The sequence below is a fragment of the Oceanobacter sp. ABM4_470 genome (assembly GCF_056158645.1).
In genome coordinates, this window is record NZ_JBSWTR010000001.1 from 2,270,172 (window position 1) to 2,385,514 (window position 115,343).

General features: G+C 55.3%; 109 protein-coding genes, 1 tRNA gene and 1 other RNA gene (2 of these 111 cut by a window edge). 35 read left to right on the forward strand and 76 right to left on the reverse strand.

What is annotated here, in order from left to right; all coding sequences use genetic code 11:
• The 7 genes from ACXADJ_RS09915 to rpoE form a co-directional block, all read right to left on the reverse strand.
• Positions 1-136: the 5' portion of a DUF4845 domain-containing protein gene (locus ACXADJ_RS09915; protein WP_084645186.1), read on the reverse strand. The gene continues 224 nt to the left of window position 1, outside the view; only the first 136 of its 360 coding nucleotides appear in the window; it begins with the start codon at positions 134-136; the stop codon falls past the left edge of the window.
• 12 nt (positions 137-148) lie between these two features.
• Positions 149-1,948, reverse strand: a complete 1,800-nt coding sequence (gene lepA, locus ACXADJ_RS09920) for a translation elongation factor 4 (RefSeq protein ID WP_475065274.1) — start codon at positions 1,946-1,948, stop codon at positions 149-151.
• Positions 1,949-2,156: 208 nt separating this feature from the next.
• A complete protein-coding gene (locus ACXADJ_RS09925; protein WP_475065276.1) occupies positions 2,157-3,545 on the reverse strand; it encodes a DegQ family serine endoprotease in 1,389 nt (462 codons plus the stop codon).
• A 2-nt stretch (positions 3,546-3,547) separates the two neighbouring features.
• On the reverse strand, positions 3,548-4,009 hold the full coding sequence (locus tag ACXADJ_RS09930) for a SoxR reducing system RseC family protein (RefSeq protein ID WP_051219568.1): 462 nt from the start codon (positions 4,007-4,009) through the stop codon (positions 3,548-3,550).
• 17 nt (positions 4,010-4,026) lie between these two features.
• Positions 4,027-5,055 carry a MucB/RseB C-terminal domain-containing protein gene (locus ACXADJ_RS09935; protein ID WP_475065279.1) on the reverse strand — a complete coding sequence of 343 codons (1,029 nt, stop codon included), beginning with the start codon at positions 5,053-5,055 and terminating at the stop codon, positions 4,027-4,029.
• Between the two features lie 2 nt (positions 5,056-5,057).
• Positions 5,058-5,759 (reverse strand): sigma-E factor negative regulatory protein, encoded by a 702-nt coding sequence (locus ACXADJ_RS09940; protein WP_051219567.1) that lies wholly within the window; start codon positions 5,757-5,759, stop codon positions 5,058-5,060.
• Between the two features lie 20 nt (positions 5,760-5,779).
• Positions 5,780-6,367 carry an RNA polymerase sigma factor RpoE gene (rpoE, locus tag ACXADJ_RS09945; RefSeq protein WP_028294759.1) on the reverse strand — a complete coding sequence of 196 codons (588 nt, stop codon included), beginning with the start codon at positions 6,365-6,367 and terminating at the stop codon, positions 5,780-5,782.
• A 193-nt stretch (positions 6,368-6,560) separates the two neighbouring features.
• On the opposite strand from rpoE, the gene nadB reads away from it, so the two are divergent.
• Positions 6,561-8,186 (forward strand): L-aspartate oxidase, encoded by a 1,626-nt coding sequence (gene nadB / locus ACXADJ_RS09950; protein ID WP_028294758.1) that lies wholly within the window; start codon positions 6,561-6,563, stop codon positions 8,184-8,186.
• Positions 8,187-8,345: 159 nt separating this feature from the next.
• On the opposite strand, the gene ACXADJ_RS09955 is transcribed toward nadB, so the two are convergent.
• Together ACXADJ_RS09955 and ACXADJ_RS09960 are read right to left on the reverse strand one after the other, a co-directional pair.
• A complete protein-coding gene (locus ACXADJ_RS09955; RefSeq protein ID WP_475065282.1) occupies positions 8,346-8,804 on the reverse strand; it encodes a hypothetical protein in 459 nt (152 codons plus the stop codon).
• On the reverse strand, positions 8,782-9,042 hold the full coding sequence (locus tag ACXADJ_RS09960) for an FAD assembly factor SdhE (protein ID WP_475065285.1): 261 nt from the start codon (positions 9,040-9,042) through the stop codon (positions 8,782-8,784). Before ACXADJ_RS09960 ends, ACXADJ_RS09955 begins: the two co-directional genes overlap by 23 nt.
• 159 nt (positions 9,043-9,201) lie before the next feature.
• Between ACXADJ_RS09960 and ygfZ the strand changes: the two genes are divergently transcribed.
• Entirely contained in the window at positions 9,202-10,095 is an 894-nt protein-coding gene (ygfZ, locus tag ACXADJ_RS09965; RefSeq protein WP_475065288.1) for a CAF17-like 4Fe-4S cluster assembly/insertion protein YgfZ, read from the forward strand.
• A gap of 23 nt (positions 10,096-10,118) precedes the next feature.
• On the opposite strand, the gene ACXADJ_RS09970 is transcribed toward ygfZ, so the two are convergent.
• The gene (locus tag ACXADJ_RS09970; RefSeq protein WP_475065290.1) at positions 10,119-11,219 is read right to left on the reverse strand and encodes an enoyl-CoA hydratase/isomerase family protein; all 1,101 of its coding nucleotides are present in this window, start codon (positions 11,217-11,219) and stop codon (positions 10,119-10,121) included.
• Positions 11,220-11,291: 72 nt separating this feature from the next.
• Between ACXADJ_RS09970 and ACXADJ_RS09975 the strand changes: the two genes are divergently transcribed.
• Entirely contained in the window at positions 11,292-11,939 is a 648-nt protein-coding gene (locus ACXADJ_RS09975) for a hypothetical protein (protein WP_475065291.1), read from the forward strand.
• 146 nt (positions 11,940-12,085) lie between these two features.
• Here the strand turns inward: ACXADJ_RS09975 and ACXADJ_RS09980 are convergent, their stop codons facing one another.
• From ACXADJ_RS09980 to ACXADJ_RS10020, 9 genes are all read right to left on the reverse strand, one after another.
• The gene (locus tag ACXADJ_RS09980) at positions 12,086-13,384 is read right to left on the reverse strand and encodes a tetratricopeptide repeat protein (protein WP_475065293.1); all 1,299 of its coding nucleotides are present in this window, start codon (positions 13,382-13,384) and stop codon (positions 12,086-12,088) included.
• Positions 13,385-13,398: 14 nt separating this feature from the next.
• Positions 13,399-14,016, reverse strand: a complete 618-nt coding sequence (locus ACXADJ_RS09985) for an energy transducer TonB (RefSeq protein ID WP_051219566.1) — start codon at positions 14,014-14,016, stop codon at positions 13,399-13,401.
• Between the two features lies 1 nt (position 14,017).
• Positions 14,018-14,428: an ExbD/TolR family protein gene (locus ACXADJ_RS09990; protein WP_028294750.1), complete on the reverse strand. Its 411-nt coding sequence runs from the start codon at positions 14,426-14,428 to the stop codon at positions 14,018-14,020.
• Between the two features lie 16 nt (positions 14,429-14,444).
• The gene (locus tag ACXADJ_RS09995) at positions 14,445-14,915 is read right to left on the reverse strand and encodes a MotA/TolQ/ExbB proton channel family protein (RefSeq protein ID WP_475065296.1); all 471 of its coding nucleotides are present in this window, start codon (positions 14,913-14,915) and stop codon (positions 14,445-14,447) included.
• Positions 14,916-14,974: 59 nt separating this feature from the next.
• Positions 14,975-16,345, reverse strand: coding sequence for a MotA/TolQ/ExbB proton channel family protein (locus tag ACXADJ_RS10000; RefSeq protein ID WP_475065298.1), 1,371 nt, complete (start codon positions 16,343-16,345; stop codon positions 14,975-14,977).
• A complete protein-coding gene (locus ACXADJ_RS10005; RefSeq protein ID WP_475065302.1) occupies positions 16,345-17,103 on the reverse strand; it encodes a DUF3450 domain-containing protein in 759 nt (252 codons plus the stop codon). Before ACXADJ_RS10005 ends, ACXADJ_RS10000 begins: the two co-directional genes overlap by 1 nt.
• Before the next feature lie 228 nt (positions 17,104-17,331).
• Entirely contained in the window at positions 17,332-18,735 is a 1,404-nt protein-coding gene (locus ACXADJ_RS10010; RefSeq protein ID WP_475065304.1) for a hypothetical protein, read from the reverse strand.
• Between the two features lie 200 nt (positions 18,736-18,935).
• Positions 18,936-21,914 (reverse strand): TonB-dependent receptor, encoded by a 2,979-nt coding sequence (locus ACXADJ_RS10015; protein WP_475065306.1) that lies wholly within the window; start codon positions 21,912-21,914, stop codon positions 18,936-18,938.
• Between the two features lie 352 nt (positions 21,915-22,266).
• Positions 22,267-23,319, reverse strand: coding sequence for a DUF2333 family protein (locus ACXADJ_RS10020; protein WP_475065309.1), 1,053 nt, complete (start codon positions 23,317-23,319; stop codon positions 22,267-22,269).
• 190 nt (positions 23,320-23,509) lie between these two features.
• Here ACXADJ_RS10020 and tsaA point away from each other — a divergent pair, with 190 nt between their 5' ends.
• The 4 genes from tsaA to ACXADJ_RS10040 all read left to right on the forward strand — a co-directional run bounded on the left by tsaA (position 23,510) and on the right by ACXADJ_RS10040 (position 29,494).
• Positions 23,510-24,226, forward strand: coding sequence for a tRNA (N6-threonylcarbamoyladenosine(37)-N6)-methyltransferase TrmO (gene tsaA / locus ACXADJ_RS10025; RefSeq protein WP_475065312.1), 717 nt, complete (start codon positions 23,510-23,512; stop codon positions 24,224-24,226).
• A gap of 146 nt (positions 24,227-24,372) precedes the next feature.
• On the forward strand, positions 24,373-26,667 hold the full coding sequence (locus tag ACXADJ_RS10030) for a putative bifunctional diguanylate cyclase/phosphodiesterase (protein ID WP_475065314.1): 2,295 nt from the start codon (positions 24,373-24,375) through the stop codon (positions 26,665-26,667).
• An 80-nt stretch (positions 26,668-26,747) separates the two neighbouring features.
• Positions 26,748-28,079 carry an RsmB/NOP family class I SAM-dependent RNA methyltransferase gene (locus tag ACXADJ_RS10035; RefSeq protein WP_475065315.1) on the forward strand — a complete coding sequence of 444 codons (1,332 nt, stop codon included), beginning with the start codon at positions 26,748-26,750 and terminating at the stop codon, positions 28,077-28,079.
• A gap of 92 nt (positions 28,080-28,171) precedes the next feature.
• A complete protein-coding gene (locus ACXADJ_RS10040) occupies positions 28,172-29,494 on the forward strand; it encodes a hypothetical protein (RefSeq protein ID WP_475065318.1) in 1,323 nt (440 codons plus the stop codon).
• Positions 29,495-29,715: 221 nt separating this feature from the next.
• On the opposite strand, the gene ACXADJ_RS10045 is transcribed toward ACXADJ_RS10040, so the two are convergent.
• Entirely contained in the window at positions 29,716-30,879 is a 1,164-nt protein-coding gene (locus ACXADJ_RS10045) for a type III PLP-dependent enzyme (protein WP_028294740.1), read from the reverse strand.
• Positions 30,880-31,180: 301 nt separating this feature from the next.
• Between ACXADJ_RS10045 and ACXADJ_RS10050 the strand changes: the two genes are divergently transcribed.
• Positions 31,181-32,509, forward strand: coding sequence for an acetyl-CoA hydrolase/transferase family protein (locus tag ACXADJ_RS10050; protein WP_475065322.1), 1,329 nt, complete (start codon positions 31,181-31,183; stop codon positions 32,507-32,509).
• 161 nt (positions 32,510-32,670) lie between these two features.
• On the opposite strand, the gene ACXADJ_RS10055 is transcribed toward ACXADJ_RS10050, so the two are convergent.
• Positions 32,671-33,936 (reverse strand): gallate dioxygenase, encoded by a 1,266-nt coding sequence (locus ACXADJ_RS10055; RefSeq protein WP_475065326.1) that lies wholly within the window; start codon positions 33,934-33,936, stop codon positions 32,671-32,673.
• 210 nt (positions 33,937-34,146) lie between these two features.
• Between ACXADJ_RS10055 and ACXADJ_RS10060 the strand changes: the two genes are divergently transcribed.
• Together ACXADJ_RS10060 and ACXADJ_RS10065 are read left to right on the forward strand one after the other, a co-directional pair.
• Positions 34,147-35,076 (forward strand): LysR family transcriptional regulator, encoded by a 930-nt coding sequence (locus ACXADJ_RS10060; protein WP_475065329.1) that lies wholly within the window; start codon positions 34,147-34,149, stop codon positions 35,074-35,076.
• A gap of 214 nt (positions 35,077-35,290) precedes the next feature.
• Positions 35,291-37,135, forward strand: coding sequence for an ABC transporter ATP-binding protein (locus ACXADJ_RS10065; protein WP_475065331.1), 1,845 nt, complete (start codon positions 35,291-35,293; stop codon positions 37,133-37,135).
• A 26-nt stretch (positions 37,136-37,161) separates the two neighbouring features.
• Here the strand turns inward: ACXADJ_RS10065 and ACXADJ_RS10070 are convergent, their stop codons facing one another.
• The 3 genes from ACXADJ_RS10070 to hemH form a co-directional block, all read right to left on the reverse strand.
• A complete protein-coding gene (locus ACXADJ_RS10070) occupies positions 37,162-37,986 on the reverse strand; it encodes a crotonase/enoyl-CoA hydratase family protein (RefSeq protein WP_475065334.1) in 825 nt (274 codons plus the stop codon).
• A 138-nt stretch (positions 37,987-38,124) separates the two neighbouring features.
• Positions 38,125-38,400, reverse strand: a complete 276-nt coding sequence (locus tag ACXADJ_RS10075) for an RNA recognition motif domain-containing protein (RefSeq protein ID WP_028294734.1) — start codon at positions 38,398-38,400, stop codon at positions 38,125-38,127.
• Positions 38,401-38,570: 170 nt separating this feature from the next.
• On the reverse strand, positions 38,571-39,566 hold the full coding sequence (hemH, locus tag ACXADJ_RS10080; RefSeq protein WP_475065339.1) for a ferrochelatase: 996 nt from the start codon (positions 39,564-39,566) through the stop codon (positions 38,571-38,573).
• Positions 39,567-39,826: 260 nt separating this feature from the next.
• Here hemH and ACXADJ_RS10085 point away from each other — a divergent pair, with 260 nt between their 5' ends.
• Positions 39,827-40,597, forward strand: a complete 771-nt coding sequence (locus ACXADJ_RS10085; protein ID WP_475065342.1) for a proteasome-type protease — start codon at positions 39,827-39,829, stop codon at positions 40,595-40,597.
• A 116-nt stretch (positions 40,598-40,713) separates the two neighbouring features.
• Here ACXADJ_RS10085 and ACXADJ_RS10090 read toward each other — a convergent pair whose 3' ends face one another.
• The 3 genes from ACXADJ_RS10090 to rsmI all read right to left on the reverse strand — a co-directional run bounded on the left by ACXADJ_RS10090 (position 40,714) and on the right by rsmI (position 43,540).
• Positions 40,714-41,742 (reverse strand): ABC transporter substrate-binding protein, encoded by a 1,029-nt coding sequence (locus tag ACXADJ_RS10090; protein ID WP_475065346.1) that lies wholly within the window; start codon positions 41,740-41,742, stop codon positions 40,714-40,716.
• Between the two features lie 537 nt (positions 41,743-42,279).
• Positions 42,280-42,630, reverse strand: an RNA gene (rnpB, locus tag ACXADJ_RS10095) — RNase P RNA component class A.
• Between the two features lie 49 nt (positions 42,631-42,679).
• Complete coding sequence (gene rsmI / locus ACXADJ_RS10100) at positions 42,680-43,540, reverse strand: 16S rRNA (cytidine(1402)-2'-O)-methyltransferase (RefSeq protein ID WP_475065348.1); 861 nt, start codon at positions 43,538-43,540, stop codon at positions 42,680-42,682.
• On the opposite strand from rsmI, the gene ACXADJ_RS10105 reads away from it, so the two are divergent.
• The 3 genes from ACXADJ_RS10105 (at position 43,539) to ACXADJ_RS10115 (ending at position 46,442) form a co-directional block, all read left to right on the forward strand.
• Positions 43,539-45,368 (forward strand): penicillin-binding protein activator, encoded by a 1,830-nt coding sequence (locus ACXADJ_RS10105; protein WP_475065350.1) that lies wholly within the window; start codon positions 43,539-43,541, stop codon positions 45,366-45,368. The two genes, rsmI and ACXADJ_RS10105, sit on opposite strands and share 2 nt — an antisense overlap.
• A complete protein-coding gene (locus ACXADJ_RS10110; protein WP_475065354.1) occupies positions 45,365-45,757 on the forward strand; it encodes a YraN family protein in 393 nt (130 codons plus the stop codon). The genes ACXADJ_RS10105 and ACXADJ_RS10110 overlap by 4 nt, the downstream gene beginning before the upstream one ends.
• A gap of 100 nt (positions 45,758-45,857) precedes the next feature.
• A complete protein-coding gene (locus tag ACXADJ_RS10115) occupies positions 45,858-46,442 on the forward strand; it encodes a phosphoheptose isomerase (RefSeq protein WP_028294730.1) in 585 nt (194 codons plus the stop codon).
• Positions 46,443-46,541: 99 nt separating this feature from the next.
• Here ACXADJ_RS10115 and ACXADJ_RS10120 read toward each other — a convergent pair whose 3' ends face one another.
• Genes ACXADJ_RS10120 through hemA form a run of 4 tightly spaced genes read right to left on the reverse strand, consistent with a single transcriptional unit; the run spans position 46,542 to position 50,559 of the window.
• The gene (locus ACXADJ_RS10120) at positions 46,542-47,300 is read right to left on the reverse strand and encodes a HesA/MoeB/ThiF family protein (RefSeq protein WP_475065359.1); all 759 of its coding nucleotides are present in this window, start codon (positions 47,298-47,300) and stop codon (positions 46,542-46,544) included.
• A 36-nt stretch (positions 47,301-47,336) separates the two neighbouring features.
• Complete coding sequence (gene prmC / locus ACXADJ_RS10125; RefSeq protein WP_475065363.1) at positions 47,337-48,197, reverse strand: peptide chain release factor N(5)-glutamine methyltransferase; 861 nt, start codon at positions 48,195-48,197, stop codon at positions 47,337-47,339.
• Positions 48,187-49,275 carry a peptide chain release factor 1 gene (gene prfA, locus ACXADJ_RS10130; RefSeq protein ID WP_475065367.1) on the reverse strand — a complete coding sequence of 363 codons (1,089 nt, stop codon included), beginning with the start codon at positions 49,273-49,275 and terminating at the stop codon, positions 48,187-48,189. Before prfA ends, prmC begins: the two co-directional genes overlap by 11 nt.
• A 3-nt stretch (positions 49,276-49,278) precedes the next feature.
• The gene (hemA, locus tag ACXADJ_RS10135; RefSeq protein WP_028294726.1) at positions 49,279-50,559 is read right to left on the reverse strand and encodes a glutamyl-tRNA reductase; all 1,281 of its coding nucleotides are present in this window, start codon (positions 50,557-50,559) and stop codon (positions 49,279-49,281) included.
• Between the two features lie 171 nt (positions 50,560-50,730).
• On the opposite strand from hemA, the gene ACXADJ_RS10140 reads away from it, so the two are divergent.
• The 10 genes from ACXADJ_RS10140 to ACXADJ_RS10185 all read left to right on the forward strand — a co-directional run bounded on the left by ACXADJ_RS10140 (position 50,731) and on the right by ACXADJ_RS10185 (position 58,981).
• The gene (locus tag ACXADJ_RS10140; RefSeq protein WP_475065374.1) at positions 50,731-52,560 is read left to right on the forward strand and encodes a tetratricopeptide repeat protein; all 1,830 of its coding nucleotides are present in this window, start codon (positions 50,731-50,733) and stop codon (positions 52,558-52,560) included.
• Complete coding sequence (lolB, locus tag ACXADJ_RS10145; protein WP_051219563.1) at positions 52,560-53,144, forward strand: lipoprotein insertase outer membrane protein LolB; 585 nt, start codon at positions 52,560-52,562, stop codon at positions 53,142-53,144. Before ACXADJ_RS10140 ends, lolB begins: the two co-directional genes overlap by 1 nt.
• Complete coding sequence (gene ispE, locus ACXADJ_RS10150) at positions 53,137-54,015, forward strand: 4-(cytidine 5'-diphospho)-2-C-methyl-D-erythritol kinase (RefSeq protein WP_475065378.1); 879 nt, start codon at positions 53,137-53,139, stop codon at positions 54,013-54,015. Before lolB ends, ispE begins: the two co-directional genes overlap by 8 nt.
• 3 nt (positions 54,016-54,018) lie before the next feature.
• Positions 54,019-54,093 (forward strand) — tRNA-Gln (locus ACXADJ_RS10155).
• Between the two features lie 46 nt (positions 54,094-54,139).
• Complete coding sequence (locus ACXADJ_RS10160) at positions 54,140-55,081, forward strand: ribose-phosphate pyrophosphokinase (protein ID WP_028294723.1); 942 nt, start codon at positions 54,140-54,142, stop codon at positions 55,079-55,081.
• 110 nt (positions 55,082-55,191) lie between these two features.
• Positions 55,192-55,809 carry a 50S ribosomal protein L25/general stress protein Ctc gene (locus ACXADJ_RS10165; protein WP_475065380.1) on the forward strand — a complete coding sequence of 206 codons (618 nt, stop codon included), beginning with the start codon at positions 55,192-55,194 and terminating at the stop codon, positions 55,807-55,809.
• A 165-nt stretch (positions 55,810-55,974) separates the two neighbouring features.
• Positions 55,975-56,562: an aminoacyl-tRNA hydrolase gene (gene pth, locus ACXADJ_RS10170; protein WP_475065384.1), complete on the forward strand. Its 588-nt coding sequence runs from the start codon at positions 55,975-55,977 to the stop codon at positions 56,560-56,562.
• 42 nt (positions 56,563-56,604) lie between these two features.
• Entirely contained in the window at positions 56,605-57,696 is a 1,092-nt protein-coding gene (gene ychF, locus ACXADJ_RS10175) for a redox-regulated ATPase YchF (protein ID WP_028294720.1), read from the forward strand.
• 483 nt (positions 57,697-58,179) lie between these two features.
• Positions 58,180-58,749, forward strand: a complete 570-nt coding sequence (locus ACXADJ_RS10180) for a TetR/AcrR family transcriptional regulator (RefSeq protein WP_028294719.1) — start codon at positions 58,180-58,182, stop codon at positions 58,747-58,749.
• Between the two features lie 61 nt (positions 58,750-58,810).
• Complete coding sequence (locus tag ACXADJ_RS10185) at positions 58,811-58,981, forward strand: hypothetical protein (protein WP_475065387.1); 171 nt, start codon at positions 58,811-58,813, stop codon at positions 58,979-58,981.
• Positions 58,982-59,015: 34 nt separating this feature from the next.
• On the opposite strand, the gene ACXADJ_RS10190 is transcribed toward ACXADJ_RS10185, so the two are convergent.
• Positions 59,016-59,618, reverse strand: coding sequence for a hypothetical protein (locus ACXADJ_RS10190; protein WP_475065390.1), 603 nt, complete (start codon positions 59,616-59,618; stop codon positions 59,016-59,018).
• Positions 59,619-59,974: 356 nt separating this feature from the next.
• On the opposite strand from ACXADJ_RS10190, the gene miaB reads away from it, so the two are divergent.
• The 6 genes from miaB to ACXADJ_RS10220 are packed head-to-tail and all read left to right on the forward strand — an operon-like array spanning position 59,975 to position 65,691.
• Complete coding sequence (gene miaB, locus ACXADJ_RS10195) at positions 59,975-61,336, forward strand: tRNA (N6-isopentenyl adenosine(37)-C2)-methylthiotransferase MiaB (protein ID WP_028294716.1); 1,362 nt, start codon at positions 59,975-59,977, stop codon at positions 61,334-61,336.
• A gap of 39 nt (positions 61,337-61,375) precedes the next feature.
• Positions 61,376-62,479: a PhoH family protein gene (locus ACXADJ_RS10200; protein ID WP_475065397.1), complete on the forward strand. Its 1,104-nt coding sequence runs from the start codon at positions 61,376-61,378 to the stop codon at positions 62,477-62,479.
• Positions 62,479-62,955 carry an rRNA maturation RNase YbeY gene (gene ybeY, locus ACXADJ_RS10205; protein ID WP_475065399.1) on the forward strand — a complete coding sequence of 159 codons (477 nt, stop codon included), beginning with the start codon at positions 62,479-62,481 and terminating at the stop codon, positions 62,953-62,955. The genes ACXADJ_RS10200 and ybeY overlap by 1 nt, the downstream gene beginning before the upstream one ends.
• Positions 62,952-63,782, forward strand: a complete 831-nt coding sequence (locus ACXADJ_RS10210; RefSeq protein ID WP_028294713.1) for an HlyC/CorC family transporter — start codon at positions 62,952-62,954, stop codon at positions 63,780-63,782. The genes ybeY and ACXADJ_RS10210 overlap by 4 nt, the downstream gene beginning before the upstream one ends.
• 32 nt (positions 63,783-63,814) lie before the next feature.
• On the forward strand, positions 63,815-65,350 hold the full coding sequence (gene lnt, locus ACXADJ_RS10215; protein WP_475065403.1) for an apolipoprotein N-acyltransferase: 1,536 nt from the start codon (positions 63,815-63,817) through the stop codon (positions 65,348-65,350).
• Positions 65,350-65,691: a DUF6164 family protein gene (locus ACXADJ_RS10220; protein ID WP_475065406.1), complete on the forward strand. Its 342-nt coding sequence runs from the start codon at positions 65,350-65,352 to the stop codon at positions 65,689-65,691. The genes lnt and ACXADJ_RS10220 overlap by 1 nt, the downstream gene beginning before the upstream one ends.
• A 91-nt stretch (positions 65,692-65,782) precedes the next feature.
• Here the strand turns inward: ACXADJ_RS10220 and mutT are convergent, their stop codons facing one another.
• The 21 genes from mutT to mraZ form a co-directional block, all read right to left on the reverse strand.
• A complete protein-coding gene (gene mutT / locus ACXADJ_RS10225; protein WP_475065410.1) occupies positions 65,783-66,202 on the reverse strand; it encodes an 8-oxo-dGTP diphosphatase MutT in 420 nt (139 codons plus the stop codon).
• Complete coding sequence (gene argJ / locus ACXADJ_RS10230; protein WP_475065414.1) at positions 66,202-67,419, reverse strand: bifunctional glutamate N-acetyltransferase/amino-acid acetyltransferase ArgJ; 1,218 nt, start codon at positions 67,417-67,419, stop codon at positions 66,202-66,204. Before argJ ends, mutT begins: the two co-directional genes overlap by 1 nt.
• Positions 67,420-67,449: 30 nt before the next feature.
• Complete coding sequence (gene secA, locus ACXADJ_RS10235) at positions 67,450-70,182, reverse strand: preprotein translocase subunit SecA (RefSeq protein WP_475065418.1); 2,733 nt, start codon at positions 70,180-70,182, stop codon at positions 67,450-67,452.
• A 157-nt stretch (positions 70,183-70,339) separates the two neighbouring features.
• Positions 70,340-71,269 (reverse strand): M23 family metallopeptidase, encoded by a 930-nt coding sequence (locus tag ACXADJ_RS10240; protein WP_028294708.1) that lies wholly within the window; start codon positions 71,267-71,269, stop codon positions 70,340-70,342.
• 181 nt (positions 71,270-71,450) lie between these two features.
• Positions 71,451-72,359, reverse strand: coding sequence for a UDP-3-O-acyl-N-acetylglucosamine deacetylase (gene lpxC, locus ACXADJ_RS10245; protein ID WP_028294707.1), 909 nt, complete (start codon positions 72,357-72,359; stop codon positions 71,451-71,453).
• 94 nt (positions 72,360-72,453) lie between these two features.
• On the reverse strand, positions 72,454-73,629 hold the full coding sequence (ftsZ, locus tag ACXADJ_RS10250; protein ID WP_028294706.1) for a cell division protein FtsZ: 1,176 nt from the start codon (positions 73,627-73,629) through the stop codon (positions 72,454-72,456).
• Positions 73,630-73,691: 62 nt separating this feature from the next.
• Positions 73,692-74,927 (reverse strand): cell division protein FtsA, encoded by a 1,236-nt coding sequence (ftsA, locus tag ACXADJ_RS10255; protein ID WP_028294705.1) that lies wholly within the window; start codon positions 74,925-74,927, stop codon positions 73,692-73,694.
• Positions 74,927-75,712, reverse strand: a complete 786-nt coding sequence (locus ACXADJ_RS10260) for a cell division protein FtsQ/DivIB (protein ID WP_475065425.1) — start codon at positions 75,710-75,712, stop codon at positions 74,927-74,929. The genes ftsA and ACXADJ_RS10260 overlap by 1 nt, the downstream gene beginning before the upstream one ends.
• Before the next feature lie 2 nt (positions 75,713-75,714).
• A complete protein-coding gene (locus tag ACXADJ_RS10265) occupies positions 75,715-76,635 on the reverse strand; it encodes a D-alanine--D-alanine ligase (RefSeq protein WP_475065427.1) in 921 nt (306 codons plus the stop codon).
• Positions 76,632-78,047: a UDP-N-acetylmuramate--L-alanine ligase gene (murC, locus tag ACXADJ_RS10270; RefSeq protein WP_475068178.1), complete on the reverse strand. Its 1,416-nt coding sequence runs from the start codon at positions 78,045-78,047 to the stop codon at positions 76,632-76,634. The genes ACXADJ_RS10265 and murC overlap by 4 nt, the downstream gene beginning before the upstream one ends.
• 43 nt (positions 78,048-78,090) lie before the next feature.
• Positions 78,091-79,182 (reverse strand): undecaprenyldiphospho-muramoylpentapeptide beta-N-acetylglucosaminyltransferase, encoded by a 1,092-nt coding sequence (gene murG / locus ACXADJ_RS10275; RefSeq protein ID WP_475065430.1) that lies wholly within the window; start codon positions 79,180-79,182, stop codon positions 78,091-78,093.
• A complete protein-coding gene (ftsW, locus tag ACXADJ_RS10280) occupies positions 79,179-80,354 on the reverse strand; it encodes a putative lipid II flippase FtsW (protein WP_475065434.1) in 1,176 nt (391 codons plus the stop codon). The genes murG and ftsW overlap by 4 nt, the downstream gene beginning before the upstream one ends.
• Positions 80,344-81,717 carry a UDP-N-acetylmuramoyl-L-alanine--D-glutamate ligase gene (gene murD, locus ACXADJ_RS10285; RefSeq protein WP_475065438.1) on the reverse strand — a complete coding sequence of 458 codons (1,374 nt, stop codon included), beginning with the start codon at positions 81,715-81,717 and terminating at the stop codon, positions 80,344-80,346. The genes ftsW and murD overlap by 11 nt, the downstream gene beginning before the upstream one ends.
• 36 nt (positions 81,718-81,753) lie before the next feature.
• On the reverse strand, positions 81,754-82,836 hold the full coding sequence (gene mraY, locus ACXADJ_RS10290) for a phospho-N-acetylmuramoyl-pentapeptide-transferase (RefSeq protein WP_028294699.1): 1,083 nt from the start codon (positions 82,834-82,836) through the stop codon (positions 81,754-81,756).
• A 3-nt stretch (positions 82,837-82,839) separates the two neighbouring features.
• Positions 82,840-84,228, reverse strand: a complete 1,389-nt coding sequence (locus ACXADJ_RS10295; RefSeq protein WP_475065444.1) for a UDP-N-acetylmuramoyl-tripeptide--D-alanyl-D-alanine ligase — start codon at positions 84,226-84,228, stop codon at positions 82,840-82,842.
• Complete coding sequence (locus ACXADJ_RS10300; protein ID WP_475065446.1) at positions 84,218-84,832, reverse strand: glutamate ligase domain-containing protein; 615 nt, start codon at positions 84,830-84,832, stop codon at positions 84,218-84,220. Before ACXADJ_RS10300 ends, ACXADJ_RS10295 begins: the two co-directional genes overlap by 11 nt.
• Entirely contained in the window at positions 84,784-85,767 is a 984-nt protein-coding gene (locus ACXADJ_RS10305) for a Mur ligase family protein (RefSeq protein WP_475065448.1), read from the reverse strand. Before ACXADJ_RS10305 ends, ACXADJ_RS10300 begins: the two co-directional genes overlap by 49 nt.
• The gene (locus tag ACXADJ_RS10310) at positions 85,764-87,482 is read right to left on the reverse strand and encodes a peptidoglycan D,D-transpeptidase FtsI family protein (RefSeq protein ID WP_475065451.1); all 1,719 of its coding nucleotides are present in this window, start codon (positions 87,480-87,482) and stop codon (positions 85,764-85,766) included. Before ACXADJ_RS10310 ends, ACXADJ_RS10305 begins: the two co-directional genes overlap by 4 nt.
• Positions 87,479-87,733, reverse strand: a complete 255-nt coding sequence (gene ftsL / locus ACXADJ_RS10315) for a cell division protein FtsL (RefSeq protein WP_028294696.1) — start codon at positions 87,731-87,733, stop codon at positions 87,479-87,481. The genes ACXADJ_RS10310 and ftsL overlap by 4 nt, the downstream gene beginning before the upstream one ends.
• Positions 87,730-88,671, reverse strand: coding sequence for a 16S rRNA (cytosine(1402)-N(4))-methyltransferase RsmH (rsmH, locus tag ACXADJ_RS10320; protein ID WP_475065456.1), 942 nt, complete (start codon positions 88,669-88,671; stop codon positions 87,730-87,732). Before rsmH ends, ftsL begins: the two co-directional genes overlap by 4 nt.
• The gene (gene mraZ / locus ACXADJ_RS10325; protein WP_475065460.1) at positions 88,668-89,123 is read right to left on the reverse strand and encodes a division/cell wall cluster transcriptional repressor MraZ; all 456 of its coding nucleotides are present in this window, start codon (positions 89,121-89,123) and stop codon (positions 88,668-88,670) included. Before mraZ ends, rsmH begins: the two co-directional genes overlap by 4 nt.
• Positions 89,124-89,808: 685 nt before the next feature.
• Between mraZ and ACXADJ_RS10330 the strand changes: the two genes are divergently transcribed.
• From ACXADJ_RS10330 to ACXADJ_RS10345, 4 genes are all read left to right on the forward strand, one after another.
• Positions 89,809-90,624 (forward strand): ion transporter, encoded by an 816-nt coding sequence (locus ACXADJ_RS10330; protein ID WP_475065464.1) that lies wholly within the window; start codon positions 89,809-89,811, stop codon positions 90,622-90,624.
• A 14-nt stretch (positions 90,625-90,638) separates the two neighbouring features.
• A complete protein-coding gene (locus tag ACXADJ_RS10335) occupies positions 90,639-91,322 on the forward strand; it encodes a DUF502 domain-containing protein (protein WP_475065466.1) in 684 nt (227 codons plus the stop codon).
• A gap of 191 nt (positions 91,323-91,513) precedes the next feature.
• A complete protein-coding gene (locus ACXADJ_RS10340) occupies positions 91,514-92,512 on the forward strand; it encodes a cyclic nucleotide-binding domain-containing protein (protein WP_475065470.1) in 999 nt (332 codons plus the stop codon).
• 167 nt (positions 92,513-92,679) lie between these two features.
• On the forward strand, positions 92,680-93,426 hold the full coding sequence (locus ACXADJ_RS10345; RefSeq protein ID WP_475065473.1) for a transglutaminase-like domain-containing protein: 747 nt from the start codon (positions 92,680-92,682) through the stop codon (positions 93,424-93,426).
• On the opposite strand, the gene flhB is transcribed toward ACXADJ_RS10345, so the two are convergent.
• Positions 93,423-94,571, reverse strand: a complete 1,149-nt coding sequence (gene flhB, locus ACXADJ_RS10350; RefSeq protein WP_475065476.1) for a flagellar biosynthesis protein FlhB — start codon at positions 94,569-94,571, stop codon at positions 93,423-93,425. The two genes, ACXADJ_RS10345 and flhB, sit on opposite strands and share 4 nt — an antisense overlap.
• Before the next feature lie 3 nt (positions 94,572-94,574).
• Positions 94,575-95,351: a flagellar biosynthetic protein FliR gene (gene fliR / locus ACXADJ_RS10355; RefSeq protein ID WP_475065478.1), complete on the reverse strand. Its 777-nt coding sequence runs from the start codon at positions 95,349-95,351 to the stop codon at positions 94,575-94,577.
• Positions 95,352-95,592: 241 nt separating this feature from the next.
• On the opposite strand from fliR, the gene ACXADJ_RS10360 reads away from it, so the two are divergent.
• Positions 95,593-96,063, forward strand: coding sequence for a hypothetical protein (locus ACXADJ_RS10360; protein WP_475065480.1), 471 nt, complete (start codon positions 95,593-95,595; stop codon positions 96,061-96,063).
• On the opposite strand, the gene fliQ is transcribed toward ACXADJ_RS10360, so the two are convergent.
• The 21 genes from fliQ to ACXADJ_RS10465 form a co-directional block, all read right to left on the reverse strand.
• Positions 96,064-96,333: a flagellar biosynthesis protein FliQ gene (gene fliQ / locus ACXADJ_RS10365; protein WP_475065482.1), complete on the reverse strand. Its 270-nt coding sequence runs from the start codon at positions 96,331-96,333 to the stop codon at positions 96,064-96,066.
• Positions 96,334-96,346: 13 nt separating this feature from the next.
• On the reverse strand, positions 96,347-97,093 hold the full coding sequence (fliP, locus tag ACXADJ_RS10370; protein ID WP_475068182.1) for a flagellar type III secretion system pore protein FliP: 747 nt from the start codon (positions 97,091-97,093) through the stop codon (positions 96,347-96,349).
• 56 nt (positions 97,094-97,149) lie between these two features.
• A complete protein-coding gene (gene fliO / locus ACXADJ_RS10375) occupies positions 97,150-97,665 on the reverse strand; it encodes a flagellar biosynthetic protein FliO (RefSeq protein WP_475065484.1) in 516 nt (171 codons plus the stop codon).
• Between the two features lie 121 nt (positions 97,666-97,786).
• On the reverse strand, positions 97,787-98,284 hold the full coding sequence (gene fliN / locus ACXADJ_RS10380; RefSeq protein WP_475065485.1) for a flagellar motor switch protein FliN: 498 nt from the start codon (positions 98,282-98,284) through the stop codon (positions 97,787-97,789).
• 42 nt (positions 98,285-98,326) lie between these two features.
• On the reverse strand, positions 98,327-99,295 hold the full coding sequence (fliM, locus tag ACXADJ_RS10385; RefSeq protein WP_475065488.1) for a flagellar motor switch protein FliM: 969 nt from the start codon (positions 99,293-99,295) through the stop codon (positions 98,327-98,329).
• A 9-nt stretch (positions 99,296-99,304) separates the two neighbouring features.
• On the reverse strand, positions 99,305-99,844 hold the full coding sequence (locus tag ACXADJ_RS10390; RefSeq protein WP_028294684.1) for a flagellar basal body-associated FliL family protein: 540 nt from the start codon (positions 99,842-99,844) through the stop codon (positions 99,305-99,307).
• Positions 99,845-100,128: 284 nt separating this feature from the next.
• Entirely contained in the window at positions 100,129-101,652 is a 1,524-nt protein-coding gene (locus ACXADJ_RS10395; RefSeq protein WP_475065493.1) for a flagellar hook-length control protein FliK, read from the reverse strand.
• A 233-nt stretch (positions 101,653-101,885) separates the two neighbouring features.
• Entirely contained in the window at positions 101,886-102,242 is a 357-nt protein-coding gene (locus ACXADJ_RS10400) for an Hpt domain-containing protein (protein WP_475065497.1), read from the reverse strand.
• A gap of 10 nt (positions 102,243-102,252) precedes the next feature.
• Positions 102,253-103,974: a SpoIIE family protein phosphatase gene (locus ACXADJ_RS10405; protein ID WP_475065499.1), complete on the reverse strand. Its 1,722-nt coding sequence runs from the start codon at positions 103,972-103,974 to the stop codon at positions 102,253-102,255.
• A gap of 12 nt (positions 103,975-103,986) precedes the next feature.
• Positions 103,987-104,295: an STAS domain-containing protein gene (locus ACXADJ_RS10410; protein WP_028294680.1), complete on the reverse strand. Its 309-nt coding sequence runs from the start codon at positions 104,293-104,295 to the stop codon at positions 103,987-103,989.
• Between the two features lie 145 nt (positions 104,296-104,440).
• Positions 104,441-105,478, reverse strand: a complete 1,038-nt coding sequence (locus ACXADJ_RS10415; protein WP_475065501.1) for a protein-glutamate methylesterase/protein-glutamine glutaminase — start codon at positions 105,476-105,478, stop codon at positions 104,441-104,443.
• 66 nt (positions 105,479-105,544) lie between these two features.
• Positions 105,545-106,198, reverse strand: coding sequence for a chemoreceptor glutamine deamidase CheD (cheD, locus tag ACXADJ_RS10420; RefSeq protein WP_475065504.1), 654 nt, complete (start codon positions 106,196-106,198; stop codon positions 105,545-105,547).
• On the reverse strand, positions 106,195-107,052 hold the full coding sequence (locus ACXADJ_RS10425) for a CheR family methyltransferase (protein ID WP_051219557.1): 858 nt from the start codon (positions 107,050-107,052) through the stop codon (positions 106,195-106,197). Before ACXADJ_RS10425 ends, cheD begins: the two co-directional genes overlap by 4 nt.
• Positions 107,053-107,055: 3 nt before the next feature.
• Positions 107,056-109,413, reverse strand: coding sequence for a methyl-accepting chemotaxis protein (locus ACXADJ_RS10430; protein WP_475065506.1), 2,358 nt, complete (start codon positions 109,411-109,413; stop codon positions 107,056-107,058).
• 40 nt (positions 109,414-109,453) lie between these two features.
• On the reverse strand, positions 109,454-109,948 hold the full coding sequence (locus ACXADJ_RS10435; protein ID WP_028294675.1) for a chemotaxis protein CheW: 495 nt from the start codon (positions 109,946-109,948) through the stop codon (positions 109,454-109,456).
• Positions 109,949-109,957: 9 nt separating this feature from the next.
• Complete coding sequence (locus ACXADJ_RS10440; RefSeq protein WP_475065508.1) at positions 109,958-112,111, reverse strand: chemotaxis protein CheA; 2,154 nt, start codon at positions 112,109-112,111, stop codon at positions 109,958-109,960.
• A gap of 4 nt (positions 112,112-112,115) precedes the next feature.
• Positions 112,116-112,478 carry a response regulator gene (locus ACXADJ_RS10445; protein WP_028294673.1) on the reverse strand — a complete coding sequence of 121 codons (363 nt, stop codon included), beginning with the start codon at positions 112,476-112,478 and terminating at the stop codon, positions 112,116-112,118.
• 82 nt (positions 112,479-112,560) lie between these two features.
• Positions 112,561-112,851: an STAS domain-containing protein gene (locus ACXADJ_RS10450; protein ID WP_028294672.1), complete on the reverse strand. Its 291-nt coding sequence runs from the start codon at positions 112,849-112,851 to the stop codon at positions 112,561-112,563.
• A gap of 176 nt (positions 112,852-113,027) precedes the next feature.
• Positions 113,028-113,504 carry a flagellar export protein FliJ gene (locus ACXADJ_RS10455; protein WP_475065511.1) on the reverse strand — a complete coding sequence of 159 codons (477 nt, stop codon included), beginning with the start codon at positions 113,502-113,504 and terminating at the stop codon, positions 113,028-113,030.
• A gap of 267 nt (positions 113,505-113,771) precedes the next feature.
• On the reverse strand, positions 113,772-115,121 hold the full coding sequence (gene fliI / locus ACXADJ_RS10460) for a flagellar protein export ATPase FliI (protein WP_475065513.1): 1,350 nt from the start codon (positions 115,119-115,121) through the stop codon (positions 113,772-113,774).
• A protein-coding gene (locus ACXADJ_RS10465; protein WP_475065515.1) for a FliH/SctL family protein crosses the window boundary here: on the reverse strand, positions 115,108-115,343 show its final stretch. Its footprint extends 1,045 nt past the window's final position; 236 of the gene's 1,281 nt are visible here — the last part of the coding sequence; its start codon lies beyond the right edge, outside the window — the gene reads right to left on this strand; the stop codon is at positions 115,108-115,110. Before ACXADJ_RS10465 ends, fliI begins: the two co-directional genes overlap by 14 nt.

Consider the following 115,343-nt stretch of genomic DNA (forward strand, 5'->3'; position numbering starts at 1 on the left):
TGGTGCTGATCACCTGTTGCAGCAAACGGTTATCCCAGTACATAGGCACAATCGCCATACTGAGTTTGATTGCCACACCGACACCCAACAGCAGGGCCATAAAGCCCATCATGGACATTCCGGATTGTCGTTTCATCGGTCGAGTACCTTAATCATCTACCTTGAGCACGGCCAGGAACGCAGACTGCGGAATTTCCACGCTACCAATCTGCTTCATACGTTTCTTACCATCTTTCTGCTTCTGCAGCAGTTTCTTCTTACGGCTGACGTCACCGCCGTAACACTTGGCCAGTACGTTCTTACGCATTGCCTTGATGGTGGTACGTGCCACCACCTGGTTGCCAACGGCGGCCTGAATTGCCACGTCGAACATCTGACGTGGAATCAGTTCTTTCATTTTTTCGGTCAGGGAGTTACCACGACGACGCACGTTGTCGCGGTGCATGATCACCGCCAGCGCATCAACGCGCTCGCCGTTAACCAGCACGTCCAGACGCACCAGTGGCGCTTCCTGGAAGCGTTTGAAGTTGTAGTCCAGCGAGGCAAAACCACGGCTGCATGACTTCAGGCGGTCGAAGAAGTCCATCACCACTTCGGCCATCGGGATTTCATAACGCAGAGACACCTGGCTACCGGTGTATTGCATGTCCATCTGCACGCCACGCTTTTCCACACAGAGGGTAATCACGTTGCCCAGATGTTCCTGCGGCACCAGGATGTTACATTCAGCAATCGGCTCGAACATGGTTTCGATGCTGCCCGCGTCTGGTAACTTCGACGGGTTATCTACTTCAAGCTTCTCGCCTTTCTTGTTGACAACTTCGTAGATTACCGTTGGCGCCGTGGTGATCAGGTCGAGGTCGTATTCACGCTCCAGACGTTCCTGAATGATCTCCATGTGCAACATGCCCAGGAAGCCACAGCGGAAACCGAAGCCCAGAGCGTCAGAGCTTTCTGGCTCGTAGAACAACGAAGCGTCGTTCAGGGACAGTTTTTCCAATGCGTCACGGAAGTCTTCGAAGTCGTCGGAGCTGACCGGGAACAAACCAGCATATACCTGCGGTTTAACCTTCTGGAAACCCGGGATCGGGGCCGTGTCCGGGTGCTTGGACGACACAATGGTGTCACCCACCGGGGCACCATGAATGTCTTTGATACCCGCGACCATGTAGCCCACTTCACCGGTGCGCAGCTCGCCGGTTTCCTTGCGTTTTGGTGTGAAGATACCCACGCCGTCAACGCCGTGGTCCTTGCCGGTGCTCTTCAGGCGAATCTTGTCGCCTTTGCGAATCGAGCCGTTTTTCACACGAATCAGGGACACAACGCCCAGGTAAGGGTCGAACCAGGAGTCGATGATCAATGCCTGCAATGGTGCATCAATATCACCTTCCGGTGGCGGTACGTTGGCCACCAGATCTTCCAGCACGTCTTCGATGTTCAGGCCGCTCTTGGCGCTACAGCGCACAGCGTCCATGGCATCAAGACCAATGATTTCTTCAATTTCCTGCGCCACGCGTTCTGGCTCGGCTTGCGGCAAGTCCATCTTGTTCAGTACCGGACGCACTTCCAGGCCTTGCTCAATGGCGGTGTAGCAGTTGGCAACCGACTGCGCTTCCACACCCTGAGCGGCATCAACCACCAGCAGCGCACCTTCACAGGCATACAGCGAGCGGGATACTTCATAGCTGAAGTCCACGTGTCCCGGTGTATCAATAAAATTCAGCTGGTAGGTGTTACCGTCTTTGGCCTTGTAGTCCAGCGTAACGCTCTGGGCCTTGATCGTGATGCCGCGTTCACGCTCGATATCCATGGAATCCAGCACTTGCTGCTGCATTTCACGGTCACTCAAACCACCACACACCTGAATAAAACGATCAGACAGGGTCGATTTGCCGTGGTCGATGTGGGCAATGATGGAGAAATTACGAATTCGGTCCAGGTGGCTCACAAAATACTTCCAGAAGAACAAACAAAATGGGCGAGAATTCTACTTGAAAGCGGGCCTCAAGGCTAATCCATGACCAACCGATTCGGAATCCGGCTGTCCGACCGCTTCAAATACAACGCCAGACAAAACCCCATCAACAACAAAGGCAGCCGAAGCTGCCTGTGGTGTTTCCCCTGGAACACGGGGACTGATGCAACGCCAGTGGCGGTTATTCCGGCACACGCAATGGAATAAACAGCGCCGAGCCGCGACGCACAATGCGCATCGGCACACTGCGATCACCCGGCAGATTCCCCACGGCCTGTTTGAAGTCGTCGATATCGTTGATGGTTTCACCATGAATCATGGTGATGATGTCGCCCTTCACGAGACCGGATACCGCCGCTGGGCCATCAGTGACAGACTGCACGGCCACGCCGTCGAAGCCCAGCTTACGACGCTGTTCGTCCTCCAGGTTGGCCACTACCACGCCCATGCGCTCGCTCTCGTATTCATTTGGTGGCAACGGGCTACCAGAGCCTTGGCCGTCAGCATCGGCCAGCACACCAATTTCAACGTTCAGACGCTTGCGCTTGCCGTTACGAACCAGATCGACCTTGGCTACCTTGCCCGGCTTCACTCGGCCGACCTGGTGCGGCAAATCAGAAGACAGATAAATGGGCTCACCGTTGAAGGCAGTGATGATATCGCCACTTTTCAACCCGGCCTTGTCAGCAGGGCTGCCCGGCACAACCTGGGCAACCAATGCGCCAGCGGCCTTGTCCAGACCAAAGGATTCCGCCAGATCCTTGCTGACTTCCTGAATCACCACACCGAGCCAGCCGCGGCTGACCTTACCGGTAGATTTCAACTGATCGGCAACGTCCATCGCCACATTGATCGGGATGGCAAAAGAGACGCCCATAAAGCCACCCGAGCGGGTGTAAATCTGTGAGTTGATACCGACCACTTCGCCGTCCAGGTTAAACAACGGGCCACCGGAGTTACCCGGATTGATAGCAACATCGGTCTGAATAAACGGCACGTAGTTCTCGTTCGGCAGGCTGCGGCCCTTGGCGCTGACAATGCCTGCGGTTACTGAATAGTCGAAGCCGAATGGCGAACCAATGGCAACCACCCACTCACCGACTTCCAGCGCATCGGAGTTACCCAGCTCAACAATTGGCAGATCATCTGCTTCTACTTTCAGAACCGCCAAATCGGTACTTGGGTCAGCGCCAATCAGTTTGGCATCCAGCTCACGACGGTCGTTAAGGCGCACGATGATTTCATCAGCACCGTCGATCACGTGGTTATTGGTCAGGATGTAGCCATCTTTGGAAACGATAAAGCCGGAGCCCAATGAGGTTTTTTCCTGCTCACCCCGTGGGCTTTGGCCAGGCGCACCAAAAAAGTGTCGGAAAATTTCCGGCATGTCTTCCGGCACCCCGTAACGGTCGCTGTAGGCCGTCGACTGGACGTGCTGGATGGTACTGATATTGACGACGGCGGGAGAGGTTTCTTTCACCAGATCCCGAAAGTCCGGCAGGCTGGCGTTGGCAGTGGCCGTCATAACCACCAGAAAAACAGGTACAAACAAACGGAAGAACTTGCTCATATTCAACCCTTTAGATGCTCCGAAGCTGTTATTGTCATTGTAGTGCCCGGTTCAGCGACCGCGACTATTCGGGGTAGCCATTGCCCTTTACGCTGGTTAGACAACCAACGGGCAGCGCCAAAACCAAATAATAGCCCTAATAAGCCCACCAGCATGGAGGCCGATTCGCCCCCTGCCGTCTGGCCGGCAACAGCACCCAGAATCAGCCCCACCATGGGGATTCCGTAAAGTGCCAGTGCACTGCTCATCAGGCTTCCATCGGGAAGGTCCAGAGTTACCTGTTGGCCGGCCTCCAGTTTGAGGTCGGTGGCAACCCACAATCGAACAGGGCGTCCGATACTTTCCAGCGCAGACTGGCCGCAGCCGGATTTTGCCTGGCAGCTTCCACACGAGGAACGCTGCACCGACTCAACCCAAACGCCGCCATCGCCTACGTCAGCCACTAAGACACTTTCTTGCGCCATGTATTCAGAACCAATGGTCAGTTTTTGTCACGAAACCGGACAGAAGATGCAATTTTTTGCGCCGCCTGAACCGGCAGCTCGCCTACGACAGTGATGCGCATGTTGGCATCACCAAGCTGCTGGTGCCTGACAACCGCACAGGTTGCCCCCCAGCGCTTGCTGAAATTCGGAATGGCTTCGTGCTCGATCGGATCAACAAACAGGGTAAACGCCGTCAGGCCATCGGAGTACATGGCAGTTTCACCGCTCTGTTGCCCAACCCGGCTGCCTGTCAGGGAAAAGCCCGGCGGCACCCATTCCGGATACCAGTTGGACGGTTTGGTAATCGCCAATTCCTGTACGCCACCAGCGACATTGCCCGCCATGTTATGGGGCTGAGTGTCTGTAAGAGACGTCGTCAAAGGCACCACGTTAGCCGATTCAAAATCAGCGATGGTTTGTGGCTTGCCGATGTCTACCTGAGCAAACTGATAGCGTTCCAGTAACTTGTTGTTTTTATCCAACAGGTCCGAACGCAGCAACAAACCGGTGTCTGCATCGAGCCACAGATTCTGGCCAAAGCGATATTCATCGACAGGGCGAATTTTCAGTTTGATAGCGGTGTGTCCGGCCACCCGGCCAGCTTTGGAAGAAACATCCAGACGATAGAACTCATCCAGAGTAGGAGTATCAGGATCAACGCCCGACAAGAGCTGCGAGCCCTGATCACGGAATACCGAGGAGATACCCGCCTGATCATAAGTCACCGTCGAGCCATTGCGAACGATCTCGCGAGGCATACCGGTCAGGTGACTGATTTTTTCGTACTCCACGCCATCAATAATCGCATGATTTACCGATAACGTGTGCCAGGCCTTGTTATTGCCGAACACCAACACGCCCTGATAATTCTCGTGCTTGATGGCGTCCGCCATACGCTGTAGCCATTGCCTGGGTTTCTGCTCAGAGTCTGAAACCGGCGAGGCCGACACATCGACTGCTTCAGAGGCATGAGCCGCAGCAGAAAACATCACTGCAGCACATATGCCGATCCAGGCGAACTTCACTACTACTCTTCTCCGCCCTGCTCAAAGTTGGTAACCCGGGCGAAAGGCATCAACCCACGACCTGAGTTCATCACCGCATGTTCGCTGTGCTGCAGAACGTATTCCTGCAAACGGTTTTGCGCATCACGCAGCTGGTCTTCGGTCAGGTCAGAATCACTGGCCATCAGGCTGCCATCGGCAGAGGCGACAGACAGCTGAGCCGGTGCAATGGTTTGCTGACTGACCGGAACGATGTCAGAACCAGCAACCGCTGCAGACTCAAGCGGCATCACCGCCTGTGGAGCAGACTGGGCAACCATGGCAGCACCGCCATTACCCAGCATGTTGTCATCTACAACCCGCACACCCAGCAGAACAGCCAGTGTCACAGACGCGGCCACAGCACCGGATGCAATCCAGCCCTGCTTCCAGGTGCCTGAACGGGTTTCAGTAGTAGCGACCACATCAGACCCTGCGGTAGCGGCGCGTTCACGAGCCGGTACTTCATCCATTGGTTCGCCATCAATGGCCTGCATAATGCCTTTGGAGAGGTCAACCATCATGGTTGGCTCTTCACGCAGCAAGGAACCCATCATCTGATAGCGGGACCAACGCTCACGCAACTCGTCATCCTGTTCAACTTCATTCAGGAGACGCCGTACTTCAAGCTCATCAGCTTCCCCGTCAATCAATGCAGACAGGGATTCATTCATGCGATCGTTCATTACCAATACCTTCCAGAACGTCAAGCAGTCGCCATTACAAGTGGCTGCATTTTCTTATCTATCGCCTCACGCGCCCGGAAAATTCGGGAACGTACGGTACCAATAGGACATTCCATTGCCTCTGCAATTTCCTCGTAACTCAAGCCGTCCATTTCACGCAGAGTGATTGCCATACGCAGATCGTCCGGGAGATCGTCGATGGCCTTGAACACCACATCACGCAACTGGTCGCGTTGTAGCAGACCGTCAGGTGTGTCGATGTCCTTCATTGGACTGTAGTCGCCGAAAAACTCCGCGTCATCAGGATCGATGTCCTGGGTTGGGGTTTTACGGCCACGACTGACCAGATGATTCTTGGCTGTGTTTACCGCAATGCGGTACATCCAGGTATAGAAAGCGCTTTCGCCACGAAAGTTCGGAAGCGCCTTATAGGCTTTCACGAAGGCTTCCTGAGTGACATCCTGCGCCTCAGCAAAATCTGAAATGAAACGTCCAACCAAAGACAAAATGCGATGCTGGTATTTCAGCACCAACAAATCGAATGCGCGACGGTCCCCTTTCTGGACTCGTGCGACCAACTGTCGATCTGTTGTTTTGTTATCTGTCATGCCGGATTCCGATGCCCTCATAGGCTCTTTCTTCATTATCGCTGCGCTGGTCACTTTTAAGGCCTCCATGTGTTGGCTCAATATTAGTGACCCGGCCATTTCACGAAAGTTCACATAAAAATTCACAATCGTTGTTCTGGCTCATCAAGGGCTGGCATTATAGAGGCAAATCGACAGATAGCATCCCTATAAGATGAGCGAATTGTTAACCTATGACGTACTGATCATTGGCAGTGGTGCCGCTGGTCTGACTCTCGCCCTTTCCCTGCCGGAAGACCTGCAAGTTGCCGTGATCAGCAAAGAGCGGCTCGACAGCGGTTCCACCCGCTGGGCACAAGGGGGCGTTGCAGGGGTTCTGGATGAAACCGACAGCGTCGACGCCCACGTCAACGACACCCTGATTGCCGGTGCCGGACTGTGCGACGAAAGCGCGGTACGCTTTACCGTAGAAAACTCGGCATCAGCCATTCAATGGCTGATCGACATGGGCGTTCCCTTCACCCTCGACGGCCTCGCCGAACAAGGCGGTGACCAGCGTTTTCACCTGACCCGCGAAGGCGGCCACAGCGCCCGCCGGATCATTCACGCCGCCGATGCCACCGGGCTGGCCATTTCCGAAACCCTGATCAAACGCGCCCAGGAACGTCCGAACCTGCACCTGCTGCATCAATACATTGCCGTGGACCTGATTACCCGGGAAAAACTCGGCCTCGACGGTCAGGGCTGCATTGGCGCCTACTTCCTCGATAAAAGCAGCAATCAGGTGGTGTCGATCACTGCTCGCGCAACTATTTTGGCTACCGGCGGCGCCAGCAAGGTATACGTTTACACCACCAATCCGGATACCGCTTCCGGCGACGGCATTGCCATGGCGTGGCGCGCCGGCTGTCGGGTTGCCAATATGGAATTCAACCAGTTCCATCCAACCTGCCTGTACCACCCGGAGTCCACATCCTTCCTGATCAGCGAGGCGGTACGTGGTGAAGGTGGTCAGCTCAAGCTGCCAAATGGCGAACGCTTTATGGATCAGTTTGACCCCCGTGGCGAGCTGGCCCCGCGCGACATTGTGGCCCGCGCCATCGACCATGAAATGAAACGCCTGGGGGCTGAGTGCCTGTATCTGGACATCAGCCATAAACCGGCGGACTTCATTCGTCAGCACTTTCCGACCATCCATGACCACTGCCTGGAACTCGGCATCGACATCACCAAAGAGCCAATCCCGATTGTGCCAGCCTCCCACTACACCTGTGGCGGCGTGGTAACGGATCACTTTGGCCGCACCGACATCGATGGCCTTTACGCCATCGGCGAAACCGCTTGCACCGGCTTGCACGGTGCCAATCGACTGGCCTCCAATTCGCTGCTGGAATGTCTGGTGTACGCGCGCTCGGCGGCGTCACACATTCAGGAAATGTTGGATCAGCAGGAAGAAACCCCGGCCGTTCCAGCCTGGGACGCCAGTCTGGTGACCGACTCCGATGAAGACGTGGTGATTTCCCACAACTGGGAAGAGCTGCGAGCGTTCATGTGGGACTACGTGGGCATTGTGCGCACCACCAAACGACTGGTTCGTGCCAAGCACCGGGTCAACCTGCTGCGTCAGGAAATTCAGGAGTTCTACAGCAACTACCGCGTGACTGCAGATTTGCTGGAGTTGCGGAATCTGGTCGATGTGGCGGAGATCATTATTCGCTCAGCGATGCATCGTAAGGAAAGCCGTGGCCTGCACTACAGCCGCGACTACCCGAAAGCCTTGCCAAAAGCCTTCGATACCGTCCTCAGCTCCAAACACCCGACCGAGCTTGGCGAAATCTAGGGACCCTCTGAATAACTCGGTGCCCGCTCTGGATGACAGGGCGACGCTGAATCACGAAGCTGATTTGCAGGCCTGACGGGTCAAGTCAAAAATCAGCGACACAGAGTCAGCAATGCCCTGCCATCCCCGCAGGGCGCGGCCTACAGCCCTGCACCTGCTTCAGCCCAGAGCGGGATTACCGTACAACGCACGCATTAACGTGCGGTAATCCTGCGGGTTGGCAAAGCAGTCCGGCCGAATAATCAGCCCCTGCCACGGCCAGATTCCATAGCGCAGCAGCAATACGCGCGACCGTCGAACAGAACCGACACGCCAACGCACGGATGTGCAGGAACCATCGTCCCGAATCAACTGCCAGTCAGCCAATTCCTGAGTGTGCAATCGTAATAGCGGCACGGCCGTGCCAGAGGACGTGTTCAGGCGCAGCCGAACCACAGGGCGAACAAATCGCCTCAGACAACCACCTGTGAGCAGAATAACGACTGCCAAAGCCATCGTGGCCCAGCTGCCAAACACCGCCCCACAGGTGATCAGAAGAATCAACAGCGCCAGCGCATCCAGACGATTCTGAAGTCTGGAGCGGCGCAGTTGCCAATCAAGCGCCGCGGCTGCGGGCATGCTCCAGAACCAGGGTCGCAATGCGTTGCAAACCGCTGTCTTCTGGCTCAACACGCTCCAGAAACCAGGCAAACAAATCGGTGTCTTCCTGATCCAGCAACACTTTATAGAGCTTCTTATCGTCGTCTGCCAGTTGCTCGTAGGCTTCGTCGATAAAGGGAATCAACAGCACATCCAGTTCCAGCATGCCGCGACGGCTGTGCCAGCGCAGGCGTTTTTGTTCAATATTGTCAGTCACATTGGCCTCCTGTTTGAGCGTCATTATAACGTCAGGGATTGCATGCTGTGTTGAAAAATCATCACTTGCCCCCACATCAGGACATGCAACAATCCGGTGCACTGACGCAGCGGAGCCTTGCGTCGACTGACAGATTGTTCTTAGCCACCCGGAGTTGTTATGACGGTACTCACCGCCTCGCTGCCAGAATTTGCCATCCTCACCGTTCGCGGCAAGGATTCAGCCAAACTACTGCAAGGGCAGTTGACCTGTGACGTCATGAAAATGGACGAGCAGCATTGGCAACTGGGCGCCTGTTGTACCGCCAAAGGGCGCATGGTGGCGAACTTCCTGATTGCCCGTCAGGACGACAACTTCTACTTGCGCCTGAGCCGCGATGTCGCTGAGGTACTGAAGCAACACCTGAGCAAGTACGCGGTGTTCTACAAAACCACTCTGGCAGTATCCAACCTCGCGGTTGTTGGCACGCTGGCCAACGACCAGGAAGCCGCCGAGCCACTGAGCACCACTCTGGTTGATGCCAGAGGAGATCTGGAGACAGCCGCTGCCGACATCCACTGGGATGACGACGCCGTTCGTGTTGAGTGGCCGGATGGCCGTAGCGAGTTGTGGTCAGAAGCAGACGCTGAACAGCAACCGGGAGACGATAACAGCGACATCCACAGCCGCTGGTTGCAAGCCGATATGGCACTGGGTCTGGTGTGGGTAACTGCCGAATCATCGGAAAAATGGGTGCCTCAGCACGCCGGTTGGGGACTGGCCGGTGGCATTAACTTCAAGAAAGGCTGCTACACCGGACAGGAAGTGGTTGCCCGACTGGAGTATCTGGGCAAAACCAAAAAACAGCTGACCGCGGTGCAGCTCAGCAACGAATCCATGACGGTTGAAGTCGCCCTGCCCATGAACGTCAGCAATGCGGACGGCCGTAATGTCGCCGAGCTGATTGCCTGGTACGACAACGCCGGACTGGCCATTTCCAGCGTGTCTGAAAAGCAGGACGGCCACCTGCAAACCGGCGAGGCCGTGATACTGACGCCCGCGACCCAGTCGTAGATACGGGTCTTTCGCTTCCCTGACTACAAACCCTTCAGCGGGTGTTTGCCGCGTGGCCAAGGGGCTGTCATTAGCTCCTTGACCCAACTGTCAGGCACCGCCGCCAATGACGCATGATGCCACACCGGCTGCTTGTCCTTGTCGATGATCATGGCACGTATGCCTTCTTTCAAATCCGGATGGCGACAGGCCTGCCACGCCAACTCCAAATCTCTTTGGGCCACTTCCGCCTGACTCATGCGCCAGCCTTCCCGAAACTGCTCAATAAACACCCGCGCAGACGCCGGACAACCGGCGTGATACGCCGCCAGCCCCTGGTTAACCCACTCAGACTCCGACCCGCTCGGCAGTGCATAGTCGCCATTCAGCAAACGCTGACACAGGGGTTCAATTTCACCACAGTGTTGCTGCCAGTCGCTGCCGGTGGTCGGTTCGACCGACAGCGACCTCAGAATACGCCGCACCGCAAAGTGGTTATCGGCCCAATGTTCTGCCCAGCTGGCACCACGGAGGGCTGCCAGCAAGTGATCAAAACCATCCGCTGCCAACGCATGGGTAGCCAGAGCCTGTTGAACGATATCCGCCTGCGCCAATGGTGTGGCCGTTACGCCCATCCACAAGCCCAGGGATGGATCGATGCGGGGTAAGTACCAGGCAGCCAGTACGTCCGGGAACAAGCCAATTTTGATTTCCGGCCACGCCAGTTTCATGTCCGGTAACGCAATGCGATGGCTAGCGGTCAGAAACAGCCCCAGACCGCCGCCCATGGTGTAGCCATTGCCCACCGTAATCAGCGGCTTGCCGTAACGCTGCAGTTCCACATTGGTTTGGTATTCCAGCTCGAAGTAGCGGTCCGCACCGGCTGCGGGGTGTTGCTCGTCGGTAATGCTGTTGTACAGGTCGCGGATATCGCCGCCGCAGCTGAAGTGCTTACTGGAAGAGTGAATCACCACCGCAGCGATTTTGGGACTGTGCTTCCATCGTTTCAAACGCTGGCGAATGGCTTTGATGGAATCAAAATCAAGCGCATTCATGGCCTCCGGACGATTCAATGTCACCACGCCAATCTTGTAGCCTTTTGTGGCCGACACGGTCTGAAACAGCACAGAAGAAAACGTACTCAAGCGCACCTCGCATGGCGGTGTTAAGGGACTCGGGATGGTACACTTTTCGCCCCACTCCGTGAAACTCGACCTATGATTTACCTGATCGCCCTGTTAATTGTCGCCGCGTTAGGCGGCTGTCTGTTTCTGGTTTTCAAACACACTGGCAGCCATACCGGCCGTGTCCGCCGGGCGCTGGCACAGCAACTCGATGCTGAATACCGGCAGTTTGGCGCCCTCGACAAGGACGTACTGGAAGCCGGCTTTTCCATCACCCACCACTCCCAATTTCGCCATACCCGCCATCAACTGCTGGGACAACGCAATGGCGTTCACTTCAAGGTGATGGATTATGCCTACGTTGGCGTGTCCGGACTGGCGGAGCAAACCGTCATTGTGATGGACAAGGTGAATCAGGAATCCGGCGATTTCCGGGTCCAGCCCCAGCGTTACCACCGCAATTTGCAAAGCGACAGCTTTACCGACCCGGATCAAAATAACCTGCAAACCGTCGCCATATCCGAGTTACCCAACACCCTGGTGATGGCGCAAAAGCCCCACGCTTTTGAACTGCGCGCACAACAAGCTGTTTGTGAGTGGCTACAACGCCACCCGGACATGGTGATTGAACAAAGCCAGCATCTGCTGATGATTTTCAAACCCGGACGGGTATTGGTAGATGCCGATGCCATTATGACGGCCATTGACGAGGCGCTCGGTCTGTTTGATCAAGGCCAGTAAATTTGATCAGAGCAGGAAGCCTGATCGAGAGCAGTGAGCGAAAACCCCAAAAAGCAAAACCCGGAACGCAAAATGGCCGCAAAAGCGGCCATTTATGCTCATTATTCCTTAAGAATAATGACATCAGGATTGACGGCCAAGGCCGATCAGGAAGACGCCGCCATGTACTCGCGACGCTTTTCTTCACTCTTGATGTATTCGAGCCACTGGCCCGCTGTTTTGGTTGCTTCGTCGAACTTCGCCGCTTTGGCGAAAGACGCTTTGGCATCCTTCAGCTCGTCCAGATTGAACTCGATCAAACCTTGCAGAATCAGCGCGGATGACTCTTGCTGCAAACCGCCCTTGGCAATCGCCTGTTTGACGTTTTGCAGTGCCAGTTTCCACTCCTGACGTTCAGTGTGAATCTGCGCCAGCTTGAAGAAATCACTGCCTTTACCAGACAGCTTGGCAGCCTCTGTCATCGCGACAATGGCCTTGTCGTATTCCTTCGCCAGCATCCAGGAATCACCCAGCAGCGACATGGTGCGGGCATCTTCCTTGATGATGCCGGCTTTGACACCGTCTTCGATGATGGCTGCCGCCTTGTAAGGGATGTCCTGCCCCAACAACGCCTGAGCGTAGTTGATCAGTTCACTTTCCTTGGTCAGCATGTTCTGTTCAAACGCTGTTTCCAGTGTTGAAAGCTCACGCTTTGGCTGACCCAATTCGGCATACACCGCCGCCAGCTGCACCCAGTACTGGGACTTCGGATACAGAGTTGCGAGGTCTTGCAGGCAACGGGCCAGATTGTCGAAGTCCTTGTTCTGGTAGTACACCGCACGTTCCAGCATCAACCAGTTTTCACGTGGCAGGTTGCCCTGCTTCTTGACCATGGCAATGGCCTGCTTGATGTCTGGCAGTGCCTTATTGTACTGCTCAACCTGGAAATACACCTGCGCGCGCAGCACATAGGCCTCAGCGCCCGGCTCGGCAACAATGCCAAACCACTTGTTCAATGGCACCAGCGCCTGCTTGTACTGTTCCTGAATCAGATACAGCTTGGCCAGGCTGTACAAGGTGGTTTGCTCAAGGCTTTCAGGAATGTTCTCTACCGCGATCACATTCTCGTAGGCTGCAGCTGCTTCCTTGTACTTTTCCTGATTGAAGTACACATAGGCGTACATGTTGTGGGTCATTGCCGTTTCGTAGGAGTTGCGGCGACGCTTCTCAAGATCCTGCAATTCTTCCAGTGCTTCCGCGTATTGTTTCTGGTCGGCCAGCTCACGAGCGCCGTCCAGCTTCTTGAAGATTTGCGGGCGCATGGTGGCAGAACGACGAACACGCTTGTTGCTGGCAGCGGACGAACCGGACTGCTCAGCGGCCTGTACCGACATCACACCAGGTCCCACATAGGACAACGAAAGCGCCACCAATCCGGCACCCAACAGGGCCAATGGTTTTTTCATGTTAACTCCTGGTGTTATTTCTCAAGCTCGAAACGGATGATGTTGCGCACACCCGGTACTTCGACGCCTTTGCCGTTAACGGTTTTTGGCTTGTACTTGAACTTCTTCACGGCGGCCAGTGCTTCGCGATCGAAGATATTCGGCGGAGCCGCTTCAATCACCACCGGATTCACCACCGCACCCAGTGCATTCACAGTGAATTCCACCACCACGTAGCCTTCAATTCCGCGCTGGGCGGCACGACGAGGATAGTTTGGCGCTACCTTCACAATTGGCAGGTATTCGCCGTCACCACCACCGCCAGACAGGCCAGCGTCAACATTGAGGTCGGCACTGATGTCGAAGCCGCCAACGTCAAAGCCATCAGTAGACGCCTTGGCCACTTGTGGCTTCGGCATTTCAGGCTTGGGTGGCTCTTTTGGAGCAACCGGTGGTTTTTGCGGCTTGCGTTCCTTGGTCTGAACTTCATCGTCTGGCTTTTGCATCACAAAGCTTTCGAGTCGTTCGGTGCTCTGTTCGTTCATAACAGAGCCGCCACTACTGATCAGGCCCTGCATGACCCAGAACACCCCAAAGGTCACGCCCGAGCCGACAACCAGTGCTGCACAGTAGCGTAGCAAGGCTGCGATCATATTATTGCTCCTGTGTTGACAGGGATACGTCGTACACACCTGCCGCACGTGCTGCGTCCATCACCGCCACCAGAGTACGGGTCTTGGCTTCCTGATCGGCCTGAATCACCACCGTACCCTGAGGGTTTTCGGCGTGCATCCGTTCGATGTTGGCACGTACCTGACTTTCATCCACCTTACGCTTGTCGATCCAGATTTCGCCCATGTCGTTAATGGCGATCAGGATGTTGGCGCGCGGCTTGGCACTGGCCGTGCTGGCGTCTGGACGATTTACTTCAATACCGGTCTCTTTCACAAAAGAGGCGGTCACAATGAAGAAGATCAGCATGATGAACACCACGTCCAGCATCGGAGTGATGTCGATTTCGCCTTCCTCGGCTTGTGGGGTCAAATTTGAAAAACCGCGTCTCATAGCAATCTTCTCTTTATCAGTGATCGAAGGTCAGCTGGTCTTCGATTCGAATTTTTTCCCGCTTGATGTAACGATCAAGCAGCGACTGAGCAAACACACCGGTGATCGCAGCCACCATACCGGCCATGGTCGGAATGGTTGCCTTGGAAATACCGGATGCCATCGCTTTTGGGCTACCACTGCCCAGAAACGCCATCACATCAAACACTTCGATCATGCCGGTAACCGTGCCCAGCAAGCCAAACAGAGGCGCCAGACCGATCAGCATTTTGATGGTGCTCATATTGGAAGTCAGTTCAAAGGACAGTCGGCTCAACAGATCCTGACGGATCTGATGAGCGGCCCAGGAGCGACGCTCACTGCGTGCTTCCCACTCAGCCACCGCGGCCTTTACAGACGCGCGGTGTACAAACATAAAGTAGAAAACACGTTCCAGAACGAACCCCCACAGAAACAGTACCAGGAACAGGATACTGAAGAGGACCATGCCTCCTCGCTCCATGAACAGGTAGACAGGTTCGTAGAGTTCAGTAAACAACATGACGATTACGCCGCTTTACCGTGGGACTGTTCACTCTGGCGAGCCAGAATACCGGTAGCGCGTTCTTCCAGAATCATCATCAGCTCGCGGCTGCGGTTGTTGGTCAGGGTATGCAGGAACACACAAGGAATTGCTGCCACCAGACCTTGAACGGTCGTCATCAGAGCCTGGGAAATACCACCTGCCATCAGTTTCGGATCGCCGGTACCAAACAGCGACATGGTTTCGAACACGTCGATCATACCGGTTACGGTACCCAGCAGACCCAGCAGCGGAGCCACAACAGAGATGATCTTGATCCAGCCAATGGCGCGGGTCAGACGTGGGATTTCAGCAGAAATCGCTTCACCCAAATGCAGTTCCAGAGTCTCAATGTCGGCATCCTTGTTGGCCTGGAAGACCGCCATCACACGACCCAATGCGTTGTTTTCGTTTGGCGTGTCAGACTTCATTTGCTTGCGGATCTTCATACCTTCCAGCCACAGCACCAGCATGCGCCACAGTGCAGTCAGGATACCCACCAGCCCCAACGCCATGATGATGTAACCAACGATACCGCCCTGATCAACACGCTCTTGCAGTTCAGGGGACTGACCCATGATCTTCAGCAGCTGGCCACGGGAAGGGTCAATCCAGAACTCAGTCAGCTGGTCGCCAGACGCCACTTCCAGAGCTTTGGCCGGATCGGTGTAACGACTGCCTGGCTGTTTATCCAGTTCAACCAGACGACCGGATTCCAGATCCCAGTTCAGGTATTTGCCGTCGGAAATGGCGTTGAAACCACCCACACGCACAACGTCTTTCTGAACGGTTTCACCGGATGGTACAACTACGTCAGTCTGGTAGCTGGATACTCGACCGGTGTAGGTTGCTTCACGCTGCATTTCAAACCACAGCTGTTCCAGCTGGTCGATGGATGGCAGCTTGGAAGAAGAACCGGCGGTGATGATCAGGTCGTTCAGGAACTGCTCACGGCCTGGCAGCTCAGAGCTGACCACGGAGCCTTCAAATACGGACTTGGTGTCGCCCGCCACTTGCTGCAGCACACCGAACAGCTCTTTCAAAGAACCCATGCGCTCGGTCAGGCGCTGTTGTTCTTCAGCAATTTTGGTTTCGTTCTCAGCGAACAGGGCTTCCTTACGCTCACTTTCGGCAACCAGGTTGTCACGCTCCTGACGGGTGTCAGCCAGCATTTTTTCCTGTTGCGCCTTATCAGAGTTAAAACGCTTCAGACGCTGTTGGAATTCCTTGTTATCACGTGCCTGACCCTGCTTTACCAGACCCAGCAGATCATCAACAGAAACCGTGTCAGCAGCGTTTGCCGTGTTAAAACCAAACGCCAGGGCGGCCGACAATACAATAGCCTTCAATTTCATTACTTGGCCTCCTGTGGTGCTGCAACGGGCGCTTTGATCAGATCCGGAGCTGCCTGCTCACGGGCAATACGCAAGCCGGCGTTCAGCTTGCTCTTCATGGTTGGGTCCATTGCCTCAAATTGGCCGCTAGCCTGGTTCCATACACCCAGCTCGTTGCCGTCCAGTGTCTGGTACATCAGGGAGATGCGACCGACGCGCAGGAAGTCGACTTCACGACCGTCTAGATTGCCACGGTAGGATTCAATGGTACGACCGTAATCAATCTCGGCCTGGTAGGCTTCCATCACCTTGCGGTACTTCTCGGCAACCGTGACATCAGAACGACCCATCAGGTCTTTCAGAGCATCGACACGCTCGCTACGCTCGTCTTTCAGGAACGGCACGTCGGCTTTAACGAACTGGTCAATGGAGTCGATCATCTTCAGCATCAACGGGGTGATCTGACGCTCTACCAGCGTTACTTTTTCAATACTGTCAGCAATGGAAGACAGCTCTTCATCCTGAGCCGCCAACTGCTTGTCCAGCTGCTCGATGTACACATTCAGACCGTCTACTTCTTTCACAACGCCACGGTATTCACGCTCGGTGGCACGGATGCTGTTGTCGATAGAATCAATCTTCTGCTGAGACGCCTGCGCGTTGTTTACGCGGCTGACACCTTTGTCAATTGCCGTATTTACGTCAGCTGCATTGGCGCCAGAGATAGCGCATGCGCCAAGGATGGCGGCAGCCAGCAGGTTTCGAGTTCGCAGTAGCATATGTATTACCCGTTAGACTCCAATTTGCCCGTGTAAGATGGTTCGGGCCCCTCAAATTCGAGCTGGCACATTACTTCAGTTGCGTGACAGCTTTGTTACAGGGTAACGGATCATACCAACTCTTCTAAAATGAGAAAGGATCTCAGTTGTTTTAATTGAAAATTCACTATTCCAGAAACGAAAAACGGCGCCCGAAGGCGCCGTTTTTGTTGTCTTACCGAGGTAAGATTATTCGGCAGCGAAAGCCGCTGGCACAACAGAGTTGGCCCAGTACCACCAAGCGTTTTCAGCAGCAGTTACGGTTGGAGCAACCGCACCGATGTAGTTGGTAGCAACAATGAAACCAGTGCTGTCGTTAGCAGACTCGGAAGTCGTTGCAGCATCCAGAGTGGACTCGGAACCAGTCACTTCAAATGCAGCACCCAGCTCTACAGTGGAAGAAGTGGAAGTAGAAGACCAACCGGAGATGTTGTCTTCAGTCGCTTCGTCGTCCAGACGCAGGATGTTAGCTGCTTCAGTGCCGGTGAACTCAACCAGAACGTCGTTCAGAGTGACCATGGTTTCGGTATTGGCAATGCGGAAAGCGCTGGCGTAGTTGTCAGCAGCAACCTTGTCCAGAGTACCGTGAGTACCAACCTTCGCACGCATCAGGTAAGCAGAACCTTCAGAACCGGTCTGGAAAGTAATGTTGGACAGGGTTGGGTTGGAAACAGGCTCAGCAGTGTTGGACAGACCAGCGTTATCCGCCTCGATACCATTGTCACCACCGTTAACCAGACCCTGGCGAACCAGAGAGAACTGGATGTTACCGCGGTAGCCGTCATCCCAGTCAATGGATTCGTCGCCGTTATCAACCAGAATCAGGTTTTTAACGTTAACCGCGCCACCGAAGAACTCGATGCCGTCGTCAGCGTTGTTGTAAACCATTACGTTTTCAACAGTGGTGCCGTAACCAACGGAGTGCATGGTGATACCGTTCACTTCCTGGTCAGCGGCGACTTCGTAGCCACCTTCAGCAACGATCAGGTACTCGATAGAACCGCTGTTGTCAGCGTCGTCGTTACCACCGTGGAAACCGGTATCGGCTTCGTCAGCAACGTTACACACTGCTGGCATTTCTGCGCCACACTGGTTGTTCTTGGCGAAGCCCTGCAGAACCAGACCGCCCCACTCGCCCTGACCGTCGAAGCCATCGTCTTCGGAAGCCATTACGATTGGTGCTTCAGCAGTACCGTTGGCCATGATTTTGGAGCCACGGGAAATGATCAGGGAACCACGACCGGAAGAACGGAACTGAACGCCAGCGTCAACAGTCAGGGTAACTTCTTCTACGTCAGTTACGGCTTCGATTTCGTCAGCGCCGTTACCAACAGTCACGTAGCCGTTCAGACGGTAGACGTAGTCGTTGGTCAGGGTAGCGTTCTCGGAGATCACGCCTTCCAGTTCACATACCGCCATATCGGTACCGTCGATAGCGATAGTATCTTCAGTCAGAGTACCTACAGTTGCACAAACATCACCAGCAGCTGGCGGAGTAGTGTTGTCGGAAGAACTGCTGCTGGAACCGCCACATGCGGTCAGAGCCATAGTGGATACAGCCGTCATGGCGATGAAGAGTTTGTTCAGTTCCATGGTCTTTCCCTTGTTGTTGAAGCCATATAAATTCAGTACGCACAAGGTAAGGATTTGCCATGACATTTTTATTAAGGAATTAATACAAACAAAATACAAAGCAACATTTTCTGCATTAAAAGAACATAACCAAACACAAATAAAAAACGGGGCCAAAGCCCCGTTTTTTTATTACCGAACTGTATTCAGATATACAGCCATCAGAACAGCATGGACATGCCGACAGATACTTCACGTCCTTTCTTATAGCTGCGGTAGTTATTTCCACTCTGGGTCAGTTTAACTTCGTCATCCAGAATATTCTTCAGGCTGCCTTTCAGGGTCAGGTCATTACCCAGGTCATAGTTCATATTCAGGTCGATTTCCGTGCGTGGCTCCTGAGTCACTTCCGGATCACTGCTACCCGGCAAGGTCGCGGAGTACAGTGATTCACCCTGGTAGTTGATGACCAGAGTGTAATCGAGTCCATTTTCCAGATCGTCGATACCTGCCTGAACGTTCGCCAGCATATCCGGCTGTCCCTGCATCTTGCGGCTTTCGCCAGAAATGGTGACTTCGGAATCGATCAGCGACAGGTTACCGGACACAAACGCACTGCCCAGAGACAGTTCCATCTCTTTGCGGAAGTCCAGTTCGGCACCACTTACGGTACCGTCTTCACCATTGCGGTAAGAGAACACCTCACCACCGGTCATCAGGGTTTTCTCGATCGGGTTATCAAAGGTCTTGTGGAACAGCGCCAGACTGACGGACTCGGTTTCCGAGAAGTAGTACTCACCGCGGGCATCCAGGTTCATCACGTCGGCACTCACCAGACCGTCGTAACCACGGATGGTGTCACCGCTTTCAGGATCAATGTACTGGGCATTGGCCAGCTCACGGAAATCCGGGCGGTTCTGGGTTTGGTAAGCAGCCAAACGCAGCTGTGCATCTTCACCCAGGAACAAGGTACCACCCAGAGACAGGAAGATATCGCTGTCGTCCAGTTTGGCAGTGATTGCAGAGCCAGTACCCAGTGACGCCGTATTCACTTCAATGGAAGAGTCTTCGGCACGCAGACCCGCATTGATTTTAAATACATCAAACTGATCAAATTCAGCGCCAATGTAATAGGCCATATAATTCCAGCTGGCATCGTAATCACTGGAAGGCGAAGAATTATTCAGCAGCGAGGTATCACCCGTCGCAATCGTTTCATTAACGATATCCTGAATATTCAGGTTACCTTCATATCCGCTGGCGGTGGTCGAAGTTGAACGATATCCCAGCTGTGTACCATCGGCTTCACGTTCACGAGTAAACATGGATACGCCATATTGGGCTTTCACTTCGTAGGAATCAGAAGAAGACAGCAGGCTATTCATATCAGCACTGAAATCGACGTTGGTATCCGTCATTTCATTGTAATAACGGTCCAGCGTGCTCCAGTACAGGACATAGTCGTTCTGACCTTCCGGAATCTGGAAGCTGTAAGTGCGACGATCCGGGTTATCCAGAGAAGCTTCCGAGAAAGACACCTGCCACTTCAGGCTGGAATCCATGAACTCAGGCAGGTAGTGATCACCGGTCAACTGCTGGAATACAAACTGACGCTCCAGCCAATCCATGTCATAGGTGATGGATTGACGGTCCTGGTCACCACCCACACCGTTTTTGACGGAAGTTTCAGCGTGAGTCTGACGCAGCACCAGGGTGTTACTGGCGTATTCGGAGTTACCGACAATGGCACCCAGCGTCAAACCGAAGCCCAGATTGATATCGTTGGAGGTACGTTCAACATCGTAGGAATCGTCCACCAGCACGTTGCCACCAGACAATTGGTTGGTCGCGTCTTTGCGATCCTGGCTGGACCACTGATTGGAGTACTTCAGGGAGGCTTTGTAGCCAAAGCTCACATCGCCATTATCGGACAGGGTGTCACCCATGCTGACTTCCAACGACACGTCTGGCATCACAGTACGCTCTTCGGTCGCCAGGTTGTCAGACATCTGGTCAGCCGCCGCCACGCGCGCTGCACTGGAACCGCTGTCGGAGTTGTAGGATTTCAGGTTGCCTGGCAAAGCACGATCACCGTCAGCACCAAAGCCCAGAAAATCCAGACTTTCAGATTGCTGCAGGGTGCGATCTTCCAGCGTCAGACCTTCGTTATAACCCAGGCTGGCGGATACTTTGCCTTCAAATTCGGCCGGGAACTTCTTGGTGGTCAGCTTCACCACACTGCCGGTGGAATCGGCATACACATCCGGAGTGGCCGTTTTCTGCACATCAATACCATCCAGAATACTGGACGGGAAAATATCCAGAGGCACCACACGACGGGATGGGTCCGGGCTTGGCAGGGACGCGCCGTTCAGCATGATGGAGGTGTGACGCTCGTTCAGACCACGAGCAACCACGTATTTGCCACCGGCAATGGTCACACCGGCAACACGCTTCAGTGCGGATGCTGCGTTGGAGTCACCAAAGCGAGCCATTTGCTCGGAACCAATGGCATCCAGTACCGCAGAAGAATCACGCTCTTGTGCGGTGGCAGTCGATGGGATGTAGGAACCCACAGCAACCACTTCTTCAATCACGCCATTACCGGACATACCCAGCGTCAGGTTAACGCCGGTGTTGACGTTACCCATAACGCGTACGCCGTCGACTTCGCGCTGGCCGTAGTTCGGGTGAGCGATGGCCAATTCGTATTCGCCGCGTGGCAGTTCAAAGGAGAAGAAACCTTCTTCATCGGTCACAACGGCCATGTCAGTACCGGCGATCGATACGCTGGCACCCGCAACCGCACCGCCGGTTTCTTCAGAGTTCAGGTAGCCGGAGATCTGGCCCAGTGCTGGCGCTTCTTCCTGACCCGGGGTGTAAACCACGACGTCTTCCAGTGCTTCGCCGCCCAGTACATCTACCTGAATTTCGGCGTTCTGTTCGCCGTTTTCGGTGCTGAACTGGAACTCGCCCAGCCACTCGCCGTACTTGGACAGTTCAACGCTGTGGTTGCCTGCATCGATATCGAAAGAAACGAAACCGGTGTTACCGATCAACTGCTTTTGGCCGTCAACACTGACTGCCACGTCACGCATGGACATGCCGTCTTCGGTGATATAGAAAACAGCTTCACCGGCCATCACCTGTGAAACGAGAAGCGTCGACGCTGCAGTTAGCATTACCCGTGTCGGTTTCATTGAGCCCCCTGAAAGGAATATAGGTTTTACAACAGTCCCTGACGGTGGCTGACCGAGCATGGACTCTTTATATCTTGGGGGCGGAGTATGTTGCGGATATGTGACACGAAAATTGCTTTTAAATGACAGAAAAGTGACAGCCGAACAGGGGCTTGATGTCAGTGCTTTGACAAATTGACCAGCAGATCAAAAAGCACTCAGCAAGGAATCAAGGCAAGGAAGGTGCAGAAAAGAAACGGGGAGCAGGCCGTGAAAAGGCCATGTAAAAACCGTCAAGAAGCAGGAAAAAACCGAGGACCACAAACCAATAACCCGCCGGACGGCGGGCTATTTCAAGCGGTTTGTCAGAAGGTTAGCCCTGTGACAGCAGCATGCGCAAATCCGCAATGGCGGCATTGGCTCGAGAGATATAGGAAGCCATCACCAGCGAATGGTTGGCGAACAAACCGAAACCGCTGCCATTCAGAATCACCGGAGACCATACGGTTTCCTGAGTAGAATCCAGCTCGCGAATGATCTGGCGCAGGCTGACCAGTGCGTTTTTCTTCTCCAGCACTTCGCGGAAATCCACTTCAATCGCTTTCAACAGATGCGACAGCGCCCAGGCACTGCCACGGGCTTCATAGAACACATCATCGATCTCGGTCCACGGGGTTTTCACTTCACGGTCGGCGTCGTTCGGAGTCGACTGACGGGCATCCGGGTCACCCGACAAATCCGTATTCAGGCGTGGCTTGCCAACCGATGCACTCAAGCGCTGGGACAAGCTGCCCAAACGGGTTTCAACATTTTGCAGCCAACGTTGCAGGTTATCCGCACGGGAGTAGAACTGGGCGTCTGGCACATTGCGATCGGACAAACGGGTGATGTAGCGGTTCAGCTTGTCGATACCGGTCTGGTATTCAGATTCTGATGACGGCAGCGCCCAACGGGAGTGGTCAATCTTGAAGCTGTTCTCGGCGGTGATCAGGTCTTCGTCTTCGGTCGACTGGCTTTGCGAACGACTGAAGTCTCGACGCAAGGCTTCGGTAAAGTCTCGCACCTGAGTCAGCACACCGTATTCCCAGTTGGGAATGTTATCCAGCCAAATGCCTGGCGGCGTCATGTCATTGCTTAAATAACCACCCGGTTTGTGCAGCATGGTATCGGCTACCGTGATCAGGGTGGACACAGTGGTGAAACCGGTCACCGGGTCGACGCCCATGGTCTCAGCTTTGACGGCGGTGTTTTCCCGAATCGCAAAGGCGTCTGGCTCGCTGCTCCAGAAGAAGCCCAGCGCCAGGGTGATCAGGATGTACAGCAACACCACAATCACAATGCCGTTACGGATGCCACCGGATTCACCCCAACGGTCCTGCATGCGTTCTTTCAGGCTCTCGCCGCGGGTATCGAAATCATCACTCATATCAGCAATCCTTTTAGCTCCACTAAAACACAACCTCACATCAACATGCTGTGATAGAAGGTTCATAATGCCACGACTGCCAACGGCCTTCAGCCTTTAAAAGCAACCGTTGAAGCCGGTAATATTGGCAACCTATCGGTTAACACACGGTTATCTATCGTGAGTTGACGCCACCCGACCGGACCCCTGCATGCACCAGATTCAAACCGTCGCCCTTGCCCATACCCCGTTTGCTGAAAAATTTGCCATTCCCAGACAACCGATGCTGGCGCCGGCTGCGGTAGGGATCATTGAGCTGCAACCGCCCTTTGACGACCCACTGGCGCTGCAAGGGCTGGAGCAGGTGTCCCATATCTGGCTCAGTTTCCTGTTCCATGAGGCCCTGCCAGACCCATCAGCCCCACCGCGTTTGCGGGTACGACCACCCCGGTTGGGAGGCAACGACAAGCTGGGCGTGTTTGCCACCCGCAGCAGCCACCGCCCCAATGGCATTGGCCAGTCGCTGGTAAAGGTGCTGGCGGTAGAAGGTACTCGCATTCACGTCGCCGGTGTCGACCTGCTCGACCAAACCCCCATCATCGACATCAAACCCTATGTGCCCTACGCCGACTGTTTGCCAGAGGCCAGCAATGGCATTGCCCAGCAAGCACCGGCTCAGGTAACGGTCGACTGGCAACCAGAGGTCCTTGTCAGCGCTCAGGCCGTTGAACAAAGCCACCGACCGGGGTTGGTCGAGCTGATCAATCAATGTCTGGCCCAGGACCCCAAACCGGCCTATCAAACCCCTTCACCTGAACGGATGTACGGCACGCGCTTCTGGGATGTGGAAGTAAAGTGGCATTACCCCGCAGCCGGTCAGATTGTGGTGACTGACGTTGCTCAGGTTGGGGAGACAACGCAGAGATAACCTGAGCATCCCAAAGATCGGCTATCCTGATACTATCAGCGTGTGTTCGCCACGCTTTGTTCGCCAGGGAGGCGCTTATCAAACGGCTGACAAGCGCTTTAAAGCGCTTCTATCTGGATCAGTACCACGCCACGCACTCGACTGCGATGTCGTTGGAAGAATTAGGCGACGACGCCTTCGACCGACTGCGTGCCCGACGTCTGCTAGCCATCACCGGCATGACGCCGATGAACGCCATCGCTGCGATGCTCAATACAGCGCTGACACTGGCCGTGCTGTGGAATCTGGTTGAGCCATGGCAGGCCGTGCTGTGGGCGGGCTCTGTTGTACTGCTAATGGCGATGGCGGTGCAAAGCTGGTATGGCATTTCCCGCAAACCGGCACCACCGCAGAAAGCCCCCGCCCGAGTCGAAAATCGCGCCGTGATTCATGCCGGTTTACTGGCCTTGTTGTGGGCCTCACCGCCGCTGTTGCTGTACGACATTGCCAGTACAGAGCAGCAGATATTTATTACCGCCATCACCTCCGGGCTGATCTGCGCCGGGGGGTTTGCACTCTATACCCTACCCACCGCCTCGCTGACGTTTGTCGCGATTCTTGGTAGTGCTTCTGCCATCACGCTGTATCGGGCCGGTTTTGAAATCAGCCCATTGCTGCTGCTGTTACTGGTGGTGTACATGACCATTCTGACCACCAGCATTGTCCATGCTGCCGGGGTATTCCGGGCACAGGTATTGGCCGACCTGACTTCAGAGCACCAGAAGCAAGTGATCAGCCTGCTGCTGAACGACTTTGAACAAAGCACCGCCGACGTGCTGTGGGAAGCCGATGAAGAGCTGAAGCTGCAACGGGTTTCGCCCAAGCTGGAAGAGCTGTTTGCCATTCGTAAGGAGCTGCTGGATGACCATTCGTTTCTGAAGCTGATTCGCCAAAGCCACGCCCAGCTGCCCAGCGAACAAACCGAACTGGCAGACAGTAAAGCCGAAGAGATCAGCACCTACTTCACCATGGGACGGGCGTTCAGGGATTTTGAAATTCCGGTCTGGATCAACCGCAAGCTGTGTTGGTGGTCAATCACCGCCACTCCGACACCAGACATGCAGTGGCGCGGGGTCATCTCGGACGTCACAGAGACCCATCAGGCAAGACAGCAAATCTGGCAGCTGGCCCACGAGGACAGCGTCACCCGGCTGGCCAACCGTCGCTGGTTCCAGACCGAGCTGCAATCGTCCATTCAGCGCAGTCTGAGCCACAAGGAGCAAATCTTTGCACTGCTGTCGATTGACCTTGATCGCTTCAAAAACGTTAACGACACCTTCGGCCACGACATCGGCGACAAACTGCTGAAAATCATTGCTGGCCGGCTGAAAGGCAATACCCGCCCGGCCGATCTGGTGGCCCGTACCGGCGGCGACGAATTTGCCGTCATCCTGCGTCAGGTCGACAGCCAACAGCAGGCCATCGACATCGCTAACCGCATTGTCGAAACCCTCGAACAGCCTTGTCGTATTGGCAGCCTCACCGTCACGGTTGGTGCCAGTATTGGTCTGGCATTTATTCCGGACGACGGCCAACGGCAGGAATTGCTGCTGAAACACGCCGATCTGGCACTTTACCGGGCCAAGGAAAATGGCCGTGGTCAGGTGGTGCGATTCGCCCCGCAAATGGCAGTCACCGCCAACCAACTGTATCGCATCGAGCAATCCTTGCGACGCGCCGTCAGCAACGGCGAATTGAGATTGCACTATCAGCCGCAACGACATCTGGCCAGTGGCCACTTTACTTGCTCGGAGGTACTGGCTCGCTGGAGTGACCCGGTGCTTGGCAGCATCTCCCCTGCCACCTTTATCAAGGTCGCCGAGGACACCGGAATCATACATGCGTTAGGCAAGCAGATACTGCAACAGGCCTGCCTGCATGCCCGTCTGATGCCTGCGGGCATGACGTTGGCGGTTAACCTGTCACCCGTTCAGTTGGCCAGTCCATCGATCGTCGATGATATCGTCGGTATCATTCAGAGCCATCACGTGCCGTTCACCAAAATCGAGCTGGAAATTACCGAATCGGCACTGCTGGACGACAGCTATTCGGTGCAGGACAAACTGCAACAACTGCGTGAGCTGGGCGTTCGCATTGCACTGGATGACTTCGGCACCGGCTACTCCTCGCTGTCTTATTTGCGGCGCTTCTCGTTCGACAAGATCAAGATCGACCAGTCCTTTGTGCGCGATCTGCCAAACGATCCCGCGACCCAGGTGATTGTAAAAGGCATGATCGACATTGCCCGATCCATGAAAATGCAGGTGGTAGCAGAAGGCATTGAAGACGAAGCCACCCTGCGTACCCTGACCGAACTGGGCTGCGACATTGGCCAGGGCTTCCATATTTTCAAGCCCATTGCTCCGGAACAGCTGCTGGAAACCCTGGTAAGAGCCACCTGAAGCGCAAATGCTGCGCTTTTACTGGTAGTCAACGCGCCCTGCTTTTACACTGGCGCCAATTATTGAAAAGCGCGAAAAACATGACCCAACAAGCCCTGATTTCCTATTCCGACCTCATTGATATCTGGCAAGACTGGCAGGATGCGCCAGCCCATGCCGTGCTGGACCGCTGGCTGAAGCAGCGCGCCAAAGCCACCAAACGTTTTCAGGGCAAATACCGGATGCTGCTCGACAACGCCATGCAAGACGCCGTGCGTTACATGCAGCTGGCGGATGCACTGGAGCAGAGCTTTCAGGACCCGGACTTCGACAACTGGCTCGACTGGGACCAGCACTGGTCACCTGGCGAACGTCGTCTGGCTACCCCGCAACACTTCTGGTTCTGGATTCAACAACGCAGCCACGCGGACTGGCACGCGCCATCCATTTCCCAGCAGAAAGCCCGTCGCGAGCACTTTGCCGAATTCAAGAAGCAGGTAGAGTCCAGTGACAGCAACGCCCTGTTGATGCTGTGGCACGGTATTCGACCAACCCTCGAAACCCCATTGTGGGCACGTGCGGACAGCTCGGACTGGTCCGATGCGACCTTGCGTCATTGGGTTGAACAGCAAAGCCAGCGCCCACCGCTGTGGTTGCGCACCAAAGGCAGTCGCTCGCTGGAAACCCTGCATCAGGAGCTGTCCGATGCGGGCGTGCGTAGCCGCCTGCTGCCAGTACACGAAGATCAGGACACCCCGGAACACCTGCTGGCCGCCCTTGGTGGTGCCGACGTGATGCTGACAGACGCCTGGAAAAACGGTGAACTGGAAGTTCAGGATGCTGCCAGCCAAATGATCTGTCGTCTGGTCGACGCCCAGCCGGGCCACAAAATCTGGGACGCCTGTGCCGGAGCTGGAGGTAAAACCCTGACCCTGGCCGCCACACTGGGCAAGAAAGGCTCAGTGACCGCCACCGACCTGCACAAATTCAAGCTGGACGAACTCAAACGCCGCGCCAAACGCGGTGGTCAATTGAATATCCGTAGCTTTGAATGGAACGGCGAAGCGCCACTGCGACTGCCAAAAGAGATTGCCCAGCAGCAAGGCTTTGACCGCATTCTGGTGGATGCACCATGCACCAACGCCGGTACCTGGCGTCGTAACCCGGATGCACGCTGGAAGCTGACGCCGGAAAACACCCGCGAGCTGGCCACATTGCAGCTGAAACTGCTGACCCTCAGCAGCAAAGCCCTGCGTAAAACCGGCAAACTGATTTACGCCACCTGCAGCTGGCAGGTGGAAGAGAACGAAGGCGTGGTCGAAGCCTTCCTGGATCAGAACCCGCAGTTTGAACTGGTCAGCCAGGGCATTCAGGGCGCACCATCCCTCGACAGCGACACCATGTTCTGCGCGGTATTGCGCCTCAAGGACTGATAGCTCCGCAGCGTCTTCACCCATTTGGGTGAAGACTTGCCGTTTTTCCTGGCTGACACTTTCAGGCTTTCAGTGTCAGCCAAGGAAGACTTATGTCCGTTCAATCCCTGCTCCGTTTGGCCGCGGTGGCGCTTTGCTGCCAATCCGCACTTGCAGCTGCTTCCTCCTATCTCAATCCTGACGCCAAATACGCCGAGCGCAGCTGCCCATTGGAGCAGTATGAACAATACCCCACCAGCTTCGATGCCGATTGTCGCTGTGGCCACAACAGCAGCAAAAGCACCGGTCTGGAAGAGTGTATGCGCCCGACCGAAGTCGCCCTAAATCGCGGCAGCAACGTCGCCGATGGCCCTTCCTTTGCGACCTATCATAACGCGCACATCAGTGGTGGTTTCATAGACTACGACAACAACCAGCTGATTGCCTCGGTGTACTGGGACAACAGTGAGGAAGGCAAAGGCCTGGTGGTTGCTTATGATATGGACACCTGGAAACGCCGTTTTATCAGCGGCATGGCCCAGGATGACTACGGCCCGATGGAAATTGCCAGCGGCCCACAGTTTCCACTGCTGAAAGACATTCAACCCGGCCCGGATGGCAACTGGTATGCCTTCGGTTACGTCTATCGCAAAAACACCAAAGACAGCTACGGCAATGGCCCGGTGATTTACAAGGTTGAGCCGAAGACCGGCAACCGCTCAGTCGTCTGGGAAGCCCGCAATGGCGAATACGGCCAGTGCCCGTCCGGCCGCAAAAGCATCAAACGCGAATCGCAAAAGTACGTGCAGTACACCCAGGAAGTCTTCGCTGTTGACCCAAGGGATGGCTCCTTCATCCTCAGCTTTAACAATAACAAGATGGGCGGCACCGGTTTTGCCCGCGTCAGTGCCGATGGCGGCAAGTGCGATTTCATCACCCTCAGCGGCCAACGCGATGATGGCCTGAAAGTCGGTCGCGGCTTTGATATGCGTGGACCGATGCTGGGTGCCTATCTGCACGACGGCAAGCTCTACACCCACTCCACCGGCGAAAAGACCATGTTCGAAATTGATCCTGCCACCGGTAACCGCAAGGCATTGATCAAACGCGGCCCGAAACCGGAAGCCTGGCGACATATTCAGTGGGATGACAAACGTGGTGTATTCTGGATTTCCGGCAAAATGAACTCAGCCATGGTCACCGCCTGGAAGCCCGGTGACAAAAAGATCCTTATCACAGACAAAAGCTGTAGCGGCCGCGATTCCTGGGCTGACTGGTTCCACCTGTGCAAGGAAGGCCCTCTGGCAACCCTGACACTGAACTATGGCCCGATGTGGCTCAACAAAAACACCGGCACACTGCTGTTTGGCTACGATTCCATTGGCATTGTGGAGTATGAACCAGAAACCGGTAATTCCATCAACCGCAGCTTCTGATAGCGGCAAGACCAGAAACAACAAAGCCACCCTTGCGGTGGCTTTTTTTGTACTGCAGGAACACAGGCAGGAACCGGTTTGCCCGGTAGCGGAATGTGTTGCGATGCGGTTGAAGGCATCGACGGGGAATTCTTGTAAAACGGGCGACGGCTTGTGGGCGCGTCGCCAAAAGCTCAACTCAGGGTTGGCCACGCTCTATGGAGCGTGGCCCGGAGCGAACGTCAGATACAAAAACTCTTCAGCGGAGGGAATCCGTTGAATTCCACCGCGCTGTAGGTGGTGGTATAGGCACCGGTTGAGAACCAGTACATACGGTCACCCATGGCCAGATTCAGTGGCAGCTCGTACTTGTAGTTTTCGTACAAGATATCGGCACTGTCACAGGTCGGGCCTGCAATCACACACTCTTCACCTTCACCGCTCTTTTCAACGTAAAGCGGGTATTTGATGGCTTCGTCCATGGTTTCGATAAAGCCACCGAATTTACCAATATCGGTGTACACCCAGCGGTGCAGACCAAAACGGGTCTTGCGGCTGATCAGAACCACTTCGCTCACCAGAACACCGGCATTGGCTGCCAGTGAACGGCCCGGCTCCAGAATCACTTCCGGGAAATCGTCACCAAAGTCTTCACGCAGGTAACGGGTAATTTCCTCAGCGTAGGTTTCCAGATCGTTGGTACGGCTGATGTAACTGGCCGGAAAACCACCGCCCATGTTGATCATCTTCAGCTCGATGCCATCTTCTTCCTGCAAACGCTCGAAAATCCACTTCACCTTGGCAATGGCGGAGTCCCAGGTACCAATTTCACGTTGCTGTGAGCCCACGTGGAATGAGATACCGTAAGGCACCAGACCCAGATCACGGGCCAGGATGCACAGATCCAGCGCCATGTCGGTCTGACAACCAAACTTGCGAGACAGCGGCCAGTCAGCGGTTTGTGCGCCTTCGGTCAGAATGCGAACAAATACACGGGCACCCGGTGCTGCGCGAGCAATATTGCGCAGGTCAGCTTCACTGTCGGTAGCGAACAGGTTGACACCTTTCTCGTAGAAGTAACGGATGTCCGATGCCTTCTTGATGGTGTTACCAAAGCTCACGCGGTCGCCGGACACACCCAGCGCCAATACCTTGTCCAGCTCATAGCGGGACGCTACATCAAAGTTACAGCCACGGTCTTTCAGAATATTCAGCAATTCCGGAGCCGGGTTCGCCTTCACCGCATAAAAGGTTTTGGCGTAAGGGAAACAATTCATCAGTGCGTCCAGCTGCCGCGCAAACAGCTGCTTGTCGACGATCAGGCATGGGGTTTCCTGCTGATCGGCAAATTTCTTGATGCGCGCAAAGGTGTCAGCGTCGTAGTAGTCTTCTGGCTGAGTGAGCATGTGGCTCGCTATCTCCTCGGATTGGGTTAAACAGCGTCGTGCTGTTCGGGAGGCGCAAATTTAGTGATTTTTGCGGCAGAGAAAAGCGATCTTTTTTTGTCTTTACGATCACAAAATTTCGTCGTCGATCAGTCACAGAATTGATCGAACTGGCATGTTTCTGATCGCCGCCAGTCCCTCTGCAAAGATGACAAACCCATCACAATCTTGATCCATGTTGTGACCGTCGGGTCAGTTTCCATCTACCTGTAGCCTTTGCGGTGCTATAACACTGTTCATCATTTAATCAGGGGACGATGCCATGAGTCGCAACAGCCAATGGAATGACCTGTACCAGCAGAAAACACTGACGCCCGCACAGGCCATGGAACACCTGAGTGATTGCAACAACCTGATTCTGAGCATGGGGGTGTCGCAGCCAGCGGGATTGATTCAGGCACTGGCAACGGGTTGGCAAAACGACATGCTGCCGGCCTTGAACGTCTACTACATGCACGGCTCCAAAGCCTTGCAGGAACATCTGCTGGTGCCGGACATGCGCGGCAAATTCACCCCGCGCTGCCTGTTTTTGAGCAATAACGATCGTAAGGCCGTGAAAGCCAATGCCGCGGCCCCATGGATTGAATTTGTCCCGTCGGCGTTTCATCAGGTTGGCCGCATGCTGACGGAAAACATCGAGCCGGACTGCTTTATGGTGACGGTCTCACCCATGGACAAGCACGGCTACTTCAGCCTCGGCACCAACGCCGACTACGGCGCTACGGTAATACGCAAGGCCCGCAAGGTGATTGTTGAAGTGAACACTCACATGCCGCGTACCTTCGGTGAATGCTCGGTTCATATTTCAGAAATTGAAGGCCTGATAGAACACGACGAGCCGCTGGCAGAAATCCCCGACGCTGAAGGGTCTGACATCGACTGGGCCATTGCCCGTCAGGTTGCCGAATTCATCAACGATGGCGATACCCTGCAAATGGGTGTTGGTGGCGTGCCCAATGCGGTGTTGAACCTGCTGGAAAACCACCAGAATCTGGGCCTGCATTCGGAGCTATTCTCCCCTGCCATGGCCCGCCTGATCGAAAAAGGCGTACTGAACGGCCGTCTGAAACAGCTGATGCAACACAAGCATGTGTTTACGCTGGCGCTGGGCGATCGCTGGATGTACGACTTTATGGACGATAACCCGTCGATCGTTGGCTACCCGGCCTCGTGGGTCAACAACCCCAGTGTGATCAAGCAGAACCCCAATATGGTGTCGGTTAACTCCGCCATCGAAGTGGATATCACCGGCCAGATCAACGCCGAGCAGATTCTTGGTACGCCGTTCTCCGGCACCGGTGGCCAGCTCGACTTTGTGCGTGGTGCCTACGGTTCCCGCGGCGGCCGCTCCTTTATTGCCCTGCACTCCACCGCCAAGGGCGATAGCGTCAGCCGTATTGTGCCGAAGCTGACTGGTGGTGCGGTTACCGATACCCGCATGGATGCCCATTACATCGTTACCGAATACGGCACCGCCTGCCTCAAAGGCTTGTCGTTACCGCAACGAGTAAAGGCGCTGATCGGACTGGCTCATCCGCAGTTTCGTGACACACTGGAGCAGCAAGCCCGTGAACTGGGGTATTTGTATTGAAACGGAAGGAAATCAGCAGGCATAAAAAACCGGGGGCCAAAAGGCCCCCGGCAAAGTCGGTTGTCCGCTGATGGAAACAGACAACCAGAGATGAAACCCGATCAGGTTTCAGTGGCAGTGCCCAATAAATCCGCAGAACTCATTGGGCGCTCCCTTCGGTATCAGCCCGCAGAAGGCTTATGAGATACCGAATACTTGATAGACACATTGCGGGTAGCCTGGAATTCTTCCAGCGACAAACCACGGAATGCGGCATAAATTTCAGGATTCGACACGCCAAGTACGGCGGCCATTTTTTCAACCGAGAAAAAGATCACGCCGTAGCGAATCAGTTCAATCCATTGTCGCTCTCGCAGCATGGCTTTCTCGTCATCGGACAGTGCGAACAGCTCGTACAACGGCTCAGGATCATTCACAAAGGCGTCACGGTGGGCCGGAATGATCAACCGATGCAGGAAGTCGTTCAAGCGCCAGGCCCGATGGCTAACCTCGTAACTGAACGGATACGTGCCTTCCAGCGCTTCGACACCGGCCAACTCGGCAACGGCTTTGGCGCGAATAGCATCCAGCTCGGCGGCGGCTGGCTGATCACCGAGGTCTTCCAGCACCAGAGTCGCAATGTTGGTCATCGATGGCAAATAGGTGGCCCGATGAATCTGCTTCACCTGCTCCGACAGCGCACCACGCATGATCAACCACATGATCACTTCAGCTCCTTCCCAGCCACCACGCTTGGCGTATTCAGCAATGGTCAGGTCGGTCAGCTGCTCTGGTGCGGTCTCCAACAGGTCAAGAAATTCATTGTCCCATGTTTCATTGGTAAAGCCACAACGTTCACCATGAACCTGGTGAGATAAACCGCCGGTTGCCACCACCGCTACCCGCAAATCTTCCGGATAACTCTGAATCGCCTTGCGCAACGCCTTACCAAACTTGTAGCAGCGCGAGGCACTTGGCACTGGCCACTGCAACACACCCACCTGCAAAGGCACGATCGAGCCCTTCCAGCCGTCTTCATCCAGCGCAATCATCGACAGCGGCGAAAAACAGCCATGATCGATGCCTTTCTTCTGGAAAAACGACATATCGAACTCTTCCGATACCATCACCTGTCCTATATGACGCGCGAGACCGGCATGACCCGGAATTGGCGGAATAGGAATCGCACCGCCCCCCTCGTCAGCAGGCTGGTATTCGTCATCAACCCCCATGGCAAACATGGAATAGTGATCAAAGAAGAAGGACGTAATGTGATCGTTGTAGATCATGAAAATGGCGTCTACTTCCTTTTCCACCAGCCATTGCTTCACTTCCGCGAAGTTCTCAAAAATTGGTGCCCAGGCCGGATCATTGGCCTTGTTGTTCAATTTTCCCGAAACAATGGTAGGCGAATGGGACAAACCCAAACCACCGACGATAGTTGCCATGGTGTGCTCCTGTGTTGTTTGTGGGGTTGTTGTTGTTCGTAGCGGCCCGGAAAAAGCCCCGTGGCCTTCAACACACTGTCGAGCGCATCCTAGGCGCAGCCATCGTTTCCAACAACACCACAAAAGAAACATATCGTTTGAGAATGGAAACCACGAATCTGACAGAATGCACACTGAATTTGGAAACGGTAGAAATAGTGAGACGAAACCATGCCCAATCCTATGCCCTGGAACCTGGACGACCTGCCAGTATTTGTTGCTGTGGCCGAGCATCAGGGAATGTCGCCTGCCGCAGACTATCTGGGGATTGCCAAATCCTCGGTCAGTAAAGCCATTGCCCGGCTTGAAAAGGGCACCGGCGTGCGCCTGTTTGAACGCAACAGCCGCCAGTTTCGGATCACCCATGAAGGTCAGGCGTTCTATGAACACGCCATTGCCGTGCTGGAGCGGGCTCGGGAAACCGAAGCCGCCATGTCGGCCCTCAGCGGCACCCCATCCGGTAAACTGGTGGTATCGATGCCCATGTCGTTTGGCCGGGAGATTTTCTCGCCGCATCTGGCGGAGTTTCGCCAGCGTTTTCCGGGGCTGGAGCTGGAGCTGTTTATCACCAGCCAGGACGTCGATGTGATTCGTGATGCCATTGATATCGCGGTGGTTGTGGGGGCGCCCAAAGACTCAGAATTGATCCTCAAAAACCTCTACACCAGCCAGTTGTTATGCGTCGCTTCGCCAGCGTATTTGCGCAAGGCCGGGCTTAATTCACCGGCGCAAATCCCGGAACATATTCAGGTGGTGGAAAAGCGCTATTCGCAAATGGCGTTGCCGTGGCGTTATCAGGGCCAGAGCGGTCGGATAAAAGCCCCCGGTGGTGCCGTTAAAATCAACGACCCATGCAGCGTGCGGGACGCAATTATTTCCGGCTGCGGCATTGGCTTTGTGCCCGAACAGTATTGCCAGAAACAGCTGGAAAGCGGCGAATTGGTGGCGGCCCTGAAAGGGTTGGAATTCCACCGGGATATTGCGGTTATTTCTGCGGTATACGCCAGCCGACGCACCACCGAGCACCGAACTGCACTGTTCCTCGATTATCTGGCCGAGATATGCCGCAAAATTCCCAAGCCCGACCCATACTTGTTGTGATCGATTCCACTTGGGCCCCTGGCGACGAATATCTGTTGACTGGCCGGTTTTCTGAATAACCAAACCGGCCTGATTACAGAGCCAAACTCATAACGCCTATCAGAAAAACCCGCGCGAACAGGTCGATCCACTTGTGGCACTTATCACATTCACCAGACTGGTTTAAGGTGCCATTCCATTTACAAAGCGGACGATTCACCCTCGCCGGATTCCCATGCTGAAATTCTTTGAACGCATCGTCGATCCGTTCCCACCGGAACACCCAACCCAGCCTCCCAAGGGCCTGTTTGCCTTTTGTCGCCACTACAGCAAGGGCATAGAAGCACCACTGCTGAGCATGTCATTGCTCACCGCGCTGGCCGCCATACTGGAAGTGTCACTGTTCGGCTTTATGGGCGATCTGGTGGACTGGCTGTCGAACAGCAACCGCGACACCTTCCTGAGCGATGAATCCACCGGCCTGATTACCATGACGCTGGTGGTGCTGGTGGCCATGCCGCTGGTGAGCTTTCTGCACGCTGCCGTGGTTCACCAGACCCTGCTGGGCAACTACCCGATGAAAATTCGCTGGTTGGCCCACCGCTATTTACTGGGTCAGAGCATCAGTTTCTATCAGGACGAATTTGCCGGTCGTATTGCCACCAAGGTGATGCAAACCGCGCTTGCCGTGCGTGAAACCGTGATGAAGCTGCTCGATGTAGCGGTTTATATTCTGGTGTACTTCAGCGCCATGCTGGTGGCCGTGGCATTGGCCGACTGGCGTTTGATGCTGCCTCTGCTGGGTTGGCTGGTGGCTTACATCGGCATTCAGATTTACTTTGTGCCACGCATGAAGCAAGTGGCTACCGATCAGGCTGACGCCCGTTCGAAAATGACCGGACGAGTGGTCGACAGCTACACCAACATCCAAACCATCAAGCTGTTTTCCCACAGCCAGCGGGAAACCCGTTACGCCCGTGATTCGATGGACGAATTTATGGTTACCGTGCACCGGCAGATGCGGCTGGCGACCTGGCTCAACGTATCGGTACAAAGCATCAACTACTTGCTGGCGTTTGCCGTCGCGGCGCTATCGATTGCCCTGTGGCTCGACGACGCCATTTCGGTCGGTGCCATCGCCATTGCCGTCAGTCTGGCACTGCGTATTAACGGCATGTCACAGTGGATCATGTGGGAAATTGGCGCCCTGTTTGAAAATCTGGGTACCGTCACCGACGGCATGAACACCCTGTCACAACCGGTCAGTATTGAAGACAAACCCAATGCCAAACCGCTGGAAGTCAGCCACGGGGAGATTCATCTGGATCATGTCGACTTCCACTATCAGGGCATTGATTCCGATACCCACAGACAGGTATTCGACCAGCTGGATATTCACATCAAAGCCGGTGAAAAGGTCGGTTTGGTGGGCCGTTCCGGGGCGGGTAAGTCCACACTGGTGAACCTGCTGCTGCGTTTCTACGACATCGACAGCGGTGAAATTCGCATTGATGGCCAGAACATCAAGGACGTCAGTCAGGAAAGCCTGCGTGAAAAAATCGGCATGATCACCCAGGACACCTCGCTGCTGCACCGCAGTGTGCGTGACAACATCCTTTACGGCCGCCCGGATGCGACCGAAGAAGACCTGATTGAAGCCGCCCGCAAAGCTGAAGCACTGGATTTTATTGCGGGTCTGCACGACCCGGAAGGCAACCGCGGTTTTGACGCTCAAGTCGGAGAGCGCGGTGTGAAACTGTCCGGAGGCCAGCGCCAGCGCATTGCCATTGCCCGGGTACTCTTGAAAGACGCGCCGATCCTGATCATGGACGAAGCCACCTCAGCACTGGACTCCGAAGTGGAAGCCGCGATTCAGGAAAGCCTGTATCGCCTGATGGAAAACAAAACGGTGATCGCCATTGCCCACCGGTTATCGACCATCGCCGCCATGGACCGACTGATCGTCATGGATCAGGGCCGTATCGTTGAACAAGGCAGCCACCAGCAGTTACTCGACAAGGGTGGCATCTACGCCCAGCTGTGGGCTCACCAAACCGGTGGATTTATTGGCGAAGGCTGATTCATTCAGTACCACCCCGCACTCAATCATCCACGCGGTCTGAACGACCGCTTTTGATCTTCGGATTTAGCCATGCCATTGCGCATGGCGATCTGCTGATTCTTCCGGCCCAGCAGGCCGTATTGAATCCAGCGCTCCCACGCCAGTGCCGAGCGCTCTCCTTTCTTCCAGCCCTTGTTAAACAGCTTTTTGGTCGCGCACACGGCATCCGGTGACTGTCCGGCAATCTGTTGCGCCAACTGCTCGGCGCTGGCCAGCGGATCATCCTGAACACCCGTTAGCAGGCCATATTCCAGTGCTTCTTCAGCACCGAATTCTCGGCCGGTCATGGTCAGTTCCTTGGCAATGTCCTGACGGGTCAGATTGGTAAGACTGGTCAGAATACTCATGTCGGGGATTAGCCCCCACTTCATTTCCATGATCGACAAGCGAGTGTTCGGGTGAGCAAAGCGGAAGTCGGCCGCCAGCGCAATTTGCAAGCCGCCGCCAAAGCAGCAACCGTGCAGCACACTGATCACAGGCACTGGCAAGTCACGCCACACCATGGCAATGCGCTGGGCCAGATTGGTTTTGCTCCAGGGCCACTTCAGCAACAGCTTCGGAATCATCATGCGGTTTTGGCTAACCGCCTTGAAATCCAGACCCGCACAAAACGAATCGCCATGAGCCGCCAGAATCACCACCCGCACCTGACGGTTACGCGCAAGACCCTTGGCACAGGCCACCAGCTCATCGAACATGGCCAAATCCAGGCCGTTCATTTTGTCCGGGCGATTAAGAAAGACACGGGCGATGTGACCGTCGATCTGACAAATCACCCGAGGTGCTGATTCAGTGGCTGGCTTGTTCATGCAAGGTTTCCGGCGAAAGTACAGGATCATGGTTCCACAGCTTATTCGCTGCCACCATCACCTCAGCGTACAGTCAGACGTCCGGAAAGCACAGGGGAAGTGCCCGCTACCACAGAATCGCGATAGCGGGATGAAGCATTAACGAGGGGCGCGAGGGGTACGAGGACGTTCTTCACGAGGGCGAGCTTCGTTGATGCGCAAGGCACGACCGTTCAGCTCGGTGTTGTTAAGGGCTTCAATCGCCTGTGTCGCAGCGGCGTTATCCGCCATTTCAACAAAGCCGAAGCCTTTGGAGCGATTGGTTTCACGATCCATCACCACGGTGGCACGTTCAACGTTACCAAATTCGGAAAACAGAGTGGTCAGGTCTTCTTGGGTTGCAGAATAAGGCAGGTTGCCAACGTAAATATTCATACCGGTATCCAACAGTGATTTGCTCGATCAACCACCACAAACCATTCAAATCACAACATCGCCTGCGGTGGCGTCCGACCTTCCTGGCCGGACAACGAAGGGCAGGTTATGGAGCGGCTTTTGCAATGTCCAAAGAAGTTTTTGTGACACAAGGGTCCCTAAACCACGGCCTATTCCCAGCCCGCGGTATTGCTGGCCACCAGCTGCGCCAGCAGCTCAATGTGGTCCTGGCGGTCATTCAGGCACGGGATGTAGTGGTAATCAGAACCACCCGCTTCCAGGTAGGTTTCACGGTTCTCGACCGCCAGTTCTTCAAGAGTTTCCAGGCAGTCGGCTGCAAACGCCGGGCTGATGATGTCAACCCTGCCCGCTTTCTTCTCTCCCCACTCCTCCAGAGTGTAATCGGTGTAGGGCTTAACCCACTCCTCCCGGCCAAAGCGTGACTGGAACGAGCAAATCCACTGGGAATCCGCCAGTCCCAGCTCGGAGGCCAGTAACCGTGCCGTTTGCTTGCACTGCTGCGGGTATGGATCGCCGTTATCGGCATAGCGCTGTGGAATGCCATGGAACGACATCATCAAACGGTCGCCCTGGCCGTGCTGCTCCCAGTACTCACGCACAGAATCCGCCAGCGCCTTGATGTACAAAGGATGGGCGTGGTACTCGTTCACCCAGCGGGTTTCCGGTAAATGAGGACAGCGACTGAGCGCCTTGGCCAGGCGGTCGTACACAGCGCCGGTGGTCGACGCGGAAAACTGCGGATACAGCGGCAACACCAGGATGTTTTCGACACCGGCCTTACGAAGCGCCATACCGGCTTGTTCCATCGACGGCTCACCGTAGGTCATGGCCAGCTCCACCGGAATGTCTTTACCAGTGTGCTGCTTCAAGGCTGCTTGCAACGCACGTTGCTGGGCTTTGGAGTAATGCATCAGCGGCGAACCGTCTTCGCGCCAGATCGACGCATAGGCCTTGGCCACCCGACCCGGACGAAAGCGCAGGATGATGCCGTTCAGAATCAGCCACCACAGCGGCCGCGGTGCATCCACCACGCGTCGGTCCCACAGGAATTCTGCCAGATATTCCCGCACAGCCGCCGGGGTCGGTTCTTTTGGGGTACCCAGATTCACCAGCAATACGCCGTAAGGAGCTGAATCGCTCGCCATGAAGTCGCCTCTCTCTGTCTGACTGTGCCAACAGCCTTTCATGCTGTTTGTATAAGTTTTGCGTAAGTTTATACAAACCTGCGCCAAGGGTCATGGTAGTTCGATTAAAAGATGGCTTCGCGCAATAAAATTCATTGGCCTGATCAAGCCACTAATATGCTTATTGACCCGGCCACAATGCAGCCTAGAATGGCGCTGCTGAAGCCGCGCATTGTGATGGCCGAAGCCCAATTTCCGGTACGATTTTTTGAGAGTCTCTTATGACCTACTGTGTTGCCATCAAGGTTGAACAAGGACTGGTGTTGACCTCCGACTCCCGCACCAATGCAGGCATCGACCACATCGCCAGTTTCCGTAAGCTGACGGTTCTGGAAGTACCCGGAGAACGGGTTATTTTCATTCAGAGCGCAGGTAATCTGGCCACCACCCAGAGCGTGATCACGATGTTGCAAACCGCTATTCGCAACGCTGAGCGTCACTGCCTCAACGTGCCCACTATGTTTGATGTGGCAGAGCTGGTCGGCAAAACCATGCGCGAGGTAATCAAACGCGATCAGGGCCAGAATCAGGGGGTCGATTTCAGTTGCAGCATGCTGGTCAGTGGTCAGATCAAGGGCGAGAGCCACCGTCTGTTCCACATTTACCCGCAAGGCAACTTTATTGAGGCCGGCGAAGACACCCCGTATTTCCAGATTGGCGAAAGCAAGTACGGCAAGCCAATCATCGACCGCATCGTGAATAACAGCACGCCGCTGGACCGCGCCATGTTGTGCAGCCTGATTTCCATGGACTCGACCTTGCGCAGTAACCTGTCCGTCGGCATGCCACTGGATCTGATTTGCTATCACAAGGATCAGTTAAAAGACACGCAAATCATTCGGGTAGAGGAAAATGACGAAATGTTCCGCCAGGTTCGACTGGCCTGGTCTGAAGGGATACGGGATCTGTTTAACGGCCTGCCTTCCCTCACCGAGGACCTCTGTCGCGCCCCGGATAACGCAGCAAACACCGATGCTGGCAACGCTAAATAACGCGGTGGTTTGATTTCTCCGAGCGCGCTCTTGAGAGCACCCGGTAATCCAGTAAGTCGCTAAAAAGAGAGCCCATAAAAAAACCCGCCAGCTGGCGGGTTTTTTATGATTCAGGCTTAAAGCGTTTCAAAGTCCCAGTCGGCATCTTCCAATGGCGCACCTTGCTTGATCAGGCCCATGGCCTTGAACGACCGTTGGGCTTTTTCGCTCAACAGCGGCAGGCGGTGCTCAAAGGTTTCAGAGCCCAGGAATTCTCGGTTGCCTTCACGATCGACAAATTCCGCATCCAGATAGAGGTTCTCTACACCGGTCTGGTCGGTGCCGTCACCCAGCAGGATGTCCCCTGCTGCCGCCAGCATCGCCATGCTCTCCTTGCTGTCCGGGCCAAGGTTTTCCATCAGCTCGTGCAAGTGTTGCTCGGCAGCCATCAGGCCACGAACGAAGTTACGCACTTCGCCACGGTGGCTGTTGAAATAATCAGAACGTACAACGTACACGTCGGCAATCACCCGACGGGCAAACATGGTTGAAATGATCATCCTGGCGCCTTTCACCGATCCGTTATCACCGCTACCGGTACGACGACCAGAGGTCAGTTCGTAGGCATCCGGAATAATGGTAAAGGCCGCATCTACGTCACCGTCGCGAAAGGCTTCCGGTGGCGAGTTCGGGCTCATGGTCAGGTCGGACACCCAACGCAGCTTGACGTCTGACGGTACCATGTCAGCGCGATCCAGCAGGTTGGCAAGAAAATCGACGTGCGGGCCGTAAGCCTGAATGGCAATGGTTTTGCCCTTCAACTCACGAAAACGCATCACATTTGTGGCCACTACCGAGTCACCGCCACGGGACCAGGTCAATTGATAAATAACCACCGGTTTGGTTCTGGGGTCCTTGTCCAGCAAGTCAATCGCTTGATTGCACATGCCGATAGTACAACGCAGATAAGGCGACTTACCCGAGATGTACTCTTCCAACTGCTTGTCGAAGCTGTCCTGCAACACCAACTCATAATTCAGTCCTTGATCGGCCAGCAAGCTGCCCGGCTGAGTGGATGTCGACATACCATTGGCAAGAATGGTGGTCATGTCTCCGCCCCAGGTAATCAGAGGTACACGCACTTTGCCATCGGCTTGTTCTTTCACATTGCCAACGGGGGTGGTGATTTTCTCTGCGAGGGGAACGGGATCAATATATTCAGCGGCCTGGGCAAAAGCACCACAACTTAACGCTAAAACAGCTACTACAGCGCGGAACACCTAGGACTCCTTAATATTTTTCCAATGTATCATCACTTGATTCAGAGCGTCAGACGATGACGCAAAGAGTCAAGCAAGGGAGCTCTGCAATCAACAGGCCAATTACAAAGCGGTCAATTCATGGGCGCCAAGCGGTTGCTGTCGCACAAACCGTAAAATATCGCACCATGACGAGGCGATTAACGCACAACAACAGTGCAAAAATCAACCGACCGGTGGTTTCCCACACAAGGTCAAGGGTTTTAAGAAAAACCACTTAACAATCTGCCAATGGCAGAACATTCAACCAAAAATGACAAATCAAGCAACAATGGAAAAGCACCGAAAAGCGCCATATTTTTCGTACAGTGGCTGAAAGAAAACCAATAACGCGGGAAGTCAGAGGTATATAGAGAAGAAAAGAGAAGAGAAGAAAAAAGAAAAGATCTGAGTCGACCGATAAGCCGGGTTCTGTCGTGGACAGTCATTCGTCTAGGCCTGCAATCGCTCACAGGCTCAAGCGACCTACCCGCTCCCGGTATGGGCCATACCTTAAGGGAGCCTATTTGGTCTTGCTTCGGGTGGAGTTTACCGTGCCACGAACTGTTGCCAGACGCGCGGTGCGCTCTTACCGCACCCTTTCACCCTTACCTGTGCCCGAAGGCCATCGGCGGTATACTCTCTGCTGCACTGGTCGTAGGCTCACGCCCCCCAGGTGTTACCTGGCACCCTGCCCTATGAAGCCCGGACTTTCCTCCCCCTGCCGAAGCAGGCGACGACTGTCTGGTCGACTCAGGCGGCGAACTCTATCACAAAGCGGCCACCGTTCAAGCACAGCGTCAGGTTATACCGGGTCTTTCCAGTCCAACGCCTGTTGATACAACTCTTTTTTGCTTTGGCCCGTCAGTTCAGACAGCACTGCTGCCGCTTTTTTCGGCGGCAACTCTTTCAACAGCAGTTTGAACAGGCGTTCGAAATCGACTTCCGATGCGGTCACCGGTGCCGGGTTACCAGCCACCATCACCACGAACTCACCTTTCTGATCATCAGCGTTGGCTGACACCTGTTCGATCACCCTGTTAACCGAGCCACGATAAAAGCTCTCGAAGGTTTTGGTCAGCTCTCGCGCCACTACCATTGGCCGCTCCGTACCAAACACCTCGGCCATGTCGGCAAGGCTGTCGAGAATGCGGTGTTTGGACTCATAAAACACCAGCGTGGCAGTTTCCTGCGCGACGGCTTGCATCCGCTCCAGTCGACCAGAACGCTTGTGCGGCAGGAACCCTTCGAACAGGAATCGGTCGGTGGGTAAGCCCGCGGCGCTCAGAGCCGTAATGATGGCCGAAACACCCGGTACCGGCGTAACCTTGTGGCCAGCTTCGGTCAGTGCTTGCACCAGCGGGTAGCCCGGATCGGAAATCAACGGCGTGCCAGCATCCGACACCAAAGCGACGTTACGGCCCTGCGACAACTGCTCGCTGATCTGTTCGATCCGGTCCCGTTCGTTGTGATCGTGTACCGAAATCAATGGCTTACGCAGTCCCAGGTGCTGGAGTAATTTCTGGGTATGTCTGGTATCCTCGCACGCAATCAAATCAACGGACTCCAGAACCTTACGCGCTCGTTCGGTCAAATCGCTGAGGTTACCTATCGGAGTGGCCACCACGAAAAGCGTGGCTGAAACAGAATCGGGATGAGAGCTCATGCTGGGAAAAGCACCTGGGATTTTCAAATGGGTTGTACTGGCAACGGCTGTAACCAGCCTTGGCCTTGCTGGTTGTTCCAGCAATGCACCGGTTGCCACATCAACAACAGCAACCAGCCAATCTGTCAGCCCTGCCGTTGAAACCGATTTCCGGCAAACGCGGCAGGCACTGGAAAGCGGCGAGTTTGTCAACGCCCGCGCCTATTTGCAACAACTGGACTTCCGTCAGCTGTCTACCAGCCAACAAATCGAGTGGCTGCTGCTTGCCACCGAAACCGAGCGCCGCAGCGGCCAGCTGGACAATGCCGACGCCTTGCTGCAACAACTGCAAGGCTACCGCGATCAAGCCAGTGACGATCAGGATACCCGCATCAGCCTGGCACAGGCTCAGCTGTATCAACTGCAAGGCAACTATTTTGCCGCAGCTCGTATCCGGGTTTTCATTGCCCCTGTGCTGCCGCCGCGCTATCAAATGGATAACCACGAAGCTATCTGGGAAAACCTGACCCAGATGCCGTACGAAGACATCGACAACCTGATGTCAGCCAACGCTGGAACCGACCTCGGTACCTGGCTGCAACTGGCTGAGCTGGCGCGTCGTCCCGACTTGACACTGGAAGACCAGATCACTGCCCTGAAACAGTGGCAGCAAGACAACGCCCTGCACCCGGCGGCGCAGAACCTGCCCGGCAACCTTGCTTATCTGAATAAACTGGCTGCCCAGCGTCCACAGCGAGTGGCGGTCTTGCTGCCGCTGTCTGGCCCGCTGGCCAAATCCGGCGAAGCCATTCGTGATGGTTTGATGGCCGGTTACTACGATGCCCTCAAGCGTAATCAGCCAACGCCCGATCTGGTGGTCATTGATAGCCAACAGGATGCCAGCATCGACGACTTGTATGCCCAGGCCTTACTGGCGGGCGCGCAATGGGTCATTGGTCCTGTTAGCAAGCAGGAAGTACAAGCTCTGGAACAGCGTGCCGTGCTGTCACTGCCAACTCTGGCGCTGAACTACGGCGACCTGGTGCCAACGGATCGTCCAGCTGAAGCAGTTGGCCTCGACCAGCCACAACCACCGGCCAACCTGTTTCAGTTTGGTCTGGCACCGGAAGACGAAGCCATTCAGATTGCCGACCGCGCCTGGCAAGACGGCCATCGTCGTGCGCTGGTGATGGTACCAGCGGGCAGCTGGGGCGAACGTATTTTTGAAGCCTTCCGCGATCATTGGGAAGCATTGGGTGGCGAAATCAGCGAAACCCGCTTCTACAAGAACGAGAACGACTACAACCCGGCCATCAGCCGGCTGATGAATGTTGATGAAAGCAACCAGCGCTACAAAACCATGCGCCAGCTGCTGCGCCAACGTACTGAATTTGAACCACGTCGTCGCCAGGACGCCGACTGGCTGTTTCTGGTGGCCCAGCCGCAACAGGCTCGTCTGATTAAACCAGCCATGGCGTTCAACTTTGCCGGCAGCTTGCCAGTCTACGCCACGTCCCATGTTTACAGCGGCCAGACCGACAAACGCCACGACGTTGACCTTAACGGCATCAGCTTCTGTGACCTGCCCTGGGTGCTGGAAAAAGGCGCCTTGTATCAGCAGGTTGAGCAAAACGCCGAACGTGGCCAGGGCCCTTACGTGCGCTTGTACGCACTGGGTCTGGACGCCTACCGCCTGCTGCCACGATTGCCGCAATTGCAGGCATTCCCGCAACATCAGGTAGGCGGCATGACAGGCCAGCTGACGCTGGATGGCTTCCGTCGGGTACACCGCCAAACCGAGTGCGCCCGTTTCCGCGGTGGCCAACCGCAACTGCTGGGCCAGCAGTGACCACTGGCGCTCCGTCTGCAACCAGCTCGTCCAGCCGCTCATCAACACGAGCGCTGGGCCAGCGTGCTGAACAGCTAGCAGCACAGTACCTGCAACAGCAAGGCGTTGAGATTCTCGAGCGCAACTACCACACCCGTCTGGGCGAGCTGGACATCATAGGCTGGGACCCGGCGGCCCAATCACTGGTGTTCGTCGAGGTTCGCTATCGCAAGCGTCAGGATTTCGGCTCCGCCGCCGACAGTGTTGATGCCCGCAAACAACAAAAGCTGCGCCTGGCCGCTGAACACTGGCTGCAATCCCGCCAGCGGCAGAACGACAACTGCCGTTTTGATGTCATAGCCTGCTCAGGCCCTGCATTTGCGTTGCAATGGCTGCAAAATGCCTTTTAAGACACGGATGACACGCATTTCAAATTGGAACGGCCACACGGATGCTTTAACATGCCCCGGATGAATTTCGGGCAAGCCAGATTTTTCGGAGAACGCTCTCGTGCAAGACCGCATCATCAGCCACTTCGGCAACAGTATTGAAACCAAAGCCCTGGCTGCGGAACAGCTGCCACCTTTTATCGAACGCGCCGGTCAGGCGATGGTGAATTGCATCCTCGGCGGTGGCAAGATTCTGTCCTGTGGCAATGGTGGCTCTGCCGGTGATGCCCAGCACTTTTCATCCGAACTGCTGAACCGCTTTGAGCGTGAACGCCCGGGCCTGCCTGCGTTCGCCTTGACCACCGACCCATCGACCATGACGTCGATTGCCAACGACTACAGCTACAACGACGTATTTTCCAAGCAGATCCGTGCGCTGGGTAATAAAGGCGACGTACTGCTGGCGATTTCCACCAGTGGTAATTCCGCCAACGTTGTGCAGGCGATTCAGGCCGCTCACGAGCGTGAAATGACCGTTGTTGCCTTGTCTGGTAAAGACGGCGGCAACATGGCGTCGCTGCTGACCACCGATGACGTGGAAATTCGTGTGCCATCCAACGTGACAGCGCGTATTCAGGAAGTGCACTTGCTGGCCATTCACTGCCTCTGCGACTACATCGACTGCTCGTTATTTGGCGAAGAATAAACGCTCAGCCCAACCGGGCACAGCGCGTTAAACAGCAAAAAGCCGATCATCAGGATCGGCTTTTTGGTTTAAGAAGACGGTCAACTAATCCTTAAAGAATCAGCCCCCACAGCTGCTGCAACTGCCATTACGAGCCAGCTTCCAATCCTGCCAACGATGACGCTTGGCATCGAACGAAATCAACCGCCCGACCAGACTGTCCTCGCGGCCAATGCCTGCCAGCCATTTAAGCGCTTCCAGCGCCTGCATTGACCCCATAGTGCCGACCAAAGGTGCAATCACGCCGCTTTCTGCACAGGTCATTTCAGTGTCGTTCAGGGCTGGATACAAGCAACGATAACAAGGGGAGGCTTCAGAGCCGGGATCAAACACCGTCAACTGACCCGCCATGCCAATAGCAGCGGCCGACACCCACGGCGTGCGCGTGGCCAAACAGGCATCGTTAATTTGATAGCGAATGCTGGCGCGGTCGGTACAGTCCATCAACAGATCAATGTCCGCCAGCTGCGCTGTCAGCCAATCGGTTGAGGCTGCCAGGGCGTGAGTGATGACCTCAACATGAGGATTAACCTGCGCTATCGCACGCATGGCAGAAGCAACTTTGGTGTCGCCCAAATCGGCATCGGTGTGAGCGATCTGACGTTGCAGGTTCGACAGCTCAACAATGTCCGGGTCCACCAGGGTCAACTGACCGACACCAGCGGCTGCCAGATACAGCGCCACCGGGCAGCCCAACCCCCCCAGGCCCACAATCAGAACCCGCGCTTGTTTGAGCGCCATCTGGCCATCGACATCCAGCTCTGGCAGCAGCAACTGGCGGCTGTAGCGCATCAGTTCGTCGTCAGTCATGGGGATCATCAGTCGCTCCTGCGAGGAAATTGAGGTTCAGGCCAGTTATTGAGCTGGCCAACGGCCACCGGTGATTCTCGGGTTACCGCCCAGATCCTCACGGGTGGCCACATCCAGATAGCCGGCCTGACGAAACAGCTCCGTCACAGCCGCCTGCTGATCATAGCCGTGCTCGACCAACAGCCAGCCGTCACCGTTAAGGTACAGCCGCGACTGATCGACAATATGGCGCAAATCCGCCAGTCCCTGCTCATCAGCGATCAATGCTGAGCGAGGCTCAAAGCGCACATCGCCCTGATCCAGATGATGGTCTTCAGGGTCGATGTACGGCGGATTGCTGACGATCAGGTCGAATTGACCGGACACCTGTTCAAACCAACTGCTCTGACAAAAGGTAACGTGACTCAAGTGATTATCGCGGGCATTGCGGCTTGCCAATGCCACAGCCCCCGCCTGCAAATCCACACCCTGAACGTTCCAGCCCGGGTTTTCCGAAGCCAGTGCCAGCGCAATCGCACCGGTGCCGGTGCCCAAATCCAGCACGTCTGCCTTTGGGCCTAACGGCAGTTCGAGCGCCCATTCAACCAGGGTTTCGGTATCGGCACGAGGAATCAGGGTGGAAGGTTCGGTGGCCAGTGTCAGTGACCAGAATTCGCGGTAGCCAAGAATGTAGGCGATTGGCTCGCCATCAAGACGCCGTTGCAACAGAGTCGCAGCCTGTTGCAGCTGGGCAGCGTCCAGTTCCGTGTCAGACCAGGTGAACAGCCAAGTGCGGTCTTTACCTAACACATGGCAGAGCAGCAGCTGGGCATCGATTTTGGCGGAGTCAGAACCGGTTTGATGAATCGTCAGCGCGGACTGTTTCAGCCAGTCCGCCACGGTGATGGTATTGGAATCAGTTGCCACCGGCCATTTCCGCCAGCAGGTTGGCCTGATGCTCTTGCAGCAATGGCCCCAGTACCGGATTGAGGTCGCCCTGCACGATTTCGTCGAGCTTGTACAAGGTCAGGTTAATGCGGTGATCCGTCACCCGGCCTTGCGGGTAATTGTAGGTACGGATGCGCTCAGAGCGATCGCCGGAGCCCACCAGACTTTTACGGGTTGCGGCCTGTTCGGCTTGCGCGGCCTGTACCTGAGCGTCTTTTAGACGCGTGGCCAGCAAGGCCATGGCCTTGGCGCGGTTCTTGTGTTGGGAACGCTCTTCCTGACATTCCACCACCATGCCGGTTGGCAAGTGGGTGATTCGAATGGCGGAATCGGTTTTGTTTACGTGCTGACCACCGGCACCGGAGGCACGGAAGGTATCAATCCGCAGGTCGTTCTTGTTGATGTCGATGTCTTCTTCGCTGTCGACTTCCGGCATCACCGCCACAGTGCAGGCGGACGTATGAATACGCCCCTGGCTCTCGGTTTCCGGTACTCGCTGAACCCGGTGAGCGCCGGATTCAAACTTCAGACGCGAATACACATCGGTGCCACTGATGCGAGCGATGACTTCCTTGAAGCCGCCGTGTTCGCCCTCAGAGGCACTCATCATTTCACAGCGCCAGCCAACGGTTTCCGCAAAGCGGCTGTACATACGGAACAGGTCACCGGCGAAAATCGCCGCTTCGTCACCGCCCGTACCTGCCCGCACTTCCAGAATGACGTTACGACCGTCGTCCGGGTCTTTTGGCAGCAGCAACACTTCCAATTCACCGGACAGTTGCTCCAGTGCTTGTTTGGCAACCTGCTGCTCTTCTTCCCCCATGGCGCGCATGTCCGGGTCACTGTCGGAAGCCAGTACATTGGCTTCTTCCAGATCGGACTGTGCCTGCTGATAGTCACCAAAGGTCTTGGCAATGCTCTCCAGCTCCGCGTACTCCTTCGACAGGTTGCGGAACTTGTCCTGATCGGAAATCACGTCCGGGTCGGACAGCAAGTGGCCAACCTCCTCGTAACGTTCGGTCAGGGTTTCGAGTTTGAGAAGCAGGGATTCTTTCATGCACTAGTCATCTGTGTCGCGGCTGAAATGGTTGTCGGGCAACTGGAACAACTCGCGGGTGTTATCAAAAATATCCATACGGCCATCGGCAGCGGCTTTTCGCAGCGCCACCGTAGGGCCGTGCAGCAATTTATTGCTGAAGGTATGAGCAAACTGGCGCAGAACTTTTTCAGCGTCGGCGCCGTTTTGCAGTTGTTTGACGGCCTTGATCAGCTGCTCTTCACGCAACTGGTCTACGTGGCTGCGCAGTTCGGTCACCGTGGTCACCGCATTCAGCACTTTCAGCTCGCGCATAAAGTGCTCAACCCCGGCTTCAATCAGCTCTTCGGCCTGACGGGCGGCGTCCTCACGGGATTTGACGTTCTCCTCGATGATACTGCGCAAATCATCCACCGTGTACAAATACACATCGCCCAGCTCCGCCACTTCTTCCTCGATATCACGAGGCACGGCAATATCGACCATGAACATGGGCTTGTGACGACGCTTCTTGAGGGCTTTTTCAACCGTACCCTTACCCAACACAGGCAATGGGCTGGCGGTGGATGAAATCACCACATCGGCCGCAGCCAGGTGCTCAGGAATGTCTTCCAGCAGAATCGCTTCGGCGTGAAACTCTTCCGCCAGATGCTGGGCACGAGCCAACGTCCGGTTGGCCACAATAATGCGCTTGATGCCCGCCTGCTTGAGATGGCGAGCCACCAGTTCGATGGTTTCACCGGCACCAATCAGCAAGGCCGTGCTGCGATTCAGGTCAGCAAAAATGTGCTGGGCCATTTTCACCGCAGCAAACGCCACCGACACCGGGTTTTCACCAATCGCCGTGTCGGTACGCACTCGTTTGGCAATCGAGAAGGTCTGACGGAACAAACGCCCCAACTCGGAACCTACGGTGCCCGCTTCCTGTGCCACCGCATAAGCGGATTTCATTTGCCCTAGAATTTGCGGCTCGCCCAATACCAGCGAGTCGAGACCACTGGCTACCCTCATGGTGTGATGCACAGCATCGTCGTTTTCGAGGCAATAGAGGGCTTCGTCGAGGGCTTCGCGGCTAACCTGATGATGCTCGGCCAGCCAGTCACGAATTTTGACCCAGTCGAACTGGTTGGATGAACCGTAAATTTCGGTACGGTTACAGGTAGAAAGGATAACGGCTTCGTCAGCACTGTCAGGGCTACACAGCTCCGCCAATGCCTTGGGCATGGTTGCCGGATCGAATGCCACACGCTCACGCACAGAGACCGATGCGGTTTTGTGATTGATCCCGAGAGCCCAAATAGCCATTTCGCCGTGCGTTACCCTTGTTCAGAAAAGCGCGGATTATAAACATCCGGCGTCTGTTTTGCTGCCTAAAACTTTGACTTAGTGTGGCATCTAACCCTAAATGTACGCAAAACTTTATGGCCACTTCAGTACTCATAGAGCCTTCAGCCATAACGAGCCGGTATAAACAGAGTGTTCAATTCAAGCTTATCCACCACATTTGCAGGCATCACCACCTTGATGCTGGGCATGGCGCTGTCGGCCTGTAGCAGTCAGCAGGTTCAAACCGCCGACGCTTCTTCAGTCGTGTCCAATGGCCAATCCGCGGTTGAAACTGCATCAGCCAACTCCGCCATCGACACGACAAACGATACAACAGACGCAGATACCGCCAACAGCCAACCCAAGGCGGTTGCCGGGCAATTCACCGAAGACGAATTGAACGCCCTGCTGATCGCCGAGTTTGCCGGCCAGCGGGAAGATTTTAACCTGGCCCGTCAGAAGTATATGGAAGTGGCCGCCAGCGCCGGTTCCGGCACCATTGCCATGCGCGCCATGCAAATTGCCCAATACACAGGGGACACCAACGCGGCGCTCAAGGCTGCCCAGCTGTGGACCCAGGCCGAGCCTGACAACGAACAGGCCCACTGGCATCTGGCACAGCTGTATCTGGCCAAGCAGGAGTTTGCCAACGCCCTGGAGCATCTGAATCGCATCCATGAGCTGACCGGTAATGATCACTATGAACTGCTGGCCACGGCAGCTGCCAACAGCTCCGAAGACAGCCGCTACGAATTGCAGTCGCTGTTGATGGAACGCAGCCAGCAAGACCCCGACAACCCGTCCCTCTGGACTGCACTGGCGATTCTGAACCAAAGCCTGGGACTGGATGGCATCGCCGAGCAGCAATTTGATCAGGCACTGAGCATTGATCCACAACAAATCAGCGCCGCCGTGTTCAAGGCCCGTATGCTGGCAGAGTCCAACCGCACGGCGGAAGCCCTCGACTGGATCAACCACACGCTGGAACAGCACCCAGGCCATAAGGGCCTGCAAGTCATGCGTGCCCGCCTGTTACTGAATATGGGCCCCAAATTTTCAGACCATGCCTACCGCGCCTTTGCCGAGCTGCATCAGCAGTATCCGGAAGACCAGACCCTGCTGTTGTCGCTGGGTTTGCTGGAGTTCGACACCCAACGCATTGATGCTGCCCGCAGCCACCTGAGACTGCTGCTGGACGGCAACAGCCACCGCAATCAGGCGCTGTTTTACCTTGGTCGGCTGGAAGAACAAACCGGTAATCCCCAACAGGCACTGGAGTACTTTATCCAGATCACCAAGGGTCGCGAGTTCATTCCGGCACAGCTGAATGCGGCCAACATTATTATCCAGACCAATGGCCTCGACAGCGGCATCATCTATCTGAAGAAACTGCGCAAGCTGAACGCTGCCCGTGCCGATGAGTTAATGGCCCTTGAAGCCAATCTACTGCTGGATTATCGCCAGTACGACGGTGCTCTGGAGCGCTTTAATCTGCTGCTCGACAAGGCTCCGGACAACGCCTCACTGCTGTTCTCCCGCGCACTGGTTTGGGAAAAGCTGCAAGATCTTGAGCAGATGGAAGTCGACTTGCGCCGTGTGATCGAGCTTGAGCCAGAGAATTCCGAAGCATTGAATGCACTGGGCTACACCTTGGTCGACCGTCTGGACCGAGCGGAAGAAGCACTGCCGATGCTGCAAAAAGCCGCCAGCCTGAATCCGGAAAGCGCACCCATCATCGACAGTTTGGGCTGGGCTTACTTCAAGCTGGGTGACTACGAATCTGCTGCGGTGTTGCTTGGCCGCGCACATCAGCTGTTGCTGGATGACGAAATTGCCGCTCATTACGGCGAGGCCCTGTGGATGCTGGGCAAAACCGGTGCCGCCAATCAGGTATGGCTGCAAGGCTATAAAGAAAACCCCAACAGCCAGATTCTCGACGACACTCTCAAGCGCCATGGACTGAAGAAAGACCAACTCTGATGAAAACCTTTGTTACGCCCTTGCTAACAGTGCTACTGAGTGCACTGTTGGCCAGCTGCAGCCTGCTGCCTTCTTCCAGTACCGAGCAACAAAGCCAGCTGGATCGCATCCAGCACTTTGAAGTGCGCGGCAAGATCTCCGTGCGCAGCCCGGACGACTCGGTAACCGGCTATTTACGCTGGGAACAGGATCACCAGCAATACGACCTGTTTATTACCGGCCCTCTGGGTCAAGGTTCCAGCCGACTCTACGGCGACCAAAACCAGGCCTCGTTGACCCTGCCGGATCAACAAGAGCCATTGACCGCCGCCTCCGCCGAACAATTAATGGCTGAGCAAATGGGCTGGTACATACCGGTTCAGGGCATTCGTTACTGGATCAAGGGCCAACCGTCTCCCAGCTCTGAGTCCCAGGCCGAATACGATGAATACGGCATGCTGGCGTCACTGCAACAGGACGGCTGGAGCATCACCTTCAAACGCTATCAGCAATATCAAGGCAGCTGGCTGCCGGGACTGATTAAATTGAAAGGGTATGATTACCAGCTGACCGTAGCGATCAATGACTGGACCCTGTATGACTGAGACAACTGCTGTGACTTCCCTGACACTGCCGGCACCGGCCAAGCTCAACCTGATGTTGCACATCACCGGACGCCGGGCTAACGGTTACCACGAGCTACAGACACTGTTTCAGTTTCTCGATTACGGCGACCAGCTGACGTTCAGCGCCCGCTGCGACGACCAGATCACCCTGACGCCATCCATTGACGGCGTTGCCAGCGAAGACAACCTGATCGTCAAGGCCGCCCGCTGCATCCAGCAAGCTCAGCGTACGTTAGGGCAAGCATTGGGCGGTGTAGACATTGAGCTGACCAAAATCCTGCCTATGGGCGGCGGCCTTGGCGGCGGCAGCTCAGACGCAGCCACCACCCTACTGGCTTTGAACAGCCTCTGGCAGGTTGGTCTGAATCTGGATGAACTGGCGGATATTGGCCTGGCACTGGGCGCCGATGTCCCTGTGTTTGTACATGGCTATGCCGCTTTTGCGGAAGGCGTGGGTGAGCAGCTGACTCCGGTACCAGAACTGGCCGAACGCTGGTTTGTGGTTGTCCATCCAAATGTTCATGCCAATACCGCTGAAATTTTTCAGCATAAGGATTTGACAAGGAACACACCCGCAATTAGTATTCGCACCGCGCTTGAGCAGGGCGGCAGAAATGACTGTCAGGCCGTGGTTCAGAAGCTCTACCCCGATGTAGATAACGCTTTGAAAACCCTCGCCAAATTTGCCCCTGCCCAGATGACCGGAACCGGAGCTTGTGTATTCGCCAGCTTCGACACCGAATCTGAAGCTTTCTCGGCTTTCGAGCAAATTAACACCGAATATCGCGCCTTTGTGGCTCGTGGAGTTAACCAATCTCCCGCCCATACGCTATTATTCAGTGCATCTTGATGTTGGGGTGTCGCCAAGTGGTAAGGCAACGGGTTTTGATCCCGTCATTCGCAGGTTCGAGTCCTGCCACCTCAGCCAACTCTTTTTTTCCCATCGCTGACTAACCGTATCAAAGGGGACTTTCGTGTCTAAATTGATGGTATTTACCGGTAATGCTAACCCGGAACTGGCCCGTCTGCTGGCTGAACGTCTGGACATTCCCCTGGGTAACGCCCAAGTAGGCAAATTCAGCGATGGTGAAATCACCATCGAGATCGACGAAAACGTTCGTGGTAAAGACGTTTTCATCATCCAGCCAACCTGCGCTCCGACCAACGACAACCTGATGGAACTGATCCTGATGGCTGACGGCCTGCGTCGCGCCTCTGCTGGCCGTATCACCGCAGTGGTTCCTTACTTCGGTTATGCCCGTCAGGACCGTCGTCCTCGCTCTGCTCGTGTGCCTATTTCTGCCCGCGCTGTTGCTGACATGATGGCTGGTGCTGGTATCGACCGCCTGCTGACCGTCGACCTGCACGCTGACCAGATCCAGGGCTTCTTCGACATCCCGGTTGATAACGTATACGGCTCCCCGGTTCTGCTGGACGACCTCGAGCGTCAAAACTACGAAAACCTGATTGTGGTATCCCCGGACATCGGTGGTGTGGTACGTGCTCGTGCTATTGCCAAGCAGATGGGCGTGGATCTGGCGATCATCGACAAGCGTCGTCCAAAAGCCAACGTTGCTGAAGTTATGAACATCATCGGTGACGTAAAAGGCCGTACCTGTGTACTGGTTGATGACATGGTCGACACCGCTGGCACCCTTTGCCACGCAGCCAAGGCACTGAAAGAATTCGGTGCAGAAAAAGTTGTCGCCTACTGTACACATCCTGTACTATCCGGCCCCGCTGTTGAACGCCTGAGCAACACTGAACTGGACGAGCTGGTTGTTACCGACACCATTCCTCTGTCCGAAGCTGCTCGTGCTACCGGCACCATCCGTCAGCTGACCATTGCTGGCCTGTTGGCTGAAGCCGTACGCCGCGTTAACAACGAAGAATCCATCAGCGCCATGTTCCGTTAATCTCCGGATTAACAACAGGCACTGACGCTGCTTGAACAACAGGCAGCACAAGCCGCCCGGGCTGGTCGCAAGCCCCGGCGGTTTTTTCTATCAATAATGAGGTATTTATAATGTCAGATTTCACAGTATCTGCAGTTGTTCGTGAAGATCAGGGTAAGGGTGCGAGCCGCCGCCTGCGTCACAACAACGGCGTTCCAGCTATCGTTTACGGTGGCGAAGCTGCGCCAGTAGCCATCACTCTGAAGGCTAACGAACTGAAAAAACTGCTGGAAAACGAAGCGTTCTACAGCAGCGTTATCACTCTGGACATCGAAGGCAAAACTGAAACTGCAATCCTGAAAGATCTGCAGCGTCACCCAGCCAAAGACATGGTATGGCACGCCGACTTCCTGCGTGTAACTGCTGATTCCAAGATCAAGGCTACCGTTCCTCTGCACTTCATCAACGAAGAAAGCTGCGTAGGCGTTAAAGTTGGCGGCGGTAAAATCGCCCACCAGCTGACCAGCCTGGACATCGTGACCACTGCTGAAAACCTGCCAGAATTCATCGAAGTTGATCTGGCTGCCGTTGAAGTTGGCACCGTTATCCACCTGACTGACCTGAAACTGCCAGAAGGCGTTGAGTCCCTGGCTCTGTCTCACGGCGCAGAACACGACACTGCTGTTGTTTCCGTTCTGGCTCAGAAAGGCGGTAGCGAAGACGAAGCTGAAGAAGAAGCTGGCGAATAATTTCGCCCGCTTGCTGAAAGCATCGGAAAGCGGAGTGGCTTCATCTGGTATGCCAGATGCGGTTACTCCGCTTTTTTTTTAGACGGATGTCCTGTCCCTGCAGCTGACACTCCAACTGCACCACAAACGCCATAACGACAACATCGCCAAGCTAAAGAGGTCTGCATGACTCAGCACATTCAACTCATTGTGGGACTGGGCAACCCTGGCTCCGAGTACGAAAACACTCGCCACAATGCCGGTTTCTGGCTGATTGACGAACTGGCACGCATTCATGGCATTCGCCTGAGTGCCGACAAAAAATATCACGGCTTGGCCGGTAAAGGCCGAATCGACGGACATGAAGTCTGGCTACTGAAGCCTTCAACCTTCATGAACAAAAGCGGCCAATCGGTTGCAGCATTGGCTAACTTCTTCAAGCTGAAACCGGAAAACATCCTCGTCGCACACGACGAACTGGATATGCTACCGGGTGTCGCCCGCTTCAAGAAAGGTGGCGGCCACGGCGGCCAAAATGGCCTGCGTGACATCATTGCCCAACTGGGCAACAACAAGGATTTTCATCGCCTGCGCATTGGTATTGGCCACCCTGGCGACAAGTCCCTGGTCACCGGTCATGTGCTTGGACGTGCGCCGATTGCCGAGCAACAAGCAATCACAGCGGCCATCGACGAGGCCTGCCGGGTAATTCCATTTGCCCTGGCCGGCGACATGGCAAAAGCCATGAATCGACTTCATACATTTAAAGGGTAAAATACCCGCTTTCCATTTTCTGATCTGATACAGGACTCTCTCATGGGCTTTAAATGCGGCATCGTTGGTCTGCCCAACGTCGGTAAATCCACTCTGTTCAACGCACTGACCAAAGCGGGCATCGACGCAGAGAACTTCCCATTCTGTACCATCGAACCAAACTCCGGCATGGTATCCATGCCAGACAGCCGTCTGAACGAGTTAGCCGAAATCGTCAAACCGGAGAAAGTGGTGCCAACCACCATGGAGTTTGTTGATATCGCCGGTCTGGTTGAAGGTGCCTCCCGCGGTGAAGGTCTGGGCAACCAGTTCCTGGCCAACATTCGCGAAACCGATGCCATTGCCCACGTTGTACGCTGCTTCGAAGACCCGAACGTTATCCACGTGGCCAACCGCGTATCTCCAGCCGATGACATCGACATCATCAACACCGAGCTGGTACTGGCCGACATGGAATCCTGCGAAAAGCAGCTGCAACGTGTAACCCGTACCGCCAAAGGTGGCGACAAAACCGCCATTGCCCAGAAAGCCCTGCTGGAAAAACTGATTCCTCACTTCGAGGACGGTAAAACCGCGCGCATGCTGGACATGAACGATGACGAGCAAAAACTGGCTCGCACCTTCCACCTGCTGACCACCAAGCCAACCATGTACATTGCCAACGTGGCGGAAGACGGTTTCGAGAACAACCCACACCTGGATGTGGTACGCGAGATCGCTGAATCCGAAGGCGCTGTGGTTGTGGTTGTGTGCAATAAGATCGAAGCCGAAGTTGCCGAGCTGGAAGACGACGAGAAAATGGAATTCCTGGAAGAGCTGGGTATGGAAGAGCCAGGCCTGGATCGTGTTATCCGTGCCGGTTATACCCTGCTGGGCCTGCAAACCTACTTCACCGCTGGCGTAAAGGAAGTGCGTGCCTGGACCACCAAGATTGGTGCGACCGCTCCTCGCGCAGCTGCCGCTATTCACACCGATTTCGAGCGCGGTTTCATTCGTGCCGAAGTGGTGGGCTATGACGATTTCATCAGCTACAAGGGTGAATCCGGTGCCAAGGAAGCAGGTAAATGGCGTCTGGAAGGCAAGGAATACATCGTTAAAGATGGCGACGTGATCCACTTCCGCTTCAACGTTTAATACTGACCACTGCGGTGCTTGCTCTTTATCGTGCAGGTGCCGCAGACTCTATTACCCTCGCTCAACCCAACCACCCAATCCCTCTCTCATCCTATCGACACAATTCCAATCACCCTCCGCCCATCCAGGAGCAACCTCCCCGTTCAACAAGGATCATTGGCACGACGTAATGTGGTACTGAATATTCATTCACTGTCTACGACTAAAAGTTAACAATCTGAAAAATTGAGTCCTGTATCATTCCAACACGACATAACGAAACGCCTCTCTACTTGTCATAGTGAAAAGCTTTCAGAAAGCATCCCACTAACTATCAACACCACTAATAGACCATATATAGACCACAAATAGCCATTTTCGTAAAAATATCGTCAATATGACATTTATTCGGAACAATCTGACTATAAAAGCGTATTAATGTCCCATTGATAACCAAGCCCCCGACTGGGAGAATGAACATTCAGTCACAGACCTAACAATAAGATGATCGATAAACGCCAACAAATTCTCGAAGCAACAGCAGAGATGATTAACGAGTACGGCCTCCAGGCCTGTCCCATGTCGAAAATTTCGGCGCGGGCCAAATGTGGAGCCGGGACCATCTACCGTTACTTCGAAACCAAGCAGGATCTGGTGGCGGCGTTATTTGATGATCTGATTGAAACCCTCACCAAAGCATGTGCAGAGGGGTACGACGAGTCCGCCCCACTGCGGGTTAGATTCGAGAAGATATGGGGCAACTACTACTGCTTCATTCTGAACAACCCCTGCCAGCGCGGTCTGATGGACCAACTGCTGGCAACGCCTTCGATTCCACAGGAACACAAGGAGGCGTCATTAAGCGAATTACAAAACCTGATTGGCAAATTGCTTGATGAGGGAAAACAACAGGGAATTTTCAAGGAACTTCCCAACCCGTTATTGAACACAGTTACTTACGGAACCTTGTCGCTGATGGCCAAGAAGCAACAGCAATTCCCAAACAAGTTTCCATGTGGCTCCTGCTCGGTCGACGACGTAATAGGCCTTTGCTGGGATGCAATCAAGCGCTAGGGCGCACTTACCGAGGACCGCAGGAATGAACGTTCTTTCACCAGAAACAGAGGAAAACACCATGCTCTCTACTCAAGAACCAGTCGCAAAGACCAATGTTCAGCCACAACAAGCCAAAGCAGCCAAAAGCCCGAAAGCCGCCGTTGCTGCCAATCGTCAGACCAACTTTTTCAATGCGCTGACTCAGGTTGTTCTGAAGCAGAAGCGTAACCGCCTGGCAAACAGCAAGTAATCTTGCTGCTTGCCAGAACTACGGCTAGCCAGGGTTAGTGGCGAACTTCGTCCTGCCCCAGATCGGAGTCGGCGAAGTGTCCAGGTAGAAGGGAAACGCGCTCAACCGCGCACAGGGTATTTTCAGCACAGACCGTGTGGCCCATCTCGTTCACCAGAGGCTCCAGCAGCACACAAGTGGCATCGATTGAATCCATGGCAATCACAATTGCCAGAATAAAGCCGTACTGCGTGTGCAGCGATACCAGATCACCAATTTCTGTTTCCTCCCGATAGACATTCAGATCAGCTCCCAGATAATCCTCAAAACGCTTGGGTGCCTTGAAACGCGCCAGTGCAACCAACTGCACAATGCCTTGCACCACGCCGTCGTTGATATCCAGGGTAATGTCTTCGCTCTGATCCACTTCGACCACCCTGTCCAACAGATTCATAAACAGGTCAGAATCTTCATCGGACCAACGCAGGTCGACAGGGGCTTTTAATTCGCGATCGGATTTGAACCGAACTTCCGTTGGAAATTCAGCGGGGGATTCACCAGCGTTGGCTGGCATTAACAGACTAACGGCTTCCAGGCCGTTGTTATCGCTTTCTTGTCCGGCAATACGCCAGAACAATGGCATCATTTCTGCGCTCATGAGGCTACTCCCTGAGTGGGTGGATAATGCGATACCTGTAACGGTTACTGCTTTTCCTCCTCAAATGACCGGCTTTCAACTGAACATAGCAGTACGTACTGTGGGTGACAAGCCTCCCAATACAGTGACTTGGAGCGCAGAAAACGGCGATGGGGTCCCGGCATCCGGAGCTTCAGGGGCCAAACCAAGGCTCTGCACGGTGACGCAGACAGCGATAGAACAATCATCCTTTCGGTGATGAAGTGGTTGATAAAACAGCCGCAACAGTGCAATTCAACGCCGCCATCGACTGTACGCTATACGCACAGTATAATGCCGCCCCTTTTATTTTCGCGATGCCGGAGACGCTAACCTCCATGACCACTGCCACACCTACCCAACCGAAGAAGCTGTTTATCAAGACCCACGGTTGTCAGATGAATGAATACGATTCATCTCGTATGGCGGATATGCTGGAATCCAGCCATGAGATGCAGCTCACCGACAATCCCGAAGAAGCGGACGTCATCCTGCTGAATACCTGCTCCATCCGTGAAAAAGCGCAAGAGAAGGTATTCCACGAGCTGGGCCGCTGGAAAAAGCTGAAAGACACCAACCCGAACCTGAAAATCGGCGTCGGTGGCTGTGTGGCCTCCCAGGAAGGTGATGCCATCATCAAGCGCGCGCCGCACGTCGACATGGTGTTTGGTCCACAAACCCTGCACCGCTTGCCGACCATGGTCGACAAGGCCGCCAACGCCATTCAGATCGTTGACGTTACCTTCCCGGAGATCGAAAAGTTCGATCACCTGCCAGCCCCGAAAGTGGAAGGCAGCACGGCGTTTGTTTCCATCATGGAAGGCTGCTCCAAGTACTGTACCTTCTGTGTGGTGCCTTACACCCGTGGTGAAGAAGTCAGCCGCCCGATGGCCGACGTACTGAAAGAAGTGGAAGCCATCGCCGCCCAGGGTGTGCGCGAGGTCAACCTGCTGGGCCAAAACGTTAACGCCTACCGTGGCGACGTCGATGGTGATGAAGAAGCCGATCTGGCCGAACTGATCACTCAGGTAGCGGACATTGAAGGCATCGACCGCATTCGTTTCACCACCTCTCACCCGGTTGAGTTCAGCGACAGCCTGATCGACGTATACGCCGAAGTGCCGGAACTGGTATCGCACATTCACCTGCCTGTGCAATCCGGCTCCAACCGCATTCTGGCAGCGATGAAGCGCGGCCACGAAATCGATATGTACATCGACAAGATCGAGCGCCTGAAGGCCCTGCGTCCGGATATTTCGATTTCCTCCGACTTCATTATTGGCTTCCCGGGTGAAACCGAGGAAGACTTCCTCGATACCATGAAGCTGATCGAGCGCATTGGTTTCGACACCTCGTTCAGCTTTATTTACAGCGCCCGCCCAGGCACACCGGCATCGGATCTGGAAGACGACACCCCGGAATCGGTGAAAAAAGAGCGTTTGCACATCCTGCAAACCCGCATCACCCAGAACGCGCAGCAAATCAGCCGCCGTATGGTGGGTCGTGAAGAGACCATTCTGGTTACCGGTGTATCCAGGAAAGACCCGGGTGAACTGCAAGGTCGTACCGAGAACAATCGCGTGGTCAACTTCCGCTACCATGACCACGACCTGATTGGTAAATTCGTTAAAGTGAAGATCGAAGACGCCTACCCGAACAGTTTGCGCGGCATCGTTCTGAATCCTGAGCTGGCGTACTGATTTTTAACGCCAGCCATACTTGTCCGACAGGAGCATTGCTTGACTGATTCCGCATCACAAGCCGACAACTCAGTAATCACGCTGGAACTGATTCCGGAAGAAGCGCACAGGCTCTCTAACCTGTGCGGCAACCTGGACAGCCACATCAAACAGATTGCTGCCCACTTTGACCTCACCATTTATAACCGTGGCGCGCACTTCACCATTGAAGGCGACGCCGACCGTGGTCAACGCGTCAGCCAGCTGCTGGAACGCCTGTACCTCGAAACCGGTTCCGGCACACCGATCACACCAGACCTGATTCACCTGTTGCTATCCGAAGACGTGATGAACCAGTCCGATTATGAAGACTCTGCCGAGGCCGACGCCAGCCAGGCCGCCGACGCGGTTGCCAACGAAGTCGCCCGCGAGGATTCCTTGCTGATCAAAACCCCGCAGACCTACGTCAAGGTACGCGGCAAGCATCAGCGCGAATACATCGAACAGGTGCGCAAATACGACATCAATTTTGGTATTGGCCCAGCCGGTACCGGTAAGACCTTCCTGGCCGTTGCCACAGCCGTTGAAGCACTGATGCGCGACGAAGTTAAACGCATCCTGCTGGTACGTCCGGCGGTTGAGGCGGGTGAAAAACTCGGCTTCCTGCCTGGCGATCTGGCCCAGAAGATCGACCCATACCTGCGCCCCCTGTACGACGCCCTCTACGAAATGCTGGGCTTCGAGCAGGTTGGCAAGCTGATGGAACGCAACATCATCGAGGTTGCTCCACTGGCCTACATGCGTGGTCGTACCCTCAGCCACTCGTTTGTGATTCTGGATGAAAGCCAGAACACCACCAAGGAACAGATGAAAATGTTTCTGACCCGTGTCGGCTTTGGTTCTCGTGCGGTGATTACCGGCGACTTGAGTCAGGTCGACTTGCCACGCGGCGTCTACTCTGGCCTGCGTCATGGTCTGGAAGTACTGGAGAACGTCGAAGGCATTGGCATCACCCGCTTCGATAGCCGCGATGTGGTGCGTCACCCGCTGGTTCAGCGCATTGTTGACGCCTACGACCGCCACGACGAAAAAGTCGAACAGGAAAAGAAACAAAAAGCCGACGAAGCCCGTGCCCGCTACAAAGACAGCGAGGAAGACGCCTGATGGAATTGTTTCTGGACCTGCAAATTGCCGAGGAGCTGGAAGGTGTTACTGGCCTGCCCTCTGAGCAGCAGTTTGAACAATGGGCCAACGCCGCACTGGCGGATCGTTCACCCTTTGACGAACCAGAACTGACCATTCGTCTGTGCGACGAAGCCGAAAGTCAGGAGCTGAATCACGAATACCGCGGCAAGGACAAACCGACCAATGTGTTGTCCTTTCCGTTTGAAGCCCCACCAGAAGTGCCCATTCCGTTGTTGGGCGATCTGGTAATTTGCGTCCAGGTGGTAGCACGCGAAGCGGATGAACAATCCAAAACCGCAGAAGCACACTGGGCGCATATGGTTGTTCACGGATGCTTGCATTTGCTGGGATACGACCATATAAAAGACGACGAAGCTGAAATCATGGAAGACCTGGAAAGGCAAATCCTGGCTCAGCTTGGTTATCCTGATCCTTATCTAGATGAGGCCCCATGAGCGAAGACCGATCGGGTCAGCCCCGAAGTTGGCTGGAAAAGCTGACTGACCTGTTCTCTGACGACCCACAGAGTCGTCAGGATATCAAAATGATCGTGCGCGAAGCTGCCGAACGCAGCATCGTCGACAGCGACACACTCAATATTCTGGAAGGCGCCTTACAGGTGTCTGAAATGCAGGTGCGGGACATCATGGTTCCGCGCTCACAGGTGGTATCCATCCAGATCGATGAATCCTTGCAGGACTTGCTGCCACGGGTTATCGAATCGGCTCACAGCCGTTTCCCCGTGCTGGATGAAGACGAATCCGAAGTGCTCGGCGTGATGCTGGCCAAGGATTTGCTACCACTGCTGCTGGAGCAAGGTGCCGAGTTCAACCTGCGCGACCTGCTGCGTCCCACCACCTTTGTACCGGAAAGCAAACGTCTGAACGTGCTGCTGCGCGAGTTCCGCGCCACTCGTAACCACCTGGCAGTGGTTGTCGATGAGTTCGGCGGCATTGCCGGTCTGGTGACCATCGAAGACGTGCTGGAACAAATCGTCGGCGATATCGAGGACGAACACGACTTTGATGAGGAAGAAAGCCTGATCAAGGAAGTGGAAGACAAAATCTATATGGTCAAAGCCCTGACCCCACTGGACGACTTCAACGAGTTCTTCCAGTCGGAACTGGACAGCGGCGACTTCGACACTATTGGCGGCGTGGTCGTACACCACTTCGGCCGGGTGCCGGAATGCAATGAAAGCATCAGCATCGATAGCTGGCGCTTCAAGGTCGTTAACGGCACCAGCCGTCAAATCAATTTGCTGGAAGTTACTCCGGTCTGACCTTGTCAGTCCCTTCTGCGAGCGCTGAAATCATGAAAGTCTGGATTTCCCGAATTTCGTTGCTGGCAGCAGGGGCTATCTTCCCCCTCGCTCTGGCACCCCTGTACTGGTGGCCTCTCGGGCTTGTCAGTATTGCCGTGTTCTGCCAACTGCTGTGGAAACCGAAAACCTCCCGTCGGGCCTTTACTCGCGTATGGTGGTATTCCTTCGGTCAATTCGCAGCCGGTGTCTCCTGGGTGTATGTCAGCATGCACGACTATGGCGGTACCTCGATGCCACTGGCAATTCTGCTGGTCGGTTTATTTGCTGCCACGCTGGCGCTGGTGCCAGCAGCGGTATTTGCCATCTACCCGCTACTGAAACACCCCAATGGCAAACAGATCATGCCGTGGTTACTGATCCCGGTGTTCTGGTTTCTGTCGGAGTGGGTACGTAGCTGGCTGTTCACCGGCTTTCCATGGTTGTTTGCTGGCGATGCCCATTTGCAAACCTGGCTGGCCGGTTGGGCGCCCGTTATTGGCAGCTACGGTATTTCCATCATTCTGGTGCTTACTGTCAGCGCCCTGATTCAGGCCTTCCGTACCCAGAAACCGGTTTACCTGACTGCTTTGCTGCTGTGGCCTATGGGGCTGCTGTTACAGCAGCAGTCGTGGACCGAGCCAACAGGCAAGGTCATCGTCAGCGCGGTGCAGGGCAATATCAACCAGAACATGAAGTGGAAACCCGAGATGGTCGGTCCCACCATTAACCTCTACTTCAAACAAACCCGCAAGCTGTGGGAAAGCGATCTGATCGTCTGGCCAGAGACTGCCATGACGCTGGTGTACGATCGCTTCCTCCCCTACCTGCAAGAGCTCAACGAAGAAGCCCGTCACCACGATGCGACAGTGATCACCGGTATTGCCTACCGTCACCCGGTGGACTCCCCACTGGCTGGCGAGTATCACAACAGCGTCATCGCCACTGGCATGGGTCATGGTATGTACCACAAACAGCGGCTGGTGCCGTTTGGTGAGTTTGTGCCGTTTGAAGCCTGGATTCGCGGTGCGATACCCTTTCTGGATCTGGAAATGTCGAGCTTTTTGGCCGGCGATGCCAATCAGCCACTGATTGAATTTGAAGCCAACGGCAAGCTGCATAAGGTGGCCAGCTACATTTGCTACGAAATCGCCTACCCACAGCTGGTCAGCCGCATGGCGCAGCAGTCGGACCTGCTGATCACCATCAGTAACGATGCCTGGTTTGGCGATTCCCTTGGGCCCAAGCAACACATGGGACTGGCCCAAATGCGTGCTTTGGAAACCGGCCGTTACCTGCTACGAGCCACAAACACAGGCATTACCGCACTGGTCGACAATCGTGGCCAAATCGTTGAGCGTGTGCCGACCGGAGTCAAAGGCACCCTGACCGCCCGAGCTGAAACCCGCACCGGCAGTACACCTTATATGCGCGCAGGTTTGATCCCTCATTATCTGTTTGCTTTGGTCGTGCTGGTGATGGCTGCGGGTATGACCATGACCCAACGGCCCAAGCGCAAAAACGATGTTATGGCGGAGCTGGACGACTGATGGCCAAATTGTTGTTTAACCTGCATCAGGTTCCCGAAGAAGAAGCCAACGCGGTGCGCCAGATTCTGGATGACCACCAGATCAGCTGCTACGAAACCAACGCCGGTCGTTGGGGCATTTCCGTGGCGGCCATCTGGCTGGTGAACGAAGACGATTACCCCGAAGCTCGCGCTCTGATTGACGACATTCAGGCCCAACTGGCAGAGCATGAGCCCGCCCCCACCCGCTTCGCAGATAAATTCCGCGAACGCCCTGTCGATGTTGTGCTGGCGGCCGTCGCCATTGCCATTGTGCTGGGGTTAACCCTGTGGCCGTTTATGACAGCGTTTGAGGGGCTATAGAGCTCCCGAGCGACGACAGCAAACCGAACGAGAACAAAAAAAGGCCAGCAAAGCTGGCCTTTCGAAGAGCGTATATAACAACGCAGAGCAGTTAATCCAACTGCTTCAGCAAGGCATCGACGATTGCCACGTTAGCCTGGGGGAATTCGTATTCCGCCAATGCTTGCGCAGTGACCCATTCCACCGGCTGACCTTCCGCACCGTGCGCGGTTTGCGCTTGCTCAGCGTCCAGTCTTACCACCCAGGTATCCAGTCGAACGGACTTGTCCGGGTAATCAAAGCTGATGTCGATCAGCGCTGTCATTTGTTCAACAGCACACACAACACCCAGCTCTTCCTTCAGCTCTCGTACCAGCGCTTCTGGCGTGGTTTCACCGGCTTCAATCTTGCCGCCAGGAAACTCCCACTTACCACCCTGATGCTTGTCTGACGGCCGTTTGGCAATCAGGATCTGCTTGGCGTCGTCAAGAATAGCCGCCACTGCGACGGCCACTTGCTTACGCTCAGCCATCAGGAGCGGTAGTCCGCATTGATGGTCACGTATTCGTGAGACAGATCCGAGGTCCAGAGGGTTTCAGCAACGTCACCACGACCAAGTGCGATGGTCACGGTGAACTCGGCCTGTGCAAAAATCGCAGCACCGGCTTCTTCGGTGTACGACGCGCAACGGCCACCGTCTTCAACGATTTGTACGTCATCCAGCCAGATCTGAATTTTTTCCAGATCCATATTCTGCACGCCAGCACGACCAACCGCTGCCAGAATCCGGCCCCAGTTGGCGTCAGAAGCGTACATGGCGGTTTTCACCAGTGGTGAATGGGCAACGGTGTAGGCTACGTCCAACGCTTCCTGCTGGGCGGCACATTCCGTCACTTTCACGGTGACGAACTTGGTAGCACCTTCGCCATCACGAACGATGGCTTGCGCCAGTTCCTGAAATGCCAGTTTCAGTTCATCGAACAAGGCAATGGCATCGGCCGAATTGGCGTCGGTGATTTCAACGCTGGACTTGCCAGTCGCAACCAGCATGCAGCAATCGTTCGTTGAGGTATCACCATCGATGGTGATGCGGTTGAACGAGGCATTGGCCAGACGCTTGCACCAGTCATCAAGGATGGCCTGGTCTACCGCGGCATCCGTGGCAATGAAACCCAACATGGTCGCCATGTCCGGTTTGATCATGCCAGCGCCTTTGGAAATACCCGTGATCACAGCATCGCCCGCAGACAGTGTCAGGCGCTTGGAGTAACCCTTGGGTTGGGTGTCCGTGGTCATGATGCCACGACCGGCACGTGCCCAGTTGTTCTCATCCAGTGCCGCCAGCGCTGCCGGGATACCGCTTTCAAAGGCCGCCATTTTCAGCGGCTCGCCAATCACGCCAGTCGAGAACGGCAATACTTCCGCCGGGCTGACACCTGCAGCATCCGCCAGCAATTCACAGCTACGAACCGCATTGGCGTAACCGGACTTGCCGGTACCTGCGTTGGCGTTACCGGTATTGATCAGGAAATAACGCGGAGCAGCTTGCTGCAAATGCACACGACTGATCTGAACCGGCGCGGCACAGAATGCGTTTTTGGTAAACACACCCGCCACTCGGCTGCCTTCAGCCAGTTCAAAAATCACCATGTCATCACGGTTGGCGTAACGCACGTGTGCCTGGGTAATCCCCACACGCACGCCCGCCACCGGAATGAAGTCTTCAAATACCGAAAGATTTACGGCCATGTTGTTGATGCCTTAATAACGGCGGTAAGCTCAGGAGAGCTTACCGTGACAGTGCTTGTACTTCTTGCCGGAACCACATGGGCAAGGTTCGTTGCGTCCTACCTTTGGCTCTTCACGGGTAACCGTTTGAGGGCCTTCGGCAGCCTCAGCCTGTTCCGGCTCGCCCATGGCGCTGGCCGTTTCATGCTGGTACTGGGCAGCACGAGCCTGGGCTTCTGCTTCGGCGCGGCGACGCTCTTCCATCTGACGCAGTTCTTCGTCATCGTCCTGGCGAATCTTGACGTGCGACAGGATGCGGATAGTCTCGCGTTTGATGTTGGTCAGCAACTCCTGGAACAGCGCAAAGGACTCACGCTTGTATTCCTGTTTCGGGTTTTTCTGACCGTAGCCACGCAAATGAATGCCCTGACGCAGGTGGTCCATGGTGGCCAGGTGTTCTTTCCAGAGGTTGTCGACGATTTGCAGCATCACCTGCTTCTCGAAACCACGCAGGGCTTCGCGTCCAGCCTGCTCTTCTTTCGCCTTGTAGGCGCCTTCAATGGCTTCCAGAATGCGCTCACGCAGGGTTTCTTCGAACAGTTTTTCTTCGGTGTCCAGCCACTGCTGAATCGGCAGTTCAATATCGAACTCGGCTTTCAGGTGCTGCTCCAGACCGGCCACATCCCACTGCTCTTCCAGACTCGCTGGCGGAATGTAATCGTTGATGGCTTCTTCCACCACATCAGCACGTACACTGCTGATGACATGGCCAATATCGTCCATTTCCATCAGGTCGTTACGTTGCTCGTACACCACGCGACGCTGGTCGTTGGCAACGTCATCGTATTCCAGCAGCTGCTTACGAATATCGAAGTTACGGCCTTCCACCTTACGCTGGGCTTTTTCGACGGCGTTGGTCACCATCTTGTGTTCGATGGATTCACCATCTTTCATGCCCAGCGCCTGCATCATGTTACGCATGCGATCGGACATAAACAGACGCATCAAGTTGTCTTCCAGAGACAGGAAGAAACGAGTAGAGCCGGCGTCACCCTGACGACCGGCACGACCACGCAGCTGGTTATCGATACGACGGGATTCGTGGCGTTCGGTACCAATGATGTGCAAACCGCCAGCTTCCAGAATGGCGTCGTGACGCTGTTTCCATTCGGTCTTGATGGCTTCAATTTGTTCATCAGACGGGTTATCCAACTGGGCAACTTCGGCCTCCCAGTTACCGCCCAGCATGATGTCGGTACCACGACCGGCCATGTTGGTGGCAATGGTAACCGCGCCCGGACGACCGGCTTCGGCAATGATCTGTGCTTCGCGCTCGTTTTCCTTGGCGTTCAGTACGTTGTGCGGCACTTTGGCCTTGGTCAGAACCGTGGAAACGTATTCGGATGCTTCAATCGATGCCGTACCCACCAGTACCGGACGCTGTTCAGCGATCACCTTGCGGATCTCTTCAACCACCGCGTTGTACTTTTCAATCTGGGTGGCGTAGATCACGTCGTTGTGGTCAATACGCTGGATCGGCTTGTTGGTTGGGATAACCACCACGTCCAGACCGTAGATCTGGTGGAATTCGAACGCTTCGGTATCCGCAGTACCGGTCATACCGGCCAGCTTCTCGTACAAACGGAAGAAGTTCTGGAAGGTAGTGGATGCCAGCGTCTGGCTTTCGGCCTGAATCCGAACGCCTTCTTTGGCTTCCACCGCCTGGTGCAAACCTTCGCTCCAGCGACGACCCGGCATGGTACGACCGGTGTGTTCATCAACGATGACCACCTGACCGTTCTGCACGATATAGTCGACGTTCTTCTGGTAAACCGCGTGGGCACGCAAGGCAGAGTGAACATGGTGCAGCAGCATCAGGTTCTGGGTGGCGTACAGGCTGTCGTCTTCTGGCAGGATGCCAGCTTCTTTCAGCATGTCTTCAACGAACTCATGACCTTCCTCGGTCAATTCGATGGAGCGGCTCTTTTCATCAACAATGAAATGGCCGGAAATCGGATTTTCTTCTTCGTCCAGCTCCGCCCGTTGCAGCTTCGGCGCCAGCTCGTTCATACGGCGGTACAGCTCGGAGTTGTCCTGTGCTGGGCCAGAGATAATCAGCGGGGTACGGGCTTCGTCAATCAGGATCGAGTCCACTTCGTCGACGATGGCGAAGTACAGGTCACGCTGAACCTTGTCGTCCTTCGAGAACGCCATATTGTCGCGCAGGTAGTCGAAACCGAATTCGTTGTTGGTGCCGTACACGATGTCACAGGCGTACTGATCACGCTTGGTCAAAGTGTCCTGTTCAGGAACCACAACACCGACGCTCAGGCCCATGAATTCATACAGCGGGCGCATCCAGTCGGCATCTCGACGCGCCAGATAGTCGTTCACCGTCACCACGTGAACGCTTTTGCCCGTCAGTGCGTTCAAATAAGTCGGCAGCGTACCTACCAGGGTTTTACCTTCACCAGTACGCATTTCAGCAATGCGGCCTTCATGCAGGGTAATACCACCGATCATCTGTACATCGAAGTGGCGCATGCCCATCACACGGCGGCTGGCCTCACGACAAACGGCAAACGCTTCTGGCAGAACCTTGTCGAGAGATTCACCTGCGGCAATACGCTCTTTGAATTCCGGGGTTTTGGCCTGCAGATCCGCATCTGACAGTGCCTGAAGTGCTTCTTCCAATGTGTTGATTTGGGCGACAACCTTGCCCATACGCTTCAGCTCTCGGCTGTTTTTGCTGCCGAAAAGCTTGCGGAAAATATTACCCATCATGTGAATGTGTCTATCCAGTCTTTGAATTCTTTGAGGCCGAGCTGCCTTGCCGGTCTGTTGTTATATCAGACGAACATGACAAGCACGATATGCGGGCGGATTTCCCAAAATCAAGCACTGAGGGGCGCCGAAAGGAAATCCTGATCCTGCGGGGGAATTAGCGGAGGGTACGGTGCAGATAGGCTGCCGGGTCGACGGTGCGGCCATTTTTGTACACCTCGAAGTGCACGTGTGGGCCAGTAGAGCGACCGCTGCTGCCCATGGCAGCAACAACATCGCCCTTGCGGACAATATCGCCGACCTTGACCAGCAGTTCCTTGCAATGCGCATAGCGGGTTTTGTAGCCGTTGCCATGGTTGATCTCAACCATGTTGCCATAGCCATAGCGATCGCCAGACCAGGTCACCACACCGGAAGCAACTGCGACAATGTCGGAGCCCATCTTACCGGCGAAATCGACCCCGGCATGCCAGGCCAGCTGCCCGGTAAACGGGTCCGCACGACGGCCATAACGCGACGACAACCAACCCTTCTTGATCGGTCGGCCGGTAACAAAGGTGTCTTCATCGAGCTTGCGAGCGGCAATCAGGTCATCCAGCACTTCCAGCTGCTGTTCACGCTGAATAATCCGCTCGGACAACTCGTTCAGTACGCTGTTGATCTCCGGCGCCTGATACGCCTCTCCCATGGTCGAAGGGCCACCCAGTGCCGGAGCCATGGAGAAATCAAATTCTTCAGATTCAAGATCGGTTACGTCAACCAGACGCTCGCCCAAAGCATCCAGGCGCATAAGACGGGATTGCAATTCCGCCAGTTTTACCGTCAGAGCTTGTAGTTCCTGATCGGTTTGCTCACGGATGCGGGCAATTTCCTGCTTTTGCAGGTGGAGATCGTTTTCCCAGGCTTCGGTAGCGACCGGCTCAAGCGAAAAGTCTTCGTCGGCAAGCCACTCCGAGAGCCAGAATCCGGTCATTCCCATGGCGAACGGCAACGCAACCAAACACCCGAACAGCAAGGTTTTTGCCGGAGTGCTCAGTCGGTAGTTACGGGATTCTCCGTGACGTTCGCCAACTATAATGATGTTCATAGATAACCAGGGTTCTCAGAGGCCTGCTATGAGTATAGATGGGACTGGTAAAGACTACAGAAACAATGTTCGAGATCTGACCCAGGGCCGCTATACCGCAACCGCCCCAACCTTTTTCTACACATAAAAAGAAAGGCCATATTACTATGACCTTTCTTTATTTCCAGTCTGTCTGCCGGTTTTATACGGCTGCGGCTGGTTTCATGTAGTTGATTGGCGCCGCTTCGTCGTCAAATTCAACAAATTCCCAGGCATCTTCCTGAGCCAGCAACTCGCGCAGCAAGCGGTTGTTGAGGCCGTGACCGGATTTGTAACCAATGAACTCACCAATCAGGCTGTGTCCCAGCAGGTAGAGGTCACCAACGGCATCCAGAATCTTGTGTTTGACGAACTCATCGTCGTAGCGCAGGCCGTCTTCGTTCAGAACACGGTAGTCATCCACCACGATGGCGTTTTTAACGCTACCTCCCAGTGCCAGGTTCTTGGAACGCATGTATTCCAGATCCTTGGTGAAACCAAACGTGCGGGCACGGCTGACTTCTTTCACATAAGAGGTGGATGAGAAATCCAGACTGGCTTTTTGAACGCTCTGCTTCAGAACCGGATGATCAAAGTCGATCTCGAAAGAGACCTTGAAGCCATCATGCGGAACGAAAGCAGCGTACTTGTCGCCATCACGCACTTCAATACGACGTTTGATGCGAATGAATTTCTTCAGTGCGTTTTGCTCACGCAGACCAGCCGATTGAATCAGGAACACGAATGGACCGGAACTACCGTCCATAATCGGCACTTCCTGAGCGCTGACTTCTACGATGGCATTATCAATTCCCAAGCCCGCCATGGCTGACAGCAAGTGTTCTACTGTGTCGACCTTGGCATGGTCACGAACCAGAGTGGTGGACAGGGTAGTCTCGCCAACACTGGTTGCGTTAGCTGGAATGTCTACGACCGGTTCCAGGTCGGTACGACGGAATACAATCCCTGTATTCTCAGGCGCAGGTTTCAGCGTCAGGTAGACCTTTTCACCGGAGTGAAGGCCAACGCCGGATGCGCGAATGGTATTTTTGAGCGTGCGTTGAGGGATCATTAAGACATTCCTGCCAATACTGGTCATCTATTGGGCAAAATAAATTGCGGCCGATTATAGCAGGTGCAGAGAGACACGCCAGAGGCGTGTCTTCTTAGTCAGCCTGTCGACGCAGGAACGCAGGAATATCCAGATATTCCATATCCTGACGATTCTGAGGCTCTGCTTTCGCTGCCTGGCCACCGGCCTGACGGCTTACCGCTGGGCGTTCCAGCTGACTGTAGTCCGGCTTTCCGTCTGGCGTCTTCGGTGTATTATCGACCACTTTCTTCGGGCGTTGTTCCGCAGGTGCAACAGGTTTGTTTGCAGTTGCCTCATTTCGAAGGCCAGTCGCAACCACAGTTACACGCAGTTCATCGCTCATTTCAGGGTCAATTACGGTACCCACAACCACGGTAGCGTCTTCGGCTGCGTACTCACCAATGATCTCACCGACTTCCGAGAATTCACCCAGAGACAGGTCGAAACCAGCGGTTACGTTCACCAGAATACCGCGTGCACCGGCCAGGTTGACGTCTTCCAGCAGCGGGCTGCCAACAGCAGACTCAGCGGCCTTGCGAGCACGGTTTTCGCCACTGGCGGAGCCGCTACCCATCATTGCCTGACCCATTTCAGACATCACGGTACGCACGTCCGCGAAGTCGACGTTGATCATACCCTGCTGGGTGATCAGGTCAGCGATACCTTTAACAGCACCGTGCAGTACATCGTTGGCACTGCGGAAGGCATCCATCAAGGTGGTGCCTTTACCCAGAACAGAGAGCAATTTCTCGTTCGGGATGGTGATCAGTGAATCCACGTGTTCGCTCAACTGCTTCAGGCCGATCTCAGCCATCGCCATACGCTTCTTGCCCTCAAAAGAGAAAGGACGAGTCACAACAGCAACGGTCAGGATACCCAGCTCACGAGCAATTTCTGCCACGACTGGCGCACCACCGGTACCGGTACCACCACCCATTCCGGCGGTGATAAAGACCATATCTGCACCTTTCAGTGCATCAGCAATACGTTCACGATCTTCTATGGCCGCCTGGCGACCAACGTCCGGATTGGCACCGGCGCCCAGACCTTTGGTCAGGCCTGAACCCAGTTGAATCACAGAACGTGCGCCTATGTTACGCAATGCCTGGGCATCGGTATTGGCACAAATAAATTCAACACCATCGATATTGCTTTCTACCATGTGCTGTACGGCATTACCGCCGCCACCACCAACACCGATGACTTTAATTACTGCATTTTCAAGCACGTCGTCCGCAAGTTCGAACATATCGCCTTCGTTTCCAAATGACATAACACACCCCCCTCTGCTACGCACCTACTTATTAAATACTAAAAATTGCCTTTTATCCAATCCGATAAGCGGGAAAAAACGCCAGTTTGTGACTTTTCTTCCAATATTTGTGGTGCTTTATTTTGTGGTTGCTTGGCGGCATAAAGCAGCAAGCCAACCGCAGTGCTGTAAATCGGATTATTAATCACGTCCGTGAGTCCGGATACGCCATGTGGACGCGCCAAACGAACCGGCATATGGAATATTTCCTCAGCCAATTCCACGACCCCTTCCATTTTTGACGTTCCACCCGTCAAAACAATGCCGGCTGGTATTAATTCATCGAAACCACTGCGACGAAGTTCGGCCTGGATCAGGGTAAATAATTCGTCATATCTGGGCTCTACAACCTCAGCCAGAGACTGCCGCGAGAGCTGACGGGACGGGCGATCTCCGACGCTTGGCACGTTGATCATCTCGTCATCCCGCGCCAGCTGGCGCAAGGCGCAGGCGTATTTGATCTTTATATCCTCGGCATGTTGCGTAGGCGTCAACAATGCCATTGCGATATCGTTCGTTACCTGATCACCGGCAATAGGAATAACCGCCGTGTGGCGAATAGCGCCATCGGTAAAAATGGCAATATCGGTGGTGCCACCACCAATATCGACCATACATACCCCAAGCTCCCGTTCATCGTCGGTCAACACGGCATAACTGGAGGCCAATTGTTCCAGAATCACGTCTTCTGTGCGCAGTTCACAACGTTGCACACAACGCTCAATATTTTGCGCTGCATTAACCGCTGCCGTAACCAGATGCACTTTTGCTTCCAATCGGACACCAGCCATTCCAACCGGTTCACGAATACCTTCCTGATTATCGACAATATATTCCTGCGGAATAACATGAATTGTCCGACGATCCTGCGGAATTGCGACCGCTTGTGCGGCATCAATAACACGATCCAGATCGGCTTCGGTTATTTCTGCACCACGTGCAGCAACCACACCACTGGAATTTTGTGATTGCACATGGCTACCAGCAATACCGGCATATACCGAATGTATATTACAGCCTGCCATCAGTTCGGCTTCTTCAACCGCTCGACGAATGGATTGCACGGTGGATTCAATGTTCACCACCACGCCTTTCTTCAGGCCCCGGCTTGGGTGGCTGCCCAAACCAACAATTTCAATACCGCCTTCCGGGGTGACTTCCCCAACGATGGCGACGATTTTGGATGTGCCGATATCCAGACCAACCAGCATTTGTCCGGCTTGTGTTGTGGCCATTACCCGGTTACCCCCTTTGTGTTCCATCGAATGGCAGCGCCTTTTCCGTATCTGAGATCAACCTGTTGGACCGATTCCTGGTCCAGATTGCCCAGCAGCACCACCAGTCGCTGCAACCGTTCCTCAAAATATTGTTTTCCGAATCGCACCTTCCAACCGTTCGACAAGGTCATGTCGACGGTGCGAATCGCATTGATGTTCAGGCTGCTGACCTTAACACCCGTTTTTAACAGTGCTTGCTGGGCCCGACGGAACGATTTGACTGCCTGTTCTCTTGCAGAATCCGTACCGTAAAGGTGCATCAAGCCACCACTTTCATAGCCTTGCGGCAATTCTGTTACCTTGCCCGACGCTGTCATCAGTGCAACGTCATTCCAGAGTGCCACCGGCACGTCTTCATGTATCAGTAATTCAAGGCTTCCCGGCCAGCGCTTTCGGACCGCGACCCCAGCAACCAAGGGCATTGCAGCCACTTGTTGCCGTACTTTGCTGACGTCCAACGAGAAGAAACTTTCGTTCTTCACCCACAGCAGCGACTTGCCAACTTCCTGTGGATCAACGGCGTCGAGGTTGCCGACCACCACCACTTCCTTGACCGGCCATTCCTGATAGGCCTTGTTGCCGGCGAATCCTGCGACAGAAACCAGAACAACCAGCAGCGAAACCCACCAGAACCACGTTGGAACCCGCACCTGAAACGTCAAATTTTCTTTCAGGCGTCGGAAAACCGGCTCTTTTGGCTCGGGTGCCAGTGTCGCGCCACGCGGGCTTTCTTTCTGGCCCATGGTCAGTGACCTTTCACGCCATCCAGCAAGCTGACCACCAGATCGCCAAATTCCATACCCACCGCCCGAGCGGCCATTGGCACCAGACTGTGATCCGTCATGCCCGGACTGGTGTTCACTTCCAGCAACCAGAACTGACCTTGTTCGTCCTGCATCACATCAACACGGCCCCAGCCTTCACAACCGACCACATCAAAAGCCTTGCGAGAAAGGGCCTTGAGTTCCGCTTCCTTGTCCTCATCCAGACCACATGGCAGCAGGTACTGGGTGTCGTTGGCCTCGTACTTGGCTTCGTAGTCGTAAAACGCATGGGTGGTTTTCAACTGAATGGGCGGCAGAACCTGATCATTGACCACGGCAATGGTGTATTCACGTCCTGAAATCCAGCGTTCGGCCAGTACCAGGCCATCCAACTTCGCGGCCTGTTCATAGCTGTTGCGCAAGCTGTCAGCGTCAGTGGCCTTGAACATGCCGATGCTGGAGCCTTCATGGGCTGGCTTGACGATGGCCTCGCCATCCATGCGCGACATGATATCGGCCCAATCGGAGTCGGCATCCAACAGCGCCGCCGCTGGTGTTGGCAAACCGGCGGCCTGCCACAGTAACTTGGTGCGCCACTTGTCCATGCCCAGCGCCGATGCCATCACACCGCTGCCGGTGTAAGGAATATCGAGCCACTCCAGCAAGCCCTGAATGGTGCCATCTTCACCACCGCGACCATGCAAAGCGATGAACGCCATATCAAACGAGTCCGCAGACAAGCGCGCGGCAATGTCGTTTTGCACATCCACGCCAACCGCGTTAACGCCTTTGGCCAATAACGCTTTCAGTACCGCATCACCACTGCGCAGCGACACCGGACGTTCGGCTGAAGTGCCACCCATCAATACGGCTACGCGGCCAAAACGGGACATATCGCTCATGCCTTTTCCTCCCGCTTGGCCAACCATTGCGGAATTTCTTCCGCCAGGCGAACCGACAAGGCACCCACATCACCAGCCCCTTGGGTCAGCAGCAGGTCACCCGGTTTCAGTACGCTGGTCAGCAAACCCTGGAGGGATTCACCGCGTTCGATAAACACCGGATCAACTTCGCCGCGCTGGCGAATGCTGCCGCACAATGAACGACCATCGGCACCGGCAATGACTTTCTCGCCGGCAGGATACACATCCATCAGCAACAGTACGTCAGCACCCGACAAAACCTTGACGAAGTCCTCATAAAGATCACGGGTACGGGAGTAACGGTGCGGTTGAAACAGCATCACCAGACGGCGATCCGGGAAGCCTTTGCGAATGGCTTCCATGGTTACTTCCAGCTCACGCGGGTGATGGCCATAGTCGTCGACCATCATGACGTTGCCGTCCAGCAATGGAAATTCGCCACACACCTGGAAACGACGCCCAACACCGGCGAATTTTTCCAGCGCTGATTGAATCGCGCTGTCCGGTACTCCTTCGTCATCGGCAACGGCTACCGTTGCCAACGCGTTCAATACATTATGTGCACCTGGCATGCGCATGCGGATTTCCAGCGAAGGACGATCCCCCGGACGTACCAGAGTGAACTCGGTGTACATGCCTTGTTGGCGAACATTGATGGCACGGTAGTCGGCGTCTTCACTGAAACCATAAGTGATCAACGGACGGGAAATCTCCGGTAACAACGAGCGCACGGTGTCGTCGTCGATGCACACAACCGCCAAGCCGTAGAACGGCAGGTTGTGGAGGAATTCGATAAAGGTTTGCTTCAGCTTTTCGAAGTCACCGCCATAAGTCGACATATGGTCGGCATCGATGTTGGTCACAATCGACACCATCGGCTGCAAGTGCAGGAAGCTGGCATCACTTTCGTCGGCTTCGGCAATCAGGTAGCGACTGGCACCCAAACGGGCGTTAGATCCGGCGCTGTTGAGCTTGCCGCCAATCACAAAGGTTGGGTCCAGATCGGCTTCGGCAAAAATGCTGGTCAGCAAACTGGTGGTGGTGGTTTTGCCATGAGTACCCGCCACCGCAATGCCATGACGAAAACGCATCAGCTCAGCCAGCATTTCAGCGCGGCGAACCACAGGCTTGCGGTGCTCAATGGCAGCAGCCACTTCCGGGTTGGTTTCATCAATGGCACTGGAAACCACCACCACATCGGCAGCATCCACGTTACTGGCCTGATGGCCGATGTAAATCGTCGCGCCCAGCGATTTCAGTCGCTCGGTTACTCCGGTTTCGCGAATATCAGACCCACTGATGGCATAGCCCTGGTTCAGCAGAACCTCGGCGATACCGCACATGCCGGTGCCGCCAATACCGATGAAATGAATGCCTTTGATACGGCGCATTTCCGGAATCAGGGCGTTGGCCTGCGGCTGGGTGGAAGGGATATTACTCACGGATTAACCTCTCAATCTGTTCGACCGTCAGTTCGGTAGCAGACACCTTGGCCTGCTTGCGGCTCTGACTGGCCATCTCCTGTAATGCTTCGCGCTGGTTATCCAGCGACTGCAGGGTTTGCAACAGCCATTCAGGCGTTAATTCTTTTTGCTGACGAATCATGGCCGCGCCAGCATCCGCCAGATAACGGGCGTTAGCGGTTTGGTGGTCATCCACCGCGAACGGGAATGGCACCAGAATCGATGGTTTACCCGCCGCCGCAATCTCGGATACCGTCAGGGCACCCGAGCGACACACCAGCAAATCGGCCCACTCGTAAGCTGCCGCCATATCATCGATAAACGCAGATACGTCAGCCACCACGTCGGACTCGGCATACTCAGCCAACATCCGTTCTTCATCTCGTTTGCCAACCTGATGGCGCAGGTTTGGGCGTTGCGCTTGCGGCCACTGCTTCCAGCAGGCCAGCACCGCATCGTTCAGAGCCCTGGCACCAAGACTGCCACCAACCACCAGAACATTCAGTTTGCGCTGCGCAGGCACTGGCGCTTGCGGCAAATCGACCACGTCCTGTCGCACCGGATTACCGACCGTAATGGCGTTCGGCAAAGCGTTCGGAAACGCCTGCAAGCTGACGTGCGCAATGCGGTTCAGCAGTTTGTTGGTCATACCAGCCAGCGCATTTTGCTCATGCACGACCAATGGCAAACCGGCCAAACGAGCAGCAACACCGCCCGGTCCCGCTATGTAACCGCCAAAACCGATCACAATCTCGGCCTTGATGGAGCGGATAATACGTAACGACTGCATGGTCGCCTTGAAAATACGCCATGGCGCAACCAGTAAGCCCGCGATGCCTTTGCCACGCAGACCTTTGATATCAACTGCATGCAGTGGAATGTTGTCTTTCGGGACCAGGTTTTGCTCCATGCCGTTGGGCGTACCCAACCAATGAACCTCGTAACCGCGTTCACGCAAGGCGCGAGCAACCGCCAACGCCGGGAATACATGCCCGCCGGTTCCGGCCGCCATCATCAGCGCTGTTTTACCTTGCCCTTGTTTCGACACCCCAGACTCCATCATGCAGTTGCCGCCTCATCTTGAGCGGCAGATTCTTCGTTTTCCGGGTTCAGGCACTCATGGCGAACCCGCATCACAATGCCCACCATCACGCAGGCCAGTAACAAGCTGCTGCCGCCGTAACTGAAAAACGGCAGCGTCAAACCTTTGGTGGGTAATAACCCGGTGTTTACGCCAAGGTTGATGGCCATTTGCAGCGCCAGAATCGAGCCAATTCCCGTGGCGATGTAGGCGCCATACAAATGCCCGTTGCGCTGCGCAATCCACACCGTTTGCCAGATGCGGTACAGCAGCCAGGTCAGCATGCCGATGGCGACAACGCCGCCAAACAAACCGGTTTCTTCGGCCCAGATGGCAAACACAAAATCGGTGTGCGCTTCCGGCAGGTAAAACAGCTTCTGAATGCTTTCGCCCAGCCCCACACCAAACCAGTCACCACGACCAAAAGCGATCAGCGACTGGGTCAACTGATAGCCCGTACCGTACACGTGTTCAGGTGCCCAGGGATCGAGATAGGCCATCAAACGGGCGACGCGCCATTCTTCCGAAGTCACCGCAATCACCGACAGCACCACCGCACCTATGATCAGCAAAAAATACTGGCCAGCTTTAACACCGCCCAAAAATAGCTGGATCATCGCCGCCCCCAGCACCACGACGGCGGCACCAAAGTCAGGCTCCATCAGCAGCAGGAACACCATTGCCATCAAAATGAACAAAGGTTTAACAAACCCCCAGAAGCTCTCTCGCACTTCGGGCAGGCGGCGAAGTAAATACCCAGCGACATAGAACACCGCAGCGACCTTGGCCAGCTCTGACGCCTGCACCTTGATCACCACAAAGTTCAGCCAACGCCGGCTGCCGTTCACCTCGTGACCGACACCGGGAATCAACACCAGTACCAGTCCCAGCCCGGCAATCGCCAGCATGGGAACTTCCAACTTGCGCCAGCGTTGCAGCGGCACACAGCTGGCCCCCAGCATGGCCACCGCGCCCAACAGCAGATAGACACCGTGGCGAATGGTGAAGTAGAAGGTGTTGCCCGTCAGCTTTTCAGCAATACCGGTCGACGCCGATGCCACCATCATCCAGCCCAGCAACATCAGAATCAGCCAGGGCAGGAAATGAGCATCGCGTGTTTGCCATTGCAAACGCGTCAGCCAGTTAGCCGCCACTCAGCACCTCCCCGACCAGCGAGCAGAAATGCTCACCGCGAACGTGGTAGTTGCGGAATTGATCCAGACTGGCACAGGCTGGCGACAGCAACACAATATCGCCGCATTCGGCCTGTTGCTGAGCCCAGGCAAACGCCTGATCCATGGTCTCGAACGACGCGGTTTTAGCCACTTCAGCCAGCGTTTGCTGTAACCGTGGAGCGTCTTTGCCAAAGCAAGCCACGCCCTTTACCGCAGCAGAGCAGGCATCCTGCAACGGGCTGAAATCCTGCCCCTTGCCTTCGCCACCGGCGAGCAGCCAGATATTGGCTGGCGTCTGTGCCAAACCGTCAATGGCTGCCAGCGTTGCACCAACATTGGTGCCCTTGGAGTCGTTGAAGTAGCTGACTCCGCCAACGTCACCAACCCACTGGCAGCGATGTTCCAGGCCGCCGAAGGATTTCAGTGTCTGGCACGCCTTGGCCGGGCTGACGCCCAGCGTTTCGACCAGCGCCAGTGCGGCCATGGCATTGGCCAGATTGTGACGACCGCGCACTTTCATTTCGCTGCTGTGAATCAGCTTCAGTCCGGCGCGAACAATCCACTCACCAGCAACACCGTTCAACTCGCCCGCCTGCAAACCAAAGTCGTCGCCTTGTGGTTCACCCAGCGTGAAGCCGGTTTCGGCGCTGATTTCATCTTCTGGTAGCGTCAGGTCATCATCCCGATTAACCACCGCAACATGAGCACCGCGATAGACCCGCTGTTTGGCCAGACAGTAATCAGCCAGCCCCTTATAGCGGTCCATGTGGTCTTCACTGATGTTAAGAATGGTGGCAGCACGCGGTTTCAGGCTGGTTGTGGTTTCCAGTTGAAAGCTCGACAACTCCAGTACAAACACATCGGCTTCGTCGGCCGCACCGTCTTCCAGCAAATCGAGTACAGGTACACCGATGTTGCCGCCCATTTCGGCACGTAAACCGGCATCGACCAGCATGTCGCGAACCAGGGTGGTCACTGTGCTTTTGCCGTTGGAGCCGGTAATGGCAACCACAGGCGCAAGAATGCCGCGGGCGAATAACTCCACATCACCAACGACTTCTACCTGATTGCCCAGCGCGTACTGAATGGCCGGTTCCGCCAGCGCCACGCCCGGACTGACGATCAACTGGTGGTAGTTGCAGAACAACTCACCGTCCAGTGGACCCAGCGTCAAACGGGCATCCGGGAATTGCTGACGAATAGCTTCCGCGTTAGCCAGGCCCTCACGACTGTCACAGAGGTCGAAGTTCCAGCCCATGCGCTGACAAAAACGTGCCGTTGCCAAACCGGATACTCCCAGTCCAACAATCATGCGCTTGATGTCTTTTTGTGCCAGCGTCATGCCGATGCTCCTTAGCCCGGATTCCCTTACGGGTCCTTAACGAATCTTCAGTGTGGCCAGACCGGCCAGTACCAACAAAATTGTGACGATCCAGAAACGCACGATCACGCGCGGCTCCGGCCAGCCTTTCAGTTCAAAGTGGTGATGCAGCGGTGCCATGCGGAAAATACGCTTACCGGTGAGTTTGAACGACGCCACCTGCAGGATCACCGACAGGGTCTCTGCCACAAAAATGCCGCCCATGATGAACAGCACCACTTCCATACGCACAATCACGGCAACGATGCCCAACGCTGCACCCAGTGCCAGCGAGCCGACATCGCCCATAAATACTTGCGCCGGATAGGTGTTGAACCACAGGAAACCAATACCAGCACCAACGATTGCAGCGCAGAACACCACCAACTCGCCGGAACCCGGAATAAATGGAATGTGCAGGTAGTTGGCGTAGTTGAAGTTACCGGCCAGGTAGGCACAAACGCCCAAAGCGGCACTGACCATCACGGTTGGCATGATCGCCAGTCCATCAAGGCCATCGGTAAGGTTCACCGCGTTGCTGGAGCCAACAATCACGAAGTAGCTCAGCACAATAAACAGCACGCCCAACTGTGGCATCACGTCCTTGAAGAACGGCACCACAAACTGGGTTTCAGCCGGAGACTGAGCGGTGTAATACAGAAACGCCGCTGCACCCAGACCAAATACCGACTGCCAGAAGTACTTCCAACGACCCGGCAGACCACGGGAGTTTTTCTCGACCACCTTGCGGTAGTCATCCACCCAGCCAATGGCACCAAACAGCAGTGTCAAAAGCAGCACAACCCAGACATAACGGTTTTCCAGATCGCCCCACAGCAGGGTGCTGATGGCGATCGACAGCAAAATCAGTACGCCACCCATGGTTGGCGTACCGGCTTTGCTCAAATGGGATTTCGGGCCAACTTCACGAATCGCCTGACCAATCTGGTATTCGCGCAATTTGCGAATCACAAAAGGCCCCATCACCAGTGCGACCAGCAACGCTGTGATAACGGCAAAAATAGCGCGCAGCGACAAATAGCTGACCACGCCAAACCCTGAATGCAACTGGGCAAGCCACTCGCCCAACCAAACCAACATTGATTATTCCCCCGCAATATCCAGCGCCCGGACAACCTGTTCCATACCGGCGCTGCGCGACCCCTTGACCAGCACGACAGCGTGATCCGGGGCCTGTTGTTTTATGTAGTCAGCCACCGCATCGCGGTCGACCAGCCATAGTCCGTTGTCTCCGAACGACGCTACGGTGCGTTTGCTCAATTCACCTGTGGCGAGCAAATGTCCTATTCCCTGTTGTTTGGCATAGCGACCGAGGTCACTGTGCGCGGTCCCGGCTTCCTCGCCGAGTTCTGCCATGTCTCCCAATACCAACCAGCTGTCAGCGGCCAGCGACAGTACATCAATCGCCGCCCGAATCGACGCTGGATTAGCGTTGTAGCTGTCATCCAATACGGTGATGCCGCGTGGCCCGGCGACGGTTTTCATTCGACCGGATACCGGCGTCGCAGCCTGCAAACCGGCGACGATGGACTCACTGTCCATACCGACCGCACGCGCTGCCGCATACACGGCCAAGGCATTGGCAATGTTGTGCTTGCCGGGAAATGCCAACCGAACGCTTTGGCTGAATGAGGTGTGACGATCGATCAGCACGAAACGACTGCCCGCCACCGACAGTTCAATGTCACGGGCGGATACATCGGCTGAATCGGAAAATCCGAAGCTGACAACACGACGGTCGCCAGCGCGCTGACGCCAGGTATCGAACGCCGCATCGTCGGCATTCAGCACCACGGTGCCTGCGTCTGAAGTGAAATCGATCAATTCGCCTTTGGTTTGCACGATGCCCTGCAACGAACCAAACCCTTCCAGGTGAGCCTCGCTGGCATTGGTAATAATACCAACCGCAGGTTTCACCCATTTTGCCGTGTAGGCAATTTCCTGCAAACCACTGGCACCCAGCTCGACCACAGCAGCGGTGTGTTCAGGTGTCAGTGCCAGCAAGGTTTTCGGGGCGCCAATGTGGTTGTTCAAATTGCCCTGAGTCATCCAGGTATTGAACTGCTCGGAAAACACACTGGCCATCAACTGCTTGGTGGTGGTTTTACCTGCGCTGCCCGTCATCGCAACCACAGGACCGGTGAACGCATCGCGCTGCCATCCGGCAATATCGCCGTAGGCATCCTGAGCGTTTTCACACAGCAGGTACGGGCCATCAAGGGGTTCAGCTGGCGCTTCATCCAACAGTACCGCTGCAGCACCAGACGCCAGCGCCTGCGCAGCAAAGTTATTGCCATTGAAGTTGGCACCTTTCAGTGCCACAAACAGATCGCCCGCCTTGATCGAACGGGTGTCCGTTGATACGTCGCTCAAGACAATCTCTGCGGCTGAAGTAGCCGTCAGACAAGACTGCGGCGGTACATCCACACCCAGCTGTTGGGCCAGCTCAGCCAGCGTGAAATCAAACAGCATGCTGATCTCCCACAGGGACATAACCCAGCGACTTCAATACATCGATATCGCTGTAAGGGCGACGCTCGCCGTTGATTTCCTGATAGTCCTCATGGCCTTTGCCAGCGATCACCACAATCGCTTCCGCCGCAGACACCGTGAGGGCATCGGCGATTGCCTCCTTGCGCTCGTGCTGCTGCTCTATGCCAAATGCGTCGGCACCTGCCGCCGCCATCACATCGGCAAAAATAGCCGCCGGTGATTCGCTGCGTGGATTGTCGTCGGTCAGCCAGATGCGATTGGCGTGATTCATCGCCGCCGTCATCATCAGCGGGCGCTTGCTACGGTCACGGTCACCACCACAGCCAAACACCAGATTGATCGGGCGTTGCCACGGTTGCAGCGATGTCAGAACGGTTTCGATGGCGTCAGGCGTATGCGCGTAATCCACCACCGCAACCGGCCCGGAAGCAGAACCCGCAGGCACAAACACTTCCATGCGTCCGGCAACGGCTTGCAGCGATGCGGCCGCAACAACCAACTCAGAGAACGACTCACCGCTGCATGCCAGCAAGGTCATGGCACCCAGCGCATTGGCCAGGTTGAACTCACCCAGTAATGGCAATACCAACTCGGCATTGCCCCAGGGCTGTCGATATTGGCCCGAATACCGGAGCCGGTGAATTCGGTAATTTCGTAGCTGACCAAACGATCACGGAAGTCTGGCAGCAAGCCATTGGCTTCCATCGAAGCCCGACTGCCATAGCCCATCGGCAAAGCCGGGAGCTCGCTGTCGGCAAACAACTGACGGCCGTATTCGCAGTCGGTGTTTACCACGGCGATGTTGGCGTCGTAGTTGGTCAGCAGGGTTTTCTTGGCCTCGAAGTAGGCCTCCATGGTGCCATGGTAATCGAGGTGATCCTGCGTCAGGTTGGTCATCATCACGCCGCTGAAACGCAGCCCGAAAACACGTCCCTGATCCAGACCATGGGAAGACACTTCCATGGCCGCACGGTCTGCCCCAGCACGGCCAATGTTATCTAACGTGCGCAATACCACCGATAAATCCGGAGTGGTATTACGGGTAGGCTGCAGCCGTGGCCACAAGCCATTACCCAGCGTCCCCAACATGCCACAGGGCTTGTTCAGCGCGGTCGACAACTGGGCCAGATAGCTGACACAGGAGCTTTTGCCATTGGTTCCGGTCACTCCGAAAACCGCCATATTGGCAACGCCGTCGTAACAACGATGCAACCAATGTGGCAATCGGACCGCCAGATCATCAACCCGGAATACCGGCACGGCGATTCCCTGTGCGTTGAATTCACAGCGGAACAGCGGCTGACCAGCCTCGTCATTGGCAGGCGCTTGCAGCACAACGGCAGCACCCTGCTCAATTGCAGACTGAATGTATTCGGCGCCATGAGCGGCACTGCCCGCTCGGGCAATAAACAAGTCACCCAACTGCACATCGCGACTGTCGGTGGCAATGTCACCGAATTCGCGGTCCCACTCGGGTGGTACAAAGAAGTCGTTCTGAATCAACTGCGAGAGTTTCATTTTGGTCCCCCCGCCATCTGTAACTTCACACTGCTCTCATCATCCGGCGCCACCTGACGCAGGCGCAGAGCCTGCCCCATGATGCGAGAAAACACCGGTGCGGCCACTTCGCCGCCGTAATATTCCTGCCCCTGTGGGTCATCCACCACCACAACCAGCACAAGATCCGGGTCGGAAATAGGCGCTACGCCAGCAAACACGGCGGTGTAGTTGGCGTCTTCGTAACCCACAGAACCCACCTTGTGAGCCGTACCGGTTTTACCGCCCACCCGATAGCCGTCCACATGGGCGCGTTTGCCCGTACCCACGGGCGAAATCACGGTTTCCAGCATGGCCAGAATCTGACTGGCGGTTTTGGCCGACATCACCGGGTGGCACGGTGCCTTACCGGCTCCGGTAATCAGCAAGGTCGCTTCTTCGCGACAGCCATGTTGGGTAAAGGCGGTGTAGGACTGGGCCAGCTGCAACGGTGATACCGCCAGTCCGTAACCGTAGGAAAGAGTGGCCAGGCGCAATGGGTCCATTTCGCTCGGGAAAGGCAATACCCCGACGCTCTCGCCCGGAAAGCCCAAACCAGACGCCTGACCCAAACCAGCGGCGGTCATGGTGCGCCATAGCGCTTCTGCGCCAACATCCGCCGACAACAGAGTAACGCCGACGTTACTGGATTTGGTGATCACGCCGGTGACATCGAGGTCGCCGTAGTTGCGGTGGTCACGCACGGTCTTACGACCGACCCGCAGATAGCCCGGATTGGTATCAACAATGGTATCCGGGGTGTATTTACCGGATTCCAGTGCGGTTGCCACGGTGAACGGTTTGACCGTCGAGCCCGGCTCAATCACATCGGCAATGGCGCGGTTACGCATGTTTTCTGCTTTCAGCGTGGCGCGGTTGTTGGGGTTGTAGGACGGCTGATTCACCAGCGCTAACACCTCGCCGGTTTTGGCGTCCAGCATCACAGCAGAGCCGGAATGCGCCCGGTGCTGCTGTACTGCGGATTTCAATTCGCGGTAGGCCAGATACTGCAAACGCAGGTCCAACGTCAGGCGCAGGTCATTGCCCGGTTCAGCCACGGAGTCGACCGACACCTGTTTGATCAAGCGGCCGTAACCGTCCTTGACCACCGTGCGGCGTCCACCCTTGCCGGTCAGGTAATCGTTGTAGGCCAGTTCAAGCCCTTCCTGACCGTTGCTGTCGATGTTGACCAGTCCGACCACATGAGCGGTTACTTCGGCGGCCGGGTAATAACGACGGAAGCGCTGTTCAAACTGCAAGCCGGTCAGACCAAGGTCCTTCACCCGTTCGGCCAGGTGCGGTTGTACCTGGCGCTCAACATACAAAAACCCGCGATTGCGGGATTGGGCGTTTTCAATGCGTTGTTGGAGTTTGGCGGCGTTCAAGCCAAGGCTGCGTGCCAGAACGGCAGCATCCTCCGCGTTGAACAGTTTCGGATTCATGCTGATGTCGACCACGGCAGTACTGACCGCCAGCGGTTCACCAAACCGGTCGGTAATCATACCGCGACGGGCCGGTTCCACCTGAGTACGAACCGTGCGTTTTTCACCTTCTTCAAACAGGAAGGGTTGATCGACCGTGTGCAACATCACCAATCGCACCAGAATCGCAAGCAGCAGCAGGCCCATGACTGCCAGTACCAAGCGGTACCGCCAGCGCACGATGCCCTGAGCTGCTATTTGCTGTTCTTCAGTCATGGTTTCAAAATCCTGATGTCCACAGGTTCTTTCATGTTGAGTTCAGTTCGGGCGCGCTGATCCACGCGGCCGTAACTGGTCAAGGTGCCCAGTTCCAGCACCAGTCGGGTTTGCTCGTCTTGCAGGGCATCCCGACGACTTTCCAGTTTTTGCCATATCTGCACACGATCACGGTGCTGATGGCTGAGTCCCACCTGAACCAGCGCCGATACAATCACGGCAAACCAGACCAGAAAGAGGCTTTTGCTCATGCGTCTGCCAAACGCTCGGCCACACGCAATACGGCACTACGAGCGCGGCTGTTACGCTGAACTTCTTCGTCGTCCGGCATAATGGCCTTGCCCACACGTTTCATGGTTTTACCCAGATCGGCCTCCATCACCGGCAAGCCCGGTGGCAGTTCACGGCCCTTTTCCTGTGCCCGGATAAAGCGTTTCACCATGCGATCTTCCAGCGAGTGGAAACTGATGACCGACAAGCGACCGCCCGGCAACAGCATGTCGACGCTGTCGTCCAGAATGGTTTCGAGGTCGCCCAGCTCGTTGTTCACTGCAATACGAATGGCCTGGAACGCACGGGTCGCCGGGTGCTTATGTTTTTCCCAGGCTGGATTGGCCGCCTTGATCAGCTCGGCCAATTGCAGGGTGCGCACAATCGGGGTCTGAGCACGTTGCGTGACGATGGCGCGCGCCATGCGTTTGCCAAACCGCTCTTCGCCGTACTCTTTCAGTACGCGGGCGATTTCTTTTTCTTCGGTCGTCGCCACCCACTCGGCAGCCGACAATCCGGCATCCGGGTTCATGCGCATGTCCAGCGGGCCATCACGCATAAAGCTGAAGCCACGCTCGGCATCGTCCAGCTGTGGTGAGGAAACCCCAAGATCCAGCAACACGCCGTTGATTTTGGTAATTCCGCGTTCGGCCAGCGCCGCTTTCATATCGGCAAACGAGCCACGAATAATCTCGAAGCGGTTGTCCTCGGCGTGCAGCTGCTCGCCGGTTTCAATGGCGCGCGGATCTTTGTCGATGCCGAACAGGCGACCGTCTGGCGCCAGCTTCGACAACAGCAGACGACTGTGGCCACCTCGCCCAAAGGTGCCATCAACGTAAATGCCGGAAGGGTCGTTCAGGCATCCGTCAACGGTTTCATGTAACAGCACAGTGGTGTGTGCCAGTTCAGCCAGGCTCATAGAGAAAGACCTTGTACGTCGTCTGGTAAATCTTCGAGTGACACCGGCTGGCTAAGGTATTCCGCTTCACGGATTTCCCAGCTGGCCTTGTCCCACAATTCAAGTTTGTTGCCCTGTCCCATCAGCACACATTCCTTGCTGAGGTTGGCGTATTCACGACAGGCGGCACTGATCAAAATACGGCCGCTGCCATCAGGTTCACATTCGGTGGCATACCCCAGCAGCAAACGTTTCAACTGACGAGACACCCGGTTCAGCGTCGGCAGATCGTTGAGCTGCTCTTCAATGGCTTCCCACTCGTTCAGTGGGTACACCATCAAACAGCGGTCCTGACTGTCCACCGTGACCACCAGCCCGGACGCAGAAAAGCCCTCCAGCACTTCCCTCACTTTCGAAGGAATAGCCAGACGGCCTTTGGCGTCCAGATTGATGTGGTGCATGCCGCGGAACATGGTTATGGCTCCGTCAGGCTGCCGAGTACGTGGATAAAATCACCGACACGAATTCCTTTGTGTATTCCCTGGCGCCGAGCAGAAGAGTGACAATCATGTGACAAGAAGGACAGGCAATCTGCCCTTAAATTCCCACTTTTCCCACTTTTTTCCCACAACCCGACACTTTTCGACACTATAGAAACACCCCTATGCCAATGCAAGCCCGTGACACCGCGGCTGAGGCGAAATTTGCCTTACTTCACAAGCACTTAGGGGAACCTTCAACAAAGCGGATAAAGGCAGTAAAAACAAATACTTCGGAGCAACCGAGCGATGCAGGGCAGAGTTAAAGTAAGTTCTTAAGAAAAGTGACAATGAGCGGCTAAATAGATTTTTTTCTTCTGATAAGTAACCGCTAACAAACTGAATGAACTGAGAATCTGAGAGGAAATCGACTTTCATCGACGAAAGTGATTCAAGCGTGAGCCATTTACTGCCAGAGGGCTACATTGGCGGTGAATTTAACCGCCACAGGCCAGCTTCGCAACCGTGCTGCCCCAAGTGGGAAATTCGACCGAGAGGGCATGAGTCAGACGGAGATTGCGATCCAGACACAGCTCCCGTAACAAAGCTGCTGCAACAATGGACGCAATAAGGTAAAAGCAGCCAACCCAATTCACTTTCTCGTTTTTTGAACCTGACAATGAACATTCAGCAACTGCAAATCGCATCGCAACGACTGCGTGATAACAAAACCTTCGAGTGGTTTATCGTATCCGTCATCCTGATCTCAGCCCTGTTGATTGGCGCTCGCACCTATCCGGTTCCGGACTCAGTGGTGACCGTTATTCGCTGGCTCGACCTCGGCATCACCGTGCTGTTCCTGTTTGAAATCGTCATTCGCTTTATGGCCACCGAGCAGAAAAGCCGTTTCTTCCACAGCGGTTGGAACATTTTTGATACCGCAGTGGTGATCGTCAGTCTGATCCCGATTGAAGACAGTGAAATGGCCTTGCTCGGCCGTATGGTACGTATTTTCCGGGTGCTGCGGATGGTTTCTATCATTCCTGAATTGCGTACCCTGCTGAACAGCTTGCTGCGGGCACTGCCGCAGCTGGGCTACGTTGTGCTGCTGATGTTTATTATTTTTTACATCTACGCCGCCGTCGGTGCGACCTTCTTTGCGCATATCAACGAGGAACTGTGGGGCGATATTTCCATCAGTATGTTAACCCTGTTCCGGGTGATGACCTTTGAGGACTGGACCGATGTCATGTACGAAACCATGGGCACCTACCCGCTGTCCTGGCTTTACTACCTGTCGTTCATCTTCCTGACCACCTTCGCCTTCCTGAACATGGTGATTGGTATTGTCGTCAATGTGCTGGAAGATGAGCACGCCCGTGAAAAGGCCGAGCAAGAAGAAAAAGATGGCAAGGCCACACTGGACGACCTGATGCGAGAGCTGCACAGCCTGCGTCAGGAAGTACAACAACTGAAACAGCCCACGGATAAATAACCCAAGGATATTCCATGCCCTATTTGGCCAAAGTCTTCCTGAAAGGATCTGCCGTTGTATTGCCGTTGGTGGTTACCCTTTGGCTGGTATGGTCGGCATTGGTTTGGCTGGATGGCGTCGGATTGGAATTACTGAGCTGGTTTGGCCTGCAACCCTGGGAGACGCCATCGTCGATTCCAGGGTTTGGTCTGCTGGTTACCGTTGTTGGGCTATTTATGGTGGGGCTGCTGTTTCAGTTTGACCCCATCAGTTGGCTGTTTGAAAAGCTCGAAAGCGCCTTTCTGCGCTTCCCGGTGGTTAAAACCCTGTATGGCGCGATCAAGGATTTTGCCGCCATGTTCGACAAGGGCGAAAAAGAAAAACAGCAACCTGTGGTACTGGTCGAGCTGCCAGCCATGGGCACCGTGGTTGGCTTTATTACCAACCAGAGCATCCCCGGCCCGGTGAAGCAGGCCAAGCCAGGAGAAGACCTGGTCGCAGTGTATTTGCCCATGAGCTACATGGTAGGCGGCTACACCCTGTTTCTGCCAAGAGAGCAGCTGACCCAGGTTGACTGGTCCTTTGAAGATGCCATGCGCTTTGCCCTGACCGCCGGCGTCAGCCAAAGTGGGGGCAAACCAGCAGCACCTGCTGACAGCCCGGACAAAGGGATTAGTCCCGACAACGTCAGCGACGCTGGAACCGAGAAGCAGGCCTGACCAGCGCCTGCTTGTCTTTTCTTTTTTGCATTTCTTTTTAGCATTTCTTTGAACGTCTCCTCCCACGCCCCCCGCTCTCTCCTGCCTCCGCTGATACAAGGGCCATGCTGACAAAGCCGTCGCCAATCGACCGGCAAAGATCTGGCCCTTTGCTATATTTATTTGAGCAAGCCAGTAACTGCAGAGAAGGTATGATCAGCGCCGACCGCATCCACAACTTCATCCCCTTTGAAGACCTGTCCCTCAACGCCCTTGAAGGACTACTGCCGCACTTCAGCCTGAAACAGCTGAAACCCCGCAGCCTGGCCTTCAAACGCGGCCAGCAAGATGAAAACTGCCATTTTTTGCTGTCTGGATCGCTCGATCTGGTGGACGAAAAATTCGATGTACAGCGCTTTGAGGGTGACGATGAAGCCAACATTCTGGCACTGGACGCGACCCACCGGATTCACAAATGCTCGGCGGTTGCGGTCAGCGAATGCACACTCGCCGTTATTCCACGCCGCTATGTCGAGCTGATCAGCACCTGGACCGAACTGGCGCTGGCCGATAACAGCGACGAAACCGACTGGTTGGAAACCCTGCTGACCTCGGAGCTGTTTAACCGCATACCGCCGGGTAATATCCAGCAATTACTGGCACGTTTTGAAGAACGCGAAGTCGCCCTTGGCGATGTACTGATCACCGAAGGTGACGAAGGCAACGAATGCTATGTGATTAAAGCCGGCAAAGCCCTGGTCACCCGTCAGCAAGGGGCTCAGGTACAGACGCTGGCCGGCATAACCAACGGCGCACTGTTCGGTGAAGATTCATTGATCAGCTCACTGCCTCGCAGTGCCACCATCACCATGACCAGTGACGGCGTTGTGATGGTGCTCTCGAAAGAAGACTTCGACATATTGCTGAAAAAGCCGGTGCTGGAATACGTTGAAGAAGACAAGCTGCAAGATCTGGTCGACAACAGCGACACCGGTGTGGTGGTGTTGGATGTACGTACTGAGCAGGAAGCCTCACAGCAACCCATCGCCCGCGCCCGCAATATTCCGCTGGCCCAGCTGCGTCATCAGCTGCCGTCACTGAACCCTGGTTTTCTGTACGTGGTAGAAGGCGAAGGTCGCGCCGAAGCCGCTGCCTACGTGCTAAGCGAATCCGGTTTTAACGTACGGGTGGTGAAGCGGCCAACCACTTGAGCGGATGCTTAAGCAGAGTCCGATTTTGTTGCTGTAACATCCGCTGAAAACCTGTCTAAATTGCTTTTCAGGAACCATCCGTTGGTCCTATAGTGGCGTCCCCATTTTGCGACGGACCGAAGTACATGTGGATCAGCACCAGTTGTGAATTTTCCTTCGAAATTTCCGTGCCCACCCCATTCATTTTAATGCTTCGTGCCCGTCGTGGACCCGACCAGTGGGTGGCCCGTGAAGAATACGACGTACTGCCCAGCGTGCCGGTTTCCGAATTCACCGATCCCTACGGCAATGTTTGCCAACGACTGATTGCCCAACCCGGCCCTTTCGCGCTGTTTTGCAGTGCCGAAGTGATGGTGCCCGACCAGATTGCCCAAGACCCCGGTGCGCCGTTTATTGAAATTCAGCACCTGCCAACGGAAGCGCTCAGCTATTTATTGCCCAGCCGTTATTGCGAATCGGACCGGCTGTATGCACTGGCCTCAGACATCACCTGGAATTGCGCACCTGGCTACGATCAAGTGGCCGCCGTAGAGCATTGGCTACGCACCAACATTCGCTATGAACCGGGCACCAGCCCGGTACCAGTCTCAGCCACCGAAGTACGCCAGCGCAGTTCCGGAGTATGCAGAGACCTGTCTCATCTGGGCATTGCCCTGTGTCGGGCGCTAAGCATTCCGGCACGTCTTGTTGTTGGCTACCTGCACCAGCTGGAACCCATGGACATGCACGCCTGGTTTGAAGCCTATGTGGGTGGCCAGTGGTACACCTTCGACGCGACCCAGTCCGGCCGTAAAGGCGGTTACGTTGCAGTGGGCTATGGCCGCGATGCGGCCGACGTTGCCATCTACAACCAGTACGGCCCGCCAGTCTTCCCGATCGAGCACTATGTGACGGTTGAGGAGCTGCAGCGTTAGCCTTCAGGCTCAGGATCAACACGCAAATCCCGCGGAATCGGCATATCCGGACGCTTGGCAGGACGCGGCCCCTTGCCTTTGGCAAACATATCCATCTGATACACGTACGCCAGTACCTGAGCCACGGCGACGTACAAGCCCTCCGGAATTTCATTGCCTACTCGCGTATGGGTGTACAAGGCACGAGCCAGTGGCGGCGCTTCCATCCTTGGTATGTTGTTTTCCTTGGCGATTTCACGAATCTTGAACGCCACCTGATCAGCACCCTTGGCGACCACCACCGGTGCGGTCATGGCACCGGCTGAATATTTCAGCGCTACGGCAAAGTGGGTCGGGTTGGTAATCACCACATCGGCAGTGGGTACATCGGCCATCATTCGGCGCTGGGCGGCTTCACGCTGCAACTGGCGCACCTTGCTTTTCACCTCGGGCTTACCCTCGGTTTCCTTGTACTCGTCCTTGATGTCTTGCAGGCTCATGCGCAGCTTTTTGGTATGCGAGTAGATTTGCCAAGGCACATCCGCCAACGCAATCAGCAGAGTCGACAAGCACATCATGATGAACGACCAAAGAATGATGCCAACGGCCCCTTCAATCGCACCGTTGACCGGCATTCGCAGCAGGCTCATGGTGTCTTCAAAGAAAAACCCCAGTACCAGCCAGGCACACAGCCCCACCACCAATACCTTGGCCCAGGCCTTGATCAGCTCCACCAGCGAATTGGCCGAAAACATCCGTTTAAGGCCCGACAGGGGATTCATACGATTGAGCTTGAGGGCCAATGCCTTGGTCGAAAACAACCAACCGCCAAGCCCCAGCGGCCCGGCAAACGATGCAATCAGCATCAGTACTAGCCAGGGGGCCAGCCCCCAGGCAGCGCTTTCCAGTGATGCCCCAAGGTGGCGACTCATGGCCGACGTATCAAAGGCAGCATCGCGCTGAAAATCGAAGCCATGTTTGGCCAACTGACTGATTTGCTCGGACAAAAACGGCCCCAGCGCCAAAAGCCCCAAAGCTCCAAGTGCCAGAATCGCAGTGGTATTCAGCTCCTTGGACCGGGGAACCTGGCCTTCTTCGCGGGCTTTATCCAGCCTTCGCGACGTGGGTTCTTCGGTTTTCTCCTGACCACTGTCTTCTTCAGCCATGGGCTACCCCTTGATCAGCCTACGAGTGAACGTGAACAAGTGCTCCATGTACTGCTGATACACCAGCGCCATATCCGTCATGGTCAGCCAGAGAATAAACAGGCCAATGATCATGGTGACCGGAAAGCCGAGCGCAAAAATATTCAACTGCGGCGCTGCCCGGGTCATCACCCCGAACGCCAGGTTCACAATCAGCAAGGCGGTCAGTGCCGGTAATGAAATCACCAGCGCCGCCGAGAACATCCAGGCCGCCCAATACACCAGACTGCCAAGATCGTCGGCGGTCCAGCCCCCTGTGCCAATCGGCATGGTAAAGAAGCTCTGTACCAACACCTCGATCAGAGTCAGGTGGCCATTCAGCGACAGAAAGATCAGCCCCACCATGAACAACAACCACTGTGAAATCACCACCACCGAAGCCCCTTGTGAGGGGTCTACCGTGGTCGCAATCCCCAGACCGGTTTGCATTGCAATCAATTGCCCGGCCAACACAAACACCTGCGACAACAGCTCGACCACAAATCCCAGCACAATGCCGATCAGCAGTTGGTTCAAAATGATGACCATGGACGCCAGCGATAACGCATCCGGCGCTGGCATGGGCGGCAGTATCGGCACCACCGCCAGCGTAACGGCAACCGCCAGCAGCAAACGGATTTGCTGCGGCACCATCCGCGTTCCCAGCAATGGCATCACCATAAACAGGCCACTGATACGGGCGAACGGATAGATGTAACGGCTGATCCAGTGACCAACCTCAAGATCGGTAAATTCCAACATGTTGACGGATTGCTGACAGCGGCTTGGATTTACAAGGAGGTTGCAATGGCTGTGCCCGAAACCCAACGGCTGGATCGCCGGTAAAATCGCGAAGTTCCCAGGCTGCGGCCCCTTTGAAGTCAAAAACCTGACGACTAACCTGTCACACCGCATCGGTTTTCCGTCACTTCGCGGTATAAACCGTTTCACAGACCCGACTGACACGCGGTCGATTGTCCCTATGCTCGAACAGGAAGAACCCATGCGGCTGAGCAGTTTTGCCAAACAAACAGGAACCAGTCTGATCGAAACCGTGCTGTTGATCGCTGTCACGGGCACCTTATCGGCCGCCGCCTTCAGCCAGATGGGAATTGATTCGTCTGACGGTAGCAGGGCTCGGCTGCTATTAAGCGGCATGTCGAACACCTTGATGGAAGCCGCCCGTCAGAGCCGTTTCCGCGCAATCGCCGACGGTGTGCAGCACAAGGCCCGGGCCACCGTGGTGCTGGAGCAACAGCCAATCCAACTGGTCGCCGGTTACCCAACGGCGTCAGCCGCTGGCATTGCCAGTGCGCTGATTGCGCTCAATGGGTGGCAACATCAACAGGGAGAGAAAGGCCAGCTGATCTGGACCCATGAAAGTGTCGTCGCAGAAAACTGCCACGTGGTGTACCAGCAACCGGCCAAAGCTGGCGAGCTGCCGGGCATTCATACCGTCGACAGCGGCTGCTGATCAGCCAATCAGAAAAGGAATATTCATATACAGTTCGCGGGTGTAATCAATCACCATCGCCACCGCCCAGGGGCCAAGAAAGATAATGGCCAACAGCGTGACCACCAAACGCGGTAAAAACGACAGGGTTTGTTCGTTAATCTGGGTCGCGGCCTGAAAGGTACTGACGATCAAACCGATGATCAGACTCGGTACGATAATCACCACTACCAAAATCAATACGATGTACATCGCGGCCGTAAAAAGGTCGCCAATGTCTGTTGGTGTCATAATACGCCCCCCGCTAAATCGTCCCGAAGGAATTGGCCAGCGTACCCATGATCAAGGCCCAGCCGTCGATCAATACAAACAGCATGATTTTGAACGGCAACGAAATAATCACCGGCGATAACATCATCATACCCATGGCCATCAGAATACTGGCGACGACCAGGTCGATGATCAAAAACGGAATAAAGATCAAAAAGCCGATCTGAAAGGCCGTTTTCAATTCACTGGTAATAAAGGCCGGAATCAGAATGTGCAGCGGCGTATCCTGCGGCGTTTGAATATCCTCACGGCCGGAAATACGGACAAACAGGTCGAGGTCGTTTTCGCGGGTTTGGCCCAGCATAAATTCATGAATGGGTACCACCGCCCGCTCCACCGCCTGCACCGAGGTAATTTCTTCATTCAGATAAGGCTGCAAGGCATCGACATTAATGATGCGGAATACCGGCATCATGATGAACAGCGTCAGAAATAACGACAGCCCCAGCAAAATCTGGTTGGAAGGCGTTTGTTGCAAGCCGATGGCCTGCCGCAAAATCGCCATCACAACAATGATTCGAGTGAACGAGGTCATCATAATCAGCAATGCCGGTAGCACCGACAGTACCGTCATGATGGCCAGAATCTGGATCGTCACCGAGTATTCGCCACCGGTTTCGCTGGCCTGATACACCAGTGCCGGAATGCCAAGACCACTCAGCGACTGCAGGCCGCCGTCGGTAACCGCGCCGCCCTCTTCGGCCAGCGCTGCTGGCGTCATCCACAGGCCAAACAAGGCAACAAGAACACACCAGGCGGTACGGCAACTCGTTGGTTTCATGCTTTCACCGCCTTTTTCAGTAGCTCGGCAAAGTTGGCCGGCGTTGGAGAATCCGCTGTCTGCAACGGCTGTTCGAGCTCAGTCAGCAGATTGATGTTCTGGGGCGTAATGCCCAGCACCAGTTGCTTGCCGGCTACTTCCACCACGGCAATGCGCTCCTTGGCACCCAACGACTGGCTGCAAACCACCCGAATCGGCTGGTTGGTACGACCAAAGCTGCCGTCCATCATCATGCCGCCGCCCAAGCGTACCTTCTGAATCATCCAGGCCAGCGCCAGGATCAGTGCCAGGACCACCACCAGAAACAGCGCCACCTTACCTGCAGCCGCCAACGGCGATGCCGAAGCGGGCAGAGTGCCACTGGTCTTGCGGCTATTAGATTCACTGGCAGGCTGGTTTTGAGACGGTGCTGTTACAGACGTGCCGTGTTCGGGGCTGGCCGCTGGTTGATACAGCTGCAACTCGGGCTGAGTCGATGCCGGGCCATCGGTGGCGGCTTCGGTATCTGACACTGCTGAAACTGACACTGTGTTAACGGCCGCAGAGTTATCCGCAACCGCTTGTGCACTGGCCGAAGCCGAAGTCGAAGCCGAAACAACGGTCAGCGCACACAAAAAGGCCAGTAAGCAGCGGCTAGCGCAAGCGTTGAATACGTTCACTTTGGCTCACCACGTCCGTCAGGCGAATACCGAACTTGTCGTTCACCATCACCACTTCACCGTGGGCAATCAGCGTGCCGTTGACCATCACATCCAGCGGTTCCCCCGCCAGACGATCCAGCTCTACGACCGAGCCCTGGTTCAGTTGCAACAGGTTACGAATGGGAATCTGGGTGCTGCCGACTTCCATAGAAATGCGCACAGGAATATCCAGAATAACGTCCAGCTCTGGCCCGTTAGGGTCAATTTGTACCGGCTTGCCTTCGTCCTGCAGCTCTTCCAGTTCAACCGTCTGGGCGGCATCTTCTTCCTCGTCGTCGGACGGGGTGTCGCCAGACTCTTCCATCGCCGCAGCCCATTCGTCGGCTAACGCTTGTTCGTCACCACCTGCGTCACTGACACCGGCAGCCACTTCATCGGCCAACGCCTGAGCATCTAGCTCTTCGTTTTCCGGGGTATTTTCATCGCTCATTTGCTGCTCCCTTACACCTGTGAGTCTGCGCCGGACGCAGGGTTAACGGCGTTTTGTCTTGATCTGTTCCGAAATTTTCACTGCCAGGTTTTCACCTGATATGCCCATGCGGCCCTTGAACACCGGTACCCCACTGGCTTGCAGGGTAAATTGCTCGGGCAGCTCAATCGGGATGATGTCGCCGGCTTTCAGTTTGGCGACTTCCCGCAGGCTGATCATGCGTTCGGCCAGGGTGCCGTGAATCGGCACCGTAGCTTCCAGAATGTCTTCACGCAGCGATTGCATCCAACGTTCATCCACATCGTCGACGTCACTCTGGACACCGGCATCAAGGATTTCGCGGATCGGTTCAATCATGGAGTAAGGGATGGTCAGGTGCAGGTCGCCACCGCCGCCGTCCAGTTCGATGTGGAAGGTGCTGACCACCACCACTTCGCTGGGGCTGACGATGTTGGCCATGGCCGGATTCACTTCCGAGCCAACGTATTCATATTCGACCTTGAGCACTGGCGACCAGGCTTCCATCATGTCGTTGAATACCTGGGCCAATACCAACTGCACTACCCGGATTTCGGTCGGGGTGAATTCACGGCCTTCGATCTTGGCATGACGGCCGTCGCCCCCGAAAAAGTTATCTACCAACTTGAACACCAGCTTGGCGTCCATGATAAACAGCGCGGTTCCCCGCAGCGGGCGCATTTTTACCAGATTCAGACTGGTGGGCACGTACAGGGTATGTACGTACTCACCAAACTTCATAATCTGCACGCCACCAGACGACACGTCGGCACTGCGACGCAGGAAGTTGAACATGCTGATGCGGGTGTAACGGGCGAAACGCTCGTTGATCATCTCCAGCGTCGGCATGCGACCGCGCACAATGCGGTCATTGCTACTGAGATCGTAGTTTCTGACGCCTTCGCTATCACCAGGGTCTTCCGGTTCTACTGCACCGTCGTCGACCCCATGGAGCAAGGCATCAATTTCATCCTGCGACAGTAAATCCTGCACGCCACCGTCCTACTGCATCACAAAGTTGGTAAACAGCACAGCTTCAACATCTTCCGGTTGGGTATAAGCCTCCCGGGAAAGTGCCTGGGCTATGCGATCATGGATGGCCTGCCTGAGCGCCATCTTGCCTTCGTGGGTTCTCAGCTTATTGAAATCCTGCTCGCTCAGGACCCGCAAGATTTCATTGCGAATCATGGGCTCATGCAGGGTCAAACCATCCACCACCGTTTGCTTGCGCGTCATAATTTCGATGCTTAGCTGAATAAAACGCTGGCGTGGCCCAACCTGATAACTCACCACAAATTCCGGTTTGAGGATGATGTATTGCGCCGGAATCGGGGGTTCTTCTGGAACCTCCTCCTCTTCTTCAACCACTTCCTCGCCTTCTACAGCTTCGGTATCTTCTCCGGCGAAAAGCAGGAAGTAGGCCGCTGCGCCACCGCCCCCCAAAACCAACAAGGCCACCACGATAATGATGATGAGCTTGAGTTTGCTTTTCGGTTTTTCCTCTTCGCCTTCGTCGAGCTTCAGATCCTGATCTGCTGCCATGTCCCTCTCCGCGTCCGTATCCGTCAGCCGAGGCTGCCTGTACGGATTGCTGTTATGTATTCAGCAATTGCTGTGCCAGCCATTTTCGTCAAATATCCGACACAGAACCGCTCCCGATCCGCCAGCCCGCAGGTGGTTACACAAACGAGTCAAAGCGATACAACAAGTGTAGTTAAGGGATACGGTCTTGCTGGATTTATGGGGTCTGGGGTCGGGCGCTGGGTGTCTGGCGGGGCAGAGGGCATGCAAAACACGCCCTCTGCCCCGCCAGTCATCTGGTACGATCAGGCGTAGGTGCTTACCAGGCGATCGGACGCCGAGGTAATTTGTGTTTCAACACCGTCTTCAGTCAAATTTCCGTCAGCCAGGTTGTCTGCTATGTTGGCTCCCTGACCGTTGGCGTTGCCTTCAGCATTTCCGTCACCGCTGCCAGACTGGCCCATTTGCTGTTGGCCAGCGCCTTGCTCAGACACGTCGAACCCGGCCAGCGTCAAACCCTGTTCACTCATGGCCTCCCGCAGTCGCTGAGCCTGGGATTCCAGCACTTCACGAACCTGAGGGTTTTGTACCTGAATTTGAACACGGGCCTGATCATCCGCAGTTACTTCCATCTGAATTTCCATGGCACCCAGCTCAGGCGGGTCCAGTTGAATGCGTGCTTCCTGAATGTCATTGGCCACCATGGTAATAATGCGGCTGCCCAACGCAGAGCCCCATTGGCCCCGATCGCTGCCAAATTCCAGGTTGCCATCCGCCAGTCCGCGCTCGCCGTTCAGCAGCATGTCTTGCAGTTCGGCATTTTCCAGCGATTCGCTCAGGTCAGTGGCAAAGCTGTCTTCGGACTCTGCCGCTTCGGTGCTATCGGCGGCTACGCTGGCGGTATTCTGGGCAGCTTGTTGTAGCTGGCTGTCGTTGCGGGGGAGTTTGTTTTGCAGCGTGTTCAGAGGCTGCTCCAGCGTATCGCCATCCACCACTCTGGCATCGGCGGATTCACCGCTGGCGTCCAAAGCAGATTCATCCATATCGTCGCCCGCTTGCGCCAGTTTGGCCGGGTTATCTTTTACGGCTTCATCTTTTATGGAGCTTTTCATAGCTGCTGGATTAGCCGCCTGCGCCTGATTACCCGTATTGGCAGACAAACTGAGGTCTACCGCATCTTCGTTGCTGGATTCATTAACCACAGTACTCTGTGGTGTCGCAACCAATGGCACAGCCGCCAAATTGGCATCCGTCGAATCCTCATCAGTATCCGATTTGGCACTGGTAATACGCTGGCGACCAAACTCGCCCAACCCATCGCCCTCGTCGTTATCAACGGCCTCGTCGCTCAACGCAAAGGCCTCGTTGGCCATGCCAAACAAGGGTTGTTCGGTGTCGTCGCCAGTTTCAGCTCCCGCAGTGCTCAGGGTCTCTCCTGCGGTGGTATCGGCATCAACCGCGGCCAAAGCATCCATCTCGGCAAGACTGCTACTGTTCGCCTGCGACGCCAAAGGTTTGATGGTGACTTGCGGCGCCTGGGCAAGGTCGCCTTTGGCCTGAATCTGTCCGAGCATTTCGTCGCCACTCATGGCGACATCGAGGTCATCCGTCGCCTGCTGCATCAAGGCTGAGGCATCTTCCGTCAAAGCGGCAAGGTCTGTTGCCAGCGGCAATGCGGTGTCGTCAGCAGCGGCAGTTTGTAGCCCGGCCTGAGTCAGGCCAAACAGTTCACCAAAGCCCTGGTCACCGTTGGTGGTAGCCCCAGAAGCCGCAGTATTCGTGGGTTGCAGCAAAGAAAGAAGATCAAATCCGGTTTGAGACAGGTTCATGGAGAGCCCCGCTGTGACAGGTTGTTTTTCGGTTACAGGGGATTTTGCAATTGGCAGGCCAACACCGATGGGGTTGTCAGAAAACGTCAGTTCGGGTGTCGGGTGTCGGGTGTCGGGTGTCGGGTGTCGGGTGTCGGGTGTCGGGTGTCGGACAGAATAGGCTTTAAAAGCCTTGGAGAGATAAGTCGGAAAATTCAAAAACGGCCCGGATGGGCCGATGTCCGGTGGTGTCGTTACAGGTGTTGGGAGATAACCTGTTTCACTGCAGAAAATTCGTTTTCGACCTGCTTTAACAGCTCCGCCAGCCGCGGCCAGTCCACCGATGTTTCCGGGACTCCACGAATGCCCTCTTCCACCTGCATGTTCAGCGCCGATAACGGTGCTGCACACACATTGCCGCTGGCCCCTTTGAAGCTATGCGCCATGCCCATCAGGTTGGCAGCGTCTTTGGCTTCCAGCGCCGTGCGCATTTTTGGCAAACGATCTTCGCCATCGGCAACAAACAGATCAATCAGCTCGCCAAACTCTTCTTCCATCACTTCCTTGAGCATGGTCAGGGATTCAGTGTCAAAGTGGTCGTTCAATTCCATCGCAGTATCCCTATTCTTGCTCTTGCGGCCAGTGAATCACTGCCCGCACCTGATTGCCTTTGCCCACATACTCTACAGACTCGCATATCTGATTCATTAAAGGAATGCCGCGCCCACTGTATTGTTGATCTCCAACATCAGCCAGTTCAGCTTTGCGTCTGTTCATCATTGCAACGTGATCAAAGCCTGCGCCGCTGTCCTCAAAATGGACCGTCAATCGACCTTCGAGGCCATTGCCCTCATGGTTCATGCGAATACGAACAAAGCCATCGTCCAAGGCGTCGATACGCTGCTGACGTTGCTGGTAATACTCCATAAAACCGTCGGGTGTGGACTTGAGTTTTGAATCCAGGCCCAGCACCCCATGTTCAAAGGCGTTGGAAAACATTTCAGCCAACACGGTGTATAACTGGCCGCTCATGCTTTTAAGTCCCGGCACTTCCATCAGCAGGTGCATCACCAATGGCAGCGGGTTGAAATTGCCCAGGCTTTGCGGCCCCAGCTCGTAGCTGAATGACCAATCCATCGGGCCGGATTTGGCGGCCTGAATCTGACTGCTGGCCAGCGCTTCAACTTGCGGTGGCTCCACCATGGCGATTTCTGCCAGCGTGATGTCGTCGTCCCGTTCCGCCCGCCCCTGAAATGCATCCACGGCATGTTTAATGTCGTGGAAAATCCGGTCAGCGTCGGCCGCCTGGGTGATCACATCGTGCAGGCGTTCGTTACCAAACATATCCCCGTCAGGATTGCGGGCTTCCAGAATGCCATCGGACCAAAGCAGAAAACGATCGCCGATCTCGAGATTGAATTCCTGCAACGAGTCAACAAACTTGCCGTCTCCCAGCACGCCCAGCGGCAAGTGGTTGGAAGTCATCACTTCCAGCTCGCCAGAGCCTTTTCGAAACAGATAGCAATCCGGCACGCCGCCCATCCAGACACTGGCCGATTTACGCTCGAAGTTCATTTCGACCATCACCGCACAGCAGAAGAAGCCCACCGGCAGGATGGTTTTCAGCTTGCTGTTAATCTCACGAATAATGTCACGCACGCCAAAGCCCTTGGCGGTCATGCCATAGAAGATTTCCGCCAGCGGCATCGCGCCAATGGCCGCGGGTAAACCATGGCCGGTAAAGTCCCCCAGCAACAGATTCATGGCACCACTCGGCTGGCGGGCCGCCAGCAACACATCGCCGTTGAACACCGCCAGCGGTGAGACCAGGTAGCGGATATTGTCGGCCGACAAACAACCCTGATGGGCAACGTTGTCGAATACCGCCTTGGCCGCTTCCTGCTCGTGCATCAGGTGTTCGTTGTGGATGGCGATTTCGTCGCGCTGGCGCTGCAAGGTCTGGTGCATTTCGCGCATTCGGTAAAACGAATGCACCTTGGCTTCCAGCACCACAGGGTTGTAGGGTTTGTTGAGGAAATCGTCGCCGCCGCTTTCGAGGCAGTCGGCCAGACCGTAGGCATCGGTCAGTGAGGTCAGGAAAATCACCGGGACCATTTCTTCCCCGGCGGCCTGTTTGATTTGCAGGGCGGCTTGCTTGCCGTCCATCACCGGCATCATCACATCCAGGAGGACGATTTCCGGCTTGCATTCATGAAACAGCCGAACAGCTTCTTCGCCATTGACGGCTTCAATGACTTCGTTGCCCTGCTTTTGCAGAATTCGACCCAGAATCTTGCGGTCGACCTGATTGTCGTCCGCAATCAATATCCGTATGGCTGCCATAACAAGGGCTCTTTACTGGATCGCGAACAACTGCTCAAAGTTGGAAATGGCCAGAATCTTTTTAACATCCTGATTGCAGTTCACAATGCTGACCTCGGCGGTATCACCACCAGCGTGATCGCGCAGCAGCAGCAACATGCCGAGTGCCGAGCTGTCCAGGTACGACGTGCCACTGAGGTCGACCACAAATTTGCGGACGCCGCTGCTGGCCGGAGTTTCGTAGGCGTCACGAAAGGCCTGATGGGCACTGAAATCAAAACGACCAGAAACCTGGATTGTCAGCTCTTGGCCGTCTCCGGAAACCATGGATTCTACTGACATTCGATACTCCCTCATTCGATGGGGTTAACGGCTGGAGCGTTTTCGCCAAAGTCATACGCTCTTCAACCGGGTATTCAAAGCACGCTTTGGTGCAACCTACCTACATGTTTAGCACAAACTGACAATTTCGCACTACCCGACCAATTTACTCCGCCATTTTCATCATCAGCGGAGCAATTTTTTCCAGTGCCATCACCTTGTCTGCCGCCTGCAAATCGACCACGGCTTTGGGCATGCCATAAACCACCGACGAGGCTTCGTCCTGAGCAATGGTGCGGCTGCCTGACTGGTGCAGGCGTTTCATGGCTGCTGCACCGTCAGCGCCCATACCCGTCAGCATCACCGCCACCAGCTCTTGCGCCGGTTTAACCGCGGTAATGGAATCAAACATCACTTCAACAGACGGCCTGTGGCGGTTAACCGGAGCCGCTGGCGATAAGCAGCAGCGCACCTGATTGCCTTCGGCACGAAACGTCAGATGGTGATCTCCGTGCGCCACAATCACCCGCCCAGGGCGGACTTCCAAACCTTCCGAAGCCTCCAGCACCTCTGGCGCACATGAAGAATCAAGCCGCTTGGCAAAAGACGCACTGAACACCGCAGGAATATGCTGGGTAATTAGAATCGGCGGGCAGTTGGCAGGCACCTGACCCAGCACCGTCTTGATGGCTTCGGTGCCCCCGGTGGAAGCCCCCAACACCACCCAGCGGCTGAACTTGCTGCAGGCGCCTTCTGGCGGTGGCGTAAAGCGTACTTCGTGAACGTGCTTCAGTGGCCGTACCTTGGCACTCGCCGCCATGCGAACTTTTTCGATCAACGCCTTGCTGAAAGCATTGAACGATTTTTCGTTGTCCATTTGCGGCTTGGCAATGTAATCCAGTGCGCCAATTTCCAGCGCTTCCAGCGTCACCGGTGCGCCAGCCGCCGTCAGCGTTGACACCATCACCACCGGCATCGGTCGCAACCGCATCAGATTGCCAAGAAACTGAATGCCGTTCATACGCGGCATTTCGACGTCCAGCGTCAATACGTCCGGGTTCAGTTGTTTGATCTTGTCACGGGCAATGATCGGATCACTGGCAACACCGACCACTTCGATACCTGTGGCGTTACCCAGCACCTGAGTCAGCATTTTTCGGATCAGAGCGGAGTCATCAACAATCAATACGCGAATATTCGCCATGGGGTACTCCAGAATAGAAAACCGCCGTCATTGATTACCACAGGCAATCGACGGCAGGCAGATAAGTCAGAACAGGTCGACGCTGCCAGCGGCGCTGGCTGTATTGTTGCTCTGGACTTCCTTGGCATAGCGGGTTTCGCGATCCATAAGCGTCTGATTTTTGGTTTCACGAATTCGACGCACTTTGACCGATCCGGTATCGGGGAAATACAGCACCTTGCGGGCGAACACATCGCCGACATCGGCAGCCTGTACTTTCAACCCTTCGCTGGCCAGGTAGTTGTAGGCAAACAGGATGTTGCGCTGACCAATATCGGTCATCGAAGCGATCATCTGGCCACCGCCAAACAGCTTCACTTCGAGGTTTTCCTTACGGCCACCGCGTTTGAGAATTTCGTTGATCAGAAACTCCATCGCCCAGTTGCCATAACGGGATGCCGTGGTATCCGGATTACCGCCCCACTGGTCGCTGCTGTATTCGTTTTGCTCGGGCAACATAAAGTGGTTCATACCACCAATACCGCGCACCTTGTCGCGCACACAGGCCGAGATACAGGAGCCCAAAATCGTCACGACCATTTCGCCCGACGTCGATACGTAGAACTCACCCGGTAAAATTTTCGCTGCCCAGACCTTGTGTACATCGTCCCAGTAGCGATTTACGTGCTCGAACCCCGCGCTTACCGGGGGTTGAATCGGTCTCTCGGCAATATGTCTCATCGCGTTTTCCGGTAAATCGTCTGGCCCAGTGACTGAAAGCGGTCGCACACTCCGGACAGGTTCTCCGAGTGACCGATAAACAAACGTCCATCTGAGCGAAGATAATCGGCGTAGCGGTCAAACAGCACCCGCTGCGTATCCTTGTTGAAATAGATCACCACGTTGCGGCAAAAAATCAGGTCAAACGGCCCCTTCATGGGCCACTTCTCCAGCAGGTTCAGGCGTTTGAACGACACCATGCGGCGCAGCTCATCGCTGACCTGGACCGACTTGCCATCCGGACTCTTGCGAAAAAACTGCTTCACAATGGCTGGCTCCAGCTGATCGATGTGCTCGACCGGATAAATGCCCTTGCGGCCGGTATCCAGCACATTGGAATCCAGGTCTGTCGCCAGAATCTTGATATCCCAACCGGCGGGGAAATTAGCCCGCACAATGGTCATGGCTATGGTGTAAGCCTCCTGACCAATCGAACTGCCCGCCGACCAGATGCGCAGTTTGCGCGTGCTGCTGTTCAGCTCTCGCAGCTCTGGCAGCAGCTCATTTTGCAAGTACTCAAAATGATGCGGCTCGCGGAAAAAAGAGGTCAGGTTGGTGGTGATGGCGTTGATGAAATTGCTCATTTCATCCGCCGGGTTACTTTTCAGAAATTCGATGTACTGCTTGAAACTGGACAGGCCGTTGGCCCGAATCCGGCGGGCAATACGGCCGTACACCATATTGCGCTTGTGAGGTCCCAGCACGATGCCGGTGTGCTCACCGGCCAGATCCGCAATTGCCTGGAATTCGCTGTCCGACATGTGGAACTCAGGGGTATCGCCAACCCCTGAGGTTTGCAGTGCAGATCCGGCCATACATCAGAACTCCGCCCAGTCGTCGTCGTCACTCACCGAGAAAGCATCCTGGGAAGCCACTGGTGCTGCTGCCGGAGCCGCAGGTCTGGCCGCTGCCGGAGCCGCTGCAAAGCCGCTGGAGGCAGGTTTGCTGGCACCTTCGGCGGTGGAGAAGAACTCCATCATTTCCATCATTGAGCGCGACTGTTCTGCCATGGCTTCACCCGCCGCGGAGGCTTCTTCCACCAGTGCCGCGTTCTGCTGGGTCATTTCGTCCATCTGCGCCACCGCAGCGTTGACCTGCTCGATCCCCGACGACTGCTCGCGGGCAGCGGTGCTGATTTCGCGGATCATTTCCGATACGCGGTCCACCGACTCGATGATTTCGTTCAACGTGCGGCCGGATTCATTCACCAGTGAGGTACCGGCATCCACCTTGTCGACGCTGTCGCGGATCAGGTCCTTGATTTCTTTCGCCGCACCGGCAGAGCGCTGGGCCAGGTTACGAACTTCGCCTGCCACCACCGCAAAACCGCGGCCTTGTTCACCGGCTCGGGCGGCTTCTACGGCGGCGTTCAGAGCCAGCAGGTTGGTCTGGAACGCAATCTCGTCAATCACACCGATGATGTCGGCGATTTTCTTCGAGGCTGCGTTGATTTCATCCATCGCCGTCACCGCTTTGCCGACCACAGCACCACCGGACGTGGCCTTGTGTTTGGCTGCGGCCGCCAATTCATTGGCATGCACCGAGTTCTCGCTGGTTTGTTTAACCGCACTGGTCATCTCTTCCATACTGGACGCTGTTTCTTCCAGACTGGAGGCCTGTGACTCGGTACGGCGACTGAGGTCAGCGTTGCCTTGAGCGATTTCGTTGGCACCGGTGGATACGGTGGAAGCCGATTCACGGATGCGGGTAATGATGTCGGTCAGACGCTCAACCGTGCTGTTGGCATCCTGTTTCAGTTTATCGAACGAGCCGTTGTAGTCGGCGTCGATGGTACGGGTCAGGTTACCGTGCGCCAGCGCATCAAAGACGCGAATGGTGTCGCTGACGACGGAGTCGGAAATGGTCAGCAGGCGGTTCAGACCTTCGGCCAGTTTCAGCTGGAAGCCTTGCTTGCCTCGGGCGTCGACCCGGCGTGACAGATCGCCGTTGGAAGCGGCATCCACGATGGCGTCGATTTCCTGTTCAGTACGTACTTCGTCGGTACGGTCATCCCACTCCACCACCGTGCCCAAGCGGTTGCCATTGCTGTCCATCCACGGCGACGCCGTCAGGTTCATGCTCAGGCCGTTAACCGCCAGTGTGGTTTTATAAGCCTCTTTAAGGCCTGCAATCATGTTGCGCTGGTGCGACGGGTTCTTGTGGAAAATGTCCACCTGAGTACCGATCAGGGCATCGACCTTGAAGTTGGACAACGCCTGCTGCAACTCTTTTTCGCGGTGGCTGAGCATGCCTTCCAGCGCGGTGTTCATGTAAACGATGTTCATATCGTTGTCGGCCAGCATCACGTTGGCCTGACACAGCATCAATGCATTGGCGATGTTGGCGTTTTTTTCAGCCAGTACCGCAGCTTTCTTCTGTGCCGTAATGTCGGTGGCGTATTTCACCACTTTGTACGGTTTACCGTCGGCGTCACACACCGGGTTATAGGAAGCCTGAATCCAGATTTCCCGACCACCTTTGGCAAAGCGCTTGTATTCCGCTGCTTCAAACTGGCCACGGTTCAATTTGGCCCAGAAGTCAGCGTACTCACGGGAACTGGCGTACTCGGGATCAACAAACATGCGGTGATGCTGTCCCTGAATTTCGTCCAGGCGGTAACCAATGGCGCCGAGGAAGTTATCGTTGGCGGTGATGATGGTGCCATCCATGTTGAACTCAATGGTGGCCTGACTCTTGTCGAGGGCATCGATTTTGGACGTCATCTCGCGGGTCGATTTTTCGTAGGCAAACTGCTGCATTTTTTGAGCAGTAATGTCCGATGCATACTTGATGACCTTGTACGGCTTGCCGTGCTCGTCCAGCACCGGGTTGTAAGAAGCCTGAATCCAGATTTCCTTGCCGCCCTTACCAAAGCGTTGGTATTCCGCTTGCTCAAACTCACCACGGTTCAACTTGGCCCAAAAGTCGGCGTATTCCTGACTACGACCAAACTCTTCGCTGGCGAACATACGGTGGTGACGCCCCTGAATTTCATCAAGCCGGTAGCCCAACGCTGCCAGGAAGTTGTCGTTGGCTGTGATGATGGTGCCGTCCATATTGAACTCGATCACCGCCTGGCTTTTATTCAGTGCGTTGACCTTGGCTTCCAGCTCACGAATCTTCTTTGGGTCGCTGGAACCATCGTCAGCGGCAAACATTTTGGATAAAAAGCTCATAACTTCCGTCCTTCCAGAATTTCTCGGATCAGGTATCGGTTCAGAGATGGGTGCCCAGGTGACCTGGCACGCTCAATAAGGACTCAACGTCCAATAAAATAACCATTTTGTCATTGACGTTAACGAGGCCGTCGATAAACACCGAGTTGTCGTCTTCCGTCAGTTCGGGGGCTTTGCGGGTTTCCCCCTGTGCGATGGTGTAAACATCGGATACAGCATCCACTACGATGCCCATCACACGTTCGTTCGGCTGCTCAACCTTAAGAATGATGACCACCGTCATCGGGCTGTATTCAACGGTTGGCAAACCGAAGCGCAGCCGCAAATCCATGATTGGTACAATGGTGCCGCGCAGGTTAATCACCCCCTTGATGTAGTCCGGCGCGTTAGGAATCACGGTGGACTGCTCCCAGCCACGGATTTCCTGCACTGCCAGGATGTCTACCCCGTATTCTTCGCCGGCCATAATGAAGGTGAGGTACTGCTGTTCGTCCTGATCGAGGTTTTCGGCCACTGCTGTATCAGTTGCTGTCATCGTCTTCACCTACGCTGCCTGTTCTGAACCGGGGATGGCTGCCGCCCGGCCGTCAACTTTTTTGCCAATTCCGGATATGTCGATAATCAGAGCCACTGTGCCATCGCCAAGAATGGTGGCGCCGGAAACACCGGATACCCGTTGGTAATTCTGTTCAAGGCTTTTGATCACCACTTGCTGTTGTCCCAGCAGGTCGTCGACCACAATGCCGATTTTTTCGTTGTCGCCTTCCACCACCACCAGCATGGCTTCTTCGACTTCCTCTTCCACTGGCCGCAGGTTGAACACCTGATCCAGACGGATGATCGGGATGTATTCATCACGCAGTTTCATTACTGGCTGACTGCCAGAAATATTGTTGAGGGTCTGCTTTTGCAGCTGAATCGACTCAACAATCGATACCAGTGGGAAGATATAAGTCTGATTGCACACTTCCACCAGCTGGCCATCCAGAATCGCCAGCGTCAGTGGCAGCCGGATCACAAAGGTCGACCCTGTGCCTTTCTGCGACTTCACCTCGATGGTGCCGTTAAGCTCGTTGATGTTCCGGCGCACCACGTCCATACCCACGCCACGGCCGGAGATATCGCTGACCTGATCGGCGGTGGAGAAGCCCGGCAGGAAAATCAGCTGGTGAATTTCTTCCGGCGTTAAACTGGCGTTAGCCGCCACCAGACCACGCTCAATGGCCTTGTTCAGAATCCGCTCTTCGTTCAATCCGGCGCCGTCGTCCTTCACTTCAATGACGATATTGCCGCCCTGGTGGAAGGCGTTCAGGGTGATGGTGCCGGATTCATCCTTGCCGGTTTCGATGCGTTTTGCGGTGGTTTCCAGACCGTGGTCGAGGGAGTTACGAACCAGGTGAACCAACGGGTCGCCGATCTTTTCCATCACGGTTTTATCGAGTTCGGTGTTTTCACCCTGCATCACCAGATTGACCTTTTTACCGAGCTGGTTGCCAAGGTCACGCACCAGCCGTGGGAAACGGCTGAAGGCAAAGCTGATTGGCATCATGCGGATTTTCATCACGCTTTCTTGCAGCTCGCGGGTGTTTTGTTCAAGCTGCGACAGACCTTCCAACAAGCGGCCCATGCGGCTGATGTCGAAGTCCTGGCCTAGCTGGCCCAGCATCGATTGGGTAATCACCAGTTCGCCGACCATATTGATGAGGCTGTCGACCTTATCGATAGATACACGAATGGAGGATTGATCGCCGCCACGGTTAGGCTTGGCCTTGGCTTTCGCTGGTTCCGCTTTGGCCGCTTCCGGCTTGGCAGACTCCACCTTGGCAGCTTCGGACTGGGCAGCTTCGGAATTGGCAGGTTCTGCTACTGCCGCAGGTGCTGCAACAGGCTCAGGTTCAACAGCAGCCTCAGCACAGGCCTCAGCAGTGTCAGTCTTGGCCTCAGCACCAGACTCCAATGCCTGACCGTCGGCATCGAGAGCGATGTATTCAATGTCGCAGTCGTCTTCTACCCACTCAAATACGGTCTGGATATCGGACTGCTCGATGTCGCCCATCACGGTAATGGTCCAGCTCAGGCGACACTCTTCAGGATTCAGATTGGCGAATTCAGGCAGTTCGCTTTCGTTCACCATGACCTTGATGCCGTTCGGCGCTACGCCTTCCAACTCGCGGAACATGCGGAACGGTTCGTTACCGGTACGCAAAACGTCGGCATCCGGTATAAAGCGGACTTTCCACCCCGCTCGCTCGCTACCGCCAGTCGTTGCTTCGGAGGCGTCGTTGCTGTCACCGTCGGCCGACTCGGCTTCGCCGTGCAAAATGGCCTTCAGTTGCAACTTGAGCTCGTCGGCGCGGGCCGTTTCGGGCTCGGAGCCTTCGTTCAACGCTGTCATCATCGCCCGCAGGCAATCAACGGATTGCAGGAACAGGTCAACATGCAGTTGTTCCAGCGCCCGCTGGCCCGCACGAATTTCATCCAGCAAGGTTTCAACCTCGTGGGTGAACTCCGAAATCTGCATAAAACCAAAGGTTCCTGCACCGCCCTTGATGCTGTGAGCAGCGCGGAAGATGGTATTGACTGTCTCGTCATCGACACTGTCTGGCGACAGTTCTAACAACTCGCTCTCCATAACATCGAGACCTTCGAAACTCTCTTCGAAGAAAACCTGATGGAACTGGGACAGATCGATACTCATAGTCTTACCCCAACACGCGCTTGATGGTGCTCAACAGTTGTTCCGGGTTAAACGGCTTGACGATCCAACCGGTTGCGCCAGCCTGCTTGCCCTGCATTTTCATGTCGCCAGCCGATTCGGTGGTCAGCATCAGCACAGGGGTAAACTTGTAATCGGGCAGCTGTCGTAATTCTTTACAGAATTCGATGCCATTCATGTTTGGCATGTTGACATCGGACAGCACCAGGTCGAATTTGCCCCGTTTGGCTTCAGCCAACGCCTCCACCCCGTCACATGCTTCCTTAACATCAAAGCCTGCACCTTTCAGAGTGAACGACACCATCTGACGCATGGACGCAGAATCGTCGACCGCTAAGATACTCGCCATATCTGGACTCCCATTTTTACGCTTTCGGGCCTGAGTGACCCTGTTAGCTCCCGCTGGGGAGCGTAGTTAAAACCTTGCGAGATCAGGCTGCTGGCTGGGCCAGAGTCAGCGCGTCACTCATGCCAAGAATGGAAGCGGTGTCAGACACCACTTCAGAAACCCCCGACCAGGACACCGAGTGGCCTGCACTTTCAACGGCCCGGAACAACGCCAGAATCAATTGCAAACCGGCGGTGTCGCAGTACTGAACCTCGTCGGCCTTAAGCTCGATATCCCGGGCATCACGCAAGGCCTGCTCCATTTCCTGATGCAAGGCTTCAACGCGCTCAATACTGAGTCGGGCACCACAATCGATACTGACGGACTGGCTCATGACCGTTTCCTGTTCCTGATCAAACTTAAATTTAAGAGTAGACCGCTCTCGCCAAGGCGCTAGAAACTTGTGAATGTTTTTTGCAGCCACCCCGCACGGGCCGGAGGCCACAGCGGTTTTAGAGGCGTGCGACTACAAAGCGAGAATGCAGGAGCAAGCGGAATAACGATGCAGAGTTATTCAGGCTCACGGGATGACATAAACGCTTTACGGTTAGCCCATTCATCGGCCTGGCGCTGCTCAACTTGAGCCTGTTGTTGATGAAATTCCCGATCGAGCTTGTCCATCAGGTGCACCAGGCCATCGGTTTTGGCCTTGAGGGCAAGGTATTGCTGGTGGGCTGCCGCAATTCTTGCGTGCAGTTGGTCGATTTGAAGTTGTTGCGATTTTCCGGCCTGCTCCAGCTGTCCAAGGAACTGCAACAGGTTCTGGATGTTGGTTCCGGAGAGCTGACTACCGCCTGGCTTGGCCAGTTGTTGACGGTAATCATCAGCGTACAGTTGCAGTTGCTGGCTTTGGTTCACTTCCTGTTGCAGCTGTTGTTGCAGACGGCCCCATTCGGCCAGGGCTTTTTGCTCGGCCTGCTGGCTTTGCTGCCACACCGGGATCAGGCGTTTGGCGCGGGGATGAGCGTATTGCTTGGGGTCAGCCATTGTATCTTCCACAAACCAGAGCTTTAAGTTCACGGCCTCTTGGGGAGAACTTCTCTCCCCGGCGGCCACCATCCCCACTGCTTCGCGCTTCCGATTCGCTTATCAATAGTCATTTCAAGCTCCTCACGAACACGCCCGGACGCCACATCCCTGTGGCTACCGGGCTAGTTGGCCATCCATGGCCAACTGTTCTACTCACTTTCATTCCTATCGGCTCATCTCAAGGCGCATAGAAAGCCCCAGACACACCGCTAATCACGACAGAGCCTATCTTCCCGGCGGCAAGGCCGGAATAAGCTCTTTCAGCGCGGCGTCGCAGACGTTGAGGTCAGCGCCTTCGTCAAGCCGCTGGCGCAGCATGCCTTTGATTTTGGGCATGCGTTCCATCGCTACTTCCAGCATCGGGTCGCTGCCTTTCTGGTAAGCGCCCACACTGATAAGGTCCTGATTCTGGCGATAGTGCGCCACCAGCTGTTTGACGAATTGTGCCCGTTGCAGCCAGTCCGGCGGCACGATGTGGGGCATCACCCGGCTGACGGAGGCTTCAACGTCGATGGCCGGGTAATGGCCTTCTTCGGCCAACCGGCGCGACAGCACGATATGGCCATCCAGAATCGCTCGACTGGCGTCGGCAATCGGGTCTTGCATGTCATCGCCTTCGCTCAGAACCGTGTAAAACGCGGTAATGGAGCCACCGCCGGGTTCGCCGTTACCGGTGCGTTCTACCAGCTTTGGCAGTTTGTTGAACACCGAGGGCGGATAGCCTTTGGTGGCCGGCGGTTCGCCCACTGCCAGCGCAATCTCCCGTTGCGCTTGGGCGTAACGGGTGAGTGAGTCCATCAGCAGCAGCACTTGCAAGCCCTGATCGCGGTAGAACTCGGCCACCGAGGTGCAATACTGCGCCGCTCGCAGCCGCATCAGTGGCGAATCGTCCGCCGGAGAGGCCACCACCACCGAGCGCTGTAAGCCTTCCTCGCCCAGAATTTCGTCGATGAATTCCTTTACCTCGCGGCCCCGTTCGCCAATAAGACCCACCACCACGATGTCGGCGGTGGTGAAGCGGGTCATCATGCCAAGCAGCATGGATTTACCCACGCCCGAACCGGCAAACAAGCCAATACGCTGGCCTCGGCCCACCGTCAGCATGGTGTTGATGGCCCGAATACCAACGTCGAGCGGAGTACGAATCGGGTCGCGTTTCAGCGGGTTAATGGGCTGGCCATTCAGGTGCCCTTGCTGTGGCTGTACCAGCGGGCCTTTGCCATCCAGTGGATTGCCAGTGCCATCCAGCACCCGGCCCAGCAAGCCAAAGCCGACCGGCACATCGGCAGCGCCGTTCAATGGCATTACCCGGGCACCGGGGCGCAGGCCGTCGACCTGTTCGATGGGCATCAGAAACACCCGCTGACCATCAAAGCCCACCACTTCGGCTTCGATGCTGTCATTATCGGCCGACTGTCCACTGTTGCGTTGCACCAGACAGCGGTCGCCAATGCGTACGTTGATGCCCACAGCTTCGAGCGTCAGCCCAACCATGCGCACCAGCCGACCACTGGCCGCTGGCTGAAACGGCACCTGAACGGGAGGCAGCTGCCCCCAGGCTTCAGACAGTTTCATCTGGCTTGTCCTCAGTTTCTGGTTCAGCTTCTACTGGTTCTGGTTCTGGTTCTGCTGATTCTGGTTCTGCTGATTCTGGTTCTGCGGATTCTGGTTCTGCTGATTCTGGTTCTGCGGATTCTGTTTCTGCTGATTCTGTTTCTGCTGATTCTGGTTCTGCGGATTCTGGTTCTGCGGATTCAGGCTCTGCGGATTCAGGCTCTGCGGATTCAGGCTCTGCGG

Coding starts and splice junctions, on each gene's coding strand:
- ACXADJ_RS09925 (WP_475065276.1), bottom strand. CDS start 3,545: ATGAGCAAGTTCTTCCGTTTGTTTGTACCTGTTTTTCTGGTGGTTATG.
- ACXADJ_RS09930 (WP_051219568.1), bottom strand. CDS start 4,009: ATGGCGCAAGAAAGTGTCTTAGTGGCTGACGTAGGCGATGGCGGCGTT.
- ACXADJ_RS09940 (WP_051219567.1), bottom strand. CDS start 5,759: ATGAACGATCGCATGAATGAATCCCTGTCTGCATTGATTGACGGGGAA.
- rpoE (WP_028294759.1), bottom strand. CDS start 6,367: ATGACAGATAACAAAACAACAGATCGACAGTTGGTCGCACGAGTCCAG.
- nadB (WP_028294758.1), top strand. CDS start 6,561: ATGAGCGAATTGTTAACCTATGACGTACTGATCATTGGCAGTGGTGCC.
- ACXADJ_RS09955 (WP_475065282.1), bottom strand. CDS start 8,804: ATGCCCGCAGCCGCGGCGCTTGATTGGCAACTGCGCCGCTCCAGACTT.
- ygfZ (WP_475065288.1), top strand. CDS start 9,202: ATGACGGTACTCACCGCCTCGCTGCCAGAATTTGCCATCCTCACCGTT.
- ACXADJ_RS09975 (WP_475065291.1), top strand. CDS start 11,292: ATGATTTACCTGATCGCCCTGTTAATTGTCGCCGCGTTAGGCGGCTGT.
- ACXADJ_RS09980 (WP_475065293.1), bottom strand. CDS start 13,384: ATGAAAAAACCATTGGCCCTGTTGGGTGCCGGATTGGTGGCGCTTTCG.
- ACXADJ_RS09985 (WP_051219566.1), bottom strand. CDS start 14,016: ATGATCGCAGCCTTGCTACGCTACTGTGCAGCACTGGTTGTCGGCTCG.
- ACXADJ_RS09990 (WP_028294750.1), bottom strand. CDS start 14,428: ATGAGACGCGGTTTTTCAAATTTGACCCCACAAGCCGAGGAAGGCGAA.
- ACXADJ_RS09995 (WP_475065296.1), bottom strand. CDS start 14,915: ATGGTCCTCTTCAGTATCCTGTTCCTGGTACTGTTTCTGTGGGGGTTC.
- ACXADJ_RS10000 (WP_475065298.1), bottom strand. CDS start 16,345: ATGAAATTGAAGGCTATTGTATTGTCGGCCGCCCTGGCGTTTGGTTTT.
- ACXADJ_RS10005 (WP_475065302.1), bottom strand. CDS start 17,103: ATGCTACTGCGAACTCGAAACCTGCTGGCTGCCGCCATCCTTGGCGCA.
- ACXADJ_RS10010 (WP_475065304.1), bottom strand. CDS start 18,735: ATGGAACTGAACAAACTCTTCATCGCCATGACGGCTGTATCCACTATG.
- ACXADJ_RS10015 (WP_475065306.1), bottom strand. CDS start 21,914: ATGAAACCGACACGGGTAATGCTAACTGCAGCGTCGACGCTTCTCGTT.
- ACXADJ_RS10020 (WP_475065309.1), bottom strand. CDS start 23,319: ATGAGTGATGATTTCGATACCCGCGGCGAGAGCCTGAAAGAACGCATG.
- tsaA (WP_475065312.1), top strand. CDS start 23,510: ATGCACCAGATTCAAACCGTCGCCCTTGCCCATACCCCGTTTGCTGAA.
- ACXADJ_RS10030 (WP_475065314.1), top strand. CDS start 24,373: ATGTCGTTGGAAGAATTAGGCGACGACGCCTTCGACCGACTGCGTGCC.
- ACXADJ_RS10035 (WP_475065315.1), top strand. CDS start 26,748: ATGACCCAACAAGCCCTGATTTCCTATTCCGACCTCATTGATATCTGG.
- ACXADJ_RS10040 (WP_475065318.1), top strand. CDS start 28,172: ATGTCCGTTCAATCCCTGCTCCGTTTGGCCGCGGTGGCGCTTTGCTGC.
- ACXADJ_RS10045 (WP_028294740.1), bottom strand. CDS start 30,879: ATGCTCACTCAGCCAGAAGACTACTACGACGCTGACACCTTTGCGCGC.
- ACXADJ_RS10050 (WP_475065322.1), top strand. CDS start 31,181: ATGAGTCGCAACAGCCAATGGAATGACCTGTACCAGCAGAAAACACTG.
- ACXADJ_RS10055 (WP_475065326.1), bottom strand. CDS start 33,936: ATGGCAACTATCGTCGGTGGTTTGGGTTTGTCCCATTCGCCTACCATT.
- ACXADJ_RS10060 (WP_475065329.1), top strand. CDS start 34,147: ATGCCCAATCCTATGCCCTGGAACCTGGACGACCTGCCAGTATTTGTT.
- ACXADJ_RS10065 (WP_475065331.1), top strand. CDS start 35,291: ATGCTGAAATTCTTTGAACGCATCGTCGATCCGTTCCCACCGGAACAC.
- ACXADJ_RS10070 (WP_475065334.1), bottom strand. CDS start 37,986: ATGAACAAGCCAGCCACTGAATCAGCACCTCGGGTGATTTGTCAGATC.
- ACXADJ_RS10075 (WP_028294734.1), bottom strand. CDS start 38,400: ATGAATATTTACGTTGGCAACCTGCCTTATTCTGCAACCCAAGAAGAC.
- hemH (WP_475065339.1), bottom strand. CDS start 39,566: ATGGCGAGCGATTCAGCTCCTTACGGCGTATTGCTGGTGAATCTGGGT.
- ACXADJ_RS10085 (WP_475065342.1), top strand. CDS start 39,827: ATGACCTACTGTGTTGCCATCAAGGTTGAACAAGGACTGGTGTTGACC.
- ACXADJ_RS10105 (WP_475065350.1), top strand. CDS start 43,539: ATGCTGGGAAAAGCACCTGGGATTTTCAAATGGGTTGTACTGGCAACG.
- rsmI (WP_475065348.1), bottom strand. CDS start 43,540: ATGAGCTCTCATCCCGATTCTGTTTCAGCCACGCTTTTCGTGGTGGCC.
- ACXADJ_RS10120 (WP_475065359.1), bottom strand. CDS start 47,300: ATGATCCCCATGACTGACGACGAACTGATGCGCTACAGCCGCCAGTTG.
- prfA (WP_475065367.1), bottom strand. CDS start 49,275: ATGAAAGAATCCCTGCTTCTCAAACTCGAAACCCTGACCGAACGTTAC.
- hemA (WP_028294726.1), bottom strand. CDS start 50,559: ATGGCTATTTGGGCTCTCGGGATCAATCACAAAACCGCATCGGTCTCT.
- lolB (WP_051219563.1), top strand. CDS start 52,560: ATGAAAACCTTTGTTACGCCCTTGCTAACAGTGCTACTGAGTGCACTG.
- ispE (WP_475065378.1), top strand. CDS start 53,137: ATGACTGAGACAACTGCTGTGACTTCCCTGACACTGCCGGCACCGGCC.
- ACXADJ_RS10165 (WP_475065380.1), top strand. CDS start 55,192: ATGTCAGATTTCACAGTATCTGCAGTTGTTCGTGAAGATCAGGGTAAG.
- pth (WP_475065384.1), top strand. CDS start 55,975: ATGACTCAGCACATTCAACTCATTGTGGGACTGGGCAACCCTGGCTCC.
- ychF (WP_028294720.1), top strand. CDS start 56,605: ATGGGCTTTAAATGCGGCATCGTTGGTCTGCCCAACGTCGGTAAATCC.
- ACXADJ_RS10180 (WP_028294719.1), top strand. CDS start 58,180: ATGATCGATAAACGCCAACAAATTCTCGAAGCAACAGCAGAGATGATT.
- ACXADJ_RS10185 (WP_475065387.1), top strand. CDS start 58,811: ATGCTCTCTACTCAAGAACCAGTCGCAAAGACCAATGTTCAGCCACAA.
- ACXADJ_RS10190 (WP_475065390.1), bottom strand. CDS start 59,618: ATGAGCGCAGAAATGATGCCATTGTTCTGGCGTATTGCCGGACAAGAA.
- miaB (WP_028294716.1), top strand. CDS start 59,975: ATGACCACTGCCACACCTACCCAACCGAAGAAGCTGTTTATCAAGACC.
- ybeY (WP_475065399.1), top strand. CDS start 62,479: ATGGAATTGTTTCTGGACCTGCAAATTGCCGAGGAGCTGGAAGGTGTT.
- ACXADJ_RS10210 (WP_028294713.1), top strand. CDS start 62,952: ATGAGCGAAGACCGATCGGGTCAGCCCCGAAGTTGGCTGGAAAAGCTG.
- lnt (WP_475065403.1), top strand. CDS start 63,815: ATGAAAGTCTGGATTTCCCGAATTTCGTTGCTGGCAGCAGGGGCTATC.
- ACXADJ_RS10220 (WP_475065406.1), top strand. CDS start 65,350: ATGGCCAAATTGTTGTTTAACCTGCATCAGGTTCCCGAAGAAGAAGCC.
- mutT (WP_475065410.1), bottom strand. CDS start 66,202: ATGGCTGAGCGTAAGCAAGTGGCCGTCGCAGTGGCGGCTATTCTTGAC.
- argJ (WP_475065414.1), bottom strand. CDS start 67,419: ATGGCCGTAAATCTTTCGGTATTTGAAGACTTCATTCCGGTGGCGGGC.
- secA (WP_475065418.1), bottom strand. CDS start 70,182: ATGATGGGTAATATTTTCCGCAAGCTTTTCGGCAGCAAAAACAGCCGA.
- ACXADJ_RS10240 (WP_028294708.1), bottom strand. CDS start 71,269: ATGAACATCATTATAGTTGGCGAACGTCACGGAGAATCCCGTAACTAC.
- lpxC (WP_028294707.1), bottom strand. CDS start 72,359: ATGATCCCTCAACGCACGCTCAAAAATACCATTCGCGCATCCGGCGTT.
- ftsZ (WP_028294706.1), bottom strand. CDS start 73,629: ATGTTCGAACTTGCGGACGACGTGCTTGAAAATGCAGTAATTAAAGTC.
- ftsA (WP_028294705.1), bottom strand. CDS start 74,927: ATGGCCACAACACAAGCCGGACAAATGCTGGTTGGTCTGGATATCGGC.
- ACXADJ_RS10260 (WP_475065425.1), bottom strand. CDS start 75,712: ATGGGCCAGAAAGAAAGCCCGCGTGGCGCGACACTGGCACCCGAGCCA.
- ACXADJ_RS10265 (WP_475065427.1), bottom strand. CDS start 76,635: ATGAGCGATATGTCCCGTTTTGGCCGCGTAGCCGTATTGATGGGTGGC.
- murC (WP_475068178.1), bottom strand. CDS start 78,047: ATGCGCCGTATCAAAGGCATTCATTTCATCGGTATTGGCGGCACCGGC.
- murG (WP_475065430.1), bottom strand. CDS start 79,182: ATGATGGAGTCTGGGGTGTCGAAACAAGGGCAAGGTAAAACAGCGCTG.
- murD (WP_475065438.1), bottom strand. CDS start 81,717: ATGACGCTGGCACAAAAAGACATCAAGCGCATGATTGTTGGACTGGGA.
- mraY (WP_028294699.1), bottom strand. CDS start 82,836: ATGTTGGTTTGGTTGGGCGAGTGGCTTGCCCAGTTGCATTCAGGGTTT.
- ACXADJ_RS10295 (WP_475065444.1), bottom strand. CDS start 84,228: ATGCTGTTTGATTTCACGCTGGCTGAGCTGGCCCAACAGCTGGGTGTG.
- ACXADJ_RS10305 (WP_475065448.1), bottom strand. CDS start 85,767: ATGAAACTCTCGCAGTTGATTCAGAACGACTTCTTTGTACCACCCGAG.
- ACXADJ_RS10310 (WP_475065451.1), bottom strand. CDS start 87,482: ATGACTGAAGAACAGCAAATAGCAGCTCAGGGCATCGTGCGCTGGCGG.
- ftsL (WP_028294696.1), bottom strand. CDS start 87,733: ATGAGCAAAAGCCTCTTTCTGGTCTGGTTTGCCGTGATTGTATCGGCG.
- rsmH (WP_475065456.1), bottom strand. CDS start 88,671: ATGAGCCTGGCTGAACTGGCACACACCACTGTGCTGTTACATGAAACC.
- mraZ (WP_475065460.1), bottom strand. CDS start 89,123: ATGTTCCGCGGCATGCACCACATCAATCTGGACGCCAAAGGCCGTCTG.
- ACXADJ_RS10330 (WP_475065464.1), top strand. CDS start 89,809: ATGAACATTCAGCAACTGCAAATCGCATCGCAACGACTGCGTGATAAC.
- ACXADJ_RS10335 (WP_475065466.1), top strand. CDS start 90,639: ATGCCCTATTTGGCCAAAGTCTTCCTGAAAGGATCTGCCGTTGTATTG.
- ACXADJ_RS10340 (WP_475065470.1), top strand. CDS start 91,514: ATGATCAGCGCCGACCGCATCCACAACTTCATCCCCTTTGAAGACCTG.
- flhB (WP_475065476.1), bottom strand. CDS start 94,571: ATGGCTGAAGAAGACAGTGGTCAGGAGAAAACCGAAGAACCCACGTCG.
- fliR (WP_475065478.1), bottom strand. CDS start 95,351: ATGTTGGAATTTACCGATCTTGAGGTTGGTCACTGGATCAGCCGTTAC.
- ACXADJ_RS10360 (WP_475065480.1), top strand. CDS start 95,593: ATGCGGCTGAGCAGTTTTGCCAAACAAACAGGAACCAGTCTGATCGAA.
- fliQ (WP_475065482.1), bottom strand. CDS start 96,333: ATGACACCAACAGACATTGGCGACCTTTTTACGGCCGCGATGTACATC.
- fliP (WP_475068182.1), bottom strand. CDS start 97,093: ATGACGCCAGCAGCGCTGGCCGAAGAGGGCGGCGCGGTTACCGACGGC.
- fliN (WP_475065485.1), bottom strand. CDS start 98,284: ATGAGCGATGAAAATACCCCGGAAAACGAAGAGCTAGATGCTCAGGCG.
- ACXADJ_RS10390 (WP_028294684.1), bottom strand. CDS start 99,844: ATGGCAGCAGATCAGGATCTGAAGCTCGACGAAGGCGAAGAGGAAAAA.
- ACXADJ_RS10395 (WP_475065493.1), bottom strand. CDS start 101,652: ATGAACCTGTCTCAAACCGGATTTGATCTTCTTTCTTTGCTGCAACCC.
- ACXADJ_RS10400 (WP_475065497.1), bottom strand. CDS start 102,242: ATGGAATTGAACGACCACTTTGACACTGAATCCCTGACCATGCTCAAG.
- ACXADJ_RS10405 (WP_475065499.1), bottom strand. CDS start 103,974: ATGGCAGCCATACGGATATTGATTGCGGACGACAATCAGGTCGACCGC.
- ACXADJ_RS10410 (WP_028294680.1), bottom strand. CDS start 104,295: ATGTCAGTAGAATCCATGGTTTCCGGAGACGGCCAAGAGCTGACAATC.
- ACXADJ_RS10415 (WP_475065501.1), bottom strand. CDS start 105,478: ATGGCGAATATTCGCGTATTGATTGTTGATGACTCCGCTCTGATCCGA.
- cheD (WP_475065504.1), bottom strand. CDS start 106,198: ATGAGACATATTGCCGAGAGACCGATTCAACCCCCGGTAAGCGCGGGG.
- ACXADJ_RS10425 (WP_051219557.1), bottom strand. CDS start 107,052: ATGGCCGGATCTGCACTGCAAACCTCAGGGGTTGGCGATACCCCTGAG.
- ACXADJ_RS10430 (WP_475065506.1), bottom strand. CDS start 109,413: ATGAGCTTTTTATCCAAAATGTTTGCCGCTGACGATGGTTCCAGCGAC.
- ACXADJ_RS10435 (WP_028294675.1), bottom strand. CDS start 109,948: ATGACAGCAACTGATACAGCAGTGGCCGAAAACCTCGATCAGGACGAA.
- ACXADJ_RS10440 (WP_475065508.1), bottom strand. CDS start 112,111: ATGAGTATCGATCTGTCCCAGTTCCATCAGGTTTTCTTCGAAGAGAGT.
- ACXADJ_RS10445 (WP_028294673.1), bottom strand. CDS start 112,478: ATGGCGAGTATCTTAGCGGTCGACGATTCTGCGTCCATGCGTCAGATG.
- ACXADJ_RS10450 (WP_028294672.1), bottom strand. CDS start 112,851: ATGAGCCAGTCCGTCAGTATCGATTGTGGTGCCCGACTCAGTATTGAG.
- ACXADJ_RS10455 (WP_475065511.1), bottom strand. CDS start 113,504: ATGGCTGACCCCAAGCAATACGCTCATCCCCGCGCCAAACGCCTGATC.
- fliI (WP_475065513.1), bottom strand. CDS start 115,121: ATGAAACTGTCTGAAGCCTGGGGGCAGCTGCCTCCCGTTCAGGTGCCG.